Source organism: Maricaulis sp., assembly GCF_017642925.1.
Taxonomy (GTDB): Bacteria; Pseudomonadota; Alphaproteobacteria; order Caulobacterales; family Maricaulaceae; genus Maricaulis.
On record NZ_JAEPOL010000003.1, the window covers coordinates 1 to 112,421 of the forward strand.

112 protein-coding genes and 2 tRNA genes (1 of these 114 running past the window's edge) are annotated in these 112,421 nt (G+C 65.2%); 55 read left to right on the top strand and 59 right to left on the bottom strand.

The annotated features are described in order from the left end of the window. Window positions 1–247: 247 nt before the first annotated feature. Window positions 248–1,732, top strand: coding sequence for a peptidase S10 (locus JJ918_RS02950; protein WP_291883033.1), 1,485 nt, complete (start codon window positions 248–250; stop codon window positions 1,730–1,732). 224 nt (window positions 1,733–1,956) lie between these two features. Here the strand turns inward: JJ918_RS02950 and JJ918_RS02955 are convergent, their stop codons facing one another. The 10 genes from JJ918_RS02955 to petA all read right to left on the bottom strand — a co-directional run bounded on the left by JJ918_RS02955 (window position 1,957) and on the right by petA (window position 9,997). Next, the gene (locus tag JJ918_RS02955) at window positions 1,957–2,613 is read right to left on the bottom strand and encodes a metal-dependent hydrolase (protein WP_291883035.1); all 657 of its coding nucleotides are present in this window, start codon (window positions 2,611–2,613) and stop codon (window positions 1,957–1,959) included. A gap of 495 nt (window positions 2,614–3,108) precedes the next feature. Continuing rightward, window positions 3,109–3,636 (bottom strand): adenine phosphoribosyltransferase, encoded by a 528-nt coding sequence (locus JJ918_RS02960; protein ID WP_291883037.1) that lies wholly within the window; start codon window positions 3,634–3,636, stop codon window positions 3,109–3,111. Between the two features lie 25 nt (window positions 3,637–3,661). Next, the gene (locus tag JJ918_RS02965; RefSeq protein WP_291883040.1) at window positions 3,662–4,294 is read right to left on the bottom strand and encodes a glutathione S-transferase family protein; all 633 of its coding nucleotides are present in this window, start codon (window positions 4,292–4,294) and stop codon (window positions 3,662–3,664) included. Continuing rightward, window positions 4,294–4,692 carry a lysozyme inhibitor LprI family protein gene (locus JJ918_RS02970; protein ID WP_291883042.1) on the bottom strand — a complete coding sequence of 133 codons (399 nt, stop codon included), beginning with the start codon at window positions 4,690–4,692 and terminating at the stop codon, window positions 4,294–4,296. Before JJ918_RS02970 ends, JJ918_RS02965 begins: the two co-directional genes overlap by 1 nt. 72 nt (window positions 4,693–4,764) lie before the next feature. Then, the gene (locus tag JJ918_RS02975; RefSeq protein ID WP_291883044.1) at window positions 4,765–5,505 is read right to left on the bottom strand and encodes a hypothetical protein; all 741 of its coding nucleotides are present in this window, start codon (window positions 5,503–5,505) and stop codon (window positions 4,765–4,767) included. Window positions 5,506–5,558: 53 nt separating this feature from the next. Beyond that, window positions 5,559–6,437 carry an S-methyl-5'-thioadenosine phosphorylase gene (locus JJ918_RS02980; RefSeq protein ID WP_291883047.1) on the bottom strand — a complete coding sequence of 293 codons (879 nt, stop codon included), beginning with the start codon at window positions 6,435–6,437 and terminating at the stop codon, window positions 5,559–5,561. Further along, complete coding sequence (locus JJ918_RS02985) at window positions 6,430–7,191, bottom strand: hypothetical protein (RefSeq protein WP_291883050.1); 762 nt, start codon at window positions 7,189–7,191, stop codon at window positions 6,430–6,432. Before JJ918_RS02985 ends, JJ918_RS02980 begins: the two co-directional genes overlap by 8 nt. Window positions 7,192–7,265: 74 nt before the next feature. Next, window positions 7,266–8,069, bottom strand: a complete 804-nt coding sequence (locus JJ918_RS02990) for a cytochrome c1 (protein ID WP_291883053.1) — start codon at window positions 8,067–8,069, stop codon at window positions 7,266–7,268. Between the two features lie 15 nt (window positions 8,070–8,084). Further along, the gene (locus JJ918_RS02995; protein WP_291883056.1) at window positions 8,085–9,356 is read right to left on the bottom strand and encodes a cytochrome b N-terminal domain-containing protein; all 1,272 of its coding nucleotides are present in this window, start codon (window positions 9,354–9,356) and stop codon (window positions 8,085–8,087) included. Further along, window positions 9,353–9,997 (bottom strand): ubiquinol-cytochrome c reductase iron-sulfur subunit, encoded by a 645-nt coding sequence (gene petA / locus JJ918_RS03000; protein ID WP_291883058.1) that lies wholly within the window; start codon window positions 9,995–9,997, stop codon window positions 9,353–9,355. The genes JJ918_RS02995 and petA overlap by 4 nt, the downstream gene beginning before the upstream one ends. 190 nt (window positions 9,998–10,187) lie before the next feature. On the opposite strand from petA, the gene JJ918_RS03005 reads away from it, so the two are divergent. The 4 genes from JJ918_RS03005 (at window position 10,188) to JJ918_RS03020 (ending at window position 13,621) form a co-directional block, all read left to right on the top strand. Beyond that, on the top strand, window positions 10,188–10,643 hold the full coding sequence (locus JJ918_RS03005; RefSeq protein ID WP_291883632.1) for a tRNA (cytidine(34)-2'-O)-methyltransferase: 456 nt from the start codon (window positions 10,188–10,190) through the stop codon (window positions 10,641–10,643). Between the two features lie 70 nt (window positions 10,644–10,713). Then, on the top strand, window positions 10,714–11,994 hold the full coding sequence (locus JJ918_RS03010; RefSeq protein WP_291883061.1) for a DUF2235 domain-containing protein: 1,281 nt from the start codon (window positions 10,714–10,716) through the stop codon (window positions 11,992–11,994). Window positions 11,995–12,060: 66 nt separating this feature from the next. After that, window positions 12,061–12,960 carry an oxygen-dependent coproporphyrinogen oxidase gene (gene hemF / locus JJ918_RS03015; protein WP_291883064.1) on the top strand — a complete coding sequence of 300 codons (900 nt, stop codon included), beginning with the start codon at window positions 12,061–12,063 and terminating at the stop codon, window positions 12,958–12,960. 166 nt (window positions 12,961–13,126) lie between these two features. After that, entirely contained in the window at window positions 13,127–13,621 is a 495-nt protein-coding gene (locus tag JJ918_RS03020) for a hypothetical protein (RefSeq protein WP_291883068.1), read from the top strand. A gap of 88 nt (window positions 13,622–13,709) precedes the next feature. Here the strand turns inward: JJ918_RS03020 and JJ918_RS03025 are convergent, their stop codons facing one another. Genes JJ918_RS03025 through JJ918_RS03040 form a run of 4 tightly spaced genes read right to left on the bottom strand, consistent with a single transcriptional unit; the run spans window position 13,710 to window position 16,473 of the window. Beyond that, complete coding sequence (locus JJ918_RS03025) at window positions 13,710–14,951, bottom strand: CCA tRNA nucleotidyltransferase (RefSeq protein WP_291883070.1); 1,242 nt, start codon at window positions 14,949–14,951, stop codon at window positions 13,710–13,712. Then, window positions 14,948–15,280 (bottom strand): DUF6111 family protein, encoded by a 333-nt coding sequence (locus JJ918_RS03030; RefSeq protein ID WP_291883073.1) that lies wholly within the window; start codon window positions 15,278–15,280, stop codon window positions 14,948–14,950. Before JJ918_RS03030 ends, JJ918_RS03025 begins: the two co-directional genes overlap by 4 nt. Before the next feature lie 3 nt (window positions 15,281–15,283). Then, complete coding sequence (locus tag JJ918_RS03035; RefSeq protein ID WP_291883076.1) at window positions 15,284–15,910, bottom strand: CoA pyrophosphatase; 627 nt, start codon at window positions 15,908–15,910, stop codon at window positions 15,284–15,286. Further along, on the bottom strand, window positions 15,910–16,473 hold the full coding sequence (locus JJ918_RS03040) for a DUF1285 domain-containing protein (protein WP_291883079.1): 564 nt from the start codon (window positions 16,471–16,473) through the stop codon (window positions 15,910–15,912). The genes JJ918_RS03035 and JJ918_RS03040 overlap by 1 nt, the downstream gene beginning before the upstream one ends. A gap of 84 nt (window positions 16,474–16,557) precedes the next feature. Here JJ918_RS03040 and JJ918_RS03045 point away from each other — a divergent pair, with 84 nt between their 5' ends. The 7 genes from JJ918_RS03045 to JJ918_RS03075 all read left to right on the top strand — a co-directional run bounded on the left by JJ918_RS03045 (window position 16,558) and on the right by JJ918_RS03075 (window position 24,839). After that, window positions 16,558–17,556 (top strand): MoxR family ATPase, encoded by a 999-nt coding sequence (locus JJ918_RS03045; RefSeq protein ID WP_291883081.1) that lies wholly within the window; start codon window positions 16,558–16,560, stop codon window positions 17,554–17,556. 3 nt (window positions 17,557–17,559) lie between these two features. Then, complete coding sequence (locus JJ918_RS03050; protein ID WP_291883084.1) at window positions 17,560–18,456, top strand: DUF58 domain-containing protein; 897 nt, start codon at window positions 17,560–17,562, stop codon at window positions 18,454–18,456. 5 nt (window positions 18,457–18,461) lie between these two features. Then, entirely contained in the window at window positions 18,462–21,182 is a 2,721-nt protein-coding gene (locus JJ918_RS03055; protein ID WP_291883087.1) for a DUF4159 domain-containing protein, read from the top strand. After that, the gene (locus tag JJ918_RS03060) at window positions 21,179–23,239 is read left to right on the top strand and encodes a glutamine amidotransferase (protein WP_291883090.1); all 2,061 of its coding nucleotides are present in this window, start codon (window positions 21,179–21,181) and stop codon (window positions 23,237–23,239) included. The genes JJ918_RS03055 and JJ918_RS03060 overlap by 4 nt, the downstream gene beginning before the upstream one ends. 70 nt (window positions 23,240–23,309) lie before the next feature. Further along, window positions 23,310–23,498 (top strand): hypothetical protein, encoded by a 189-nt coding sequence (locus JJ918_RS03065; protein WP_291883093.1) that lies wholly within the window; start codon window positions 23,310–23,312, stop codon window positions 23,496–23,498. A 99-nt stretch (window positions 23,499–23,597) separates the two neighbouring features. Next, window positions 23,598–24,098: a hypothetical protein gene (locus JJ918_RS03070; RefSeq protein ID WP_291883096.1), complete on the top strand. Its 501-nt coding sequence runs from the start codon at window positions 23,598–23,600 to the stop codon at window positions 24,096–24,098. A gap of 165 nt (window positions 24,099–24,263) precedes the next feature. Next, entirely contained in the window at window positions 24,264–24,839 is a 576-nt protein-coding gene (locus tag JJ918_RS03075) for a hypothetical protein (protein ID WP_291883099.1), read from the top strand. Window positions 24,840–24,860: 21 nt separating this feature from the next. On the opposite strand, the gene queE is transcribed toward JJ918_RS03075, so the two are convergent. After that, window positions 24,861–25,490 (bottom strand): 7-carboxy-7-deazaguanine synthase, encoded by a 630-nt coding sequence (gene queE, locus JJ918_RS03080; protein ID WP_291883102.1) that lies wholly within the window; start codon window positions 25,488–25,490, stop codon window positions 24,861–24,863. Next, window positions 25,487–26,188, bottom strand: a complete 702-nt coding sequence (queC, locus tag JJ918_RS03085) for a 7-cyano-7-deazaguanine synthase QueC (protein ID WP_291883105.1) — start codon at window positions 26,186–26,188, stop codon at window positions 25,487–25,489. Before queC ends, queE begins: the two co-directional genes overlap by 4 nt. 41 nt (window positions 26,189–26,229) lie before the next feature. Between queC and cutA the strand changes: the two genes are divergently transcribed. The 4 genes from cutA to JJ918_RS03105 all read left to right on the top strand — a co-directional run bounded on the left by cutA (window position 26,230) and on the right by JJ918_RS03105 (window position 29,761). Continuing rightward, entirely contained in the window at window positions 26,230–26,565 is a 336-nt protein-coding gene (gene cutA, locus JJ918_RS03090; RefSeq protein ID WP_291883107.1) for a divalent-cation tolerance protein CutA, read from the top strand. 94 nt (window positions 26,566–26,659) lie between these two features. Further along, entirely contained in the window at window positions 26,660–28,288 is a 1,629-nt protein-coding gene (locus JJ918_RS03095; protein ID WP_291883109.1) for an ATP-binding protein, read from the top strand. A 113-nt stretch (window positions 28,289–28,401) separates the two neighbouring features. Next, window positions 28,402–28,737, top strand: coding sequence for a hypothetical protein (locus tag JJ918_RS03100; RefSeq protein WP_291883111.1), 336 nt, complete (start codon window positions 28,402–28,404; stop codon window positions 28,735–28,737). After that, window positions 28,715–29,761: an AraC family transcriptional regulator gene (locus JJ918_RS03105; RefSeq protein WP_291883115.1), complete on the top strand. Its 1,047-nt coding sequence runs from the start codon at window positions 28,715–28,717 to the stop codon at window positions 29,759–29,761. The genes JJ918_RS03100 and JJ918_RS03105 overlap by 23 nt, the downstream gene beginning before the upstream one ends. A gap of 227 nt (window positions 29,762–29,988) precedes the next feature. Here the strand turns inward: JJ918_RS03105 and JJ918_RS03110 are convergent, their stop codons facing one another. From JJ918_RS03110 to JJ918_RS03130, 5 genes are all read right to left on the bottom strand, one after another. Continuing rightward, window positions 29,989–30,243: a hypothetical protein gene (locus tag JJ918_RS03110; RefSeq protein ID WP_291883116.1), complete on the bottom strand. Its 255-nt coding sequence runs from the start codon at window positions 30,241–30,243 to the stop codon at window positions 29,989–29,991. Between the two features lie 95 nt (window positions 30,244–30,338). Beyond that, on the bottom strand, window positions 30,339–30,770 hold the full coding sequence (locus tag JJ918_RS03115) for a carboxymuconolactone decarboxylase family protein (RefSeq protein WP_291883118.1): 432 nt from the start codon (window positions 30,768–30,770) through the stop codon (window positions 30,339–30,341). 318 nt (window positions 30,771–31,088) lie between these two features. Next, a tRNA-Met gene (locus JJ918_RS03120) sits at window positions 31,089–31,165 on the bottom strand. A 95-nt stretch (window positions 31,166–31,260) separates the two neighbouring features. After that, window positions 31,261–33,318: a methyl-accepting chemotaxis protein gene (locus tag JJ918_RS03125; protein ID WP_291883120.1), complete on the bottom strand. Its 2,058-nt coding sequence runs from the start codon at window positions 33,316–33,318 to the stop codon at window positions 31,261–31,263. A 130-nt stretch (window positions 33,319–33,448) separates the two neighbouring features. Beyond that, entirely contained in the window at window positions 33,449–33,784 is a 336-nt protein-coding gene (locus tag JJ918_RS03130) for an energy transducer TonB (protein WP_291883123.1), read from the bottom strand. A 329-nt stretch (window positions 33,785–34,113) separates the two neighbouring features. Here JJ918_RS03130 and JJ918_RS03135 point away from each other — a divergent pair, with 329 nt between their 5' ends. Next, on the top strand, window positions 34,114–35,181 hold the full coding sequence (locus JJ918_RS03135) for a malate/lactate/ureidoglycolate dehydrogenase (protein ID WP_291883126.1): 1,068 nt from the start codon (window positions 34,114–34,116) through the stop codon (window positions 35,179–35,181). A 46-nt stretch (window positions 35,182–35,227) separates the two neighbouring features. Here JJ918_RS03135 and JJ918_RS03140 read toward each other — a convergent pair whose 3' ends face one another. Further along, window positions 35,228–35,653, bottom strand: coding sequence for an organic hydroperoxide resistance protein (locus JJ918_RS03140; protein WP_291883128.1), 426 nt, complete (start codon window positions 35,651–35,653; stop codon window positions 35,228–35,230). A gap of 155 nt (window positions 35,654–35,808) precedes the next feature. On the opposite strand from JJ918_RS03140, the gene JJ918_RS03145 reads away from it, so the two are divergent. Then, the gene (locus tag JJ918_RS03145; RefSeq protein WP_291883131.1) at window positions 35,809–36,279 is read left to right on the top strand and encodes a MarR family winged helix-turn-helix transcriptional regulator; all 471 of its coding nucleotides are present in this window, start codon (window positions 35,809–35,811) and stop codon (window positions 36,277–36,279) included. Here JJ918_RS03145 and JJ918_RS03150 read toward each other — a convergent pair whose 3' ends face one another. The 5 genes from JJ918_RS03150 to JJ918_RS03170 all read right to left on the bottom strand — a co-directional run bounded on the left by JJ918_RS03150 (window position 36,280) and on the right by JJ918_RS03170 (window position 41,970). Continuing rightward, the gene (locus JJ918_RS03150; protein WP_291883134.1) at window positions 36,280–36,774 is read right to left on the bottom strand and encodes a thioesterase family protein; all 495 of its coding nucleotides are present in this window, start codon (window positions 36,772–36,774) and stop codon (window positions 36,280–36,282) included. A 251-nt stretch (window positions 36,775–37,025) separates the two neighbouring features. Further along, on the bottom strand, window positions 37,026–38,453 hold the full coding sequence (gene lpdA, locus JJ918_RS03155; protein WP_291883137.1) for a dihydrolipoyl dehydrogenase: 1,428 nt from the start codon (window positions 38,451–38,453) through the stop codon (window positions 37,026–37,028). Between the two features lie 12 nt (window positions 38,454–38,465). Continuing rightward, entirely contained in the window at window positions 38,466–39,722 is a 1,257-nt protein-coding gene (locus tag JJ918_RS03160) for a dihydrolipoamide acetyltransferase family protein (protein ID WP_291883140.1), read from the bottom strand. Between the two features lies 1 nt (window position 39,723). Next, window positions 39,724–40,737 (bottom strand): alpha-ketoacid dehydrogenase subunit beta, encoded by a 1,014-nt coding sequence (locus JJ918_RS03165; RefSeq protein WP_291883143.1) that lies wholly within the window; start codon window positions 40,735–40,737, stop codon window positions 39,724–39,726. A gap of 3 nt (window positions 40,738–40,740) precedes the next feature. Further along, a complete protein-coding gene (locus JJ918_RS03170; protein WP_291883146.1) occupies window positions 40,741–41,970 on the bottom strand; it encodes a thiamine pyrophosphate-dependent enzyme in 1,230 nt (409 codons plus the stop codon). A gap of 188 nt (window positions 41,971–42,158) precedes the next feature. Between JJ918_RS03170 and JJ918_RS03175 the strand changes: the two genes are divergently transcribed. Together JJ918_RS03175 and JJ918_RS03180 are read left to right on the top strand one after the other, a co-directional pair. Continuing rightward, complete coding sequence (locus JJ918_RS03175) at window positions 42,159–42,638, top strand: Lrp/AsnC family transcriptional regulator (RefSeq protein WP_271185685.1); 480 nt, start codon at window positions 42,159–42,161, stop codon at window positions 42,636–42,638. Then, window positions 42,639–42,857, top strand: coding sequence for a hypothetical protein (locus tag JJ918_RS03180; protein ID WP_291883154.1), 219 nt, complete (start codon window positions 42,639–42,641; stop codon window positions 42,855–42,857). On the opposite strand, the gene JJ918_RS03185 is transcribed toward JJ918_RS03180, so the two are convergent. Beyond that, a complete protein-coding gene (locus JJ918_RS03185) occupies window positions 42,818–43,393 on the bottom strand; it encodes a TetR/AcrR family transcriptional regulator (protein WP_291883157.1) in 576 nt (191 codons plus the stop codon). The two genes, JJ918_RS03180 and JJ918_RS03185, sit on opposite strands and share 40 nt — an antisense overlap. Before the next feature lie 47 nt (window positions 43,394–43,440). On the opposite strand from JJ918_RS03185, the gene JJ918_RS03190 reads away from it, so the two are divergent. Beyond that, a complete protein-coding gene (locus tag JJ918_RS03190; protein ID WP_291883160.1) occupies window positions 43,441–43,812 on the top strand; it encodes a hypothetical protein in 372 nt (123 codons plus the stop codon). Between the two features lie 88 nt (window positions 43,813–43,900). Here JJ918_RS03190 and JJ918_RS03195 read toward each other — a convergent pair whose 3' ends face one another. Next, on the bottom strand, window positions 43,901–45,091 hold the full coding sequence (locus tag JJ918_RS03195; protein ID WP_291883162.1) for a thiolase family protein: 1,191 nt from the start codon (window positions 45,089–45,091) through the stop codon (window positions 43,901–43,903). Between the two features lie 116 nt (window positions 45,092–45,207). Between JJ918_RS03195 and JJ918_RS03200 the strand changes: the two genes are divergently transcribed. Continuing rightward, window positions 45,208–45,642 (top strand): CPBP family glutamic-type intramembrane protease, encoded by a 435-nt coding sequence (locus JJ918_RS03200; RefSeq protein WP_291883165.1) that lies wholly within the window; start codon window positions 45,208–45,210, stop codon window positions 45,640–45,642. Here JJ918_RS03200 and JJ918_RS17215 read toward each other — a convergent pair. The 6 genes from JJ918_RS17215 to flgK form a co-directional block, all read right to left on the bottom strand. Further along, window positions 45,639–45,953 (bottom strand): type II toxin-antitoxin system RelE/ParE family toxin, encoded by a 315-nt coding sequence (locus tag JJ918_RS17215; RefSeq protein ID WP_367277625.1) that lies wholly within the window; start codon window positions 45,951–45,953, stop codon window positions 45,639–45,641. The genes JJ918_RS03200 and JJ918_RS17215 overlap by 4 nt on opposite strands. A gap of 2 nt (window positions 45,954–45,955) precedes the next feature. Next, window positions 45,956–46,201, bottom strand: a complete 246-nt coding sequence (locus JJ918_RS03205; RefSeq protein ID WP_291883169.1) for a type II toxin-antitoxin system ParD family antitoxin — start codon at window positions 46,199–46,201, stop codon at window positions 45,956–45,958. Between the two features lie 317 nt (window positions 46,202–46,518). Then, the gene (gene mnmA / locus JJ918_RS03210) at window positions 46,519–47,736 is read right to left on the bottom strand and encodes a tRNA 2-thiouridine(34) synthase MnmA (protein WP_291883173.1); all 1,218 of its coding nucleotides are present in this window, start codon (window positions 47,734–47,736) and stop codon (window positions 46,519–46,521) included. Window positions 47,737–47,840: 104 nt separating this feature from the next. After that, window positions 47,841–48,143 carry a hypothetical protein gene (locus JJ918_RS03215; protein WP_271185676.1) on the bottom strand — a complete coding sequence of 101 codons (303 nt, stop codon included), beginning with the start codon at window positions 48,141–48,143 and terminating at the stop codon, window positions 47,841–47,843. Window positions 48,144–48,199: 56 nt separating this feature from the next. Beyond that, window positions 48,200–49,114 carry a flagellin gene (locus JJ918_RS03220; protein WP_291883178.1) on the bottom strand — a complete coding sequence of 305 codons (915 nt, stop codon included), beginning with the start codon at window positions 49,112–49,114 and terminating at the stop codon, window positions 48,200–48,202. A 14-nt stretch (window positions 49,115–49,128) separates the two neighbouring features. Next, on the bottom strand, window positions 49,129–51,270 hold the full coding sequence (gene flgK / locus JJ918_RS03225; RefSeq protein WP_291883181.1) for a flagellar hook-associated protein FlgK: 2,142 nt from the start codon (window positions 51,268–51,270) through the stop codon (window positions 49,129–49,131). Window positions 51,271–51,775: 505 nt separating this feature from the next. On the opposite strand from flgK, the gene JJ918_RS03230 reads away from it, so the two are divergent. The 17 genes from JJ918_RS03230 (at window position 51,776) to JJ918_RS03310 (ending at window position 71,840) form a co-directional block, all read left to right on the top strand. Then, on the top strand, window positions 51,776–53,716 hold the full coding sequence (locus tag JJ918_RS03230; protein ID WP_291883183.1) for a flagellar hook-length control protein FliK: 1,941 nt from the start codon (window positions 51,776–51,778) through the stop codon (window positions 53,714–53,716). Between the two features lie 13 nt (window positions 53,717–53,729). Continuing rightward, entirely contained in the window at window positions 53,730–54,425 is a 696-nt protein-coding gene (locus tag JJ918_RS03235) for a flagellar hook capping FlgD N-terminal domain-containing protein (RefSeq protein ID WP_291883186.1), read from the top strand. A 96-nt stretch (window positions 54,426–54,521) separates the two neighbouring features. After that, the gene (locus JJ918_RS03240) at window positions 54,522–55,913 is read left to right on the top strand and encodes a flagellar hook protein FlgE (RefSeq protein WP_291883189.1); all 1,392 of its coding nucleotides are present in this window, start codon (window positions 54,522–54,524) and stop codon (window positions 55,911–55,913) included. A 205-nt stretch (window positions 55,914–56,118) separates the two neighbouring features. Next, window positions 56,119–56,388 (top strand): DUF1153 domain-containing protein, encoded by a 270-nt coding sequence (locus tag JJ918_RS03245; protein WP_271185670.1) that lies wholly within the window; start codon window positions 56,119–56,121, stop codon window positions 56,386–56,388. 216 nt (window positions 56,389–56,604) lie between these two features. Beyond that, window positions 56,605–58,221 (top strand): flagellar basal-body MS-ring/collar protein FliF, encoded by a 1,617-nt coding sequence (fliF, locus tag JJ918_RS03250; protein WP_291883194.1) that lies wholly within the window; start codon window positions 56,605–56,607, stop codon window positions 58,219–58,221. Between the two features lie 8 nt (window positions 58,222–58,229). Continuing rightward, on the top strand, window positions 58,230–59,252 hold the full coding sequence (gene fliG / locus JJ918_RS03255; protein WP_271185668.1) for a flagellar motor switch protein FliG: 1,023 nt from the start codon (window positions 58,230–58,232) through the stop codon (window positions 59,250–59,252). A gap of 14 nt (window positions 59,253–59,266) precedes the next feature. Continuing rightward, window positions 59,267–59,917: a FliH/SctL family protein gene (locus JJ918_RS03260; RefSeq protein WP_291883198.1), complete on the top strand. Its 651-nt coding sequence runs from the start codon at window positions 59,267–59,269 to the stop codon at window positions 59,915–59,917. Window positions 59,918–60,018: 101 nt separating this feature from the next. Continuing rightward, on the top strand, window positions 60,019–60,291 hold the full coding sequence (gene fliN / locus JJ918_RS03265; protein WP_348509235.1) for a flagellar motor switch protein FliN: 273 nt from the start codon (window positions 60,019–60,021) through the stop codon (window positions 60,289–60,291). 24 nt (window positions 60,292–60,315) lie between these two features. Next, window positions 60,316–61,686: a sigma-54-dependent Fis family transcriptional regulator gene (locus JJ918_RS03270; protein ID WP_291883203.1), complete on the top strand. Its 1,371-nt coding sequence runs from the start codon at window positions 60,316–60,318 to the stop codon at window positions 61,684–61,686. A 90-nt stretch (window positions 61,687–61,776) separates the two neighbouring features. Next, window positions 61,777–63,831 (top strand): flagellar biosynthesis protein FlhA, encoded by a 2,055-nt coding sequence (flhA, locus tag JJ918_RS03275; protein ID WP_367277630.1) that lies wholly within the window; start codon window positions 61,777–61,779, stop codon window positions 63,829–63,831. A gap of 33 nt (window positions 63,832–63,864) precedes the next feature. Then, complete coding sequence (locus JJ918_RS03280; protein ID WP_291883209.1) at window positions 63,865–64,860, top strand: flagellar biosynthesis-like protein (FlhF); 996 nt, start codon at window positions 63,865–63,867, stop codon at window positions 64,858–64,860. Further along, window positions 64,857–65,657, top strand: coding sequence for an AAA family ATPase (locus tag JJ918_RS03285; RefSeq protein ID WP_291883213.1), 801 nt, complete (start codon window positions 64,857–64,859; stop codon window positions 65,655–65,657). Before JJ918_RS03280 ends, JJ918_RS03285 begins: the two co-directional genes overlap by 4 nt. A 39-nt stretch (window positions 65,658–65,696) precedes the next feature. Next, entirely contained in the window at window positions 65,697–66,020 is a 324-nt protein-coding gene (locus tag JJ918_RS03290; protein WP_291883215.1) for a hypothetical protein, read from the top strand. 306 nt (window positions 66,021–66,326) lie between these two features. Further along, complete coding sequence (locus JJ918_RS03295; protein WP_291883217.1) at window positions 66,327–68,678, top strand: MMPL family transporter; 2,352 nt, start codon at window positions 66,327–66,329, stop codon at window positions 68,676–68,678. Next, the gene (locus JJ918_RS03300) at window positions 68,647–69,504 is read left to right on the top strand and encodes an outer membrane lipoprotein-sorting protein (protein ID WP_291883218.1); all 858 of its coding nucleotides are present in this window, start codon (window positions 68,647–68,649) and stop codon (window positions 69,502–69,504) included. The genes JJ918_RS03295 and JJ918_RS03300 overlap by 32 nt, the downstream gene beginning before the upstream one ends. Before the next feature lie 107 nt (window positions 69,505–69,611). Then, window positions 69,612–70,841: a hypothetical protein gene (locus JJ918_RS03305; RefSeq protein ID WP_291883220.1), complete on the top strand. Its 1,230-nt coding sequence runs from the start codon at window positions 69,612–69,614 to the stop codon at window positions 70,839–70,841. Window positions 70,842–70,877: 36 nt separating this feature from the next. After that, window positions 70,878–71,840 carry a LysR family transcriptional regulator gene (locus JJ918_RS03310; protein ID WP_291883223.1) on the top strand — a complete coding sequence of 321 codons (963 nt, stop codon included), beginning with the start codon at window positions 70,878–70,880 and terminating at the stop codon, window positions 71,838–71,840. A gap of 3 nt (window positions 71,841–71,843) precedes the next feature. Here JJ918_RS03310 and JJ918_RS03315 read toward each other — a convergent pair whose 3' ends face one another. Further along, entirely contained in the window at window positions 71,844–72,842 is a 999-nt protein-coding gene (locus JJ918_RS03315) for a DUF6607 family protein (protein WP_291883225.1), read from the bottom strand. A gap of 133 nt (window positions 72,843–72,975) precedes the next feature. Between JJ918_RS03315 and JJ918_RS03320 the strand changes: the two genes are divergently transcribed. Further along, window positions 72,976–75,060 (top strand): TonB-dependent receptor, encoded by a 2,085-nt coding sequence (locus tag JJ918_RS03320; protein WP_291883227.1) that lies wholly within the window; start codon window positions 72,976–72,978, stop codon window positions 75,058–75,060. Between the two features lie 387 nt (window positions 75,061–75,447). Here JJ918_RS03320 and fliJ read toward each other — a convergent pair whose 3' ends face one another. Both fliJ and fliI read right to left on the bottom strand, forming a co-directional pair. Beyond that, window positions 75,448–75,864, bottom strand: coding sequence for a flagellar export protein FliJ (fliJ, locus tag JJ918_RS03325; protein WP_291883230.1), 417 nt, complete (start codon window positions 75,862–75,864; stop codon window positions 75,448–75,450). Beyond that, window positions 75,861–77,204 carry a flagellar protein export ATPase FliI gene (gene fliI / locus JJ918_RS03330; protein ID WP_367277631.1) on the bottom strand — a complete coding sequence of 448 codons (1,344 nt, stop codon included), beginning with the start codon at window positions 77,202–77,204 and terminating at the stop codon, window positions 75,861–75,863. Before fliI ends, fliJ begins: the two co-directional genes overlap by 4 nt. A gap of 528 nt (window positions 77,205–77,732) precedes the next feature. Between fliI and ctrA the strand changes: the two genes are divergently transcribed. Then, complete coding sequence (gene ctrA, locus JJ918_RS03335; RefSeq protein WP_271185652.1) at window positions 77,733–78,428, top strand: response regulator transcription factor CtrA; 696 nt, start codon at window positions 77,733–77,735, stop codon at window positions 78,426–78,428. 171 nt (window positions 78,429–78,599) lie between these two features. Here the strand turns inward: ctrA and JJ918_RS03340 are convergent, their stop codons facing one another. From JJ918_RS03340 to chpT, 6 genes are all read right to left on the bottom strand, one after another. Continuing rightward, window positions 78,600–79,436 (bottom strand): protein-glutamate O-methyltransferase CheR, encoded by an 837-nt coding sequence (locus JJ918_RS03340; RefSeq protein WP_291883234.1) that lies wholly within the window; start codon window positions 79,434–79,436, stop codon window positions 78,600–78,602. Window positions 79,437–79,438: 2 nt separating this feature from the next. Beyond that, window positions 79,439–80,617, bottom strand: a complete 1,179-nt coding sequence (locus tag JJ918_RS03345) for a chemotaxis response regulator protein-glutamate methylesterase (RefSeq protein WP_291883237.1) — start codon at window positions 80,615–80,617, stop codon at window positions 79,439–79,441. A gap of 10 nt (window positions 80,618–80,627) precedes the next feature. Continuing rightward, the gene (locus JJ918_RS03350; RefSeq protein ID WP_291883240.1) at window positions 80,628–81,002 is read right to left on the bottom strand and encodes a response regulator; all 375 of its coding nucleotides are present in this window, start codon (window positions 81,000–81,002) and stop codon (window positions 80,628–80,630) included. 13 nt (window positions 81,003–81,015) lie between these two features. Then, window positions 81,016–81,501 (bottom strand): chemotaxis protein CheW, encoded by a 486-nt coding sequence (locus JJ918_RS03355; protein WP_291883243.1) that lies wholly within the window; start codon window positions 81,499–81,501, stop codon window positions 81,016–81,018. Then, the gene (locus tag JJ918_RS03360) at window positions 81,498–84,284 is read right to left on the bottom strand and encodes a chemotaxis protein CheA (RefSeq protein ID WP_291883247.1); all 2,787 of its coding nucleotides are present in this window, start codon (window positions 84,282–84,284) and stop codon (window positions 81,498–81,500) included. The genes JJ918_RS03355 and JJ918_RS03360 overlap by 4 nt, the downstream gene beginning before the upstream one ends. Before the next feature lie 130 nt (window positions 84,285–84,414). Next, a complete protein-coding gene (gene chpT / locus JJ918_RS03365) occupies window positions 84,415–85,086 on the bottom strand; it encodes a histidine phosphotransferase ChpT (protein ID WP_291883250.1) in 672 nt (223 codons plus the stop codon). 232 nt (window positions 85,087–85,318) lie between these two features. Here chpT and JJ918_RS03370 point away from each other — a divergent pair, with 232 nt between their 5' ends. Next, entirely contained in the window at window positions 85,319–86,803 is a 1,485-nt protein-coding gene (locus tag JJ918_RS03370) for a peptidoglycan DD-metalloendopeptidase family protein (protein WP_291883252.1), read from the top strand. Window positions 86,804–87,041: 238 nt separating this feature from the next. After that, window positions 87,042–87,476 (top strand): glyoxalase superfamily protein, encoded by a 435-nt coding sequence (locus JJ918_RS03375; protein WP_291883255.1) that lies wholly within the window; start codon window positions 87,042–87,044, stop codon window positions 87,474–87,476. A gap of 42 nt (window positions 87,477–87,518) precedes the next feature. On the opposite strand, the gene clpB is transcribed toward JJ918_RS03375, so the two are convergent. Further along, a complete protein-coding gene (clpB, locus tag JJ918_RS03380; RefSeq protein WP_291883258.1) occupies window positions 87,519–90,131 on the bottom strand; it encodes an ATP-dependent chaperone ClpB in 2,613 nt (870 codons plus the stop codon). A 155-nt stretch (window positions 90,132–90,286) separates the two neighbouring features. Between clpB and JJ918_RS03385 the strand changes: the two genes are divergently transcribed. Together JJ918_RS03385 and JJ918_RS03390 are read left to right on the top strand one after the other, a co-directional pair. Next, window positions 90,287–91,060 carry an MOSC domain-containing protein gene (locus tag JJ918_RS03385; protein WP_291883260.1) on the top strand — a complete coding sequence of 258 codons (774 nt, stop codon included), beginning with the start codon at window positions 90,287–90,289 and terminating at the stop codon, window positions 91,058–91,060. Between the two features lie 178 nt (window positions 91,061–91,238). Then, window positions 91,239–92,642, top strand: a complete 1,404-nt coding sequence (locus JJ918_RS03390; RefSeq protein ID WP_291883262.1) for an MATE family efflux transporter — start codon at window positions 91,239–91,241, stop codon at window positions 92,640–92,642. Between the two features lie 224 nt (window positions 92,643–92,866). Here JJ918_RS03390 and JJ918_RS03395 read toward each other — a convergent pair whose 3' ends face one another. The 3 genes from JJ918_RS03395 to prfA all read right to left on the bottom strand — a co-directional run bounded on the left by JJ918_RS03395 (window position 92,867) and on the right by prfA (window position 95,790). Beyond that, window positions 92,867–93,556 carry a DUF4167 domain-containing protein gene (locus tag JJ918_RS03395; protein WP_291883265.1) on the bottom strand — a complete coding sequence of 230 codons (690 nt, stop codon included), beginning with the start codon at window positions 93,554–93,556 and terminating at the stop codon, window positions 92,867–92,869. 214 nt (window positions 93,557–93,770) lie between these two features. Further along, complete coding sequence (gene prmC, locus JJ918_RS03400) at window positions 93,771–94,712, bottom strand: peptide chain release factor N(5)-glutamine methyltransferase (protein ID WP_291883268.1); 942 nt, start codon at window positions 94,710–94,712, stop codon at window positions 93,771–93,773. 7 nt (window positions 94,713–94,719) lie between these two features. Next, window positions 94,720–95,790: a peptide chain release factor 1 gene (gene prfA, locus JJ918_RS03405; RefSeq protein WP_291883270.1), complete on the bottom strand. Its 1,071-nt coding sequence runs from the start codon at window positions 95,788–95,790 to the stop codon at window positions 94,720–94,722. A 103-nt stretch (window positions 95,791–95,893) separates the two neighbouring features. On the opposite strand from prfA, the gene JJ918_RS03410 reads away from it, so the two are divergent. Then, window positions 95,894–96,580 (top strand): tetratricopeptide repeat protein, encoded by a 687-nt coding sequence (locus JJ918_RS03410; protein WP_367277632.1) that lies wholly within the window; start codon window positions 95,894–95,896, stop codon window positions 96,578–96,580. Window positions 96,581–96,595: 15 nt separating this feature from the next. Here the strand turns inward: JJ918_RS03410 and JJ918_RS03415 are convergent, their stop codons facing one another. Next, on the bottom strand, window positions 96,596–97,012 hold the full coding sequence (locus JJ918_RS03415) for an MAPEG family protein (RefSeq protein WP_291883274.1): 417 nt from the start codon (window positions 97,010–97,012) through the stop codon (window positions 96,596–96,598). A gap of 538 nt (window positions 97,013–97,550) precedes the next feature. Between JJ918_RS03415 and JJ918_RS03420 the strand changes: the two genes are divergently transcribed. After that, window positions 97,551–98,762, top strand: a complete 1,212-nt coding sequence (locus tag JJ918_RS03420) for an RtcB family protein (RefSeq protein WP_291883276.1) — start codon at window positions 97,551–97,553, stop codon at window positions 98,760–98,762. A 42-nt stretch (window positions 98,763–98,804) separates the two neighbouring features. Next, the gene (locus JJ918_RS03425; RefSeq protein WP_291883278.1) at window positions 98,805–99,287 is read left to right on the top strand and encodes a hypothetical protein; all 483 of its coding nucleotides are present in this window, start codon (window positions 98,805–98,807) and stop codon (window positions 99,285–99,287) included. Here the strand turns inward: JJ918_RS03425 and JJ918_RS03430 are convergent. Beyond that, the gene (locus JJ918_RS03430; RefSeq protein WP_291883281.1) at window positions 99,284–99,739 is read right to left on the bottom strand and encodes an ABA4-like family protein; all 456 of its coding nucleotides are present in this window, start codon (window positions 99,737–99,739) and stop codon (window positions 99,284–99,286) included. The genes JJ918_RS03425 and JJ918_RS03430 overlap by 4 nt on opposite strands. 70 nt (window positions 99,740–99,809) lie before the next feature. Then, the gene (locus JJ918_RS03435) at window positions 99,810–100,367 is read right to left on the bottom strand and encodes a carboxymuconolactone decarboxylase family protein (protein WP_291883283.1); all 558 of its coding nucleotides are present in this window, start codon (window positions 100,365–100,367) and stop codon (window positions 99,810–99,812) included. A gap of 73 nt (window positions 100,368–100,440) precedes the next feature. On the opposite strand from JJ918_RS03435, the gene JJ918_RS03440 reads away from it, so the two are divergent. The 5 genes from JJ918_RS03440 (at window position 100,441) to JJ918_RS03460 (ending at window position 104,467) form a co-directional block, all read left to right on the top strand. Continuing rightward, window positions 100,441–100,791 carry a helix-turn-helix domain-containing protein gene (locus JJ918_RS03440; protein ID WP_291883286.1) on the top strand — a complete coding sequence of 117 codons (351 nt, stop codon included), beginning with the start codon at window positions 100,441–100,443 and terminating at the stop codon, window positions 100,789–100,791. A 70-nt stretch (window positions 100,792–100,861) separates the two neighbouring features. Next, window positions 100,862–101,503: a TetR/AcrR family transcriptional regulator gene (locus JJ918_RS03445; RefSeq protein ID WP_291883290.1), complete on the top strand. Its 642-nt coding sequence runs from the start codon at window positions 100,862–100,864 to the stop codon at window positions 101,501–101,503. Continuing rightward, the gene (locus JJ918_RS03450) at window positions 101,500–102,441 is read left to right on the top strand and encodes an HlyD family efflux transporter periplasmic adaptor subunit (protein ID WP_291883293.1); all 942 of its coding nucleotides are present in this window, start codon (window positions 101,500–101,502) and stop codon (window positions 102,439–102,441) included. Before JJ918_RS03445 ends, JJ918_RS03450 begins: the two co-directional genes overlap by 4 nt. Beyond that, a complete protein-coding gene (locus JJ918_RS03455; protein WP_291883297.1) occupies window positions 102,438–103,364 on the top strand; it encodes an ABC transporter ATP-binding protein in 927 nt (308 codons plus the stop codon). The genes JJ918_RS03450 and JJ918_RS03455 overlap by 4 nt, the downstream gene beginning before the upstream one ends. Beyond that, a complete protein-coding gene (locus JJ918_RS03460; protein WP_291883299.1) occupies window positions 103,361–104,467 on the top strand; it encodes an ABC transporter permease in 1,107 nt (368 codons plus the stop codon). Before JJ918_RS03455 ends, JJ918_RS03460 begins: the two co-directional genes overlap by 4 nt. A 253-nt stretch (window positions 104,468–104,720) precedes the next feature. On the opposite strand, the gene JJ918_RS03465 is transcribed toward JJ918_RS03460, so the two are convergent. From JJ918_RS03465 to JJ918_RS03480, 4 genes are all read right to left on the bottom strand, one after another. Beyond that, window positions 104,721–104,918, bottom strand: coding sequence for a helix-turn-helix transcriptional regulator (locus tag JJ918_RS03465; protein ID WP_291883302.1), 198 nt, complete (start codon window positions 104,916–104,918; stop codon window positions 104,721–104,723). After that, the gene (locus JJ918_RS03470; RefSeq protein WP_291883305.1) at window positions 104,915–105,307 is read right to left on the bottom strand and encodes a hypothetical protein; all 393 of its coding nucleotides are present in this window, start codon (window positions 105,305–105,307) and stop codon (window positions 104,915–104,917) included. Before JJ918_RS03470 ends, JJ918_RS03465 begins: the two co-directional genes overlap by 4 nt. Further along, the gene (locus tag JJ918_RS03475) at window positions 105,304–105,564 is read right to left on the bottom strand and encodes a hypothetical protein (RefSeq protein WP_291883307.1); all 261 of its coding nucleotides are present in this window, start codon (window positions 105,562–105,564) and stop codon (window positions 105,304–105,306) included. Before JJ918_RS03475 ends, JJ918_RS03470 begins: the two co-directional genes overlap by 4 nt. A gap of 140 nt (window positions 105,565–105,704) precedes the next feature. Then, window positions 105,705–106,340: a peroxiredoxin gene (locus JJ918_RS03480; RefSeq protein WP_271185622.1), complete on the bottom strand. Its 636-nt coding sequence runs from the start codon at window positions 106,338–106,340 to the stop codon at window positions 105,705–105,707. Window positions 106,341–106,465: 125 nt separating this feature from the next. Between JJ918_RS03480 and JJ918_RS03485 the strand changes: the two genes are divergently transcribed. Next, window positions 106,466–106,954 (top strand): histidine phosphatase family protein, encoded by a 489-nt coding sequence (locus tag JJ918_RS03485; protein WP_291883310.1) that lies wholly within the window; start codon window positions 106,466–106,468, stop codon window positions 106,952–106,954. Between the two features lie 357 nt (window positions 106,955–107,311). Next, a complete protein-coding gene (locus JJ918_RS03490; protein WP_291883312.1) occupies window positions 107,312–108,661 on the top strand; it encodes a glycosyltransferase in 1,350 nt (449 codons plus the stop codon). 103 nt (window positions 108,662–108,764) lie between these two features. Here JJ918_RS03490 and JJ918_RS03495 read toward each other — a convergent pair whose 3' ends face one another. The 4 genes from JJ918_RS03495 to JJ918_RS03510 all read right to left on the bottom strand — a co-directional run. Next, entirely contained in the window at window positions 108,765–109,769 is a 1,005-nt protein-coding gene (locus tag JJ918_RS03495; RefSeq protein ID WP_291883313.1) for an alpha/beta fold hydrolase, read from the bottom strand. A gap of 6 nt (window positions 109,770–109,775) precedes the next feature. After that, complete coding sequence (locus tag JJ918_RS03500) at window positions 109,776–110,696, bottom strand: hypothetical protein (RefSeq protein ID WP_291883316.1); 921 nt, start codon at window positions 110,694–110,696, stop codon at window positions 109,776–109,778. 99 nt (window positions 110,697–110,795) lie between these two features. Continuing rightward, a tRNA-Gly gene (locus JJ918_RS03505) sits at window positions 110,796–110,869 on the bottom strand. Window positions 110,870–110,945: 76 nt separating this feature from the next. Next, window positions 110,946–112,421 carry the 3' portion of a TrkH family potassium uptake protein gene (locus tag JJ918_RS03510; RefSeq protein WP_291883319.1) on the bottom strand. It continues 21 nt past the right edge of the window, so 1,476 of the gene's 1,497 nt are visible here — the last part of the coding sequence; its start codon lies off the right edge, out of view — the gene reads right to left on this strand; it ends in the stop codon at window positions 110,946–110,948.

Sequence of the window (112,421 nt, forward strand, 5' to 3'; positions counted from 1 at the left end):
CAACCAGCCTACAACACCTCCAACACACAGGGACCTATACGCTCGCTTCTGACCGAAAGCAGGCTCGACATGCGCGACAGCTGGACACGCACCGGGACTATGGGTCCCGGACCTGCGCCCGGCCTTCGCCGGGCATCCGTCCGGGATGACAGGCGCTATCCCCCCAACATTACCGCCGCACACCCGGTCTTCCCGCCAGGCGGATTGGCGCTTAGGGTCGCGGCGACGTCAATTTGGGGAGACAGGCATGATCCGCTTGATGACTGCCGCGCTGGGCGCGGTGCTTCTGGCTACCACCGTTCAGGCGCAGGAGAATTCCGGGGGCGATATCCCCGAGCCGCGCGTCTATGAGAGCACCGGCCAGGTCAACGCCAACGGCACGCGCGTGCGCTACACCGTCACCGCCGGCGAGACCTATCTGCGCGATGCTGACGGCAATCCGACCGCCTCGATCTTCTCGACCACCTATATCGCCGACGGCCATGCCGACCCGCGCACGCGGCCGGTCGCCTTCGTCTTCAATGGCGGACCGGGTTCGGCCAGCCTGTGGCTGCACATGGGCATGTTCGGCCCGCAGCGCGTGGCCCTGCCGAATGCGCAGGACGATGGCGCGGCGCCCTACAACATCGTCGAGAACACGCATTCCATCCTCGACGTGGCCGATCTCGTCTTCGTCGATCCGGTCGGCACCGGCTGGAGCCGTCCGCTGGGCGAGAGCGAGGGCGACGATTTCTGGGGCGTCAACGAGGACGGCGAGAGCCTGGCCCAGTTCATCCGCATCTGGCTGACCGAAAACCGGCGCTGGAATTCGCCGAAATACCTCCTGGGCGAAAGCTATGGCACGCTGCGTATCGGCTCGCTGCTGAACCAGCTGGAAGGCAGCTATAACGACGTCGCGATCAATGGCGTGGCCCTGATCTCGACCGTGCTGGACTTCCGCTATGACGACACGTCCGATGGCAATGATATCGGCTATGTCGGCCTGCTGCCGGGCTTTGCCGCCACGGCCTGGTATCATGGCCAGGTCGACCGCTCGGCCTGGAATAATGATCTGGAGGCCTTCCTGGCCGAGGCGCGCACCTTCGCCATCGAGGAATACATGCCGGCCCTGATGCATGGCGTGACCCTGCCGGCCGACCGCCAGGCCCGCGTGGTGCGCGAGCTGTCGCGCTTTACCGGCCTGTCGGAAGACTTCCTCACCCGCGCCAATATGCGCGTCTCGCTGCGCCGCTTCCAGCGCGAGCTGATGCGCGACGAGGGCGTGTCGGTGGGCCGCCTGGACGCCCGCTTCACCGGCGTCGAGGTCGACGGTGTCGGCGAGGATCCGGAAACCGATCCCAGCTTCTACGGTATCGATGGCAGCTATACCGCCGCCATGCTGGACTATTTCACCCGCACGCTGGGCGTCGACATGACCGAATTCTATTCGGTGATCGGCGGCGTGCGCGGCTGGAACTGGGATGCCGGCCGCTCGGGCAATAACAACTACATCAATGTCGCCCCGTGGATCGCCCGCGCCATGCGCCAGAATTCCGATCTCAAAGTGCTGGTCGCCCAGGGCTATTACGACCTGGCCACGCCCTTCTTCGCCGCCGAGCTGATGTTCAACCAGCCCGGCTTCGACCAGGACCGCGTCCAGTTCCGCTACTACGAAGCCGGCCACATGATGTATCTGCACGAACCGTCACTGGAAGCCTCGACGGCCGATGTGCGGGCACTGATCGCGAACTAATGCGAAGCGGGGATGTGGGCCTCGGGCCCATGTCCCCGTTTTCAATCCGAACCCTCTTCTTGAGCCGTCATCCCACGGGCCCTGCGCAAGCAGGGATCCGGGGGAGCTCAGCTGACCGGGGAACCTGCCGCGTGCAGGCCTGGCCACTCCCTGCTGACGGGAGAGTCCAGGTCCCCCGGACAAGCCGGGGGATGACGAAGTTTTTGATTGGGAGGGTAGCGACCCTACCGCACCCGCCGCGTCAGGTCGCAGACGGCTGCGAGGCCGGTGAAGACGAGGAAGGTCACCGCGGCGGAATAGCCGAAGGCGGCCGGGCTTTCCGGCAGCGGGCCGCCATGATTGGCGATCTCCGCCACGCCCAGCAGCACCAGGAACACCCAGGGCCAGATCCGGCCGGCGAGGCCCTTCGCCTCCGTCACGCGCATGTAGAGCAAAAAGCCCAGCACCAGTACGGCCGCCTCGACGGCCAGCGCGACGGGATAGTTGTTCCACAGGCCCAGCCCCACTTTCGGCCCGCCCGGCCAGAGCGCGAGGTCCGGCACATGGACCAGGAGGTCCAGGATCCAGTGGGAGAAGACGGCCGCGCCGACGACCAGCCCGCCCAGCGTCTTCTCGCGCCGCGCCCAGATCGCATAGACGAGGCCGGCCGCCACCGACCAGGCCAGCGCGCCCGGCAGGGAATGGGTGATCGGCATGTCGTAGAGATCGAGCGCATTGGCGTCGGTAAAGCCCGGCACGATGCGCATGTTCTCGATCCCGTTGGCGACGAATAGGCCCCAGGCGACATCGACCAGCTGCACTGCGAGGAAGAGCGTCCACAACGGCACGCTGCGCGCCACCGCCTTGCCGGCAAAGGCCGGACCGTAGTGACCGACGAACATGGCTCCCCTCCCCTGTTTGTGCCCAGACTAGGGGCTGTGCCGATGCAGGCAAGGTGAGAGCCGGGCTGTATGCACCGCCTCGCCTGATTTCCCCGGCCTTGTGCCAGACCCCGGAATAAATCCGGGGGAAGCGGCTGCCTCTTTCTTCCCCATGGAATGAGGAGGAAAGCCAGCCTCAGCCCAAACCACCGTCATCCTGACACCCGCTTTCGCGGGCGTAGGCTTCAGTCAGGACCCAGATTACGCTTGTGGCCGCTGAGCGGTACAGGTGCGAGTTCGCCCCCATCGCGTTCTGTGAACTGGGCCCTGACTTTCGTCAGGGTGACGGTGAATGCTGCAGTGATACTCCCCTCTCCCCCACCGGGGAGAGGAATCAAAGGTGAGGGGCGGCCGCGGAGCGGCCTCTCAAGGATTCCTTGTAGCGCTGTCGCGCGCCCCTCATCCGCCGCTTTGCGGCACCTTCTCCCCCGTCGGGGAGAAGGGGTGAGCCCCCATTTAATCGCCTTCGTACTGCACCAGCGAGGAGACCGGCACGCCGAGCGCCTCGATGCGTTTGGCGCCGCCCAGATCGGGCAGGTCGATGACGAAAGCCGCGCCGACGACGGTGGCGCCGGCGCGTTGCAGGAGGCGGATGGAGGCTTCCGCCGTGCCGCCGGTGGCGATCAGGTCGTCGACCAGCAGGACCCGGTCGTTTTCCTGGATCGCGTCGACATGGATCTCGATCGCGTCCTGGCCGTATTCCAGCTCGTATTCCTCGATCAGCGTGCGGTGGGGCAGCTTGCCGCGCTTGCGCACCGGGGTGAAGCCGACGGAGAGCTGGTGCGCCACGGCACCGCCCAGGATAAAGCCGCGCGCTTCGGTGCCGGCCACCCGGTCGATCTTGGCGCCGGCCCAGGGCTGGACCATGCGGTCAACGGCGACGCGGAAGGCGCGTGCATCGCCGATCAGCGTAGTGACATCGCGGAACATGATGCCCGGCTTGGGATAATCCGGAATCGTGCGGATGGCGGATTTCAGGTCCATGCGGAAAGATCCAGTTCGCTGTCGTTCAGCCGGTCGGGCCCGGCAGGGTCTCGGCCAAGGCGGCGCTGCGCCACGCGGCATAGTCTTCATCGGCCAGCAGCTTATCGCAATAGTCCTGGGCGCCGGCATGCAGCGGAATGTCAAAGGTGTGGAAACGCACCGCGACCGGCGTGAAGAAGGCGTCGGCAATGCTCCAGCGGCCGAACAGCCAGGGACCGTCGACGCTGCCGACATCATTCCACAGCGCCTGGATGGCGGCGATATCGGCGCGGGTATCGGCATTCAGGGCAATGGCCTGCGGTGTGCGCGCAATGTCCATGGCGCACTGGCCGCGCAGGGCGGTGAAACCGGCATGCATGCGGCAGACAGCAGCGCGCGCCAGGGCCCGGCGGCCCTCATGCTCCGGCCACAGCCCCGGTTCGCGCTCGGCCGCCCATTCGGCAATCGCCAGCGAATCCCAGAAAGTGCCGTGCTGTGTGGTCAGGGCCGGTACGCTGCCGCCCGGCGACAGATCGCTCACCGCCTGCCGCGTCTGCGGCGTGTAGAGCGGCACCATGGCCTCGTCGAAATCGATGCCCGCCTTGCGCAGGACCAGCCAGGCCCGCAGGGACCAGCTGGAATATCGCTTGTTGCCGATATGCAGGACCGGCCGGTCCATCACATCGTCTCCAGTTCCCGCGTGCGGGCCCGGGTCAGGGTGATGCGGCAGTCCAGGCCGATCTCCTCGCGGCTGTCCTCGCCGATGAACATCAGCGCGGTGCGCCGGTCGCATTCGGCATCGCGATAGGCATGCCAGGCCGTCTGGGCGGCCTCGAAATGCGCTTCGGCGCCAAAATGGCCGCCGGAGTCGAAATCGGAATTGCGGGCTTCTTCGAGCGCAGCGTCCGCCGCGCGCTCAAGCGCCGCTTCGGCATCGTCGAGCAGGCCGCCCAGGCAGCGGCGGCGGGCCGGCCAGTCGGTGAGGTGTTCGGCGCATTCCACCGCCGGACGGGGCGGCGTGAATTCCGGCATCTGGACAGTCGCGACCGCCCAGCTGAGTGCAACCACCGTGATCATGGTGTCCCCTTCATCCTTGCCCGTGCGGCCTTTATGGACGAGGCCGCGGCGCGGGGAAAGAGCCGCCTGCGGCTAGGGGATGCCGGCTTCGTGAAGATACTCCGCCAAGGTGGTGAGGAATTCTCCGTTGAGGCGGCGCGCGATCCCGTAGGAATCCTGGGTCTCGCCGAACGGAATGGTGTGACCGACATGAACGGCGACCACAAAGGGTTCGCCGTCGATCTGCACGACGAGCGGCGTGCCCGACAGGCCCTGGCGCGACCGGCAGCCGTGGATCAGAAGTCCGGGGTCGGAAAAGGCCGGAGGCGACTGCCGGACATCGCAGGGCGCCCGGTCTACCGGGCGAACCAGCAGCGAGACGTCACCTTGATCGATGGGCCCTGCCGCCAGAACACGAAGCCGGGGGGTCTCGTCAGGCAGTCGCCGCCGCGTGCGCAGGATCGCCCAGTCGCTGCTGAATTCCGTCAGGTGTTCGGGGTGAGGCGGCCCCGTACGCGCGTCGACGATTTCGCCCACCGATTCCGGCACGCCACGCACCTGGCATGTCCGCGGGCCGTTATTCCCCCGCAAGGCATGGCGCGTTCCAAGCAGGATATCGAAACCCGGCCGTGAACCAGGCTGTGCGTCGAGCACGACGGCCCGGCTGAGAAAATACCGGCCGGTCTGCTCCTCGTGACACAGAAGCTGAACGACGCTGTCGCGGGAAATATCGTAGGTCTGTGCGTCGAGCGCGTCGAAAGCCACAATATCGCTGGCGCCGGCCCGGGGGTGAAGCCCGGGCATCGTTGAAACGAGCAAGGCGATCAGAAGCACGCGATACATTCAGAGAGTGTACGCATACCTCCCGCCACGCGTCCAGCGGTGTCCTAAAGCACCCGTCCGGCAATCGCGCGCAGGCGTGCGACGACTTCAGGATCCCGGGCGTCCGGCGGTGTGATGATCGCGGTGTCGAGCACGGTATCGACCGGGTCCGGCGCACGCTCGCGGCCGGCCAGCATGGCCGTCAGACGGGTCAGCAAGGCCTTGGCCTTGACCGTATTGTCGCGCATCACCCGCAGCACGGCGGCAACGTCGACACTTTCCTCGCCATCGTGCCAGCAGTCGTAATCCGTCACCATGGCGATCGAGGCATAGGGCAGCTCGGCTTCACGCGCGAGCCGGGCCTCGGGCATGTTGGTCATGCCGATCACGTCCATGCCCCAATGCCGGTAAAGCTCGCTCTCGGCACGGGTGGAAAATTGCGGCCCCTCGATCGTGATATAGGTGCCACCGCGCTGCACCGGCACGCCGGCCGCCTCGCCGGCATCGCCGATCAGCCCCGCCATGCGGGCACAGACCGGCTGGGCCATGGGCACGTGCGCGACGCACCCGGCACCGAAAAAACTGCGGGCGCGGCCATCGGTACGGTCGACATACTGGTCAACGATCACGAAATGCCCCGGCGCGAGATGCTCGCGCAGCGAGCCGCAGGCCGAGATCGAGACGATGTCGGTACAGCCCGCCATTTTCAGCGCGGCGATATTGGCGCGGAAGGGAATGTCCGACGGCGACAGCCGGTGTCCCGCCCCGTGACGCGGCAGGAAGACCAGTTCGACACCGTTCAGCGTGCCGTGCGTCAGGGCTGCCGAGGGTGCGCCCCAGGGCGTCTCGACGGTTTCACTGCGGACGTTTTCGAGCCCGTCGAGAGCGTAGAGGCCGGACCCGCCGATAATGCCGAGCTTCCATTCAGCTGAAAGTTTATGCACCAAACATCTGCTCCAGATATTCCGTATCCACTATATAAATCTGACCATTTCCCGCCCTAACGATCACCCCATCCAAAAGCACTAAAAACTCTTTTTGATGTCTATAAAATGAGAAAACCGCACCCCCACTCATTCCATCATAAAATTTACCCTCTGGGTTGATAATATTGAGTTTTCTAAAATTTCTATTGTGCGTTTTAAAGTTCGCATCATACTCACACCATATCTCTTGGATATGAATTTTCAGATGTGAATTATCATAGTCAACTTGTTCATTTAGGTGCGGCAAACCATATGCGACAGATTTCAAATATTTTCCCGAGTCTATTTTGGATAAATTTGCAAAATAATATGAATCTCTAGAAACTTGGGGAAATTTTTCATCAACGCAGAAAAAGACCAGCTCGTGAAAAGCCTCGTCTGGATTTCCGGTCTCAAACACGCACTTATTGACCGGTAGATTGATTAAACGCCCTCCCTCCTTTGCGCCAATCCGAACTGCATCAACGTCTTCCTCAGTCAAGTTTACCCCACCGTTGACGCTTAGCTGATGCCTAGTTGCCACCGCGTATTTGCTACCTTGATGACTAACGAGGGTAGTCGTGCCAACGCGTCCGACTAAAGGCAGAGGGTCAGTTGTCTCGAGTATGAAAGGTCGCACAGTCTGCGCAAGCACCCGACCAATCTCTTTGGGTGTCCAGAACAAACTTCCAAATCTGACCGCGGTTTGCCCAGGAAGGTCCTTCAGCCACATGTAGCACTCCATGCAAAAAGAGCCACGAACAAAACCGTTCGTGGCTCTTTCAAACTAGCAGAGGCACGGCTCGTCTAGTGCTTCACGTTCCGCCAGACCTGGCGGTAGGCCAGATAGACCAGGACGGCGAAGATGAAGAGATACATCAGCACCATCACGCCCATCTGCTTGCGCTCTTCCATGTGCGGATCGCCGGCCCAGGTGAGGAAGGTCACCACGTCCTCGGCCATCTGCTCCATGGATGCTGTCGTGCCGTCATCATAGGAGATGATGTCGTCGACCAGCGGCGGTGCCATGGCGATCGCGCCACCGGCGAAGTAAGCGTTGTAGTACTGGCCCGGCGACAGGTGGGAGTCTTCCGGCGCCTCTTCATAGCCCAGCAGCAGCGAACGGATATAGTCCGCACCGCCCGAACGTGCCTTGACGATCAGCGACAGGTCCGGCGGATAGGCACCGCCATTGGAAGCCCGCGCCTGCTGCTCGTTCTCGAACGGCGCCGGGAAGGCGTCGGACGGCAGGCCGTCACGCATGAACATGTCGCCGTCATCGTTCGGACCGTCCTCGATCTGGTAGCCGGCGGCGATCTGCATCACGATCGGGTTGTCGTTCGGGTTCGGATACTGCTCCGACTCGAACGGACCGCCCTTCTGGCCCAGATTGCGGAAGCGCATCAGGTTCATCGAGTGACAGGAAGCGCAGACCTCCTGGTAGACCTGATAGCCACGCTGCACCGCATTGCGGTCGAACGTGCCGAACGGGCCCTCGAATTCCCAGGCGTAGTTTTCCGGTGCGTGGACGTCGCCCTCGACGGCCAGCGCCGCCGTGGCCGAGAGGCCGACAGCTGCCAGGGCAGCGGCGAAAATACGGGTCATCATCATGATCTCGTCGCTCCCTTAGGACTTGTCTTCACCGAGGACCGACGCCTCGATCGACGCCGGACGGTCCTTCGGCTTCTCGACAATGCCCATCACCGGCAGGATGACGATGAAATAGGCGAAGTAGTAAGCCGTCAGGAATTGCGCCAGGTGCACGAATTTCAGGCCGCCGATGAACGGATCGTCCGGATTCTTCGCGCCGCACCAGCCAAGGCCCAGTGCCGCAATCACGAAGAAGATGAAGAACCAGCGGGTCAGCGGGCGGTAGCGCATGGAGCGAACCTTCGACGTGTCCAGCCAGGGCAGGACGAAGAGGATCGCGATGGCACCGAACATCGCCAGCACGCCGCCCAGCTTCGCATCGATCGGGCCGATGTCGAAGGTGATGGCGCGCAGGATCGCGTAGAAGGGCAGGAAATACCATTCAGGCACGATGTGCGCCGGCGTCGAGAGCGGGTTGGCCTCGATATAGTTGTCGGCATGGCCCAGCACGCCCGGCATGTAGAAGACGAAGGTGGCGAAAACCATCAGGTAGACGATGATCGCGAAGCCGTCCTTCACCGTGTAGTACGGGTGGAAGGGCAGTGCGTCCTTCTTCGGGTCCTTGATTTCCAGACCGGCCGGATTGCCGTTGCCCGGCACGTGCAGCGCCCAGATGTGCAGGCCGACAACGCCGGCGATCACGAAGGGCAGCAGGTAGTGCAGGGAGAAGAAGCGGTTCAGCGTGGCCTGGCCGACCGAGAAACCGCCCCACAGCCATTCCCGGATCGCGTCGCCGACGAAGGGCAGCGCGCCGATCAGGTTGGTGATCACCATGGCGCCCCAGTAGGACATCTGGCCCCACGGCAGGACGTAGCCCATGAAGGCGGTTGCCATCATCAGGAGGTAGATCACGACGCCGAGGATCCAGAGGACCTCGCGCGGCGCCTTGTACGATCCGTAGTACAGACCCCGGAACATGTGCAGGTAGACCGCCACGAAGAAGAAGCTCGCACCGTTCGCGTGCATCGACTGGATCAGCCAGCCGAAGGGCACGTCGCGGGTGATGCGGGCGACCGACTGGAAGGCCATGTCCTCGTGCGCGACATAGTGCATGGCAAGCACGATGCCGGTGATGATCTGGATCATCAGGAAGACGGCGAGAATACCGCCGAACGTCCACCAGTAGTTCAGATTCCGCGGCGTCGGGAAGTCGACGAAGCTGTCATAGCCCAGGCGGATGATCGGAAGACGGGAGTCGAGCCATTTCTCGATTCCGGTCTTCGGCTCGTAAGTCGATTGTCCGCTCATGCCGCAGCCCCCGAAGCGTCAGCGACCTGCCATCCGGAGACAGCTGCCTCGTCAGGCGACAGGCCGATCTTCACCGTGTTTTCCGATTCGAAATAATAGTCCGGAACCGGCAGGTTTTCCGGCGCCGGTCCGCGACGGATCCGGGCCGAGGTGTCGTAGTGCGAACCGTGGCAGGGGCAGTACCAGCCGTCATAGTCGCCGGTATTGGCGCCAAGACCCAGCGGCACGCAGCCGAGGTGGGTACAATTGCCCTTCACGATCAGGAATTCCGGGCGCAGGACGCGGTTCGCATCGATCGCCGGAATGCCGGCCGGCAGGTTGTCGTTGCGGGCGTCCTCGTCCGGGAGCGCGTTCAGCTCGACCGAGCGGGCCTCCGCGATCTCTTCCTCGGTCCGGTGCCGAATGAAAACCGGGCCACCGCGCCACATGACGGTGATCTCCGATCCCACCGGGACCAGCGAGACATCGACGCGGATGGATCCCAGCGCCAGCGTATCCGCTGCGGGATTCATCTGATCGATGAACGGCCAGGCCACGAGACCGCCACCGACAGCGGCCGCGCCGCCTGCAGCGATATAGATGAAGTCGCGGCGTGTCGGTTCTTCACCGTGTCCGCCGGGCGCGCCGTTCTCTTCCGTCACGAGCCGACCTCTTCTCTTGTCTATAACGGGCCTGCACAAAGCCGGGCCCTGCCCCAGAAACATGCGTCAATCTTGACGACCCCGTCCAAGACGGGGTTTGACGCGGTATAAACTACTCCCGGACCCACTGACCAGTAGGCGGCGCAATGCCGCATGCAGACAGATGGCTCCAGTCTGTGCGCGGCTTAGAATGCGGATCGTATTTTTTCAACCGGATATTCCGCAAAACCTTGGGGCTTCCATGCGGACGGCCGCCTGTTTCGGGGCCGGAATGGACGTCATCGAGCCCTGCGCCTTTCCCCTGACGGACAAGGGGATTCGCAAGGCCGCGATGGACTATGGCGCGGCCATTGCGCCGGTGCGCCATGCCAGCTGGAATACCTACACAGAAAGTGCAGAAGCTCGTCCGGGCCGCCTCGTCCTGTTCACGACTGCGGGCGCGACAGACCTGTGGGATTTCGCTTTCGAGCCGGACGACCGGCTGCTCTTCGGCCGGGAAAGCGCCGGCGTGCCGGAGACCATCCACGCCGCGGCGGATTGTCGCGTGCGGATTCCGATTCGCCCGGACATGCGCTCGCTCAATGTCGCGATGAGCGCCGGCATCGCGCTGGCGGAAGCGAGCCGGCAGTTTCGAAACAACCCGTGAATCCGTTTGAACGCCATTTCCATCTGAAGTAGCATTTCCGCGCATATCCGGCGCAGCGCGGGAGGGTTTGATGGCGCGGCACAAGCGTATCGTGATCTGTTGTGACGGCACCTGGAACGAGCTGGACTACAAGTCCCGTCCGGTGACGAATGTGGTCAAGCTGGCCCAGTCCATCCATCCCGAGGGCGATGCCGGTGACGGCACCGATCCGGTCAAGCAGGTCGTCTTCTACGATGAAGGTGTCGGCACGCTGGAAGGCGAGAGCATGGATGGCGGCGGTTTCGGCGACGGGCTGATCCAGAACATCGTCGACGCCTATTCCTTTCTTGTTTTCAACTACGACCCCGGCGACGAGATTTTCGTGTTCGGCTTTTCGCGCGGCGCCTACACAGCGCGCTCGCTGGTCGGGATGATCAGAAATTGCGGCATCCTGCGGCGCGATGCAGCGCCCTATGTCGACGACGCGCTGATGCTCTACAAGGACAAGCGCCGCAAGCCCGACCACCCCGACAGCATCGAATTCCGCCGCACCTATAACCATCCCGGCTGGTGGATCGACACCGCCGCCGACCTGTCGCTGCAGGCCGACAATCCCGACCAGAAAATCATGGTCAGCTATCTCGGTGTCTGGGACACGGTCGGCCAGAACGGTGTGCCCGGCGTGTGGAATGCCATGGCCGGCAAGGCCGAGGATCACGGCTTCCACGATCTGAAACTTTCCCGCATCGTGCAGCGGGCCCGCCACGCGGTCGCACTGGACGAACCCCGCGCCGCCTTCCGTCCGGCCCTGTTCGAGGCCGGCAAGATGGCTGCGCTGCAGACCGAAGCCGAAAGCGACGGCCGCGGCCGCGATGCCTACCAGCAGCTCTGGTTTCCCGGCGATCATGGCTCGATCGGCGGCGGCGGCGATGTCACCGGCCTGTCCGACCATGCTCTCGCCTGGATTGCCGAAGGCGCCTGCAGCAATGGCGCCCGGCTGAGCTATGACGCGGAATTCAGCGCGGTGAACTTCCCGGTCACGGTGCGCGACCGCTCGCGCAGCCGCAACAACACACAGACCATCCGCTTTGCCCCCTCGCTCAGCGCACCGCTGAGCAATGTGTCGGGCGACTGGAAACAGGCCAATCAGAGCGCGATCGGCCGGCTGCTGGGCTATTCGCTGGGCATGATCAACCGGGACCGCGTCACCCACCTGCCGGATGTCGGCGAGATCGCCGTGCAGGCCAAGCAGTATGAGGGGTTCGAGGGCGAGAACATGGATTATGTCCAGTCGCTCGCCGACCGCATCCGCCAGCAGACGCGCATCCGCATTGCCGATATCGAGGCAGCCTTCCCCACCTGGCGGCGCTGACCGGCCTGGCCGGTACAAGCGGAGCGGGGCTTGCCCTCGCCGCCCGCTGCGCTACACATCGCGGCCATGAGTGATCAGCCCAAGCCCGCCTCCGCCGGCTCCGACCTGCAATGCCAGTCCGCCCAGGCCTGGTTCGAGGATCTGCGCGACCGGATCTGCGCCGAATTCGAACGCCTGGAAGACGAGGCCCCGTCCGATCTCTATCCCGGCGAGCCCGGGCGTTTCGTGTTCGAGGACTGGAAACGCGGCGACGGGTCCAAGGATGAGGGCGGCGGCCGCATGGGCCTGATGAAGGGCCGGCTGTTCGAAAAGGTGGGCGTTCACGTCTCTGCCGTGAAGGGCGAGTTCTCCGACCTGTTCCGCCAGCAGATCCCCGGTGCCGAGGAAGACCCGCGCTTCTTCGCCACCGGCATTTCGCTCATCGCGCATATGTGGTCGCCCAACGTGCCGGCTGTGCACATGAATACGCGCTTCATCACCACGACCCAGTGGTGGTTCGGCGGCGGCATGGACCTGACCCCCGTACTCGATCGCAACCGCACCCAGTCGCACCCCGACGCAAAGGATTTCCACGCCGCCTGCAAGGCCGCCTGCGACGCGCATGGCGAGGATTTCCATGACCGCTTCAAGAAATGGTGCGACGAGTATTTCTACCTGCCCCATCGCGACGAACCGCGCGGCATTGGCGGGATTTTCTACGACCGCCACAATACCGACGACTGGGATGGCGACTTCTCCTTCACCCGCGATGTCGGCCTGGCTTTCCTGGACATCTATCCGCAACTCGTGCGCCGGCGCATGGGCGAGGCCTGGACGCCGGAAGACCGCGAGGAACAGCTCGTCCGCCGCGGCCGCTATGCCGAGTTCAACCTGCTCTATGATCGCGGCACCAAGTTCGGCCTCGAGACCGGCGGCAATGTGAAGTCGATCCTCTCCTCCATGCCGCCCGAGGCGAAATGGCCTTAGGTCCGGCCCGGCAAATCCTGCCAGAGGGAAGAAAAAGCCGGGCAACATCTGCCGCTTAGCGGGAAGTCATACGCTATGATTGGCCCCTGCGCTGGCACCGGTCCTGCTAGGCAGGCAGGGCCCCGGCGTATCTGTGCGCGGGGTCTACCGACGAGGAGCTCAGCGCGTGTCCTATATCGACGCCCTGTCACAACCGGCCCCGAGATGGCCGGGCGCCCGCTCTCCCGAGGCCGAGGAAGAAACCCGTCCGACGGAAGGTTTTGATGCCATCCCGCCCGAAGCGGCCGAATTGCCGCTCGAGGCCAGCCAGAAAGTTTCCGAAGCCGCACCGCCCGGCCAGTCCGGCGGCGAGCAGCCGCCAGGGTCCAACCTGGGCGGCGGCGTGGTCGAGGAATTCCTGAAATGGGCCCGGATGAGCCCGGCCGAGCAGATCCGCGCCATGTACCTGGAAGAACAGGGCATGACCGAGGATACGCTCAAAGCCCTGCCGCCCGAGGAACGTGAGCGGATCGAGTTCGAGATCGCCAATCGGATCGAACACGAGGTGCGCACATCGGCGGAAAGCCCGGCGGAGCAGAATATCCGCGTCTCGATCAATGCCGCCTATGCGCAATCCATGCAGCGTGTGGAAGAGGGCGAACAGGCGATGTGGGGCCGATAGGCCGCCGCACTGCCAGCCCTCATCCAGAACAGGAAAGGCCCCGGACAGTATCCGGGGCCTTTATCTTTTTCAGCACCAAGGAAACGGATCAGTGCGTTTTCAGGCGCGCGATCAGCTCGTCCTTGGTCGGCTCGAAGCGTTCGGCGATCCAGTGGGCCTTCAGCGCGTCGAGGGCATCGCCGAGCATCGGGCCGGGCTCGTAGCCCAGAAGGATGAGGTCGCCACCCTTTACCGGGAAGTCCGGCTCGGCCCATTCGCGGGCGAATTTGGCAAGCAGGGTCCAGTCGCGCGGCGGCGGCGCCACCTCGCCAGCGGCCTGCAGGCGGGCCTGGTCCTCGAAAGCGCGTGCGCCCAGCGCCATGATGGCGCGTTCGGCTGCGGCCATGTCGGAAAAGGCCCGGGTAACGTCTTCACGCGCCGACGGATCAACGGCGCCCTCAAGGCGGCGCGTCTCGGCGTTCGACATTTTCAGCTTGGCTGCCATGGTCCTGATCCTTTCCGGTCCGCCATCGGCAAGCGCCACGAACCTCAAGAGCGAATCGGGCGCTAGACCATATTGTATATCCTGATCAACAATACCGCCGAGGACTCTTAAGGATCCGTTCACTCCAAGGATCAAATCCAGAATACCCGCCTTGGCCATCGCGGCGAGCGCCGCCCGCGGATCGCGTGCAGCCAGCAATTTCTTGAGTTCGGCCCAGACACGCTCGACCGATAATTTATGAAGGCCGTCCTTCAGCGCCGCCGAGGCCGCCAGACCCGCAGGGTCCGGATCGCCGCCGCCATACCAGGCCTCGAAGCGGAACAGGCGCAGGATGCGCAGATAGTCTTCGCGGATACGGTTCTCCGGCGTGCCCACGAACACGAAGCGCCGCGGCGCGACGTCCTGGAGCCCGCCCGTCGGATCGATGATCTCGCCAGTCCGGTCCGCATAGAGCGCGTTGAGACGGAAATCGCGCCGCTGCGCATCCTCGGCCCAGTCTTCGGTGAAGGTCACCACCGCCCGCCGGCCGTCGGTCGACACATCGCGCCGCAGCGTCGTGACCTCGAAGGGCACGCCATCGGCAATGACGGTGATCGTGCCGTGGGCCTTGCCGGTGGGAACGGCCTTCAGGCCGGCCGCCTTCGCCGCGGCGATGGTCTCGTCGGGCAGAAGCTGCGTGGCGATGTCGATATCGGCCACCCGTTCGCCCAGCAGCGCATTGCGCACGCAGCCGCCGACAAAACGGCTGCCGTCCGGCCGGGCCGCGTCCAGGGCTTCCATCACAGCGACGGTCTCCGGCGCCTGCATCCAGGTCTGCCGGGCGGGATCGAGACGCGGCCGGGTCATTGCGGCGTGTCTTCGCCGTCCGGTTCGGACGTATCGGCGTCGGCCGCGTCGCTCTCCACCTCGCCCGCAGGAACGAAATGGCCCGGCACGACCCGGCCGTCGACGACGCGAGGCGGCACATACCGGTCGCCCTCATGCCCGCCGCGCGACGCGTCGAACATGGCCAGCGCGATCATCGCCGCGATCGCCAGCACGGCCCCTGCGACGCCCAGCTTGAGCGCCGGCGTCGCCGTCAGCTTGACGTCGGACCGTGTCTGCCACCGCCAGATGAAGAACAGCAGGAAGGGCAGGAAAAACGAGGCGATTTCGATAATCGTGATGCGGATCATGAGCTAACCATACAACCGGTCGTGCAGGGATTTAAGCATGCCTGCAGTGGCGCCCCAGATATAGCGGCCTTCCCAGGGCATGGCGTAGAAATGCCGCCGGTGCCCCTGCCATTCGCGCGAATGGCGCTGGTGATTGACCGGATCCATCAGAAAATCGAAGGGCGCCTCGAACACATCGGCGACCTCGCCCGGATCGGGACGCAGGACATAACCGGGCTTCAGCACACCGACGAAGGGCGTGACATGGAAGCCGGTGACGGTCTCATAGCCGTCGAAGCGGCCGATCAGTTCGACATGCCCGGCACCGATACCGACCTCTTCTTCCAGTTCGCGCACGGCGGCCTGGGCCGGGGTCTCGCCGGTCGGATCGACACTGCCGCCGGGGAAAGCGACCTGGCCGGCATGCTTGGCCAGATGGGCCGCGCGTTCGGTCAGCAGCAGGCGCGGCGGACCGTCATGCACGATCAGCGGCGCCAGCACGGCGGCATTGCGCAGCGCCGTTGTCGCCGTCTCGCGCAGCGGCAGGCCGCCATTGAGATCGCCATCGCCGAATCGCGGCGGCATGGCCGGCGCATCCACCGGGTCCAGCCGGTCGCGCAAAAGCGCCAGCAGCCGGTCGGCGCTCTCCATCACACCGCCCCCAGCGGATAAAATTCGCCGCCGCTCCACACGCCCATCACACCCTCATGCTCGACCGCCCGTTCGGCGAGCTCGTAGAAGACCGGACGCGCCATCAGTGCGTCCAGCTTCCCGCGCACCCGCACCAGCGGCGTCGGCTCGCCGGTCTCTTCATCGACTTCGACCGTGATCGGATGATCCTGTCCCGCCTCGGCAAGATCGCCGACATTGGTGGTGAAGACGAGCGACTGGTCCTTACCCTCGCCGATCGCATCGACCCGTGTGGCAATGAAGGGCGCGACCTCCACCTCGATGCCGATCTTCTCGACCGGGGTTACAAGGTAGTGAATGCCATCGTCATCTTTCCGCAAGATCGTGGAAAACAGTCTTACAAGACGGTCACGTGTAATGCGCGTGCCTTCGTGCCACCAAGACCCGTCACGTTTGATGACCATGTCCATCTCGCCGCAATAGTCGGGATGCCACTTGTCCACCGGCGGCAGCCCGTCGCCAGCCTGGCGGGCGGCGTCGAGGAGCGACTGCATCGGATCGCGGGTCGGAGGTGTGGAGGGCATGGACAGCTTTCGTGTGCAACGCCATGCTCGTAAAGAGCAATGTGGCCAATGGATCGTATCTGTATCGCAAAGGAATGTAGGACGATGACCGAGACGAATGAACCCGGTGCAGAACTGATTGCCGAGGCGGATGCCGCGACGGAACGTCTCAAGGCGGTGAAAGAGAGCATCGGCCGGGTGATCTTCGGGCTCGAGGACGAGATCGAGCTGTGTCTCGCCGCTGTCCTCGCCGGCGGTCACACCCTGCTGGTCGGCGCGCCGGGCCTCGCCAAGACGCGCCTTGTGCAGACGATCGCGACGGCCACCGGTCTGGACACCAAGCGTATCCAGTTCACGCCGGACCTGATGCCTGCCGATATTCTCGGCTCGGAAATCCTGGAAGAGAGCGATGACGGCAAGCGGCATTTCCGCTTCCTGCCGGGTCCGGTCTTCTGCCGCCTCCTGATGGCCGACGAGATCAACCGCGCCAGCCCGCGCACCCAGGCCGCCCTGCTGCAGGCCATGCAGGAAGGCCATGTCACCGTCGCCGGCGAGCGCCACGACCTGCCCAAACCCTTCCACGTCCTGGCGACCCAGAACCCGATCGAGCAGGAAGGCACCTATCCGCTGCCCGAAGCCCAGCTCGACCGCTTCCTGCTGCGCGTCGACATTCCCTATCCCAAGCGCGAGGCCGAACGTGCCGTGCTGCTGGCGACGACGGGGGCCGAGCAGGCCGAAGCGATTGAAGTGCTGAACCCGGACGAGATCCTGAAGCTGCAATCGCTGGTGCGTCGCCTGCCGGTCGGCGAGCGCGTGCTCGATGCGATCCTCGACCTGCTGCGTTCGGCACGTCCGGACGAGAGCGATGTTCCGGCTGTGCGCGACGGCGTGTCCTGGGGTCCCGGCCCGCGTGCCGGCCAGGCGCTGATGCTGGCCTGCCGCGCCCGCGCCCTGCTGCGCGGACGCCTGGCGCCGTCGACGGAAGATGTCGCCGCGCTGGCCGAACCGGTGCTGAAACACCGTATGGCGCTGTCCTTCGCGGCCCGCGCCGACGGCCACACGCTGGAAGGCCTGATCAAGACGCTCGCAGACCAGGCGGCCTGATCCATGGTCCAGGGCGCAGACCGCAATACCGAGCGCCGCGTCGTCGCCCTGCGCCACGAGGGTGAGGATGCGGCTGCGCGCCTGCCGGCCTTGCTGGCCGAGGCCGATCGCATCGCTGCGACGGTCGCCCAGGGTGTGCACGGCCGCCGCCGCTCGGGCATTGGCGAGACCTTCTGGCAATACCGCCATCACCGCCCCGAAGACGGCCGCGCCGCGGTCGACTGGCGCCAGTCGGCCAAGTCCGACCAGCTCTTCGTGCGCCAGAATGAGTGGGAAGCGGCCAACACCGTCTCGCTGTGGCGCGACGGTTCGGCCTCGATGCAGTTCGCCTCCAGCCGCAATGTTCCGACCAAGGCCGACCGGGCTGCGGTGTGCCTGATCGCCGTTGCCGCCCTGCTCACCCAGGGCGGGGAGCGGGTCTCCGTGCTGGGCGAATCGGCGATCGCCCGCACGGGCGCACTGGGCCTGGAACGCGTGTCGCGGCGGCTCATCCTGGGCCCCGGCGCCCAGCAATCGGTCGAGGCGCCCCATATTTCCCGCTTCAGCCGCATCGTGCTGTCGAGCGACTTTCTGGATCCGCCGGAGACCTGGGCCGCGCGCCTGTCGCGCTTTGCCGCCCAGGAAGCCAATGGCGTCCTGCTGCGCGTCGTCGATCCGGCTGAAGAGGACTTCCCCTATTCCGGCCGCACCCGTTTTGAAGCCCCCGGCAGCGGCGAGACCCTGCTGTTCGGCCGCGCCGAAGAAGCCCGCAACGCCTACCGCGCCCGCTGGGCCCAGCACGGCGAACAGCTGGCGGCGCTCGCCCGGCAGTTCGGCTGGACGATGATCACACACCGTACCGACCGCCCGGCGACCAGCGCCGTGTTATCCTTGTTCAAAACCCTGGCACGAGACGTCTGACGCATATGTTCGCCCTGGGCCCTCTTTCTTTCGCAGCTCCGCTGGCGCTGGCCGGCCTCCTCGCGCTGCCCGCGCTGTGGTTCCTGCTGCGCGCGACCCCGCCTGCACCGCGCCGGGCCGTCTTCCCGCCGCTGCGCCTCCTGATGGGGGCGCCGGACGATGCCGAGACGCCGCAACACGCGCCCTGGTGGCTGATCCTGTTCCGTCTCCTGATCGCAGCCCTGATCATCATCGCCCTGGCCCGTCCGGTCTGGACGCCGGCGGCGGTCGAGACCGAGACACGCCCCTCACTCCTGGTGCTGGACAATGGCTGGACGGCTGCCTCGGCCTGGGACGATATGCGCCGCGAAGCCGAACGCCTGATCGACCAGGCGGATCGCGACGGCCGCGCCATTGCCGTCACCGGCACGGCGGACAGTGGCAATGCGCCCCTGCCCGTGCGCTTGGGCAATGCCGACGCCGCCCGCCGCCAGCTGGAGACGCTGTCGCCCCAGCCCTGGCCCGCCGATCGCGACGCCACGGCCGATCGCCTGCGCAATGCGCGCGACGCCGGTCAGCTGGACGGCCCGCTGGCCGTGACCTGGCTGAGCGACGGCCTGAATTCCGGCGACGCCGCCCGCCTGGCCCAGACATTGTCGGGCCTGGGCCGCTTGCGGGTGATCGAACCGGACAGCGGCCACGCCGCACTTGCCCTCGCCCCGCCGGAAGCGGCGGCCGACGGGCTGACGGTGGAAGTTCGCCGCGCCGCAACCGACCTGCCCCGCACCGCCGGTGTCACGGCACTGGGCGCAGACGGCCGCGCCATTGCCCGCCGCGACCTCACCTTCGAGGCCGGTTCGGGCATTGCCTCGGCGACGCTGTCGCTGCCGCTCGACCTGCGCAATCGCATCGCAAGCCTGCGCCTGGACGGCACCTCGACCGCCGGGTCGGTGCATCTGCTGGGCGATAGCTGGCAGCGTCCGCGCGTCGGCCTGATCGAACTGACCGCCAGCGAGGGCCAGCCCCTGCTGTCCGACCTGCACTATATCCGGAGCGCCCTGGCGCCGCGCGCCGAGCTGATCCGCGGCACGCTGGACGATCTTCTGGCGGCCGAGCCGTCCATCCTGGTGATGACCGACGATGCGCGCAGCGACGATCCGCGCATTGCCGACTTCATCGACAATGGCGGCGTGCTGATCCGCTTTGCCGGCCCGCGCCTGGCGGCCCGCGGCGACGCGCTGCTGCCCGTCGACCTGCGCCAGGGCGGCCGTCTGTTCGGCGGGGCACTGAACTGGGAAGAGCCGCAGACGCTGGCGCCCTTCCCCGACACATCGCCCTTCGCCGGCCTGCCGGTGGATCGCAATGCGACCGTCGACCGGCAGGTTCTCGCGCAGCCGGGCTCGGCAACACCGGACCGCGTCTGGGCCCGTCTGGACGATGGCACGCCGCTGGTCACCGCCGAACGCCGCGCCCGCGGCTGGATCGTGCTGTTCCACGTCACGGCGAGCCCGGAATGGTCGGACCTGCCGCTGACCGGGCTTTTCCCGCGCATGCTGCAGCGTCTGATGGGCCTTGCCCACAGCGGCAGTGCCTCTTCACCCGCCAATGGCGCCTGGGTGCTCGACCGGGCACTCGATGCCGAGGGCCAGCTGGCCACAGCACCCGCCTCGGCCCGGCCGATCCCGGCCCAGGCATTCGAAACAACGGCGCCCAGCCCGGTTTCACCGCCCGGCCTCTACCGTCTTGGTTCGGCCTCGGCCGCCCTCAACGTGATCGCCCGCGACACGCGGATGGTGCCGCTGCCGCGCAATCTGCCCGGCGCTGAATTTGCCGGGCTGGACGGTCCGCGGGTCTCGCATTTCGACGCGCCGCTTCTGGCCGCCGCGCTGATCCTGCTGGCCATGGACATCCTGATCGCCCTGGCGCTGGCCGGCCGCCTGCCCGTGCGGCTGGGCGGCACGGCTGCCGCCGTGCTGATCGGTCTGGCCATCGTGCCCGGCGCTCCGATGGCGGACGCCCAGGACAGCGATCCCGACGCCTACGCGCTGGAGGCCGCACTCAGCCTGCGCTTTGCCTATGTCCGCACCGGCAATGCCCAGACCGACGGCCGCAGCGAAGCCGGCCTCGCCGGCCTCGGCCGCGAGATTACCCGGCGCAGTGCCATGGAACCGGACGCGCCGATGGGGATCGATATCGACACCGATCCGCTGCTTTTCTTCCCGATGATCTACTGGCCGGTCTCCACCGATGTGCAGCCGCTCTCGCCGGAGACGGCCGAGAAGGTGAGCGCCTATCTCCAGTCCGGCGGGCTGATCGTGTTCGACACCCAGGATGCCGACGTGGCCATGCTGCGCACAGGCGCGCCGCACCCCGGCCTCGTCACTCTGCTGGAAAGCATCGACATTCCGCCGCTGGCCCAGATCCCGCCGGATCATGTACTTACGCGCACCTTCTACCTGCTGCAGGATTTCCCGGGACGCTTCTCGGGCAGCCCGGTCTGGGTGGAAGCCAATCCCGACGGCGCCTCGCGAGACGGCACGTCCGGCGTGATCATCGGCGCCAATGACTGGGCCTCGGCCTGGGCCCGTAACGCGAACGGCGAGGCCATGGTGCCCATCGAGGGCGGCGATCGCCAGCGCGAGATGGCCTACCGCTTCGGCGTGAATATCGCGATGTACGCGCTGACGGGAAATTACAAGGCCGATCAGGTCCATGTGCCGGAAATTCTCGAGAGGCTGGGCCAATGAACGCGACCGTCACTGCGCTCGACTTTGCGCCGCTCCTGCCCTGGAGCGTGATCGCGGCCCTGGCCGGGCTCGCCCTTGTCGCCACACTGGCCGGCGGCGTGATGCGCCTGTCCGGCTGGATCTGGCGCACGCTCGCCATTCTGGGCATCGCCCTGGTGCTGGCCAATCCCTCGCTGGTCGAGGAAGAACGCGACCCGCTGGCCGACGTCGCCATCCTGGTGACCGATACCTCGTCCAGCATGGATATCGGCGGCCGCAACGAAGCCGCCAACGCCATGGCCGAGGCCCTGCGCCGCGAGGCCGAGAATGATCCCCTGCTGGATCTGGTCGAGGTGGAAGCCGGTGAGAGCGCCGACGGCACCATGCTGTTCGACGGCGTCAATGCCGCCCTCGCCAGTGCACCGCCGGACCGTATCGCCGGCGTCGTCCTGGTTACCGACGGCCAGGTGCATGATGCGCCGGCCAGCCTGGACGCGATCAATGTCGACGCGCCGATCCATCACGTCATGCCCGGCGACCGCGAGGCCGGCGACCGCCGCCTGGTGATCGAGGAAGCGCCGCGCTACGGCATTGTCGGCCAGACCGTGCAATTCATGATCCGCGTCGAGGACGATGCCATGCAGGGCACCGCCGCGGTGGATTTCCGCTTCGAGGGCGGCGAGCCCCAGCGCTTCACCATCCCGATCGGCCGCTCGACCCGGGTGGAAGTGCCCGTGGAACGCCGCGGCCAGAATGTCATCGAGGCCGAGGTCGAGGCGGGACCGGAAGAACTCTCGCTCATCAACAACCGGGCCGCCGTATCCGTGAACGGCGTGCGTGACCGGCTGCGTGTACTGCTGGTGACCGGCGAGCCGCACAATGGCGCGCGCGCCTGGCGTGACCTTCTGAAGTCCGATCCCTCGGTCGATCTCGTCCACTTCACCATCCTGCGGCCGCCAGATCGGCGCGACTCCACCCCGGTGGACGAGCTGGCCCTGATCGGCTTCCCGGTGCAGGAGTTGTTCGTGGAGCGCCTGGAAGAATTCGACTTGGTGATCTTCGACCGCTATCGCCGGCGCAATATCATGCCGCCGCTCTATTTCGACTATATCGCCCGCTATGTGGATAATGGCGGTGCGCTGCTGGTGACTGCCGGTCCGCCCTTCGCCGGCGCGCCGAGCCTTTACCGCACGCCGCTGGCCGCGGTCCTGCCGGTGCGTCCGACGGGCTATATCACCGATGGCGGTTTCACCCCTGAGACCACGGATACCGGCCTGCGTCATCCCGTGACGGCCGGTCTGGCCGGCGGCGGCGAGACCCCGCAATGGGGCCGCTGGCTGCGTCACATCCACGGCACGGCGCTGGGCGGCGATACGCTGCTGGAAACGCCGGACGGGCATCCGCTTCTCGTCCTGCAGCGTTCCGGCGAAGGCCGGGCCGCCATCGTGATGAGCGACCAGACCTGGCTGTGGGCGCGCGGTTTCGAGGGCGGCGGTCCCTATGCGGAAATGTTCCGCCGCGTCGCCCACTGGCTGATGCGCGAACCCGAGCTCGACGAGGAACGCCTGACCGCCTACGCCACCGAAGGCGAGCTGCATGCCGACCGGGTTACCCTGGCCGACGAAGCCCCGCCGCTGGAGATCACCTGGCCGGACGGTCGCGAGGAAACGGTCGCGATGGGGCGCACCGAAGATGGCCGCTTTGCCGCGGTCATGCCGGCGGAAGGCTCAGGCCTGGTGCGGCTGCGCTCGGGCGATCTGACGACGGTGGCCGCGCTGGGACCGATCAATCCGGTGGAATATGCCGATCTGCGTCCGACGGGCGAAGCGCTCGATCTCTTTGTCGAGGCAACCGGCGGCGGCTGGTATCCGGTCGGCGACGGCGCCGATGCGGACCTGCCGGCCCTGCGCCGCACGCGGGCAGGCGCCGATCAGGCCGGACGGACCTGGCTGGGCCTGACCCGCAATGAGCGTTATGTGGTCGAGGCCTCGACCCGCACGCCGCTTCTGCCGGGCCTGCTGGCGGTCCTGCTGCTGGCGGCTTTCCTGGGCCTGGGCTGGTGGCGCGAGGGACGCTAAGACAAAACGTCTTCATCTTGTGGAAACCCTGTCAGTGCGACGAGGGAGGCGTTCAACCGGAGACCGATCCATGCGCCGCATCCGCATCCTGCTCGCCATGCTTTTCCTCAGTCCGCTCCTGTCGGGATGCCTGGTCATTGCCGCAACCGATGTTGCCGTCGGCACGGTCGGCGCTGCGGTCGGTGCCGCCGGCGCGGTAGGCGGTGCGGCGATCGACGTTGTCACTCCCGGAGACGATGACGACGAGGACGAGGACTGAGCGCCTCCCCGCCTGTCCGCGGTTTTATTTTCATCGGCAATTCCTATGTGTTAGTCTGGTTGCGAGGGACTCGTTGCCAACTTTGTTAGGAGGCGCACAATGAGACGTACCATGACCGCGCTGCTGGCGATCGGAGCCCTGGCGGTTCCGGCACTGGCACAGGATCCCGTTTCCATTTCCCCGATCGGCTTCGGACCGGAGCTGACCGAGAAGGCCGACGAATACGGCCAGCGCGAGCTGGACTATCTGGCTCGGGAAATGCGCGAAGATCTCGAGCGCGAACTGTCCGGCATGCTCGGCGAGAACGGGCTTCGCCTGGAAGTTACCATTCTCGACGCCACGCCCAATCGGCCGACCATGGAACAGATGGCCGCCCGCAGCCTGCACCATTCATCCATCAGCATCGGCGGGGCAAGCCTTGAGGCCCGCCTTCTCGACGCCAGCGGCGCCGAGCTGGAGACGTTCAGCTATTCCTGGCGCTCGCATAACATCCAGGATGTCGTGGGCTATTCCCGCTGGACCGATGCACGCCGCGCGATGGACCGGTTCGCCGACGATATCGGCGAGAGCCTGAGCGAACGGTACCGTTCCGGCTCCTGATCCGGACCCATTCCCATCCAGTTAGAGCGGGGCGCATCCGGCGGGTGCGCCCCGTTTGTATTCACACCCTCGTTCGCGGTCGCACAATACCCTTCGCTCACGCACACGTGACGCTCCGTGCTAGTCTCTTTGCCACAAGGGGGACCTGATGCGAGGAGAGACACGATGCGTGTGCTCGCTTTAGTCCTTGTAGGTGCGTTCATCGGGACTGTGCCGGCGGCATCGGCGACGGCCCAGACAAGCGGCTTCCAGTCCAGCTATCGCAGCGAGGCGACCGGCTCGATCGAAATCGGCCGGATCGACGTCGCCCCGGCGCTGCGCGCGAAAGCCGAGCTTCTGGGTGAGGCCGAGCTGGGGCGGTTGACCGGCTATCTGCGCGACGTGCTGCAGAACACGCTGGTCGCTGCCGACTGGCACGGCGTCTCGGCGCACGAGACGGTGCTCAATATCACCCTGATCGATGTCGTCCCCAGCCGTCCGACCCTGTCGCAGATCCAGGAGATGGATACCGCGCACTATACCAGCGAGGCGTCCGGCGGTGCCGAACTGACGGCCGAGCTGGTCGGGGCCGATGGCCGGCCGATCGGGCAGTATGCCTTCCGCTGGTACAATACCGAGCCGACAGGTCACGATACGGGCATCTGGAGCGATACCCGCCTGGCCTTCAGCCTGTTTGCGCGGGAGCTGACCGACAGTCTCGGCGAAGCCCCGATGCCCCGGCGCCTGTCGGAAAGCCGCTAGTTCGCCAGCCCGGACAGGGCGTCAGGGCGCGCCGATCCACTTGTGGGTTTGCAGGCTCAAGGACCATTGCGGATGCGCCAGGCAGTATTCGAATGCGGCCTGGGCGTTCTCCATCATGCGAGCGCCATCCATCGGCTGCAGGGAGAAGCGCCGGAAGTCCCAGGCCGTGAACGCTGCCGGATCGAGGCCGGGCTGCGGATAGACGAGTTTGAGCTCGTGGCCGGAGCGCTGGACGACCTGCGCGGTGCCCTTCGGACTGACCGTGATCCAGTCGATCCCTTCCGGCGCCGGCAGCGTGCCATTGGTCTCCACGGCGATCTCGAACCCGGCTGCGTGCAATGCCTCGATCAGCGGCGCGTCGAGCTGCAGCAGGGGTTCCCCGCCCGTACACACGACCAGCGGCTTGCCGCCGCCGGGCCAGAAGCTGCTGACGTGATCGGCGACATCTTGCGGCGTCGCAAAGCGCCCGCCCCCCGGCCCGTCCATGCCGACGAAGTCCGTGTCGCAGAAATTGCAGACCGCCTTGGCCCGGTCCTGCTCCCGGCCGCTCCACAGATTGCAGCCGGTAAAGCGCAGGAAGACCGCAGGCCGGCCGGCCTGCGCGCCCTCGCCCTGCACCGTCAGGAAGGCTTCCTTGACCGAATAGCTCATGCCGTCCGCGCCTCCTGCCAGGCTTGCCAGCCCGCGGCCCGCAGCTCGCATGCCGGGCAGGTGCCGCAGCCATGGCCCCAGTCGTGCAGCGCACCGCGCTCGCCGCGATAGCAGGTGTGAGACTGGATCCGGATCAGCTCGACCAGGTCCGCACCGCCCAGCGCGTCGGCCAGCGCCCAGGTCTGGCCCTTGTCCAGATGCATCAGTGGCGTCTCGACACGCATCGGCACGTCCAGGCCCAGCGTCAGCGCCTGCTGCGTCGCATCGATCGTGGCGCGGCGGCAATCCGGATAGCCGGAATAGTCGGTCTCGCACATGCCGCCGACAAGGACGCTGTGCCCACGGCGATAGGCCAGGGCCGACGCCACGGTGAGAAACACCAGATTGCGGCCCGGCACGAAGGTGGACGGCAGACCGTTGGCCTGCATCTCGATCTCACGCTCGGCCGTCAGCGCGCTTTCCGCGATGGCGCCATAACCGGTGAGGTCGATGACGAAATCCTCGCCCAGCCGGTCGCCGCCGGGCAGGGCCTGCATCCCCTTGCGCACATCCTGCCGCGCGCTCATCTCGACGGCGTGCCGCTGACCATAGTCGAAACCGACCGTCTCGACCCGGTCATACCGGTCGAGCGCCCAGGCAAGGCAGGTGGCGGAATCCTGGCCACCGGAGAAGAGGACCAGGGCCGTGGGGGCAGGCATTGGGTTCGTCATGGGCGGCTTATATAATGAAGACAGCGAGGATGACCATGAGCCATAGCTGGACCTATACAACCTGGCCCGATCCGGACAGCGCCGAGACGGCCGCAAAACGGCTGATCGAGGAGAAGCTGTGTGCCTGCGCGAACGTGTTCCGCGGCATGATCAGCCTCTATCGCTGGCAGGGCAAGGTGGAGACCGCGCAAGAAGCCGTCATGGTCCTCAAAACGCGGACCGATCTGGCGCCCGCCCTGTGCGAACGCATCGTCGCGCTGCATCCCTATGACGAGCCGTGCGTGCTCTCCCTGCCGGTCGACAAGGCTGGAAGTGCGGCCGGTTTTCTCGACTGGATCGACCGGGAAACGCGCCCGTCTTCATGACGTTTCGGTGAAGTTTCCATGAAACCGTTCAGGCGTTTAAGCCTTGGAAAGCAGGCCCGGACAATCTCCCCCGCAGATTTCAGGGGGAAACGGGATGAGCCGCCTCGTTCGCGATGTGATGACAGATGCGCCGGTGGTTTCGCCGGACACTTCGGGTGAGTTCGTCTACGACCTGTTCTCCGACGACAAGGACCTTCTGGTGGTTGCCGTGGTGCAGGACGGCCAGCCGCTGGGTCTGGTCTCGCGCGACCGCTTTTTCGTGAAGATGGCCGACCGGCATGGCCGCGCGCTGTTCTCCAAACGCCCGGTCACCTTCCTGATGAACAAGGATCCGCTGCTCGTCGAGGCCTCGACGCCGATCGCCGAGCTGAACATGCTGATCGTGCGGGACCGCCCGTCCGCCCTGATGGAAGGCTTCCTGATCACCCGCAATGGCGAATATTCCGGCGTCGGTACCGCACTGGACCTGTTCCGCGAGACCTCGCGGGAAAGCGCCGAGCGCAGCCACAAGCTCTCCGCCCTGGCCGAGCAGCTGGGCCATGCACGCATCGAGGCGCTGGCAGCCTCGAAGGCCAAGTCGGAATTCCTCGCCACGATGAGCCACGAGATCCGCACGCCGCTGAACGGTGTGCTCGGCGTCGCACAATTGCTGATGTCGACCGAGCTGAATGCCGAACAGTCCGAATTCGTGCGGGTGATCAATGACAGCGGCCAGATTCTCCTGCGCCTGCTGAACGATGTGCTCGACCTTTCCAAGATCGAGGCCGGCAAGATGGACCTCGACATCCAGGTCTTCGATCCCCACCGCATGGCGGCCGATGCCCGCACGCTCTGGCAGGCCCGCGCCCGGGAAAAGGCGATCGGCTTCTCCATCGAGGTGCAGGCTGGCAAGGACGACCGGTTCGAGGGCGATCCGGTACGGCTCAAACAGGTCCTGTTCAACCTGGTCAGCAATGCGATCAAGTTCACCGAGACCGGCTCGGTCGATGTGGAAATGGGCTTCCATGCCATCGGCCGCCGCCGTCATGTCATGCGGGTCGAGGTGCGCGACACGGGTTGCGGTGTACCGGAGGCGGCGCAGCCGAAACTCTTCTCCGCCTTCACCCAGGCCGATGCCGAGACCACGCGGGCGCACGGTGGCACCGGACTGGGCCTGACGATCTGCAAACGCCTTGTCGAGCTGATGGGCGGCACGATCGGCTTCCGCACCACCGCCGGCCAGGGCTCGACCTTCTGGTTCGAAGTGCCTCTGAAGCGCGATATCGCCGAGCCGGTGCCCGCCGCCGGGACGCCGGAGCCTGTCCCGGCCGCCATGCCCGCTGGCGGTGTCCGCATTCTCGTCGCCGAGGACATTGCCGTGAACCGCGCCGTCGCCAAGGGCTTCCTGAACCTGCGCGGCTATGAGGCCGATTTCGTGGAGAACGGCGCTGCAGCGGTCGAGGCGGTGAGGGCGCAACGCTACGATCTCGTGCTGATGGATATGGAAATGCCGGTGATGGACGGGCTGCAGGCGACCGCCGCCATCCGCGCCCTGCCCGGCCCGGCTGGCCAGGTTCCGATTGTCGCCCTGACCGCAAACGCCCTGTCGAGCGCCCGGACGCGCTGCCGCGAGGCGGGCATGAATGATGTGGTCACCAAGCCGATCAACCAGGCCGAGCTCTTTGGCGCGATCGATGCCTGCCTCAATGATCCCGCAACACCGCGGACCAGCGTCGCGGCCTGATCCGGGTTGAAAGAGATGTCGCGGCAATGAAATAGGCTGCGCGATTTCGAAATTGCGCAGACGCTTCGCCCCCGGCGCTGTCATGCATCGGCCTGCCAACCACGGAGGTCGATATGGCTTTTCTCCCCGGCGCCCTTTTTGCCGCCACCCTGCTGCTCTCCCCCGCAGCACCCCAGACCGACACGACCCAGGACCGGCTGGACCGGCTGCACCAGCGTGTGCTGACAGCCTGCCGGCACGAAAACCGCCACGGCGCCATGGCCGCACGCGGTGTGCGGTCCTGCGTTCGCGACACGCTCGACCGGGCTGTCGAAGCATCCGGTGACCGCTGTCTCCAGGCCCTTCATGCGGGCGCCGCGCTTCCCGCAGCGCTTGCAAGCTGCGATAACCGCTACCGGATTGCACAGCAGACCGGACCAGCACGGGATGAGCACGATCGAGATTCTTGATATCCTGGCGCGCGGCGGGACCTTCGCGCTCGCCGTGATGCTCGGCCTTCTCTTCCTGCGCGATGCCCGGCACAGCCTGGCGGCCCGCCTCGGCATCCTGTTCGCGACCGGTGTGGCCTGTTACGCGCTCCTGTCATCCAACACGATCGCAGCCGTGCTCGGCCCCGTCGATCCGGTGCTGAACGTGTTCGCCGTGCCCACCGGCGTCTTTTTCTGGTGGTTCGCCACGGCCCTGTTCGATACCGGTTTTCGCTGGCGGATGTGGCGCCTGCTGCCCATGCTGGCCGTCGTGCTGTGTGCGGCGGGCAATTTCCTGTCGCCCGGCGACAGCCTGTTCGCGATGATCTCCGCCAGCGGCTGGCAGATCATCAACATCTCGATGATGGCACACGCCGCCATCCTGGCCCTGCGCGACTGGGGCGACGACCTGATCGAGCCCCGGCGCAGATTCCGCATCGCCTTCGCGATTCTGGTTGCCCTCCTGGGCATCGCCATATCCGCCCTGGAACTGCGCTACGCCCGTTCCGGTTTTCCCGACTGGGTCTTCCCCACCCACGGCTTCACGCTCTTCGTCCTGGCCATGGGATTTACCGGCTGGCTGGTTGCCACGCCCACCGACCTGTTCGGCGCCCGCGACATACGCCGCCGCGGCGGCGCCGGACGGGACCTGTCACCGGAGAACCGCCCCCTCGCCCGCCGGCTGGAAGCCGCCATGGCCGAAGGGCTCTATCGCGAACCCGGTCTCACCGTCGGCTCGCTGGCGGAACATCTGGGCACGCGCGAACACCGGCTGCGGCGGATCATCAATCAGGGGCTGGGCTACCGGAATTTCTCCGCCTTCCTCAACGCCCACCGGCTGGAAGAGGCCAAGCGGCTGCTCGCCGACCCGGACCGCGCCCATGACCAGGTTCTCACCATCGCGCTGGATCTGGGCTATGGCTCGATCGCGCCCTTCAACCGGGCCTTCCGCGCCGAGACCGGCACGACGCCAACGGCTTTCCGCCGCGATGCGCTGAGCAGCTAGAGCATTTTCAGCAAAAGTGGGTACCGGTTTTGCGGTTCGAAAATGCGACCACCAAGGACCGGCATTTTCAGCAAAAGTGGGAACCGGTTTTGCGGTTCGAAAATGCGACCGCCAAGGACCGGCATTTTCAGCAGAAGCGGGAACCGGTTTTGCGGTTCGAAAATGCGACCGCCAAGAACCCGGCATTTTCGGCAAAAAGTCGGTACCGGTTTTGCCGTGAAATCGCTCTAGAGATCCGGCTCGCTGTCCTTGAACACCTGGTGCGCGGCTTCGTCATAGCCATTGCGGCGCGAGATGATCAGGATGGCCGCCAGCCCGCCGCCGACGGCGACACTGACCACTGTGCCCAGGCCGAGCGCAATCCAGCCGTGAATGCCCATCGAGACCTCGGGCAGATTGCCCAGCCCCCAGACGATGAAGGCGAGGCAGAGCAGGATCGCGACAACCGCGACGGCGATGAGGGGGGTGTTGGTTCTGTTCATGGCGCCTGTCTACCTGTTCCTGAGACGCAGGACCATGGCGGGCCCGGCCCGCGTGACGCTTCGCCGCACCGGGCGAACCGGGCCGCCACGGCTGCCTAGTGCTGGGCGACCTGCATGCGATTCCACAGATTGATCATCGCGATGAGCGCCGTCAGCGCGGCGATCTCGCGCGCCTCGAAATGACGCGCCAGCTCTGCGCGCAAGGGCTCCAGCTCGGCAGCCGGATCGATAATCGTCAGCGCCTCGGTCCAGGCAAAGGCGGCCTTTTCACGCGCGGTGAAGTCGGACATGTGACGCCAGGCCACCAGCCGGTCGAGACGCTCGCTCGTTTCCCCGTCCTCGCGGGCCTCGCGCGTGTGCATCTTCACGCAGAAGGCACAGCCATTGATCTGTGAGGCGCGCAGCACGACGAGGTGACGCAGGGCCGGTTCGAGCCCGGTCTCCACGATCGCCGTCTGGGCGGCGATGAAGGCATTGAAGACGTCCGGCAGGTCGCGATCGGCGCGGATTTCGGTATGGGCAGTCATGTCAGTCTCCTGGGTTGGCGAAGCCAAAGGCTTCAGAACCCAAGACGCATGGCCGGCGCCGCGTGTGACAGATGCCCTGCAGAATGTCGGGAAAGGTGCGGATGACGCGTGCCGCGGACAGCCCGCCTTCGCCAAGGCTCCGGAGGACAAGCCTCTTCGCCCCGGGTGTGCGCTTGGGGTGGCTTGAAACTCGATGGCAAAGGGGGAATCGCGTGTGTCGCGGACATGCCCGCCTTCGCCAAGGCTTCGGCGGGGCACCTCTTCGCCCCAAGTGCGCGCTTCGGGTGGCTTGCCACCCGAAGCCCGCAGGGCGAAGGGTGGTGGCGAGGGAGAGACTTGAACTCTCGACCTCACGATTATGAGTCGTGCGCTCTAACCAGCTGAGCTACCTCGCCACAAGGTCTGTCCCGTTCGGGAGAGGGACGCCATATACGCGGCCCGCCCGCGGCTGGCAAGCCGCGAACGGGCCCCGATTTCAGTTGTGCCTGCTTTACGCGGCACGCACCTCGTTGAGGAATTGCTCGACCGCCGATTTCAGCGAGTCGGACTGGCGCGACACGGCCAGCGAAGCCTCAAGCACCTCGCCCGCGCTCTCGCCGGTTTCCGAGGTCGACTGGTCGACTTCCTGGATGTTGGAGAACACGTCGCGCGTGCCGTCGGCCGCTTCCTGGGCCGAGCGGGTGATCTCGCCCGCTGCCGCGCGCTGCTCTTCCATGGCAGCCGCGATGGCGGTGGCGATTTCCGACATTTCGTGGATCGTGCCGCCGATCGAGGACATCGCCTCGACCGCCTTGGCCGTCGCACCCTGGATACCGGAGATGTGCTCGGAGATGTTCTGCGTCGCCGCGCCGGTCTGGCTGGCCAGCGCCTTCACTTCCGACGCCACGACCGCGAAGCCCTTGCCCGCTTCGCCCGCGCGCGCCGCCTCGATGGTGGCGTTCAGGGCCAGCAGGTTGGTCTGCTCGGCGATGTCGTTGATGAGGCTGACGATATTGTCGATCGACTTGGCCGCATCGTCGAGACGCTGCACGTCTTCATTGGTGCGCTCGACCTGGTCGACGGCAGAACCGGCGATCTCGGTGGAGCGGGCGATCTGCTGCGAGATCTCGCCGATCGAGGAGACCATTTCCTCGGCCGCGGCCGCCACGGTCTGAACGTTCTGCGACGCGCCTTCGGAGGCCTGGGCCACGGCGGCGGACTTGCCGGTGGTGGCCGCAGCCGTCGAGCTCATGGCGCGGGCAGCCGCTTCCATACGGTGTGCCGCTTCGCCGACCTGGCTGAGTGCATCCGACGAGGCCTGTTCGAAGGCCTGGATCAGGCTTTCCACGGCCGCCGAACGCTTCTCCTTCATGCGGCGTTCCTGCTCGGTTTCCGCTTCCAGGCGCGCACGCTCCTTGGCGTTCTGGCGGAACACGTCCACCGAGCGCGCCATGTCGCCGATCTCGTCCTGGCCCGGGGTGAAGCCCAGATTGACGTCATTATCGCCTTCAGCCAGCGCGCGCATGGTGCGGGCCATCGCCGTCAGGCGCTTGAGCAGCGTGTTGTTGACGTAGAACCAGGCAATTGCGAGCGCCACCACGAGGCCGATCGCCGCAATGGAGATCAGCAGGATGCGGCCGGCAATCACGGCAGCGTTCGCGGCATCGGTCGCGTTGTCGACACGGCCGGCGACCTGCTGCTTGTAACCTTCAACACTGGCCAGCAGCGTCTCGGCCGACAGGCGCGCCTCTTCGGCGACCACTTCGGCAGCAACAACGGCGGCAAGTTCCGCCTTGCGCAGTTCGAAAATCCCGGTGTCGCCCTCGCCGAAGGCGATCAGGCTGTCGGCCTGGCCGCGCATCACGTCGGAGACGATCGGGCCGAGAATGGCGAGGTTCACATCCAGTTCGCCGACGGCTTCGTCCCAGCGGTCAAACACCGCGTCGACATCCGGATTGGTCGAGGCAATATCGACCTCGGTGTACTGGATCATCATCTGGTTGGCCGCCAGCAGCGAACGCAGCAGGCTTTCGATGTCCGCGTCGGTGCTGGTGTCGAGGGCATTCTCGACGCTGGAAGCGAACTGGGCGCGCGCCGCGCGGGCCTGCGCGGTGGCGTCATAGCGTTCGTCGCGGATCTGGAGCCGGCGGTCCACAACCTCATTCATGCTCTCGACGAGTTCGGAGAGATCGGCGACGGCCGTCGCCAGAGCCGCGGTTTCCGCCTCGCCGCCGATCGCCTGGAGATCTTCCAGTTCGCCCGTCAACTGCTCGCGGTAATCGACGACGCGATTGTAGTTGGCCAGACGCGCATCCACCGTCGGGGACAGGGCAAAGCTGGACAGCGCCTCGGAGAGGGCCTGGCTGTCCTCGCTCAGCGAGTCGACGGCCTGGGTTTCCGGAATGGCACGCTCGGCAATCTGCTGCACGGCGTAGTTCGCCGAATTGAAGCCGGTCACACCGACCACTGCTGCGATCAGCGTCATGGCCGACGTCAGACCAAATGCAGCCAGGAGCCGGACCCGGATACTCGAGGTCTTGTCGAGGAAGTTGGCGAACACAGAATTCATTGGATGGCCCCTTACGGTTAATGCCCCCGATAAAAAGATACGGCGACGCTACCGCGCCGCCGTAAATGAATTCTTATTCTTGTGAGCGCTTTCCGGTTCTATCGCCGGATGGCGCAGTATTTCTTTATGTTCAACCGCCGAGGTTGAAGTCGAAGCGCTGCTGGACGCCTTCGGATGCACTCGCCGCCGGCGCATAGGCCCAGCCTTCGATGGCGCGCAGAACGGCGCGGTCGAACACGCCTTCCGGGCTCGCTTCGACGACCGTGGCGTTCTCGACGACGCCTTCGGCCGAAACCGTGTATTCGACAACCGCATAGCCCTCGATCCCGCGACGTTCGGCACCACGCGGATATTCCGGTGCCTCGACCTGGGTGCGCTCGCGATCGTCCTGTGCCAGTGCCGGAGCCGCCGTGAAAGCCATCGCCGTCATTGCCGCTGCCAGAAACATGGTTCCCGTCTTGTTCATCGACATACCCTTCATCCAGTTCTTGGTTCGAGGCGCTGCCCGGGATTTTCCCCGTGTTCGAACGCCCGTTGATTTCCTGCGGACCCGTTCTGTCCGACGTGATGAAGAATGACCGAAACCGGTTGCCAAACGCTTAAGTGCGATTCGATTTTTCGAGCGGTTGTGGAATTTTTTTATCTTGCAAATTCAATTGTTTAGCTGTTTTGAATTTGAAGATTTGGTTACTTGTGCCAAAACGCGACATGTCTTCGCCGGATTCTTCGTAAACATCGAATTAACCGCGAAAAAACAATTCGATCCTTCCTGGTCGCTTCAACCGGACCCCTCGCATGCCCCCCACCGACCGCCGCATCGATGCCGACACGCTGACCGGATTTCTGGCGGCCGTCCTGACGGCAGCCGGAGCCCGCAAGCCTGACGCCGATTGTGTCGCGGCGCACCTGGCTGACGCCAATCTGAAGGGCCATGACAGTCACGGCGCCGGCCTGCTGCCGGTCTATGTCCACCATATCCGCAAGGGCCTGGTCGAGACCGGGGCGACCTCCGCCACACTGACCGACACCGCGGTTCTGCTGCGCATCGACGGGAATGGTGGATGGGGCGCGCCGGCCGGTTTCGGCCTGATCGAACAGGCCGGACAGAAGGCGAAGGCCGGCGGGCTGGCGGCGGCCACGCTCGGCGATGTGCACCATCTCGGCCGTATCGGCGCCTATGGCGAGCGCGCGGCCGCGGCCGGGCTGGCCTCGATCCATTTTGTCAGCGTCGGCGATCATGCGCCGCTGGTGGCGCCCTTCCGGGGGTCAGACGCCCGCTTTGGCACCAACCCGGTCTGCATCGCCTTCCCGGCGACGGCAAAGCGGCCAGCCTTCGTGCTGGACATGGCGACCAGCCGGATCGCGCTGGGCAAGGCCCGGGTCGCGGCCAACAAGGGCATCGCGCTGGCCCCGGGCAATCTAATCGACGAGAAGGGCCGGCCCACGACCGATCCCAACGGCATGGCCGGCTTCGAGCTCAAGGGTGCGCTGACACCGATGGGCCGCCACAAGGGATACGGGCTGGCCTTTGCCTGCGAGATCCTCGCCGGCGTCCTGTCGGGCGCGGGTACGATCCAGCCGGGGCGCGAGCGGCGCGGCGGGCTGCAGAACGGGCTCTTCTCCATCCTGATCGACCCGGCCGCCTTCGGCGATCCGGCCTGGATGGAGGACGAGATCGAGGCGCTGGCCGATTATGTCCTCGCCTCGCCGCCGATGGACTGGGACAGCCCGGTTCTCTACCCCGGCGATCCCGAGCGCGCCGCCGAGGGCAAACGCCGCCGCGAGGGCATCCCGATGGACGACACCACGATTGCCCAGCTGAACAAGTCGGCCGAAATCGCGGGCTGCCCGGATCGCCTCTAGGGCAAATGCTCCTCCGCGCCCTGCAAGGCACGAAGGAGCATGCCGGTCAGGCCAGGCTCAGGCGGACGTCCACATTATTGCGGGTGGCGTTGGAATAGGGACAGACCTGGTGTGCGGCGTCGACCAGCGCCTGTGCCGTATCGCGTTCCAGGCCCGGAAGGTCGACCTTGAGATCGATATCGAGGCCGAACCCGCCCTCATCGCGCGGACCGATGCCGACCGTCGTCTCGACCGTTGCGTCGGCCGGAACCTTCGTACCGACCTTGCCGGCCACAGCTTTCATGGCGCCGATGAAGCAGGCCGAATAGCCCGCCGCGAACAATTGCTCCGGATTGGCGCCTTCGCCGCCTGCACCGCCAAGTTCTTTCGGCGTGGCGAGCTTCAGTTTCAGCGTCCCGTCGAGGGTTTCCGCCGTACCGTCACGGCCGCCGGTGGCCCGGGCCGTCGTCTTGTACGCAACCTTTACAGACATTGTGCGTCCTTCCTGATGAGCGGCCTCGCGGCCAGGTAACTTTTGCACGATTAAATCGTGCGCGATATAATTGGGAAGCCGATGCCCCGTCGTCAAGCGCTTGCGATCATATCGCGTACGATTAAATTGATGGCCTTGTTCAAGCGAGAGCCACAATGCCTGAAACCCCTGCCCCCGCCGCCTTCCCGGAAAAGATCCGGCTGAACGATCTGGTCTGTTTCGCCGTCTATTCGGCGAACAATGCCTTCAATCGCTTCTACAAGCCGATCATGGCAGAGCTGGGTCTGACCTATCCGCAATTCCTGGTGCTGATGGCGCTGTGGGAAGAGGACGGCCAGGGCGTCGGCCAGCTGGGCGAACGGCTCGGCCTGGAATCCAACACGCTCACACCGCTGCTCAAACGCATGGAAACCGCCGGCGTCATCGAACGCCGCCGCGACAAGGCTGACGAGCGCCGCGTCGCCGTGCAGCTGACGCCGCCCGGCCGGGATCTGGAAGCCAAGGCCGGCGCCCTCCTTGCCTGCGTGCCGCAAGCCACGGGCATGACCACGGACGAGCTGGTCGAGCTCAGAACCGCGGTCGAACGCCTGCGCGACAATCTCGCCTGCGCCCGCGACGGCGACTGATCAGCTGCGCTCGAGCCCGTGCAGGGCAAAGGTGTCGAGAATGTCGTCGCCGATCCGTTTGGGGCGGCGGGTGTCGCGGTCGATCAGGCACCATTCCGTCGTCGCGCGGGCAGAGAAGCGTTTCGCGCCGGGCTTGCGGATATCGACATGGCGATCGAAGCGCGGCCCGTGAATGCGGCCCAGCCAGGTGCGGATCTCGGCCGTCTCGCCGGGCTGGATGGCGTCGCGATACTCGATCGTGTGCTTCAGCGCGATCCAGATATCGCTGGCGATCATCTCCGGCGTGGCGACGCGGTGCCAGTGGGTGATGGCGATATCCTGGACCCAGCGCAGATAGACGACATTATTGACGTGGCCCAGCTCGTCGATATCGCCCGGCCCCGGCACGACCCGGCGCATCAGCGCCGTCTCGAAGGAGACACAGCCCAGCCCTTCGCCGTCGACCGCCTGCTCCGGCCCGATCACCCCGGCCAGCGAAATCCCGCTGTCATCCATCACACTCTCCTTCGCAGGTGCACAATATATGGATGGCGGCGTGGCAGGTGAAGGGGGTGGGCCGCTGCGCGGCCAAACACGCTCGCGACCCCTTCTCCCCTCCCGGGGAGAAGGTGGGCGAAGCCCGGATGAGGGGCGCGCGCCAGCGCCACGCTAAAGAAGAGTCTTTAAGTGGCCGCTCCCGCGGCCGCCCCTCACCCTGCCCTCTCCCCGGGAGGGGAGAGGAGAGCGTGGCCGGAGAACCCCCGCCCCTATTTCGGCGCGGAGATATGGATCGGGTGGCCCAGCGCGGTCAGGGCGGCTTCGGCGAAGCCTTCGGTGAGGGTCGGGTGGACGTGGATCGTGCCGGAAATGTCTTCCAGGCGCGCGCCCATCTCGACCGCCAGGGCGAATTCGCCCGACAGCTCGGAGACGTGCGTGCCCACGGCGTGGATGCCCAGGATGACATGATCGTCCTTGCGCGCGGTGACGCGGACGAAACCGCCATCCGTACCGGCATCCATGGAGAGATAGCGGCCCGAGGCGGCCAGCGGGAATTTGCCCGTGATCACCTCTTCGCCCTTCGCCTTGGCCTCATCCGGCGTCAGGCCGACACCGACGACTTCCGGCTCGGTGAAGCAGACGGCAGCGATCGCCACCGGGTCGTGCACCCGGCGCTGGCCGGCGATGATCTCGGCGACCATCTCGCCCTGGGCCGTCGCCTTGTGCGCCAGCAGCGGCTCGCCGACGACATCGCCGATGGCATAGACGCCGCGCATGCCAGTGCGGCACTGGGCATCGACCTTGATGAACTTGCCATCCATGTCGAGGCCCATGTTTTCAAGGCCCCAGCCATCGAGGCAGGCCTTGCGGCCGACGGCGACGAGGATCTTGTCGGCCTCGATCGACTGGGTCTCGCCCTTGGCGTCCTCATATTCCAGAACGGCTTTGCCGCCCTTTGTCTCGGTCACGCCCTTGGCCTTGCACGACAGGTGGACATCCACCTTGTGCTTCTTCAGCCACATCGTGATCGGGCGGGTGATTTCCTTGTCATAGAGCGGCAGGATGCGGTCCAGCGCCTCGATGAAGGTCACTTCGGTGCCCAGCTTGCGATAGGCGATGCCCAGTTCCAGGCCGATATAGCCCGCCCCGACAACGACCAGCTTTTCCGGACGCTCGGTCAGATCCAGTGCCTGGGTCGACCCGATCACCGACTTGCCGAACGGCATGAAGGGCAATTCCACTTCCACCGAACCGGTCGCCAGGATCACATTCTCGGCCGTGATCTCGACCTTCTCGCCGTCTTCCTGCGTGACGATGCAGGTCTTGGCGTTGGAGAATTCGGCCCAGCCGGCGATGTGTTCGGCACCGGCGGCCTTGATCAGCTGCGCCACGCCGCCGGTCAGTTTGGAGACGATGCCGTCTTTCCAGCCCACCAGCTTGCCCATGTCCAGCTTGGGCTCTTCGGACAGGGAGATGCCGAAACGGTCGCCCTTGGCGGCTTCGGACATATGCTCGAACTCGGTCGCCGCATGGATCATCGCCTTGGAGGGGATGCAGCCGCGATTGAGGCAGGTCCCGCCCAGACCGTGCTTGTCGACAATAATCGTGTCGAGGCCCAGCTGGCCGGCGCGGATCGCAGCCGGATAGCCGCCCGGGCCACCACCGACGACGAGGACCTGGCAAGTGCGTTGTTGCATGGCGTGCGCTCCCTAGCCCATGAACAGGGTGGCCGGGTTCTCCAGGAACCCTTTGACCCGCTGGATCAGCATGGCGGCGTCATAGCCGTCGACGATGCGGTGGTCGAAACAGGATGACAGGTTCATCACCTTGCGCGGCACGACCTGGCCGTCCGCGTCATAGCGCGGCAGGGTCTGCATCTTGTTGACGCCGATGATGGCCGTTTCCGGCGCATTCAGGATCGGCGTGGTGACCAGGCCGCCGATCGCCCCCAGCGAGGTGATGGTGATGGTCGAACCGGTCAGCTCGTCCTTGGTTGCCTTGCCGTCCTTGGCAGCCTGGCCGAGACGGCCGAGCTCGCTCGCGATCTGCCAGATGTCCAGGCTCTCGGCGTGCTTGATCACCGGCACCATCAGACCGTTCGGCGTCGCTGCGGCGATGCCGCAATGGACGGCGTCATACTTGGTCAGCACCATGGCCTCGCCATCGAAATGGGCATTGGCCTGGGGCGTGTGCGGCAGGGCCCGCGTCAGTGCCATCACGAGGAAGGGGATGAAGGTCAGCTTGGGCTGGTCTTCGCGGCGCGTATTGTTGAGATGCGCCCGCAGCTCTTCCAGCGCGGTGACGTCGATCTCCTCGACATAGGCGATGTCGGGAATGGTGCGCTGGGCGCGCGACATGTTGTCGGAGATGCGCCGGCGCAGGCCGATCACCTTCTCCTCGGTGACACCGGTCTGCGGCGCGCGGATCGCCGTGCCGCCCCCGCCGGACTTGGACGCGAGGCGTCCGCCGGACTTGATGAAATCGTCCAGATCCTCGTGCGTGATGCGGCCGGCCGGACCCGTGCCCGGCACCAGGCCGAGATCGATATCCTTGTCCAGGGCGCGCTTGCGCACGGCCGGGCTGGCCAGCGGGCGCTCGCCGGTCATGCGGGCAGCCACGGAAGGCGCCGCAGCGGCCTGTTCCGGCTCGACGGGCTTTTTCGGCTCGGGCCGGGCCGGCGCCTCCGGTTCCGGCTCTTTCGCGTCGTCCTCGGCCGGAGCCGCGCCTTCGGTGGCGATGAACATGATCTCGGTGCCAACGGCGATGACATCGCCCGGTGCGCCGACCAGCTTGGTAACGGTGCCGTTTACGGCACAGGGGATTTCCACCGTCGCCTTGTCGGTCATCACGTCCAGCACGTGCTGGTCCTCGGTGACGGTGTCACCTTCCTTGACGTGCCATTCGACGATCTCGGCCTCGACGATCCCTTCGCCGACATCGGGCATCTTGTAGCGGTATTCGCTCATCTTAAGCCTCCAGAACGGCGTTCATCGCATTGATGAAACGCTCCGGGCCCGGGAAGTAGGACCATTCATGCGCATGCGGGTAAGGTGTGTCCCAGCCGGTAACGCGCTGGATCGGCGCCTCGAGAGCATAGAAGCATTCTTCCTGGATCTGCGCGGCCAGCTCGGCTGCGAAACCGGACGTGCGCGGCGCTTCCTGGGCAACGATGCAGCGGCCGGTCTTGTTGACCGAACGGGCGATCGTCTCGATGTCGTAGGGCACCAGGGTGCGCAGATCGATGATCTCCGCATCCACGCCGGCCTTTTCCGCCGCTGCCTGGGCGACGAGCACCAGCGTGCCATAGGTGACGACGGTCACGGCATTGCCTTCGCGCACCACATCCGCCTTGCCGATCGGCACGGTGTAATGGCCCTCGGGCACCTCGCCCTTGGGATGTTTGCCCCAGGACGACAGCGCACCGCCGGAATGCCCGTCGAACGGACCGTTATAGAGACGCTTGGGCTCGAAGAAGATCACCGGATCCGGGCTTTCGATGGCCGAGATCAGCATGCCCTTCGCGTCATACGGGTTGGACGGCATCATCACCTGCACACCCGGGATATGGGTGAAGAAGGCTTCCGGGCTCATCGAGTGGGTCTGGCCGCCGCGGATACCGCCGCCGCAGGGTGTGCGGATCACCACCGGTGCGGTGAAAGTGCCGGCCGTGCGATAGCGCAGGCGCGACAGTTCCGACACGATCTGGTCGAGGCCGGGGAAGATATAGTCGGCAAACTGGATTTCCGCGACAGGCTTGAGACCCCGCGCCGCCATGCCGATCGCCATGGCGACGATGGCCGCCTCGTTGATCGGTGCATCGAAGGAGCGGTCGAGACCGTATTTCTTCTGCAGGTTTGCCGTGACGCGGAACACGCCGCCGAAATAGCCGGCATCCTCGCCAAAGCTGACGACGTCGCCATCGCGTTCCATCATCACGTCCAGGGCCGAGTTGAGGGCCTGGATCATGTTCATCGTGGCCATGTCCTAGACTCCCAGATCCTGGCGCTGGCGGCGCAGGCGCCAGTCCTGTTCGGCGTAAACATCCTCGAAGATGGAGTTGACCGGTGACAGCGGGCCATCATGCAGCGTGCCGTAGCTTTCCGCTTCCTTGTAGGAGGCGATTACCAGCTCGTTCTGTTCCTTCTCCAGCGCGGTGTGACGCGCCTCGTCCCACTCGCCCAGGCCGATGAGATGGTTCTTCAGGCGCGCGATCGGGTCGCCCAGCGGCCAGATCTCGTTCTCGCCCTTGGGACGGTAGCCGGACGGATCGTCCGAGGTGGAGTGCGCGTCGGCGCGATAGGTAAAGGTCTCGATCACCGTGGCACCATGACCGGCACGGGCGCGCTCGGCGGCCCATTGCGTGGCGGCATAGACGGCGAGGAAGTCATTGCCGTCGACCCGCAGCGAGGCCAGGCCGTAGCCCAGCCCTTTCAGCGCGAAGCTGGGTGACTGACCGGCGGCGATGCCCTGGAAGGTCGAGATGGCCCACTGATTGTTGACGACGTTGAGGATCACCGGCGCCTTGTAGGTCGAGGCCAGAACCAGCGCGCCGTGGAAATCGCCCTCGGCCGTCGAGCCCTCGCCGATCCAGCTTGCGGCGATCTGCTTGTCGCCCTTGTACTGGCACGCCATCGCATAGCCCACGGCCTGCGGGAATTGCGTCGCCAGATTGCCGGAGATCGAGAAGAAATTGCCTTCAGCCCAGGTGTAGTGCACCGGCAGCTGGCGGCCCTTCAGATTGTCACGGCTGTTGGAAATGCAGTGGCACATCATGTCGACGATGTCGCGGCCGCGCGCAAACAGGATGCCCTGCTGACGGTAGGACGGGAAGACCATGTCGCCCTTGTCCAGCGCCATCGCGCCGGCGACGGCAACCGCCTCCTCGCCCGTCGACTTCATGTAGAAGCTCATCTTGCCCTGACGCTGCAGCTTCAGCATGCGGTCGTCATAGGTGCGGGTGAGCATCATGTGGCGCAGGCCCTCGCGCAGCACGTCCGGCTTCAGCTTGGGATCCCAGTCGCCGACGGCCTGGTGGTTGTGATCGAGCACACCGATCAGGCCGAGCGCCAGGTCGCGCGTCTCCATACCCGCTACGGACGGGTCGGGACGCGGCGCCTCACCGGCAGCCTGCAGGTCGAGATGGGAGAAGTCGGGCGTGTCGCCGGGCCGGACATGAGGCGCCGGAACATGGAAGCGGGGTTCGTCTTGTGCCATGGGCTCTCGCTGAACTGATGGGGCGTCTGGGCCCCGGCAATCGCCGCGATATACTGGCTCGCGAGCGCGAGACGGCGTCTAACGCGGATGGACAGGTCTTGTCTACCGTTGGAATGCGGCGCCATTTCGGGGTTCGCAAGTGCAATATATTGGATTAATTTCGCAGAAATCCATGGTTTGAGGAAATAATGACCGCCACTCTAGACACGATTGATGTCCGCATTCTGGAAGCCCTGCAGGAAGATGCCGGCCGCTCGGTCGCCGATATCGCCGAAATCGTCGGCCTGACACCCTCGCCCTGCTGGCGCCGGATCCGGCGGCTGGAAACCGAAGGCATCATCAAGCGCCGCTCGGTCCAGCTCGACCGCCGCGCCATCGGCCTGATGTTCACCGCCTATCTGGAAGTGAAGATCCAGCCGGCCCGCAAGGCGAATTACGAAAAGTTCGAAAGCGCCATCCAGTCCTTCAAGGAAGTCACCGAAGCGGCCACCATGACCGGCCCCTATGACTACCTGCTCAAGGTCGTGACGCCGGACATCGATAGCTATAACGACTTCATGTACGAGAAGATGATCCCGCTCGACGTGGTCGGCGATTTCCGCACCTCCGTGCAGATCCGCAATGTGAAGGAAGGCCGCGGCCTGCCCCTCAACCATATCGAGGACTAGGTGGCCCTTCGCCAGCGCAGCATGACGGGGCCGCTCCTGTGGGGCGCCGCGATCCTCGTCGCGGTCGTCATCGTGATCGTTCTGCGCTTCGACCTCTCCGGCAATCTGGAGATCGATGCCTGTCTGGATGCGGGCGGCCGCTGGGACCATGCCGCATCGCGCTGCGACTTCACCCCGCCTCAGGAAGAGGCCAGCCGCGGCAGGACGACGGCGCGATAGGCCCGCTCGATCTCCGCGTCCAGCGCTTCGGGAACGGGCTCGCCCGGCAGGTAGAGCTTCACGGCACCCAGGGGAAAGCCGATCAGGCCGAGCCGTGCGATCTCCAGGGGCAGGCCTGTGTGCCGGCAGAAGGCGTCGATCGCCACCATCACCCGGTCATTGGCCGCGGCGAGTTCGGCCTGCAGCGCCTCCGGCGTATTGTCCGACATCAGCTCGCTGCGCCGGCAGCAGACCAGGATCAGCGCCTTGTCCGGCTCGGCGCGGCAGAAGCGCGGCGTCTCCAGCGCCGCTGCCAGTCCCGGCACCTCGCCGGGCTGATCGAGGGCTGCAAGAAAACGGGCATGGAATGCGCCCAGCGTGTCCAGCCAGGCCCGCGCCAGTAGTCCCTCACGCGAACCGAAGCGATGGTAGAGCGAGCCGACCGAGACGCCGGTCTCCTCCACCACGCTCTGCATGCGCACCTCGCCGTCACGCACCAGCATGCGGCCAACGGCCGCAAACACATCATCGTCGGAGAATGTTGACCGCCGGCCCATATTAGAACATTATTTCTAGAACAAACTTTCCAATACGAGTCACTATCATGCCCCTCCTGCTCTGGCTAGCGGCCGCCATGGCCCTGCTCACCACACTGGTTCACACATTCGCCGGCGGCCGGGAAGTCGCGCGGCCGCTGCTTGCCAGCAACGCCCTGCCACCGGCCTCGAAATGGCTGAACTATTATTGCTGGCATATCACCACCATCCTGCTCGCCTTCATGGTGGCCGGATATGCCCTCGCCGCCTGGGATGCGGCTTACCGGCCGATCGCGCTTTTCCTGACGCCGCTGTGCGCCACGCTGAGTGTGCTCAGCGCGGCCGTCGCGGTGAAGGGCGGCATCGCGCCGCTCAAACTGCCCTCGACCAGCCTGTTCGCGGCTACGGCTGCGCTTGGCGTCGTCGGTCTCGCACTCTAGCGAACACGCGCGGTCTGACGGAGGGCCATCATGAGAAAGGGCGCAGCCGGCCGGCCGCGCCCTTCTCCGTTCCAGTGTGTCGAAACGCTTACACCATGCGCTCGACGGCCACGGCGGTTGCTTCACCGCCGCCGATGCACAGCGAGGCAACGCCCTTGGTCTTGCCGGCCTTTTCCAGCGCCGCCAGCAGCGTCACCATGATGCGGGCGCCGGAGGCGCCGATCGGGTGACCCAGGGCGCAGGCGCCACCATTGACGTTGATGATGTCGTGGGAAATGCCCAGCTCCTTCATCGCGATCATCGGCACGACGGCAAAAGCCTCGTTGATCTCCCACAGATCGACATCCTCGACCTGCCAGCCGGCCCGCTCGACGACCTTGCGCATGGCAGGCACCGGCGCGGTGGTGAAATAGGCCGGTTCGTGGGCATGGGCTGCCGTCGCGACGATACGGGCGATCGGCTTGATGCCGCGGCGCTCGGCTTCGGACTGGCGCATCATCACCAGGGCTGCCGCACCGTCGGAGATGGCCGACGCATTGGCCGCCGTGACCGTACCGTCCTTGGAGAAGGCCGGACGCAGGGACGGGATTTTCTCCGGCATCGCCTTGCGCGGCAGCTCGTCGGTATCGACCGTCACATCGCCCTTGCGGGTCTGGATCGTCACCGGCGTGATCTCGCGCTTGAAATCGCCCTCCTTGGTCGCGCGCTGGGCGCGGGCCAGGGTTTCCAGGGCGTAGGCATCCTGCTGTTCGCGGGTGAACTGGTGTTCTTCCGCGATCATGTCGGCATAGACACCCATCGGCTTCTTCTCGTAGGCATCCTCGAGACCGTCCTGGGCCATGTGGTCCTTGATCGTGTCATGACCGTATTTGAAGCCTGCGCGATGCGTGGGCAGCATATGCGGCGCGTTGGTCATCGATTCCATGCCGCCGGCGATGATGATCTCGGCATCGCCCGAGGCAATCGCCGCGCGGCCCATGATCGCCGCCTGCATGCCCGAACCGCACATCTTGTTCAGCGTGGTCGCCTCGACGGATTTGGGCAGGCCGGCCTTGATCGCGGCCTGGCGGCCCGGCGCCTGGCCCTGGCCGGCCATCAGCACATTGCCCATCAGGATCTGGTCGACATCGTCGCCGGCGAGACCGGCCTCTTCCATCGCCGCCTTGACGGCAATCGCACCGAGTTCGTTGGCCGAAAGCGGCGCCAGCTCACCCAGCAGGCCGCCCATCGGGGTGCGGGCCATGCCGACGATGACAATGGGATCGTCGCTAGCACTCATTTCGTGTCTCCTCAGGGGTTGGTTTCGTCTCTAGTCTGGCGCGCATGATCGAAAGATGCGGCACAGCGTCAAGCATTTTCGCAGATGCGACATCGGCGGTCCGGACCTGGCCGCGATTGTCCGATTGGGGACAATCCCTTCTGCTGTTTGCCGTTTTCGCGCTCATCGCTGCCTATTTGGGGCAACATGAATCACTGTTCAAGTTTTCCCTGACCGATGAATGGCGGCCATTCATCGCCATTGCGGCAGCGGCAATCCTGGTCCCCGCGCTCGCCGAAGAGATGGTTTTCCGGGTCCTGCTCGGCGGCCGGACCGGCTGGCTGAGAGCCGCCCTCGCCCTGACCGCCTTCGTGCTCTGGCACCCCGTACAAGTCTGGCTCGGCCTGCCGATGGCCCAGCCGGTCTTCCTGGAGCCGGGCTTCCTGGCGATCGTCGCGCTGCTGGGACTGGCCTGCACCCTCGCCTGGCACCGCAGCGGCTCGGTCTGGCCCGCCGTCATGATCCACTGGCTGACCGTGGTGGCCTGGAAAGGACTGACGGTTCCGGGTTAGGCGTCGTCTTCGCCGGAAAACAGAAACAAGAGGGCTCGATGCCCCTCCACAATGCGTGCCACTTCCAGCTGATCATCAGAATACCGGAACAGGATCAAGTAATTGCCCTCAGGCACACATCTCATCCCGGCTCCCAGCTCTTCGCAGGACCGGCCGAGCTTGAAGGGCGTTTCGCAAAGGCTCGAACACCGTTGCGAAAGTCGTTCTACAAAGCGATGAGCGACCGTACTGCTCCCGCTTTTCTCAGCGATATAGGCCGCTATCATATCCAGATCGTCCAGCGCCCGCCGTGTCAGCCGAAGCGCAAACAAGACTAAGTCTTGTCCGACCCAAGCCGCCGGGCCGTTTGCCTCAGGTGCGCCTTCACCTCTTCCGGCGTATAGCGCCGGGGGTCGGCCAAAGCCTCTTCCAGCGACTGCCGCAACTCAGCCAGCCTCGCCTCGCGTTCAGAAATGAGGCGCAAACCGTCTTCCACCACTTCGGCCTCCGTCTTGTAACGGCCCTGCTCCACCTGCTCTTTGACGAAAACCTGCCAGCGCTTGTCGAGCGAAATGGACATGGAACGCCTCCTTCTGGTTGCAATTCTAGCACGCTTCGGTGCGGAATGCTCCCCTTTTGTTCCGCTGTGACGGAGAGTATTTTCGTCGGCCATACATACGCCGTCATCCCACGGTCCCTGCGCAGCAGGGATCCGGGGGACCTCAGCTAACCTGTCGGCAAGTCTGGCGCGCCGCTGCCACAGCCTGTTGTCCACCTGGATAGCTGAGGTCCCCCGGACCACCCGCCTCCGCTTCGCGCAGGCTGGCCGGGGGATGACGGTGTGTGAAGGCAGGAAAGGAACGCCCGGGAACGCGCCACGGACACACGCCCCTGCCCTCACCCGATCAGCCGCACACCCGTACCCGCATTGCCGCGCCCGCTCGTCGACGCGATCCAGCCGCCGCCCAGCACGCGGTCTTCGTCGTCGCTGGAATAGAAGACGCAGGCCTGGCCCGGCGCGACGCCCTCCTCGCCCTTGGCGAGGACGACGCTGACGCTGTCACCGTCGACGGCCAGGGCGGCGGGCACGGGCGGCCGCGTCGAGCGCACCTTCACGCGCACGGGCGCGCCGTCCGACAGGGCGTCGTCGCCCAGCCAGTTGATCTCCTTCAGGCCGATCGTATCGACTTCCAGAGCCTCGCGCGGGCCGACAATCACCTGCGCCGTTTCAGCGTCCAGACGCACGACATAAAGCGGGTCGCCCAGGGCGATGTTCAGCCCGCGGCGCTGACCGACCGTATAGCGGATCACCCCGTCATGATTGCCCAGCACCCGGCCGTCGACATGCACGATCTCACCCGGACGCGAGGCGCCGGGACGGACTTTCTCGACAATGTCGACATAGCGGCCCTGGGGCACAAAGCAGATGTCCTGGCTGTCCGGCTTGTCGGCGACGACGAGGCCGAAGGCTTCAGCCAGCTGGCGCGTCTGGTCCTTGTTGAGATGACCCAGCGGGAAGCGCAGGAAATCCAGCTGCTCATGCGTGGTCGCGAACAGGAAGTAGGACTGGTCCTTGCCGGCATCGGCGGCCCGGCGCAGCTCCGGCCCGTTCGGCCCGGCCACACGCTGGATGTAATGCCCGGTCGCCATACAGGCCGCACCCAGCTGGCGCGCCGTGTCCAGCAGATCGGCAAACTTGACCGTCTGGTTGCAGCGCACGCAGGGAATGGGCGTGTAGCCGGCCAGATAGGTATCGGCGAACTCCTCGATCACCGCCTCGCGGAACCGGCTTTCATAATCGAGCACATAATGCGGAAAGCCGCAGGCCTCGGCGACGCGCTTGGCGTCGTAGATGTCCTGACCGGCACAGCAGGCGCCCTTCTTCTGGATCGCGGCGCCATGATCGTAAAGCTGCAGCGTCACGCCGACGACGTCATAGCCGGCGCGGTGCAGCACGGCCGCCGTGACGGAACTGTCGACGCCGCCGGACATGGCCACCACAACGCGATGGTCTGCCGGGTTGCCGCCCAGCCCCAGCGGATCGCCGGACAGGTTGAATTCGGAAAGCAGTGCATCGGCGCGCGCCAGGGCGTCGCCGGAAACCAGCGTGGTCATTCTTGCGCCTCCAACGGGGTCAAGGCCCGGAGCAAACGGTTATCGATTGCGGTGATATAGAAGAAAGGGAGCGCAATGACGAGTCGGTCAGGCTCACGCCAAGGTCAAAGCCCGAAAGAGAGCTGGTCTCTCCAAGCCAGAAAAAACAAAACCCCAATTCCGAGGACTATGGCGATCAGCCAAACTCCAGGATTGGTAGTGTCCATCCGATCAAAGACATCGCGCGGGGCTTCGCCGTCGGCTCTGGTTGATCTTGCGGACAGGACAAACCAAACAACACCCAGCCCGACGATGCTGACAACGGTGGCGACAGTAGCAGCAAGGCCTGGTTCTCCGCCATTTAACAGGAGAGCCAACGCGAAGACGGCACACCACAGCCCTACTATTGCAGCAAGAGCAGCTTTCATGAAGCTAGCTTATTCGAGATAGCCACTCGCACAATGCTCAGCCCCGCAACGGCGCGCTACCGCAGATAGTTCAGCAGCGAAACCTGGTTCAGCGAGGAGAAGGTCGCCGCCGAGACCTGCACGGCCGTCTGGGCCTGCTGGAAACGGGTCGCGGCCTCGGCCATGTCGGCGTCCTCGATGTCGGAAATCATCAGGGTGATGAAGTCCTGGCGCTCGACATGATTGGTCTTCAGATTCTCCACATGCGCCTGCCGCGTACCGTTCTCGCCGACGCGGGCATGCAGATTGTCCAGCGCAGACACGACATTCTGGATCTCGGTCTGCAGGAAGGCTTCCTGCGCCGCGGAAAGCGGGCTGGCGAAGGGCCCGTTCGGGCCTGCGTCGAAATCGGCGATCCGCTTGAAGGACGCCATCACATCGCCGCCGACATCGCTGGCCAGCATACCCACCTCGATCGAATAGTTCTGGTCGAGCTGGACCTGCGGCTTGCGGTCATTGTTCTGGAAGGCCTCGTCGGCATTCGCCATGGGCACAAGGTCCGACAGATCCGAAATTCCGACCGACGGCACATCGGTGCGCGTGCCGCTGAACAGATAGGTGCCGGCATGCTGCGTATTGAGCGCGTTGGTGACCTCGTAGAAGGCCTCGCGCGTCTGCTGCATGATGTAGTCGCCTTCCTTGGTGGTGATCGCAAGGCGCAGGCTGTTGGCGGCGTCGGCGATCTGCTCCAGCGCCGTGTCCTGGGCGGCCAGCCGGGTCTCGGTGCGCGTCGCAGCTTCCTCATAGCTCTTGGCCTGGGTTTCCGCGGCGCGGGCGGCCGACAGCATCTCGGCCTGATAGCCGACGCCCTTGAGATCGTGCACCAGCTTGCCGGTCGTCAGCTGTTGCTGCGCCTCGAACATCTGCTTCTGGGCCTTCATCAGGTCCATCAGCGCCGACTGGTTGGCGGCATAGGTGGAAATGCGCGTCATGAGTACAAAACCTCCTAGATGATATTCAGGAGAATATCGGTCATTTCCTTGGCGGCCTGCAGCATGCGGGCCGATGCGTTGTAGGATGTCTGGAAGCGCGTCATCGCGGCGAGTTCCTCGTCGAGATTGACCCCTTCCACATCGGTGCGTTTCTGGGCCGCGGTCTCACGCAACACGGCGGCCGACTCAGCAACACTCTCGGCGCGCGAGGCGCGAGAGCCGACCGCACCGGCCATGCGGGACGCGTAGTCCTGCAGGCTCACCGTCGTGCGGTTGAGCGAACCGGCTGCATCGAAGCTGCGGGGATTGGTCAAGGCGCCCTGCAGGGCGATGCCGCCGCGATTGTCGCCGGCCGTCACCACGACATCGCCGACAACCGTCGCGCCATCGATGTCCAGCTGGGCCAGGGCCAGCCGCGAGGCGTTCGACCGGATTGCCGGATCGACCCCGAAGCTTTCCGAACGCCCGGCGCGGGCTTCCAGGCCGACGCCGAAGATTTCCGAGAAGGCCAGGCCCGAACCCGGCCGCGACGTGGTGTCGCCGGTCAGGTTGACATCGAAGGCCTCATAGCCGGCATTCGGCGTCGAGGTCAGCTCGCCATTGGCGTCGAGGCTGAAGGTGACATAACGGCCGACACCCGTTGTGGTGTTGTTCAGCGCGGCGATGACATCGTTGAAGCTCTGACCGGCGACCATCGGGATGTCGACCGTCGTAACCCGGTCACCCGCTGCCGTCTTCACTTCAAAGCTGATCGTGGAACCGCCGGCAAATCCGTGCAGCTCAGCACCGGTCATGCCGGTTTCGAAAAAGCCGGGCTTGGCCGACTGCACGACATCATTGAGACCGAAGAAGTGCGCAAAACCGCGGCCGCCCCGGTCGCTGGGATTGACGTCATCCTGCAGGGTGGCGATACCGTTGGCCGCGGCATCCGCGGCAATCGTCAGCTGGCCATTGGCAAAACTGGCCGACCCGACACCGCCCAGCGCCGTGTCGATCGCCGTGGTCAGGCTGGCCACCGTCGTACCGATCGCAGCGGCCGGACCGCCATCGACCGACAGCGTGCCGGCGTCAAAATCGATATCGACGCGCCGAACCAGCGTGCCGGTATTGTCCGTCACGGCCAGCGTGGTCGCGCCCGTGAAATTGTGCAAGTCCGTGCCTTCCAGGCCGGTATTGCGACCACTCAGCGTCTGCGGCGGCGGATAGGCGGTGGCATTGTTGTGTGCCGCGTTCAGCGCGTCGGCTGCGCCCGCGGTCAGCTCGGCCAGCTCTTCGGCCATGGCGGGCAATTCCTTGTCCCGCATGTCGATGAGCGCGCGCAGCTCGCCGCTGGTGATATGGCTGTCCAGCTGTTGCGCCGTGCCGCCATTGGGCGGCTGGACGAAGATGTTGCCGTAATCGATGCCATAGGCACCCGTGCCGCCGGCATCATAGCTCAGCTTGGCCGGGTAATTGTCCAGCAGCAGCACGCCATCGCCGGTACGCACCACGACCCGGCCGTCAGGCTGGTAGTCCGAGCGTACGTCCATGTATTGCGACAGTTCGTCCAGCAGTTCGGACTGGCGGTTCTCGGCGCCGGACGTGTCGCCGCCGGTCGTGGCGAGGCTCTGGACGCTGGAATTGAGCTCATAGAGCTCGTTGATGATCTCGTTGACCCGCGTGACATTGGCATTGATCTTCGAGTCCGACTCCAGACGGTAGTTCCGGATCTCGCCGGACAGGCGCTTGGCCTCGTCGAAGAAGGATTGCAGGTCGGAAGCCGCCGACAGGCGCGCCACGGCGAGGGTCGGATCGACACTCGCCTGCGACAGGCCGGAGAAAGCCGCATTCATGCGCGAGAACAGCGAGCCGGCATCGTCCAGCTTGCCGAATTGCGACTGCACCCGGTCGAGCATGTTGGCGCTCAGCTCGGCCGCACCGGCATCGCTGATCGCCCGCAGGGACGCGATCTGGAGGTGGCGGTCGACAATCCGGTGGATGCCGACGACTTCCACACCCATCGCCACGCCGCCGACATTGCGGGCCTGCAGGAGCGCTTCCGTGCGGGCATAGCCGGGTGTGTTGACGTTGGCGACATTGTTGGACGTGGCGCGCAGGCCGGCCTGGCTGGCCGAAAGGCCCGACAGCGCGTTTCCGAGGATTCCGTTCAGCGACATGTTCCGCTCCCTGCGCGCAGGCCGATCAGACGGGCCGGGCGGTCAATTCTGCCGCCGGCACGGCAAGCCTTGCCGGGTCGCCAGGGGCGGCGCACACCGTGTTCAAGCCAAGCTGCCATCTCGTAACCCATTGTGATAATTCGACCTTTGCGCATTCGATCTGTTCAGCGGCCATCCGCGAGACGGATCGGCCTGTTCCTGACGTCGCAAGGGGCGGGCCAGTTTTCCGATGACCGCACCGGCCTCTGTCCGGCACCCGGGAAACCGTGCCGGGAGAACAGGATCGCGCCCGCGCGCGAGGCCGGGCGGGTGCGTGAGGCGCAGACCGGCAGCTTCGGCCCACCACCGGGAAAGTTTCGCCGGGCAGAACCCGTCGAGCCACCCGGTTACCGGGAAATTAATACGTATTTTCTGATGGTTAGATCAAATCGAAACTGGCACGCCCCTTGCGACCGGATCGGCAAGCCAGGCGCGGATGGCGCCGCAAGAACAAGATGGACCGGACATGCAATCGGGTTTTCCCACTGCCAACCTCCCCCGGAGCGCCGACACGGCGGCCGCGGTCGATCGCTCCGGCGCGACCGGCCGGCCGGCCGGCGATGCAGGCCGCCGTCAGGGCGACACGGACAGCACCCGCGAGAGCGCTTTCTCCGACATGGTCGAGACCGCGCGCAGTACGGAAGAGGCCCCGGTCCGCAAACCGGCAGGCCAGGCCAAAGCCGGCGAGCGCGCTGTTCCGTCCGACGCGGCCAACACCGGCAATACGGGCAATGCACCTGCCGCGGGCCATTCGGGCAATACACCCGCCTCGGGTCAGCCCGCCCCGGCACCTGCGACTGCGACCGACGCGCCTGCAGACGTTCAGGACGTGACTGCGACCAGCCAGAAACCGGCCCAGGGCAAGTCCGCCGAAACCGGCAGGCCCGCCGCTGCTCAACCGGCTGTGCAGCAGACCGCCGCCCAGCCGACGGCTCAGCCCGCGCAAGCCGCTTCGGCGGTGCCCCCCGGAACTGCACCCGCGACCGCCGCACCAGGCAACACGGCTGTGCCCGCACCGGCAGCAGACGGTGCCGCGCAAGCACCGGACAGCACAACAGCCGAGGCTACCCGCGCTGCCCCCGCTTCCGCGAACACCCAGAGCAGCACATCCGCAAAGTCCGCGACCGCAGCTCCGGTACAGAATACCGGCCGGGCGACGGCTCCCACCGTTACGAACCCGGCATCGAACAGCACGCCGGGATCGCAGCCAGGCGCCGATGCACCTGACCTCGCCACCGAACCTGCCAAGCAGGCCTCTACCGCCAAGACCACGGACACTGCCAGCAAGACCGCCAACACGGCTCCGTCAGCTTCGCCCACACCGGACGCATCCGGCACCAGGCCGGACAAGCCGGCCCAGACAGCCAATGCAGGCACGCAGACGGCCATGCCCGCCCAGCCGGATGCCACGTCTCCGGCTGCATCGGAAAATGCCGCGGCGTCGTCAGGCTCAGCCAAGACTTCGGCCATGCCGACCGGCGCTCAAAGCCAGGCCGCCACGGCCGGGGCCACTACCGCCGCCGCCACAGCAGCAACGGCCAATGCAATGCCGCAGCAGCAAACCGGACAGGCACCGGCCCCGCTGCGCGAGACGTCGCACCGTCCGGCTATCCTGGAAACCGGCGGCAATTCGGCATCCGCCAAGTCGTCGAACGGCAAGTCCGCGACTGTGGCAGGCCAGCAGGTTCCGGCCACGCCAACCGGACAGGGCTCCGTCCAGTCAAATGCGACAGCGGAGGGCAGCAATGTTACGTCTATGTCGCCGCAACGTGACCCGAATGCACTGGCTATGTCACCGCTGATGCAGGCTCTCGCCCAGCCTGCAGGAGGCGCTGACCAAGCCCCGGTCCAGCCGCTCGAGATCGACGCTGACGCCGCACAATCCGATGCCGAGATCCAGCTGAACCGCACCGGCGATGTCCGCGCATCCGTCGATCGGGCCGGCGCCAGTCTGCCGCGCTTTGCGCCGCATACCGCCCAGCATCTGGCCGGACAGATCACGCGCCAGTTCAACAATGGCCAGCGCGTCTTCGACATCCGTCTCGACCCGGCCGAGCTCGGCAAGGTGGATGTGCGCCTGGAACTGCGGGCCGACAATCGCGTCCACGCTGTTCTATCCGCGGAACGCCCTGAAACGCTTGCGGAACTGCAACGCGCCGCGCGGGATCTGGAACGCAGCCTCAATGAGGCAGGCCTGGAACTGGCCGAAGAGGGTCTGACATTCCAGCTGCGCGATGAAGGCGGTGACACGCCGGGTTCGCAGCGCGACCCGTCGGCAACCACCATGCCGATCTTTGCCGAAGGCGGCGAGATCGGGCTGACCGACGAGGCCACGGCGCCGATCGTCCAGCAATCGAAATACGGTTTCCTGCTGTCCCGCCGGAGCGGCGTGGACATGCGGGTGTAAGGGAGACGCGAGAATGACCGAAGTCACGAGTGCGACCCAGTCAAGCCCTTCGCTTGTCAATTCGCGCACAGGCCTCGCCGACAATTTCGAGATGTTCCTCACCCTGCTCACCGAGCAGATGAAGAACCAGGATCCGCTGAATCCGCTGGATTCAACCCAGTTCGTGAACCAGCTGGTCGATTTCTCGAGCGTGGAACAGCAGATCGCCCAGAACCAGAATCTGGAGAGCCTGCTGATCCTGCAATCGGCCGCCGCCCAGGCGAACTCGGTCGGCTATATCGGCCGTGTCGCCATGGCCGACACACCTATGGCCTACATGGAAAATGGCAGCGCCAACTGGGAGTACATCCTGCCCGACGACGCCGAGTCCGTGACGCTGGTCGTCAAACAGGGCGAACGTATCGTTGCCCGCTCGACCGGCGAAGTGACGGCCGGTTCCCACGAATTCGAATGGGACGGCAAGAGCGAAAACGGTGCCGATCTGGAAGAAGGCGTCTACACGCTGGACGTGATCGCCACGAATGCCGATGGCGAAAGCATCACCGCCGAAATCCGCGCATCGGGCCGTGTAACGGGTGTCGACATGTCCGGTAGCGAAGTGATCGTCCAGATGGGCAATATCAGCGTCCCGCTCTCCTCCATCCTGGCCGTTCGTGAAGCCGGGGCGGGAGGTGTCGAGGACAATCCCTATCTGGAACCGACTGAATAGAGCAGGCCCGCCGGCCTGACGGGCCGCCAGAAGGCAGCCCCAACCAACGCAGCAGAAAGCTCCAAACAAGAACCAAGTACGCAAGGAGCATGCACTATGAGCATCAATTCCGCGCTTTTGGCCGGCGCTTCCGGCCTCATTGCCAATTCAAGCGCGCTTGCCGCGATTTCGGACAACATCTCCAACGTCAACACGATCGGCTACAAGCGCGCCAATTCCGTGTTCACGCCGCTTTATGATGGTGGCGGCAACTCTGCCAGCTCGCGCTATACCGCAGCCGGCGTGAATTCGGTTGCACGTCTGGCGATTTCCGAAGGCGGCCTGCTGCAACCCGGCACCACCAGCACCGACCTGGCCATCGCCGGCCGCGGCTTCTTCGTGGTGCGCGAAACCCCCAATGCCGACTCGAACGATACGGTTGCGTTTACCCGATCTGGCCGTTTCCTGCCGGACGAAAATGGTTATCTGAAGAATGACGCCGGCATGTATCTGGCTGGCTGGCCCGTCGCGTCAGACGGCTCGGTGACAGCCAACCCGTCGGATCTGAACAATCTGGAGACAATCAACCTGTCATCCATCGGGGGCGCCGCTGAAGCATCGACGACGATGTCATTCAACGCCAACCTCTACCAGCGCCAGGCCGTTTCAGCAGACGAAGCGACCTACGACCCGACAATCAGCGCCAACAACATGGCATCGGGTAATGTCACGCCGGACTTCCAGCGCTCCATTCCCTTCTATGACAGTGTTGGCGGCGTCCGCACGCTGACCATCTCCATGCTGAAAAGCGCAACGACGAATGAATGGCATGCCGAAGTTCACATGTCGCCGGCCTCCGACGTGACGACCGGCGCCGGCCTTGTCGACGGCCAGCTGCTGACGGGCACAGTTGCGTTTGACGAGAATGGCCGCCTTGACGTCGCCAATACCACGCTGCCGACCTCGCTCGACTTCCTGGCATCGAGCAACGTCGCGGCCCTCGGTGCCAACCAATTCCAGTGGGCGGCATCGACCGGTATCGACGCCCAGTCCATCGCCCTGGATTTCGGTGGCGCGAACTCGGCCGGCGGCTTCACCCAGTATGACAGCCCGTCCAACCTGGGTTCGACCAATGTGAACGGCTCTGCATTCGGGAACTTCGCCAGTGTCGATGTGGACGAGGACGGCTTCGTCTTCGCAAAGTTCACAAACGGGATCGTCCGCAAGATCTACCAGATTCCGGTCGCGACCTTCACGAATCCGGATGGACTGGAAGCGCAGTCCGGCGGCACATTTACCGTTACTCCCGAATCCGGAGCCTACACCCTGACGCGTCCGGGTCTGGGAACGGCCGGCAATATCGCCTCCTCGACGCTGGAAAGCTCCAACGTCGATCTGGCAACCGAGTTCACCAGCCTGATCACGACTCAGCGCGCCTACTCCGCATCGTCGAAGATCATCACCACGGCTGACGAGATGCTGGACGAGGCGATCCGGATGAAGCGCTAGAGGCCGCTCTGATCCCCAGAATGGTCTGAAGGGGGCGCCTCGGGCGCCCCCTTCTTTTTTTGCCGCCTGAGGGGCATGCCGCGGTCTGCCAATTCGACACAAATTCTATCGAGTGCCTTAAACACAAATTTACCCAGCGGTTTAGGTGGATGTTAAAGGGCGCTGTGTAGGGTGACCCTACAAACAAGAACAACGGGGGTCGGACATGCAGCCGCGCCTTAAAAAAGAAAATTATGTCATTGGACCGGATGGTAGCCCTCTCACCCTGGCGGACCTGCCCAAGCCGAGCACCCAGCGCTGGGTCGTTCGTCGCAAGGCTGAAGTGGTCGCGGCCGTGAGAGGTGGCCTGCTTTCGCTCGAGGACGCATGTGCACGCTATTCGCTGACGGTCGAGGAATTCCTGGGCTGGCAGCGTTCCATCGACAAGCATGGACTGGCCGGGCTGCGCACGACGCGCCTGCAACAGTATCGCTAGTTGTCCCCCCTTTAACTAGCGTTTCCGAACGGCGGCCCTTCCCCCCGGGTCGCCGTTCAACATGTCAATTGCACATCGTGATTGTGTGCTCTGCCTGGTCTCGACGGGTGGAGTGCATTTCCTATTAAGCGTCATTAAACCCTCGTTTACGAGACCGGTAGGAAAATTCTGCCCAGTGCTTCGCTGATGAAGCAGGGACGTAAGGCAGGATTCTCCGTGAACGCTCTACTCGACCAGTTCAAGGCTTTTGGCGCCGGGCGCCTGACCGCCATCTTCGGTCTCGCCGTGGGTGTGGCCGCGGCGCTTGTCTATTTTTCCGGCGCCGTTGGCGGTGGCAGCCAGTCGCTCCTGTATTCGGGTCTCGACCCGGCGGAAGCAGCATCCACCAGCCAACTGCTCGACCAGGCGAACATCGCCTATGAAATCCGTGAAGGCGGCACCGCCATCTATGTCGACACGGCCCAGGTTGACGAGGCCCGCGTGCGGGTCGCGTCCTCCGGCCCCCTGTCCGGCGCCTCGGTCGGCTACGAGATTTTCGACCGCCAGGACAATTTCGGCCAGACCAGTTTTGTCCAGAACCTGAACGCCAAACGCGCGCTGGAAGGCGAGCTGGCGCGCACGATCCAGTCCATGGCCTTTGTCGACAGTGCGCGGGTGCACCTGAACCTGCCCGAGCGCCGCCTGTTTGCCCGCGACCAGCAAGAGCCGACGGCCGCCGTTACGGTCTCCACCGGTCAGCGTCTGAACGCCGAACAGATCCGCGTGATTCGCAATATCGTCGCCTCCGGCGCCGGCCTCGAGCCGGGCCGGGTCGCCCTCGCCGACGATCGCGGACGCCAGCTGGCCGGCACGGTCGATGGAGAAAATGCCGGTGCGGTCTTCATGGACGAACGCCGCGGAGAAGTTGAAGCCGAACTGCGCCGCAACATTCTGGACATTGTCGAAGGCGTTGTCGGCTCCGGCGCGGCTCGCGTCCAGGTGACGGCCGACCTGAACCGTCAGAGCGTCACGCAGAGCTCCGAGACGTATGATCCGGAAGGTTCTGTCCTGCTGTCGCGCGAGCGTTCCGAAGACGTCTCCAGCGATCGCGAAGGATCCGGCAACCGTGTCTCGGCCTCCGAAAACCTGCCCGACGGCGCCAATGGCGAGACCGAAGGCGCCAGCAATGTCGCCAATCGCGAGACGTCCAGCGAAACCGTCAACTACGCCCTGTCCAGCACCACGCGGACCGAAGTTGTCGAAGCCGGCGCCATCGAACGCCTGTCTGTCGCCGTTGCCGTCGACGGTATCGTTGAAGTGCAGGAAGATGGCACCACGGTTTGGCGCGAACGCCCGCAGGCCCAGATCGAGCAGATCGAGGCCCTCGTCCGCTCGGCCATGGGCTTCAGCGATGATCGGGGTGATGCCCTTACGGTTCGTCAGATCGAATTCGCCCGTGGCGACCCGCTGCTGGGCACGCCCGCAAGCAGCCCGCTGTCCCTGTCGAAAGCCGACATCATGCGGGTCGCGGAAATCATCGTCCTGTTCGTGACGGCCCTGCTGATCATCTTCCTGGTTGCGCGCCCCCTGGTCAAAGGCGCCAGCGGCGTGGCCATGCCGCAAGGCCTGGCGCTGGCTGCGGCCGGCGCCGACGCTGGACCGACGCCAATGGCACTGCCGGCCCAGGGCGAACGTCCGGCAGCCCTTCCCGCAAGCGGCGGCAACGACTCGATCGATATCGAGAAGATCGACGGCCAGGTGAAGGCGTCCTCGCTGAAGAAAGTCGCCAACATCGTTGAATCCCATCCCGAGGAATCGATCGCGATCCTCCGTTCCTGGCTGCATGAAGGGTAAGCCCGGCCATGTCTGAGAAGCGCGCCATAGAAGATCCCGCCAGACTCACCGGCCCGGAAAAGGCTGCCGTGATGCTGCTGGCGCTCGGCGACGAGGGCGAGTCGATCTGGCAGCACCTCGACGAGGAGGAAATCCGCGAGGTTTCCCAGGCGATGTCCAATCTGGGCACCGTCACGTCGAGCGCCGTGGAAAAACTGATCGTCGACTTCGTCGGCCAGATGTCCTCCACCGGCTCGCTGATGGGCTCGTTCGAGGCCACCCAGCGGCTGCTGACCTCTTTCCTGCCTGGCGAAAAGGTCGAGGCGATCATGGAAGAGCTGCGTGGCCCGGCCGGCCGGACCATGTGGGACAAGCTGGGCAATGTGAACGAGGTGGTTCTGGCGAACTACCTGAAGAACGAATACCCGCAAACCGTCGCCGTCGTGCTGTCCAAGGTGAAGTCCGAGCATGCGTCGCGCGTTCTGGCCGCCCTGCCGGAAGATTTCGCCCTGGAAGTGGTGACCCGGATGCTGCGCATGGAGCCGGTGCAGCGCGAGATTCTCGACCGGATCGAGGAAACGCTGCGCACCGAATTCATGTCCAACCTGGCGCGCACCTCCAAACATGACAGCCACGAGATGATGGCGTCGATCTTCAACAATTTCGACCGTCAGACGGAAAACCGCTTCCTCGCCGCCCTCGAAGAGCGCAATCGCGAGAGCGCTGAGAAGATCCGCTCGCTGATGTTCGTCTTCGAAGACCTGTCCAAGCTGGACCCGGGCGGTATCCAGACGCTGATGCGTTCGATCGACAAGGACCAGTTGGGCCTGGCGCTGAAAGGCGCGTCCGACAGCCTGCGCGACCTGTTTTTCTCCAACATGTCCGAACGCGCCGCGAAGATCATGCGCGAAGACATGGGGGCAATGGGTCCGGTGCGCCTGAAAGACGTGGACCAGGCACAACAGGCCATCGTCTCGGTGGCCAAGGATCTGGCGGCCAAGGGCGAGATCATGCTCGCCGACGGCGGCGCCGACGATGAACTGATCTACTAGGGAGCGGACGAACGATGAATCCTGTCAAATTCGACTTCGATACCGAGTTCGACCGCAATGGCGAAATCCTGCGCGAAGGAGAAAGCTACAAGCGCTTCTTCACCCAGGACGATGTCGACGCGGCCCGCATGTGGGGCGTCGAGGAAGGCCGTGAGATGGAGGAAGGCCGCTGCGCCGACGCGCTGCAGGCCATCGCCTCCCAGATGCAGCTGATCCTGTCGCGTCTGGCCCATGAATCGGAGGCCCTGCGCCATGAGGCTGCCGGCTTGGCTGTGTCGGCCGCCCGCAAGATCGCCGGTGAAGCCCTGTCGGCTTACCCCCTTGAGACCATCGACAGCCTGGCGCGTGAAACCGTCCAGGATCTGCGGTCCGAGCCGCGCCTGTCCGTACGGTGCGCAGCCGAACTCGTCGAGGACCTGTCGGATCGCCTCGAAGCGACCGCCCGCGATGCGGGGTTTGAAGGCGCGATCTCGGTGCGCGGCGATGCCGGCATGCGCAGCGCCGATGTCCGCATGGAATGGGGCGCCGGCGCGGTCCAGCGCAGCGCCGAGGAAATCGAAGCGCGGCTCAACGATGTGGTGGCCCGCTGGCTCGCAGCGGGCCCCAGTGAAGATGACAGCACCGACGGCGTTTCCGGCCAATCGGCCGGCGCGTCTGCTGCTTGAAGGAGGCCAGAATGGCTGACGAAAACAATTTCGACCTGCCTGATCTGGGCAATGACGCGCAGCAGGTACCGGCGACGGCGCCCGCGCCGAAAGCCGACCAGATGCTGGAAGACGATGCGAAAAACGCCGCCGATCTGGCGCCGGTTTTCGATGTCCCGGTCAACATCTCGGCGGTGCTGGGCAAGGCCCATATCGACGTGAACTCGCTTCTCAAGCTCACCTCCGGATCGGTGGTCGAGCTGGACCGCAAGATCGGCGAAGCGATCGACATCTACGTCAACAACCGGCTGGTGGCCCGCGGCGAAGTCGTCGTGGTCGACGACCGGCTCGGCGTGACCATGACGGAAATCATCAAGGACGGGGACGCGGCCTAGGCCGCCTGAGGACGGAGTAACACCATGCGCATTCTGATAGTTGGCAGCCTCGGCGGACAATTGCACACCGCCACCAAGATCGCCCTGGACCGGGGCGCCAAGGTCTCCCAGGTCGACACGATCGAACAGGCCACCGCGCACCTGCGCGCCGGGCGCGGCGCCGACCTGCTCATGGTCGACCTGTCGCTGGACGTCCAGGCCCTGATCGCCGCCAACGAGGCCGAGCGCATTTCCGTGCCGGTCGTCGCCTGCGGCGTGAATGTCCGTCCGGAAGCCGCCGCGGCCGCGATCCGCGCCGGCGCCAAGGAATTCATCCCGATGCCGCCGGACGCCGATCTGATCGCTGCCGTCCTGGAAGCCATCGCCGATGACGAACGCCCGATGATCGCCCGCGACCCGTCCATGCAGGCCGTCATCCACCTCGCCGACCGTATCGCCGCCTCCGACGCCTCCGTCCTCATCACGGGTGAAAGCGGCTCCGGTAAGGAAGTGATGGCGCGCTACGTCCACTCCAAGTCCAAGCGCGCTTCGGCCCCCTTCGTCTCCGTCAACTGTGCCGCGATCCCGGAAAACCTCCTGGAATCGGAACTCTTCGGTCACGAGAAAGGCGCCTTTACCGGCGCGATTGCCCGCCGCGTGGGCAAGTTCGAGGAAGCCGATGGCGGCACGCTGCTGCTGGACGAAATCTCGGAGATGGATATCCGCCTGCAGGCCAAGCTGCTGCGCGCCATCCAGGAACGCGAGATCGACCGGGTCGGCGGCACCAAGCCGGTCAAGGTGAACATCCGCATCCTGGCGACCTCGAACCGCGACCTGCGCAAGGCCGTGGCCGAAGGCATCTTCCGCGAAGACCTGCTGTTCCGCCTGAACGTCGTCAACCTGGCCCTGCCGCCGCTGCGCGAGCGCCCGGCCGACATTCTGGCGCTGGCCGAGCACTTCACCAAGAAGTATGCCACCGCCAATGCGATCGAGGAGCGGCCGATTTCCGAAGCGGCCAAGACCCAGCTCCTGGCCCGCGAATGGACCGGCAACGTCCGCGAACTGGAAAACGCCATGCACCGCGCGGTGCTGCTGGCATCCGGCCGCGAGATCACGCCGGATGCGATCCGCATGCCGGACGGGTCGGCCTTCACCGGTTCGGGCAACAGCGTCGCCCGTCAGGCGGCCGATGCCGCGCAATCGGTACAGACCGACATGATCGGCCGCACCGTAGCCGAGGTGGAGCAGGACCTGATCCTGAACACGCTCGATCATTGCCTGGGCAACCGGACCCATGCCGCCAACATTCTCGGCATCTCGATCCGCACCCTGCGCAACAAGCTGAAACTCTATTCGGACCAGGGCGTGGATATTCCCGCTCCCAACCAGCCTGTAACCGGCGCCTCCGTAGCCTGATTGGACTAGATCGTGGTCGACACCGCAGCATCCGAAACCGCCGCGTCCAACGCGGGCGGATTTGATACCCGCGCCTTCCTGAACCGCGTCATGCGCGGCGATGTGGCGCTGGCCGTGGGCATTCTCGCTATCCTGGTGATGCTGCTCCTGCCCATGCCGCGCATGCTGCTGGACTTCTCGCTGGCCATCTCCATCTCGGTGTCGGTGCTGGTGCTGATGACGGCGCTCTTTATCAAGAAGCCGCTGGAATTCTCGGCCTTTCCGGCGGTGCTGCTGATCACCACCTTGCTGCGCCTGGGCCTGAATATCGCCTCGACGCGCCTCATCCTGTCGCGTGGCCATGAAGGCACCAACGCGGCCGGCGAGGTGATCGAAGCCTTCGGCGCCTTCGTCATGCAGGGCAATGTCGTCATCGGCGTGATCGTGTTCTCGATCCTGGTGATCGTGAACTTCGTCGTCATCACCAAGGGTTCCGGCCGGATCGCGGAAGTCGCGGCCCGCTTCACCCTCGATGCCATGCCCGGCAAGCAGATGGCCATCGACGCCGATCTGTCGGCCGGCCTGATCAATGAAGACGAGGCCCGCAAGCGGCGCTCCGAGCTGGAAGGCGAGAGCAATTTCTTCGGCGCCATGGACGGTGCCTCGAAATTCGTGCGCGGCGATGCCATGGCCGGCCTGATGATCACGGCGATCAACCTGATCGGCGGCATCATCATCGGTGTCGTGCAGTCGGGCATGTCCTTCCCGGACGCCGCCAGCGCCTACTCCACCCTGACGATCGGCGACGGTCTGGTCTCCCAGATCCCCGCCCTGATCATTTCCGTGGCCGCGGGCCTGCTGGTCTCCAAGGCCGGCGTCGACGGTGAAGCCGACAAGGCCGTCTTCGGTCAGCTGACGGCCAATCCGCAAGGCCTGGGCCTGGTTTCCGGCGTTGCCCTGATGGTCGGCATCCTGCCCGGCATGCCCTTCCTGCCCTTCGCCCTGATGGCGGCCGGCGCCGGCTCCCTCGCCTGGATGAATCGCGATGTGGCCGAACGCAAGGCGCGAGAAGAGGAAGAGGCAAAAGCCGGAAAGGTCGCCGAAGAGGCCGCCAGCAAGTCGAGCGGCGATGCGCCCATCGAGGAAAGTCTGGCCATCGACGAGCTGAAGATCGAGCTGGGCTATGGCCTGCTGCCACTGATCAATGATGTCGACGGCCGCAAGCTGACCGACCAGATCAAGGCACTGCGCCGCTCGCTGGCCGAGGAAATGGGCTTTGTCACGCCGGCGGTCCGCATCGTCGACAACATGGCGCTGGGCAATAACGAGTACACGATCCGCATCAAGGAGCTGGAAGCCGGCCGCGGCGAGCTGCGCCTGCACAAGCTCCTGGTGATGGATCCGGCCGGCCTGCCGATCGACATGCCCGGCGATCACGTGAAGGAGCCCACTTTCGGCCTGCCGGCGACCTGGATCGACGAGGGCATGCGCGAAGAAGCGACCTTCCGCGGCTATACGATTGTCGAGCCGGCTGCCGTCCTGGTGACGCACCTGACCGAGCAGCTGCGCGAAAACATGGCGGACCTGCTGTCCTATGCCGAAGTCGAGAAGCTGATCGACAAGCTGTCGAAGGAACACAAGAAGCTGGTCGACGATATCGCGCCGGCCCAGATCAGCCGCGCCGGCATCCAGCGTGTCCTGCAGTCGCTGATCCGCGAGCGTGTCTCCATCCGCGACCTGTCCACGATCATGGAAGGCATCGCCGAAGCCAGCGCCACGACCCAGCATCTCGATGCGATCGTCGAGCATGTCCGCACGCGCCTGGCCCGGCAGATCTGTCACGCCAACAAATCCTTCGACGGCAACCTGCCGGTTCTGGCCCTCGGTCCGCAGTGGGAACAGGCTTTCATGGAGTCGCTGATCGGCGAAGGGGACCGCAAGCAGCTTGCGCTCGCCCCCTCGAAGCTGCACGATTTCGTCGCTGCGATCAGAAACTCTTTTGAAACCGCATCGGCACAGGGTCAGGTTCCTGTACTGCTGACGAGCCCGATGATTCGTCCGTATGTGCGCTCCCTGGTGGAACGTTTCCGCCCGCAAACGGTGGTGATATCGCAGAACGAGATCCACCCCAGCGCACGTCTGAAGACCCTGGGCCATGTCGGCTGACCGGCCGGAACCCCCGTGTGAACTGAACCAACCATGCGCCTGAAAACCTTCTCTGCCCCGTCCCTGACCCAGGCCATGGCCGATGTACGTCGTGAAATGGGTCCGGATGCGGTGATCATTGCGACATCCGACGCCCCCGGCGGCGGTGTGCAGGTGCGTGCTGCCGCCGAGACGGCCTATGTGCGCGAACCGGCCGAGCCGGTACGCGAGCGCGCCGAACGGCTGCACGCCGAGGCCGAGATCGAACGCGGCATGCGCGAGGACGGCGACCTGGATCGCGTGATCCGCGCGCTTGGTTTCCACCGCACGCCCGGTAGCGCCGCCCAGGCCCTGATCCGCGCCGCCCACGATCTGTCGGACGGTCAGGCCGTCGCCCGCCTCGCCCACGCGATCGAGAGCCGCTACACCTTCCAGCCGCTGCCCGCAGTGCCCGAGCACGCCCTCTTGTTCGCGGGCACACCGGGTGTCGGCAAGACTTCGGCGCTCGCAAAAACAGCGGCACGCGCGATAACCGCCGGCGCCAAGCCCACCCTTATCTCGTGCGACGGCGAGCGCGCCGGCGCCGACGAGCGGCTGCGGGCCCTGGCCAAGCGTATGGGCGCCGAATTCATCACCGCCGACGATCCGCGTGAAATGATCGATGCGGTCGCCGACATTGAAGGCCCCGTCCTGATCGACAGCCCGGCGGTGAACCCGTTCGAGCTGGACGATCTGGACATGACGCTCGCTTTCGCCGACTCTGCCGGGGCTGAAATCATCTATGTCTTCGATGCCGGGCTGACCCCCGAAGACGCCGAGGATGCCGCATCGCTGTTCGCCTCGATCGGCGCCAGCCGCTGCATCCCGGTCAAGCTCGATACCAGCCGGCGCCTTGGTGCGATCCTGGGCGTTGGCGAAACCGGGCTGGCCTTTGCGCAGATCTCGTCCACCCCCTTCATCGGGGGCGGACTGGCCCCGGCCACGCCCTTGCGCCTGGCCCGGGTTCTCATCGAAGACCGTGACACGCCGTTTGAAGAGGCGGACCAATGAAGCTCGCATCCGCACCGCAAGACCGCTCCGCCGGCCGTATCCTGGCGATTGCCTCCGGCAAGGGCGGGGTCGGCAAGACCGCGTCCGCGATCGGTATGGCCCATGCCTTCTCGCAAATGGGGGAACGGGTCCTGCTGGTCGATGGCGATCTGGGCATGGCGAATATCGACGTCCAGCTGGGCCTCCAGCCCGCCGCGGACATCACCAGCGTGCTCAACGGCAAGGTTTCCCTGACCGACGCGGTGGGCCCGGCCTTCGGCGGTTCCCAGAAGCGCGGCGGCTTCGATGTGATCTCCGGCCGCTCCGGCTCCGGCGCTCTGGCCAATCTGGCCGGGCCGGGCCTGACCAAGCTGGCCTCGGGCGTCGCCGCACTCGCCCTCTCCTATGATCGCGCCATCCTGGATCTCGCCGCCGGCGCCGACCGCGCGACGGTGCGACTGGCGCTGACGGCGGACGATGTGGTGATCGTCATCAATGACGAACCCACCTCGCTGACCGATGCCTACGCCTTTGTGAAAACGCTGCGCCTGCACGACGACGGAGCCGCGCCGCTGGTCGTCGTCAACAACGCGCCCGACATGACCACGGCACGCGAGGCTTTCGGCGCCTTCAAGAAGACCTGCGAGGCCTTCCTCAGCTTCACGCCGACACTGGCCGGTATTGTCCGGCGGGACGTCAACGTGCCGGCGGCGATCCGCAACCAGACCTGTGTGTCCGTTCGGGCCCCGGCCTGCGACGCTGCCAAGGATCTGCAGGCACTTGCAGGATCACTCGCGCGCGGCAAAGAAGCGGCCTAAACTGTCTCCCGGACGTAAGCGTAGGGGAGCGCTTGGGGGATGTACGAGACGTTTGGAGACCGGCTGGCCTCCGGCTTTACCGGCTTTGACTGGTGGCTGCTGATTGTCCTGTCGCTGGTCGCTGCACTGATCATGCGCAAATGGCCGCAATGGCCAGCGGCCGCGGCCATTGCGTTTTTCGCGGATGCGGCAGCACCCTTCTTCTACCGCTGGGCTACCGGCGTTCCACCTGATTTCGCTTTTGATTTTGCGATTTCCAGACTCGACGAGCGCGGCGGTATCGTCGTCCTGCTCCGCCTTGCCCTGTACATGGTCGCCATCGGCGGCATTTTCTGGGTGAAGCGGAAATACGGGCGCAAGTGAGCCGCCCCGCACCTTCGCGCACCATTATTCGAATATCCGATAAGCGATATTCGCCTCATCAATTGGCGGAATGCCGCCGCCTGTCCCATCTGTCCCGCAGCCAGCCGCCTGGCCGCCAAGACGAGGGAAATGCGATGAGAACTGCCAAACCGGCCTGACGGCCCCGGCCCCTGTGGGCCGCCCCCACCAAATCGAAACACTGACCACGGACGCCCGGGCGTCCCGCCGGGTCGTCCAGCGCGACCCCGGCACGAGACCGCATGCGCGAAAGGACCCGAAATGGGCGCTATCAGAAATCGCACGGACATGTTTGCGACGGCCCTCGCCGAAGCCATGATCCGCTGGCGCTGGATTGTCATCCTCGCCACAATCCTGGCTACGGTCGGCTTTGCCATGGGCATGCCGCGCCTGGCCTTCGACACCAACTACCGGGCCTTTTTCTCGGACGAAAATCCGGAACTGGCTGCCTTCGAAAACTTCCAGGCCACCTACACCAAGAACGACAACTTCCTGATTGTGGTCCGGCCGGCCGACGGCAATGTCTTCAGCCAGACAACCCTCGCTGCGGTCGAAGAGATCACCGAAGCGGGCTGGCAGGTTCCCTACGCGATCCGCGTGGATTCCATCACCAACTTCCAGCACACCTGGGCCGACGGCGACAATCTGATTGTCGAGGACCTGGTTCGCGGTGCCCGTACGCTCAGCGACACCGAACTGTCCGAACGCAGCGCCGTCGCCCTCAATGAGCCGCTTCTGCGCAACCAGCTGATCACCGAGGACGCCAGCGTCACCGCGATCAACATCGTGCTCCAATACCCCGAAGAGAGCGCGATGGAAGTCCCCGAGGCCGTCGCCGTCGTTCGCGCACTGCGCGACCGGATCGAGGCGGACTATCCGGACATCGACATCGCCCTCTCAGGCGTCTCGATGATGAATAACGCCTTCATGGAGTCCGGGATGGGCGACATGGCGAAGCTCATCCCGCTGATGTACCTCGTTCTGCTGGCCATCATGATGGTCGCGATCCGGTCGGTCAGCGGCACCGTCGCGACGCTGTTCCTGATCCTGTTCTCCTCGATCGTATCGATGGGGTCGGCCGGCTTCCTGGCGATAGGACTGACGCCGGTCTCGGCTTCTGCCCCGACCATTGTCCTGACGCTCGCCATCGCGGACTCGATCCATATTCTCATGTCGATGCGCCAACGCATGCGTGACGGCCTGCCCAAGCGCGACGCCATCGTGGACGCCGTACGGATCAACTTCCTCGCCGTCACGATCACCTCGCTGACGACCATCATCGGCTTCATGGCGCTGAACCTGTCCGACGCACCGCCCTTCGGGCATCTCGGCACGATGACGGCGATCGGCATCGCCGCTGCCTGGCTGCTTTCGATCACCTTCCTGCCGGCCATCGTCAGCGTGCTGCCGATGAAGGCCGCGCCGCGCAAGGCCGATGGCAAGGATGCGACCGCGCGCATGGGGCAGCTGGCCGGCTTCGTCACCCGGCACAGCCGGGGTGTGCTGATCGCGTCTTCGGCAGCCAGCGCAGCACTCATCGCACTGATCCCGACGATCGAGTTCAACGATCAGTGGGTGAACTACTTCTCGCCCTCCCTCGAAGTCCGTCAGGACAATGACACGGCGCTGGAGTATTTCGGCCTCTATCCGATCGAGTTCTCGGTCCCGGCCGACGGCGCCGGCGGCGTGTCGGATCCGGTCTATCTTGAACGGCTCGATGCCTTCGCCAGCTGGGCGCGGCAGCAGGATGGTGTGACCCACGTCTACTCCATCACCGACATCATGCGGCGCCTGAACCGCAACATGCACGAGGACGATCCGGCCTATTTCCGCATCCCGGACGACCGCAGCCTCGCAGCGCAATACTTGCTGCTCTACGAACTCTCCCTACCCTACGGCCTGGATCTCAACGACCGCATCAATATCGACAAGTCGGCCACCCGCATGACGGTGACGCTGGACAATGTCACGACGCGGGAGACCAAGGACTTCCTCGACGCGGCCGAAGCCTGGCTCGCCGAGAACACGCCGGACTACATGCATACATCCGCAACCGGTGCGCAGGTGATGTTTGCCTATGTCGCCGAGCGGAACGTCAACTCGATGATCTCGGGCAATATCATCGCCATCCTGGCCATCGGCCTGGTCATGGTGATGGCACTGCGTTCCTTCCGCCTCGGCCTGCTGAGCCTCATCCCCAACACACTGCCCATTCTCACGACATTCGGGACCTGGGCGTTGCTGGTGGGTACGGTGGGCTTCTCGGTCGCAGCCGTCGGTGCGGTCTCGCTTGGCATCGTCGTCGACGACACTGTCCACTTCCTCACCAAGTACCGGCGGGCCCGTATGGAACGCGGCGCCTCGACCGCCGAGGCCATCCGCTATGCCTTCGAGACTGTCGGCATGGCGGTGGTGATCAACACCATCATCCTGGCGGCCGGCTTCGCCGTGCTCGCCATGTCCACCTTCAAACTGAACGCCGACATGGGACTCCTGACCGCCCTGGCGATCGTCTTCGCCCTGGTGCTCGATTTCCTGCTCCTGCCGGCCCTGTTGGTCGAGCTGTCCAAGCTGACCGCCCCCAAGACCCAATCCGGAGAAAAGTCCAATGAAGACCCTGACTACCAACCTGTGGCGTAACGCCCTTCTGGCGACGGCGGCCTTCGCCGTCATCGCCACTCCTTCCGCGATCGCGCAGGATATCGACCTGCCCGACTGGGTCGACAGCGACAGCGAGCGGCAGGGCTATGAGATCGCCATGCGGTCGGACAATTCCGACAATGGCTTCGGCGACAGCCGTGTGGAGGCCCGCATGGTGCTGCGCAATGCTGCGGGCCAGGAAACCAGCCGCGAGCTGAGCTTCCAGACGCTGGAGCGTGCGGACAATACGGTCGGCGACAAGTCGGTCGTGGTGTTCCACACGCCGGCGGACGTCGAGGGAACGGCGCTTCTCTCGCATGCCCGAATTCTCGAGCCGGACGATCAGTGGCTCTACCTGCCGGCGCTGGCGCGCGTGCGCCGCATCTCTTCGGCCAACAAGTCCGGTCCGTTTGTCGGGTCCGAGTTCGCGTTCGAGGACTTCACGGCGGTCGAGCTGAACAAATACGAGCACAACTACGTCTCGTCCGGTGATGTCGAGATCGGCGGCGAAACGATGACGGTTGATGTCGTCGAGCGTTTCCCGCGCTACGAAAATTCCGGCTATTCGCGCCAAGTCTCCTACATCGACCAGGACATCTACCAGATCCGGCGGATCGAGTTCTTCGACCGCCGCGGCGATCTCCTCAAGACGCTCGACCTGACCGACTACCGCGAATACGGCGACGGCATCTGGCGGGCACACGCCCTGACGATGACCAATCACCAGACCGGCAAGTCCACCGAGCTGGTCTACAGCGACTACGAATTCGACGTCGGCCTTTCCGACAATGATTTCGTGCGCGGCGTTCTGGAACGCCAGTACTGACCCCGACCGCACGGGGTCCGGCGGTTCACCCGGACCCGTGCCCTGCCGCAGCTGCGCCAATGCCCAACGGGCGCAGCTGCGGCACTCTCCAGTCAACGAGACCTCCGATGCTTCCTTCACTGCGAACCCTGCGCTCGCTTGTTCTGCCCGCGCTGATCCTTGCAGCCGTTATCGGCCTGGCCCACGCCACCGCCCACGCCCAGGACTGGGATATCGGCGGGTCGGCCGGGGTCGAGACCCGTATCTTCCTGGACGATCCGGCCTGGCCCGGACAGTCGGACGATGTGCAGTCGTCGATCATCCTGGAAGGCGATTTCCGCTGGCGCAGCGAGGATCGCCGGCATCAGCTGGTCGTCGTGCCCTGGGCGCGGATCGACAGCACCGATGACGAGCGGACCCATGCTGATCTGCGGGAGGGATTTTACCGCTACATAGGTGACACATTCACGCTCGAAACCGGCCTCATAAAGGTATTCTGGGGTGTCACTGAGTCACGCCATCTGGTGGACATCATCAACCAGACCGATCTCGTCGAGGATTCCGACGGCGAGGACAAGCTGGGCCAGCCCGCCCTTCGCCTGACGAGCCAGCGCGACTGGGGGCGGCTGGAATTCTTCCTCCTGCCCGGCTTCCGCGAGCGGACATTCCCCGGCCGCGACGGACGGCTGCGCGGTCCGCTGCCGGTGACGCAAGCACCGCTGTATGAACATGCCGACGAGGAACGCCATGTCGACCTCGCCGCGCGGTGGAGCCATTTCCTGGGAGACTGGGATCTCGGTCTGGCGGCCTTTCACGGCACGGACCGCGAGCCCGTCTTCGCGATCTCGGACAGCGGCGACAGCCTGCATCCGCTCTACCGGATCATCACCCAGGTCTCCGCCGATGTGCAGCTGACGCGCGGCCCCTGGCTGTGGAAGGGCGAAGCGATTGTCCGCGAAGGTCAGGGCGACACGTTCGGCGCGTTTTCCGGCGGGCTGGAATACACCTTCTACGGCATTACGGCGTCCGGTGCCGATTTCGGCGTGCTGGCGGAGTATCACCTCGACGGACGGGACAGCGATCCCGCCATCGCGCCGCCGACCGCTTTCGACAATGATATCTTCCTGGGCGGACGGCTGGCGCTGAACGATATCAACGACACCGCGATCCTCGGCGGGGCGGTCATCGATACGGAAAATGGCTCGACCGCAGCCCTGATCGAAGCGGAGCGCCGTTTCGGCTCCTATATATTCCTGGAACTCGAAGGGCGGTTTACGCTCAATGTGGACGAACGGGACGCCCTTTTTCCGGCCGACCGCGACGATGCGCTCACCCTTCGCCTGACCCGGCACTTCTGAGGCCGGGCGAAGCGAGAGGCGCAAAGGATGGCCATCATGTCGCTCAAGCATGTCGATCTGAATCTGCTGATCACCTTCGAGGCGCTCTGGCACGAACGCAATGTGACGCGGGCGGCGCGGCGGCTGAACGTGTCGCAGCCGACGGTGTCGAATGCGCTCGCGCGCCTGCGCTCGGCGTTCGGCGACCAGCTTTTCATGCGCTCGCCGCGGGGTATCGAACCCACGGAACGCTGTGTCGAGATCATCAAGGATGTCCGCGAGGCACTGCGGCATATCGAGCAGGCGCTGGACAGCGGCCCCGCCTTCGATCCGCGCCTGTGCCGGCGGGAATTCCGGATCGGCAGCGCAGATTATTTCGACCTGTTCATCCTGCCCGGCCTGATGGCCCACATGGCAGTCGAGGCGCCCCAGATCGATCTGCGCCTGCGCTCGCCCGATCTCGACGAGGGGCTGGACATGCTCGACGCCGGCGAACTCGATTTCCTGCTGCACAAGGAAGCGCCGGCGGCCAAGCGCTTCGGGGTCAGAACGGTGATGCAGGACCTGCATGCCTTCACGGTACGCTCGGACCACCCCCGGGTCCGTGCCATGCCGGACATCGGGCTGTTCGCAGATCTCGCGCACGTGAATTTCTCGCAGCGCGGCGACTCGGAGTCACACGTTGACGAGACGCTGGCCCGGATGGGTTATCGCCGCCGCGTCGCCGTGACGACACAGCATATGGGCACGGTCGCGCACCTGGTGCGGACGACTGATCTGGTCGCCACCGTGCCCGGCCGGCTCGCCAGGAAGATGGTGGATGAAGGCGGTATCACCGCCTACCCCCTGCCCTTCGAGATCGACTGCGTGCCGATCGCGCTCTACTGGAACCGCCGCTTCGAACTGGACGGCGCGACACGCTGGATGCGTGACGCGCTCGTCCGGTTCTGTCAGTCGGTGCCGCCGGCGGCCCTGCCATTCCAGCAGGGGCTCCCGCGCGAAGTCGTCGCCGCCCAGTAAGGCTTATTCGACGACCGTGATCTGGCTGTCCAGCAGTGCTTCGGCTTCGGCGTAGGCTTCGCCGGTCGTGGCAATACCGAACAGGACGCGCTGGCCTGCCTCGAGCACCGGTCCGTAGAGCTGGGTTCCTTCGGCATCGTCTTCGATATGGAAGCGCCGAGAGCTGGCCTCCAGATGGTTGAAGTAGCCCCGGACCAGCTCCCAGTATTCCCGGGTCGCAGCCCAGTAGTCGTGAGCGGCCTGGTCATTGCTCAGATCGGTATTGCGATAGGTGTTCACGCCGATCTCGCGCACCAGCTCGTGCACCGCGCCGTCTTCCTCGACGACAAGCTTGGAATTGTCCTGCTCATGGGTCCAGCCCCACGGCATGACGGTGTGGCGGTTCACGGCAGCGATCACATCATAATCGTCACGCGTGGTATCGTCCCGGCGCGGCAGTGGGCGCCAGGAGACCGGCGGCTCCCAGGTCGAAACGCCATCGGCATCATGGGTCCAGGGCGCGACCGCGGCATAGCGCGGGCTGTCATCCACCTGGTAGACGGTCTGCGACCAGGCGCCGGCGGCTTCGGCAGCGGGAACCGCTTCGACGGTCCAGTCGTCATGCCCCTGGAAAGCCAGCACGGTTTCCGGCTCATAGCGCCAGTCCTGGCGCCAGTGCTTGACGATGAAGGGCTCTTCCTCCGGCCCCACGATCAGCAGGTGCTGAAGCATGATGAAGTCGCCGGTATCCTCGACGACGATCACGACTTCACGGGCCGGCGTCAGCTTGGGCTCGGCCAGTTCATAGCCTTCGGCCACGGGCACCGTCTCACGGAAGTCGAACGTCACCGCGTATTCGCCCTGCATCGCCAGGATCGCCTCGCGGTCCTGCTCGTAAAGGGCGCGGGAGCGTTCAGGCAGTTGCTCGACAGCCGCGGCCTCTCCGCCTGCTGCGGTGTTCGTGGTGGCGCAACCGCCGGCGGTCAGTACGGCCGCGACGGCAGCAAGATAGGCGATCTTCATAAAAACCCTCATCCATCAGACGTGCCCCGAAAGGCACACGTGTGTTTCTAAGAAGAATTCTCACTTGCAATCTCAAAAAGCAAGAGGCAGAACACGGGCAACTGATAATCATTCGCACCTAGGGACATCGAAGATGAAAACCGTGTTGCTTGCCGGCGTTGCCGCCTTTGCCCTCACCGCTCCGGGCCTGACCCAGGACGCGGATGCGACGAATGACGATGCCGATGTCATCGTGGTCGAAGCGACCTACACGAAGCTGGACGCCTTCGTTTATCCCGGCATGACGGCCTCCATCGACGCGGAAGCACTGGACCTGCGGCGCCCGGCAGATCTCGACGACCTCCTGCGCTCCATGCCCGGCCTCGACGTTGCCGGCGGCCCGCGCCGCACCGGCCAGACGATCGCACTGCGCGGTCAAGGGCGCGAGAACACCACGCTCCTGCTCGATGGTGCCCGGCAGAATTACTCCTCCGGCCATGACGGCGTCTTCTTCATCGACCCGGCCCTGCTGGTTGGCGTGGAAGCCGTGCGGGGGCCGGCGTCGGCGATCTATGGGTCCGGTGCGTCCGGCGGTGTCGTTTCCTTCCGCACCGCCAACGCCCATGACCTGCTGGATGACGGTGAAAGCTGGGGCTATTCCCTCGGCGCCGGTTACCGGTCGGTCGACGAGGAAACCCGCGGTTCTGCCAGCGTGTATGGCCGCGCCGGCACGGCGGACTTCCTAGCCTCCGTCTCCGCCCGCTCCTCCGGCGATATCAGCCTGGGGTCCGGCAATGACCTGCCGGCCGATGACGAATCCTTCTCCAGCCTGATCAAGATCGGCAATGATTTCGGCGACGGCCTGCGTGCCGAGCTGAGCTGGCAGAGCTTCTCCGGCGATGTCACCGAGCCCAATAACGGCCAAGGCAATGCCGGCGTCGATTCGCTGAACGCGCTCGTCGACAAGGACATCACGGCCGACAATCTGACCCTGACCGCCGCAATCGCGCCGAGCACGATCGACTGGCTGGACCTGGAACTGACGGTCTACCGCAATGAAACCGGCGTCGATGAGCGCGAGACGGTGTCCGGCCGGCAATTGCGCCGCGACCTGGAAACCGTCGGCATTCGCGGCGACCAGCGTTTCGAATTCAACCTGGGTGCCTATGAGGCCGGCCTGACCGTCGGCGGCGAATACTATGAAGACAGCCAGGACGGCTTTGACAGCGACGATCCGGACGGCACGCGGGGCGGGGCGCCGGATGCCGACAGCCAGTTCACGGCCGGCTGGGTCCAGCTCGAACTCGACGGTCCGGCGCCCTTCGGCCTGCCCGGCCGCATGATCGTTCTGCCGGGCGTGCGCTATGACGAGTTCGAGACCTCGACACCGTCCAGCGCCGCCGTGTCGAACGACGCCGTTTCACAGCGTCTGGGCCTGACCTATGCGCCGATCGATACGTTCAACGTCTTCGTCAGCTGGGGCGAGGCCTTCCGGGCTCCGTCCATCAACGAGCTCTATCTGGACGGCACACACTTCTCCTTCCCGCACCCGATCCTCGGCGCGCCGATCTTTGTGTCGAACGATTTCATCGCCAATCCGGACCTGCTGCCCGAAGAAACCGAAACGCTGGAAATCGGCTTCGGTGTCGATCTGGCGGACCGGGTCGGCGTCGACCGGCTGGACCTGCGCGCCTCCTGGTACGAAACCGAAGCGGAAAACCTGATCGACCTCTCGGTCGACTTCGCCTTCGACGGCAGCTGTTTCGCGCCGCCCTTCCTGCCCTGTACGGCCGGCACGACGCAGAGCAGCAATGTGGGTTCGGCCGAACTGTCGGGCTATGAAATCCAGGCGAGCTTCGCGGAAGGCCCCTTCTCGCTCGACGCATCGCTGACGGGGATCGATGGCAAGGATGCCCAGTCGGGCGATCCGATCGGTTCGCTGGCGCCGACGCGCCTGTTCGTCGATGGCCGCTGGAGCTTTGACCAGTACCGCCTGATCCTGGGCGGCCGCATCGAAGCGGCCGGCGAGTATGACGAACCGCTGGATCCGGCCGAGCATCGCGCTGGTTATGTGGTGACGGATGTCTATGCCCGCTGGCGGCCGTTTGCCGAGCACGGGCTGAGCCTGAATGCCGGCGTCGAGAACCTGCTGGATCACGACTATGACCGCGTTTTCGCCGGCGTCAGCGAGCCGGGACGTTCGGTGCGCTTCGATATCGGCTGGACGCAGAACTTCTAGAGCATTTCCAGCGAAAGTGGGGACCGGTTTCGCGGTTCGGAAATGCGACCCATGGAGACCGGCATTTCCAGCGAAAGTGGGGACCGGTTTCGCGGTTCGGAAATGCGACCCATAGAGACCGGCATTTCCAGCGAAAGTGGGGACCGGTTTCGCGGTTCGGAAATGCGACCATAGAGACCGGCATTTCCAGCGAAAGTGGGGACCGGTTTCGCGGTTCGGAAATGCGGCCACAAGCACTCAAGAGGGCGGGAGGCCTCCCCGCTCGCCCTCTCAATGTCTCCCGGCCGCTCCGGCCAGGGGAACCTCGTAGGTGGGAAACTACGAACTCATTGGTCCCGGTCTTCTTCAAGGCCGGGACCTTTTTTGTCCGCCAGTCAGTCTTGCCCGTCAGTTGGGGCGGCGATGACGCACCTGGGCGATCTCGTCCAGCTCGTCCTGTTCGGCCGCACGCACGGCTTTCTCGATCCGGGCCAGACGCCGTTCCTCGAGCAGCTCGTACTTCTTGAGCTCCTGGAAGGCTTCGGACAGCCGGCCACGCAGCGCATTGGCCTGGATATCCACTTCCTCGAGCGACAGGCGGATGTTTTCCTTCCGCTTGATCACGGCCTGGGCATAGGAGCCATAGGCCAGGAAGCCTTCTTTCGACTCCGCCGCGACCGCCTGCTCTTCCGGCACCGAGGCCTCGAGCCGTTCGATCTGGTCGATCAGAGCCTGACGGGAGCGATCGAGCTCTGCCATCTGTTTCTGGAGTTCTTCAACCTTGAACCGGGCCAGCCGGATCAAGGGTTCATGTGAGCGTGTCATGACCGCCCTCCTTCACCACCACCCAAAATCTCGGACAGCAGCGCGAATGTCGACGGAATGTCCGCCGCCTCGTCTTTTTGCTGCCCGAGGAATGCTTCCAACGGTTCGTTGAGAGCAATTGCCCGGTCCACATCCGGGTTCGATCCCTGGGTGTAAGCCCCCAGCCGGATCAATTCTTCCATATCGGCATAGGCCGACAGCAGTTTGCGCGCTTCAGCCACAAACGGGCGCTGCGGCGGGTCGTAAACTTCCGGTGCCGTCCGGCTGACGGACTTGAGAACGTCGATCGCGGGATAGCGGCCGCGCTCGGCAATGGCCCGGCTCATCACGACATGGCCATCGAGGATGCCGCGAACGGCATCGGCGATCGGCTCGTTGTGGTCGTCACCATCGACCAGAACCGTGAACAGGCCGGTGATCGTTCCCTGACGGCCGCCATCACGGCGTTCGGGGCCCGGTCCGGCCCGCTCGAGAAGACGCGGCAGCTCGGCAAAGACCGACGGGGTATAGCCCCGTGTCGTCGGCGGCTCGCCGGCGGCCAGACCGATCTCGCGCTGGGCCAGCGCAAACCGGGTCACACTGTCCATCAGGCACAGCACGTCCTTGCCCTGGTCGCGGAAATATTCCGCGGTCGTCAGGGTGAGGTGTGCCGCCTGCCGGCGTGCCAGGGCCGGCGCGTCGGAGGTTTCGGTAATCACGACAGAGCGCTTGCGGCCTTCCGGGCCCAGCACATCGTCGACGAATTCGCGGGCTTCACGGCCCCGTTCGCCGATCAGGCCGATGACGATGACATCGGCATCGCAGGCGCGCGCCAGCATCGACATGAGAACCGACTTGCCGACCCCCGAGCCCGCGAAGATGCCCAGACGCTGGCCGCGCCGCATCGGCACGAAGGCGTTGAGCACACGGACACCCAGATCGAGCTTGGTGCCCAGCCGCGCGCGACCGTGCGCGCCCGGCGGATTGCCCTTGAGCGGATAAGGAACACCGCCTTCGGTGAGTGGCGGACCATTGTCCAGCGGACGGCCGAAGCCATCTAGCACGCGACCCAGCCAGGCCTGCGACGGACGAACGCGGGCAGCTTCGGGCTGCAGGCGGACCCGGGCTCCGGGACGCACACCTTCCAGCGGACCGAAGGGCATCATCAGGGCGGTTTCGCCGCGGAAGCCGACGATCTCGCATTCCGCGACACCCTCGCCCGTCTCGATCAGGGCATGCGCGCCCAGCGAGAGCCCCGCCTTGGGGCCCTCGGCTTCGACGAGCAGGCCGTTCAGGGCGGTAATCCGTCCTTCCAGCACCCGGTCGTCGAGGCGATCGATGCGATCGATGAGGGTCTGCATCATACGGGAGATCCCGCCCTGCTTCCTGTGGCGAAAATGCCAGTTCCCGGAGACAATATACCCAACGCGGTTGCTCCGACGTAAACACCCGGCATTTTTTGCATGGCCGCGCACAGCTGATTCCAGGAAGCGCGCGGACTCGATTCCACCAGGTGAGTCTCGCAGCTGATACAATGTCCTGTGGAAAACTTGGAACCCCCTCCATGACGGGTTCCTGAGCCAATTTTCCGTTCCAGAACGGGCAGATCGCGCCTTTCGGAGGCTATACTTTATGCACGTTATATTTGATCAATTTGCGAAAAATTACGCCGCCAGGGGATTCATCACACGCGTTAACCCCTGAATCGTTAACGGGATTCTCGAATCAAGCGGATCGTCAGATTTTTCTCGAATTGACGATTCCAAAACGGGGTCAAGCAGCGCTTAACTTTCGTTAAGAGTTTCCGCCTAGCGTCCAAATAAGGTTAATCACAGACGTGAGGCCGGGCGGCACTGATTCGCCCGCACAACGAAACCGGAGGCGAACCAATGCGGGTTCTTCTTATTGAGGACGATCGGGCGACTGCCCAGTCCATCGAGCTGATGCTGAAGTCCGACGGCTTCAATATCTATACGACCGACCTCGGTGAGGAAGGCGTCGATCTGGGCAAGCTGTATGATTACGACATCATCCTGCTCGACCTGAACCTGCCCGACATGCCGGGCTTCGATGTGCTCAAGACGCTTCGCATGGCGAAGATCGACACGCCCATCCTGATCCTCACGGGCAATGCCGACATCGACAACAAGGTGCGCGGCCTGGGCTGCGGCGCCGACGACTATATGACCAAGCCTTTCCACAAGGACGAGATGATTGCGCGTATCCACGCCATCGTCCGCCGCTCGAAGGGCCATTCCCAGTCGATCATCCGCACCGGTTCGATCGCCGTGAACCTCGACGCCAAGACGGTCGAGGTCGATGGCCAGCGCGTGCACCTGACCGGCAAGGAATACCAGATGCTCGAGCTGCTCTCCCTGCGCAAGGGGACGACGCTCACCAAGGAAATGTTCCTGAACCACCTTTATGGCGGCATGGACGAGCCGGAACTGAAGATCATCGACGTCTTCATCTGCAAGCTTCGCAAGAAGCTCGCCGCGGCCACCAGTGGCGAACACTATATCGAGACGGTCTGGGGCCGTGGCTATGTGCTGCGTGACCCGGTCGAAGAAAAGGCGTCCGCCTGATCCGGCCTCACAACCGAACCTGAGAAAACCCGGGCGGCGACGTCCGGGTTTTTTCATGTCCCCTGTTCATTTCTGCCGCCGGCACAGCGTTCCAGGCCCATACGAGAAGAGCCCCCGCAGCGCAGCTGCAGGGGCTCTTGCCTGTTCCAGGTACGGACTATCCCTGTTGCGTCAGGCTGCAGCCGACTTGGCTGCGCCGGAGCGGCCATACAGGCCGCGGCGGCCTTCGACCGGTGCAAAGTCCTGGGACAGGCCGACCACAGTCTCGGCAGCCCCCATGATCAGATAGCCATCGCCCGCGGTCTGCGCGGCCAGCCGCTGCAGGATGCGCTTCTTGGTGTCGGCATCGAAATAGATCAGCACGTTGCGGCAGAAGATGACGTCGAACGTGCCCATGCCGGAGAAGTTCTCCAGCAGGTTCTGCTTCTGGAACGTCACCATTGAGCGCAGGTTCGGCTTGATGCGCCACTGGTCGCCGGACTGGTCGAAATGCGTCACCAGACGCTGGATCGCCAGGCCGCGCTGGACCTCGAACTGCGAGTAGACGCCGGCCTTGGCCTTTTCCAGCACGCGCGGTGCCATGTCGGTGGCAACAATCTCGAAGCGCAGGCCGCCCAGGCGGGCCTTTTCCTCTTCCAGAATCATCGCCAGCGAATACGGTTCCTGGCCCGACGAACAGGCGGCGCACCAGATCCGGATGGTCGACGTGTTGCCGCGGGCCCGCGAGAGCACCGGCAGGATTTCCTGCTTGAACAGGTCGAACGGCGTGTTGTCGCGGAAGAAGAAGGTCTCGTGCGTTGCCAGCGCCTCCGTAATCGCCCAGAGCAGGCGATCGCTGCTCTCACGGCGTGCCGCGGCGATCAGCGCCTCGATCGACGGATAGCCCTCGGCCCGTGCCAGCGGCGCCAGACGGCTTTCCAGCAGATACCCTTTGTCGGTCGACAGGACGAGGCCGGAACGCTTGTAGGCTTCGGCCGCCACGAAAGTGATGTCTTCGATCTTGATCATGGTCACATCCCGTTCTTCGCGCGCTGGACGATCGACGAACCGATCCGGTTGAGCGGCAGGATTTCGTCGGCCAGGCCCGCCGCGGCGACAGCGCCCGGCATGCCCCAGACCACACTCGTTGCTTCGTCCTGGGCCAGGATCGTGCCGCCGGCATTGCGCAGGATGCGCGAGCCTTCGCGGCCGTCATGCCCCATCCCCGTAAGGATGATGCCCAGCGCCTTGCCACCGGTCACCTCGGTCACCGACTGGAACAGCGGGTCGACAGCAGGGCGGCAGAAATTGATCGGCGGCGTCTGGTCGAGCACCGCGTAGAAACCGGCCGCGTCCTTGCGGACGGTCAGATGGAAGTCGCCCGGCGCAATGTAGAGACTGCCGGCAACGAGGCGTTCGCCGTCCTCGGCTTCCTTGCAGCGCAGGGACGAGGCCTTGGACAGGTGTTCCGCCAGGATCTTGGTGAACAAGGCCGGCATGTGCTGGGCCACCACGATCGGAACGCGGATATCGGTTCCGAAGGCCGCCACGACATCGCGCAGCGCCTGCGGGCCACCGGTGGAGGAACCGATGGCGATGATTTCCGGGCGCACCGTATGACGGGCGACAGCCCCACGCGAGGCTGGCGGCTGTGCCGTCGGTGCAAACGCCTTGCGGACCGGCGCGCTGGGCGCAGCAGGTGCCGGCGTGATGGTGCGGATCGCCGGTGCGGGCGAAGACGGGATGTCCCGTGCCGTGGGTACCGGCGGAATCGGGCGCGGCGCCAGAGCTTTCAGCTTGGACAGCAGATCGCGGCGGAACTCCTCGGCACCGGCCAGGCGGCCGGCCTGCGGTTTGGGTGCGTAGTCGGCAGCGCCCATGGACAGGGCACGGATGGTGACCTCACCGCCGCGGCGCGTCAGTGTGGAGGCCATCACGACCTTGCAGCCCGGCACTGCCTTCAGCAGCAGCGGCAGGGCGGCGAGGCCGTCCATCTTGGGCATTTCGACATCGAGCACGATCAGGTCGGGCTTGAGCTCCTCGGCCTTTTTCAGGCCCTGCTCGCCATCGACCGCCGCGCCGACAAGCGCGAGATCGGGATCTTCATCGACCCAGCGGGTCATCAGGCCACGTGCGACAGCGGAGTCGTCGATCACGAGAACCTTGGCAATGGGGTTGGCGGCCGCGCCCGTGGTGGCGAGTTCCGGCATGGGAAACTCCTCAGGAGGCGCGAAGCAATCCGGTTTGCTGCAGCTTGGATTCGATGATTTCACCGTCGAAGGGCTTCATGACGTATTCGTCGGCACCCGCACGCAGGGCTTCGGTGATGTGCGCCATGTCGTTCTCGGTGGTGCAGAACACCACGACCGGCTTGTCACCGCCCTCTTCCCGGCGCAGCGCCTTGACGAAGTCGAGCCCGTTCATGACCGGCATGTTCCAGTCGAGCAGGATCGCGTCGGGCATCTGCTTGCGGCAGGCGTCGAGCGCTTCGGATCCGTCCGCCGCTTCGACACATTCGAAGTCGAGCTCTTCAAGAATTTTGCGAGCGACTTTCCGGATCACCCGGGAGTCGTCCACGACGAGACAGGTTTTCATGCCTTACCCTCCGCTAGGCAGCCTTGTTGGTCTGGCCAGCCGTACCGATGACGGCCGAAACGTCGAGAACTGCGAGCAGTTCCTTCTCCAGCCGGTGAACGCCCTTGACCATGGAACGCCAGCGCGCATCGACATGGGCCGGGACCGGTTCGAGTTCGGCCCGCGGGCGACGCAGCACTTCACCGACACTGTCGACGATAAGTCCGAAGATTTCGTTCCCGCGTTCGACACCGAGTGCCATGCCGGTCTCCGTCTTTTCCCGCGGCGTCAGACCCAGGCGACGGCGGGCGTCGATGGCGGTGACGATACGGCCGCGCAGGTTCAGCAGACCGGCGACCTCGTCGGGGGCCAGCGGAACATGCGTTACCGATTGCGGCGCGAACACTTCGCGGATCGCATCGACCGGCGCGCCGAACAGCTGATCGCCGATACGGACGGACACGTACTCGTTCATCGCTTCGGCGCCGAGGCCGGAATTGTCGCTATGCTGCGAGCTCATGCCACTTTCTCCTCTTGGGAAACCTCGTCGAGCGCGGCAATCAGGGCACCGCGGTCGGAGCGCGGCAGGACGACCGTGAGGCCGTCGGCCGGTGTATCTTCGGGCCAGTCCGTGACAGCCAGGGCCGGCAGATTGGTCCACATGCCTTCATTGCGGATGCGATCGAGAGCCGCCGGGTCGCCGACGAGCGCATCGAAATGCTCGCCCGCTTCGGCAATCGACTTGACCTCGTGCATGCCGCCGGCCGGCGTCACGTCATAGCCGGCGGCAGCCAGCAGCGGCGCGATCATGCGGCGGGCAAAGGCATCGGCATCGACCAGCAGGACCTTGCGGCGGCGCGAGGCCGAGCGGCGCTGGATATCGCTGGCGCGCGACTGGTCGAGATACCAGGCGATATCGACCACATCCGTGGCCTTGCCCTTGATGATGGCAGACCCGATGACGCCCTGCTTGTCCGACGACATCTGCATGTCGACGCGTTCCTCGACGACGTCGACGATCTGGTCGACGGCGAGGCCGATGGCCGTGTGGTTCTCGGCGAAGACGAGGACCGGCAGACGCTGGCCTTCCGTGCAGCGGATTTCCGAGCCCAGCGGCACGATCGGCATCAGGCGGCCACGATACTGGACAACCTGGCGGCCATTGGTGGTCTCGATGGTATCCGGCTCGAACTCTTCCAGGCGCGTGACGAGGGCCAGCGGAACCGCCTTGGGTTCCGTACCGCCGGCGCGGACCAGGAGCAGACGCTGGGTCTGCTGTGCCAGTTCGGTGACCGAAGCGCTGGCCATGTCGTTCACGGCCTCCTCTTCCATCGCCGAGACGATCTCGCCGGCCAGGCCGTTCGGATCGAGGATCATGATGACAGAGCCGTCGCCCAGGATGGTCGCACCGGAATAGGCCGACACATTGCGCAGCGATTCCGAGAGCGGCTTCACGACGATTTCCTCGGTGTCGAGGACATTGTCGACGACGAGGCCGACATTGCGGCCGCCGGCGTCGAGCACGACCACGAAGGCCGCTTCGTCTTCACCGCCGCTATAGGCTTCGCCGACACCCAGCACATCGTGCAGGTCGACAATCGGCATCAGGCGATCGCGCAGACGCATCACGCGGGCACCGTGCAGTTTTTCGACCGTGTGCTCGGACCCGGCACCGACGCGCACCAGTTCGCGCACAGCCAGTTGCGGGATCGCGAAGCGCTGTTCGTCGCAGCCGACGATCAGGGCCGACACGATGGCTAGGGTCAGCGGGATCTTGATCGAGAAATGCGAGCCGCGGCCAGCCGTGGACGCCACGTCCACCACGCCGCCGATCTGCTCGATATTCGTACGCACCACGTCCATGCCGACACCGCGGCCGGACAGGTTGGTCACCTTGGCCGCCGTCGAGAAGCCCGGTGCGAAGATGAAGCGGTGAATCTGCGCTTCGGTCATCCGCTCCAGCTCGTCGTGCGTGGTCAGCCCCTTCTCCAGGGCCTTCTCGCCGATGCGCTTGGTGTCCAGTCCCTTCCCGTCATCGGAAATGGAGATGATGATGTGACCGCCTTCATGATAGGCGGACAGCTTGATCCGGCCCTTCTCGGGCTTGCCGGCCTTGACCCGGTCGGCCGGCATCTCGAGGCCGTGATCGGCCGAGTTGCGGACCATGTGGGTGAGCGGGTCCTTGATCAGCTCGAGCACCTGACGGTCCAGCTCGGTGTCCTGGCCTTCCATGACCAGTTCGATCTTCTTGCCGAGATCCGTCGAGACGTCGCGAATGATGCGCGGCAGCTTGCGCCAGGCGTCGCCGATCGGCTGCATGCGGGTCTTCATGACCCCGTCCTGCAGCTCGCCGGTAACGGCAGACAGGCGCTGGAGGGGCCCCTTGAGCTCCTCGTCTTCCATGCCGCGAATGGTCTGCATCAGCTGGTTGCGGGTCAGCACGAGCTCGGAAACGGTCGTCATCAGACCTTCCAGCACGTCCACTGTGACACGCACCGTCTGCTGGACACGCGGACCACCTTCACCACCGGCGACGTGATCGACGCCCTTCAGCTCGGCCATCGCCGACTGCAGCGCTTCTTCATGGCTCATATCGTCGGTGATGAACGCCTTGGGCGCTTCCGGCTCATTACCCGGGTCGACATCGGCGCTCATGAAGGCCGCTTCGAGTTCGGCAGCGGATACTTCACCCGGACGCAGTTCGCGTCCCAGTTCCGGATCGAAATCGCCGACGCCGAGGTGCTGCACCGGCGCACTCTCTGCCGGCGCGGCTTCGCCCGGATCATTGGCAGGTTCAACATCGGCGCTCTGGAAGGCCGCTTCCAGATCGGCCAGCGAGACTTCGCCCGGACGCAGTTCGCGGCCAAGGTCTTCGTCCCAGTTTTCAGGCTTCTGCGGCGCGTCCGGCTGGACGGCACCTTCCAGCTTGCCCATCGCCGCATCTTCGAGCTTGGCGATCAGGGCGCTGTCTTCGCCGGCCGGCTCGGCGCCGGTTTCCTCGAGCGATTCCAGCAGCACCTTGATCTGGTCGATCGCCTCGAGGACGAGCGTCACCATCGGCGGCGATACAGCCAGTTCGCCGTCGCGGAACTTGCCCAGCAGCGTTTCGCCAGCGTGAGCGACAGCTTCCAGGCGGGGAAGGCCCAGGAAGCCGCAAGTCCCTTTGATGGTGTGGAGAAGGCGGAAAATGTTGTCGAGAATGGCCCGGTCTTCCGGGTTATTCTCGAAACGCACCAGCTCCGCGTCGATGACGTCCAGGCTTTCGGCTGTTTCCGTCAAAAACTCGCTGATGAGATCATCCATGGCAGGCCCCGTGCGGTCTTGATTCCAGCACAACCTGCCAGCCCTTAGTTAACGGACTGTTGGCTCGGAGAGCCTATTCTCATCTACAATACGAATAGAATATTATCTGGTTTGGCTTCGCCTTGCAGGCCTAGCCGATCATGCCTTCCGGCGGTTTGACCAGAGCCACGAATTCCACACGCTCGCCATCCGCGTGTGCACTGACGCGGCCGCCGGCCGAGCGCGCGATGAGCGCTGTATAGTAGGGCTGGATCGAGCGTCCGTCGAAACCGTGCTCCGGCGCCTGGCCTTCCAGGGCAAGCGCGGTACCCGCCTCCAGCCGGGCCCGCGGGCCTTCCGTAACAATACGCAGACGCGCACCGCCGGCAGCATCCGTCGCCTCCACCGTCACCGTGCCGCCGCGTGGGGCTGCATCGACGCCGAGCGTGCACAGATTGAGCAGCAGGCGTGCGGCGGCCTTCTCCAGCCCCGAAGCCTCGACTTTCCAGACAATCTCCGGCTTGAAGGCCGAGAACATGTTCTCGGTCAGCCGGCGCAGTTCCCGGGTATCCAGGATACCCGGAGCCGATCCGCCGGCCCCGAATGCGAGACGCGAGAATTCCAGCTTCGCCTGGGCCTGGCGGGCACTTTCACGCACCAGACCCATCGCGTCCTCATGCATGTCTGCCGAGTCCTTGTCGTCCAGAACGCTCAGGGCTGCACCCAGGGCCGAAACGGGGCTGACAAGGTCATGGCAAAGCCGCGCGCACAGCAGTGCGGCGAGCTGTTCGGCGGTCAGTTCGGAGGGAAATTCGTCGAGCATGTCGTCATCGATACACGATTCTCGCTGCCTCTCGCCCCTTTTCGCAGTCAAATCTGCAATGCTCCGCCGTAAAGGACTTGGCAACCGGATCGGTCCAAGCCATGGTTCACACGGCTTTTGAGGGGGCGCTCGGCCATTCCGGGGCAGTACAGCTTCGGGCGGCGCGAGACTTGCTAGACATCACGTGTGACACGCCGTGTGTTAACGAGCTGACCGGAGTATGGACGCCGACATGTCCGGATTTGACGTATCCCGTGCCGACACCCACCGCACCCGTGGCCTTGTGGCTGCTGCCAGCCTGACACTCTCCGCGGTGCTTCTTATAGCCCTCATGACCAGCAACGAGCCGCAAAGCGATGCGTCTCCCATCGACCGCCAGACAGCGCTCGACACACCGGTCGCCGACAACAGTCAGCTGCTGGCCGAAGCGAGCCAGGTCGCGTCGAACCAGGAGGTGCTGCAGCCACCGCCGATGACGCTGGCGGCGGCGCTCGACCCGGTCGAACTGAATTATTCCGCTTTCACCGATTGCGTGAACTGTGCCACGACGATCCAGGTTGAACGGGTGGTGCCCAGCGGCGGCACGCTCGCCGGCCTGCTCGACGATGCCGGCATTGACCGCGTCGAGGCCGCGCGCGCCATTTCCGCGCTCAGCACGGTTTACGATCTGCGCCGTCTGCCCGTCGGCGAGCGCATCCGGCTCTATGTCGAGACGACGCCCGACGCTGAAGGCGGCGACGAGGCTTCGGCAGTTCGCCTGAACGGCTTGTCCTTCCGGCCCGATGTCGAACGGTCGATCACCGTTGCCCGGACGTGGGACGATGATTATCGCGCCCGCGAAACCCAGGCGACATTCGAACGGGAACTCGTGCGCGCAACCGGCGAGATCAACACCTCGCTCTATGTCGACGCGCTCAATGCCGGCGCCACCGACCGTGTGGTCGTCGAGCTGGCCGGCGTTCTGGGCTATGCGATCGACTTCCAGCGCTCGATCCAGCCGGGTGACGGTTTCGACATTCTGTTCGAGCGCATGATCGACGATGAGGGCGATGTCGCCCGCACCGGCGACATCCTCTATGCGCGCTATGCGGGCCGCGGCGAACCCAAGGAATTCTTCCGTTTCGAGACACCGGACGGGATTGTCGGCTACTACTCGGCGGACGGCGCCAGCGTCGAACGCCTGCTGATGCTCACGCCGATCAATGGTGCGCGCCTGTCCTCGCACTTCTCGCGCGCACGCCGTCACCCGATCCTCGGCTATACGCGCCGCCATAACGGCACCGATTTCGCGGCCCCGACCGGTACACCGATCATGGCCGCGGGCAATGGTGTCGTGGAACGGGCCAACCGGTTCGGCAGCTTCGGCAATTATATCCGCATCCGCCACGCCAACGGCTATCAGACAGCCTATGCGCACCTCAACAATATCGCCCGCGGCATTCGTGCCGGGACGCGCGTGACCCAGGGCCAGACCATCGGCTATGTCGGCACGACCGGCCGCTCGACCGGTCCGCACCTGCATTATGAAGTTCACCACAACGGCAATCCGGTGAACCCGATGACGCTCGACCTGCCGACCGGCCGCCAGCTGGCGGATAACGAGATCGCGCTGTTCGAAGCCGAGCGGGACCGGATCCTGGAAATCCGCGACGCGGCACCGTCGGCATCGAGCGGCAATGCGCCGATGATGGCCGATTCCGGGAACGGCGCCCAGTAGGCCGTCACGACACCCTCATACCGGATACATAGGTGCGGCATTGGGGCAACATTGACGTTGCGCCAGTGTCGCACTATGTGAAGCTTTCGGGCATGGGAGATGCCTGCCGCCCGCAGGCGCGAGCCACGGTGAAATTCTCCCGGACATGATCTTTGCCGAAACAGTTGCTGTGCGGCGGGATGGCAAGGCGGGCACCCATCGAGAAGACCGCATGCAGCACCTGCATGAGGCTGAAGACATGACGACCCAACTCCTCCCTGCGCTCGACGGGCTGAAGGCCCAGGCGAAACGCCTGCGCAAATCGCTCGAGGCGGAGGGCAATTTCATTTCCCATTCCGAAGCGCTGGAGCTTGTCGCCCGGCAATACGGCTATCGCGACTGGAACACGATCCACGCCGCAACCGGCAATCGTCCGGCCGAACTTCTGTCGCTAGGCGCGAAGGTGTCCGGCACCTATCTCGGCCAGGCCTTTACCGCCGAGGTGATCGGCCTGACCCGGCTGAATGACGGCGCGCGCTATCGTGTGACGCTGGATCTGGACGAGGCTGTCGACGTGGTGACGTTCGACAGTTTCTCGGCCTGGCGCAAGCGCGTGAACGGCACGATCGGCCGCAATGGCGTCTCGGCGTCGCGGACATCGGACGGACGCCCGCATCTGGAAATCCGGATGTAGAAAAGAAGCGGGCCCGGGGATCACCCGGGCCCGCCCTCTTCATCAGTTCACCACGGCCTGGAGCGGCGGTTTAACGCCGACGGCGATACCGTTGACGGTGAGCACGCCGGCCTCGGTGGAGACCTTGATCGTGTCGCCATCCTTGATGCGGCCTTCCAGCAGCAGCCGGGCCAGCGGATCCTGCAGCTCCTTCTGGATCACCCGCTTGAGCGGACGCGCGCCATAGGCCGGGTCATAGCCCTTGGCGGCCAGCCAGTCGCGGGCGCTGCCGTCCAGCTCGATCGTCATGCGGCGATCTTCCAAGAGGTGGGCGAGACGCTCGATCTGTATATCGACAATGGCGCCCATATGCTCCTGCGCCAGTTTGCGGAACAGGATGATCTCGTCGACCCGGTTGAGGAATTCCGGCCGGAAATGTCCGCGCACGGCCGTCATCACCTGGTCGCGGGCCTGTTCGGCATCCTCGACCTGTTGCAGGAATTCGGCGCCGAGATTCGACGTCATGATGATGATCGTATTGCGGAAATCCACCGTGCGGCCCTGGCCGTCGGTCAGGCGTCCATCGTCGAGCACCTGCAAGAGCACGTTGAACACGTCCGGGTGCGCCTTCTCGATCTCGTCCAGCAGCACGACCTGGTAGGGCCGGCGGCGCACGGCTTCGGTCAGGGCACCGCCCTCCTCATAACCGACATAGCCCGGAGGCGCGCCGATCATGCGGGCGACGGAGTGTTTCTCCATGTATTCCGACATGTCCATCCGCGTGACCGCGGTCTCGTCGTCGAACAGGAATTCTGCGAGCGCCTTGGTCAGCTCGGTCTTGCCGACGCCCGTGGGGCCGAGGAAGAGGAAGGAACCGATCGGACGCGCCGGATCCTTCAGACCGGCCCGCGCCCGGCGGACCGCGTCGGACACGGCTTCCAGCGCCGCCTGCTGACCGACAACGCGGCCGTGCAGCGCCTCTTCCATGCGCAGGAGCTTGTCGCGCTCGCCTTCCAGCATCTTGTCGACCGGCACGCCGGTCCAGCGCGAGACGACATGGGCGATCTGCTCGTCATCGACGACTTCCTGCACCATCTGGCCGTCCTGGCCGTCGGTTTCCCGCTCGGCCTCGGCCAGCTTGCGCTCAAGTTCCGGCAGGCGGCCATACTTGATCTCGGACGCCCGGCCCAGATCGCCGCGGCGTTCCGCATCGACCAGATCATTGCGTGCCCGTTCCAGCGCTTCCTTGATCGTGGTCGCGGAAGCGAGCTTTTCCTTTTCGGCGCGCCAGGTCGCGGTCAGCTCGGCCGACCGGCCTTCCAGCTCGGCGATTTCCTTTTCGAGCGTCTTCAGGCGCTCCTTCGACGCGTCATCATTTTCCTTCTTGAGCGCCTCGGCCTCGATCTTCAGCTGGATTGCCCGGCGATCGATCTCGTCAAGCTCTTCCGGCTTTGAATCGACCTGCATGCGCAGGCGCGAGGCGGCCTCGTCCATCAGGTCGATGGCCTTGTCCGGCAGGAAACGGTCGGTGATGTAGCGGTTGGAGAGATTGGCGGCAGCGACAATGGCGCTGTCGGCGATGCGCACGCCATGGTGCACCTCATACTTCTCCTTCAGGCCGCGCAGGATCGACACCGTGTCCTCGACGGTCGGCTCTTCCACCATGACCGGCTGGAAACGGCGGGCGAGCGCGGCGTCCTTCTCGACATGCTTGCGGTATTCGTCGAGCGTCGTTGCGCCGACACAATGCAGCTCGCCGCGCGCCAGGGCCGGCTTCAGCAGGTTGGACGCATCCATCGCGCCGTCCGCCTTGCCGGCACCGACCAGCGTGTGCATCTCGTCGATGAAGAGGATGATCTGGCCATTGGCCGACTGCACCTCGTTCAGCACGGACTTCAGGCGTTCCTCGAACTCGCCGCGATATTTCGCACCGGCGATCAGCGCGCCCATGTCCAGCGCCAGCAGTTTTTTCTCTTTCAGGCTCTCCGGCACATCGCCATTGACGATGCGCAGGGCCAGACCTTCCGCGATGGCGGTCTTGCCCACGCCGGGCTCGCCGATCAGGACGGGATTGTTCTTGGTGCGGCGGGAGAGGACCTGGATGGCGCGGCGGATTTCCTCGTCGCGGCCGATCACCGGATCGAGCTTGCCTTCGCGCGCGACTTCGGTGAGGTCGCGGGCATATTTCTTCAGCGCCTCATAGCTGTCCTCGGCCGACTGGCTGTCGGCGGTGCGGCCCTGGCGCAGATCGTTGATCGCCGTGTTGAGCGCCTGCGGCGTGACGCCGGAGGCCTTGAGCACATCATAGGCCTTGTTGCCGGCGGTCAGGCTGATCGCCTGCAGCAGGCGTTCGGCGGTGATGTACTGGTCGCCGGCCTTCTGGGCCGCTTCCTCGGCGGCCCCGAATACCTTGGCGGTGTCCGGCGCGAGGTAGAGCTTGCCCTGCCCGCCTTCCACCTTGGGAATGGCGGCGAGCGCCTGGGCGGTGCCGTCCTGCACCTGGCGGATGCGGCCGCCGGCGGCCTCGATGAGATTGGCGGCAAGCCCCGCCTCGTCGTCGAGCAGCGCCTTGAGCACGTGCTCGGGGGCGAATTGCTGGTGGTTCGACTTCAGCGCCAGGCCCTGGGCAGCCTGGACGATCGACCGCGCACGGTCTGTATATTTCTCAAAATCCATATCGATCTCCCAAATCAGGCGAGATAACGTGCGGCCTGTCGCCTTGATCAAGCACGACGGCACCGCGTTCCGACCCTGATGTAGGTGTGGCCATTGAGTCACACAAGTGGACGGGTCGCGACATTCTGCCCCTGCCTCACCAACAGGTTATTGCCATGCCCCAGCTTACCGCCATCACCCGCTTTCCGGTAAAGGGGCTGGGCCCTGATCGCATGGATGCCGTCGCGCTGCAGGCCGGCAAGGTCCTGCCCGACGACCGCCGCTGGGCGATCGAGAACGGCCCCGGCCCCTTCGATCCGGACAATCCCGGCCATGTGAAGAAGAAACACTTTCTCATGCTCGCCGGACAGGCAGAACTGGCGCGGCTGGATTGCCGCTATGAGGATGCCGGCCACCGCTTGTCCGTCGCCGTCGATGCCGGGGAAGCCGTCACCGTCGACCTGGAGGACGCGACGACGCATGCGCCCCTGTTCGACCGGCTGGCCGGGCTTGTCGGCGACCAGCTGCGCGGGCCGATGTGCATCGTGTCTGCGCCCGGCCAGGCGATGACGGATATTCCCCAGCCGCACATCTCGCTGATCAATGCCGCCTCGGTGCGCGATCTGGCGGCCCGGACCGGGCACGAACTCGACCCGGTGCGGTTCCGCGGCAATCTCCTGATCGACGGGCTGGAACCCTGGGCGGAGTTCGACTGGATCGGCCGGGATGTCCGTATCGGCGACGCCGTGCTGCGGGCCCGGGACCCGATCGGCCGCTGTGCCGCAACCAGCGTCAATCTGGATACGGGCGAACGGGATATCGATCTGCCCAAGGCGCTGTTCGAACACTATGGCCACACCCGCTGCGGGCTCTATCTCAGCGTCGAACAGGGCGGCCGTATCGCGGTGGGCGATCCGGTTTTGCTTGACGGGACCGGGGCGACCGCCTAGCCATTCGTCTTCCGGGCTCCTGGGTGCCCGCCGCTGGCAGAGAGACTGCCCGGTGAAACCCGCTTTCCGAATTCAACTTGTCCTGCACGGCTTCGCGGCAAAGCGAACGCCGTCGTATGGCCCGTGCAGGATGTCGCGCCGCCTGGTCGCCGGGCGGTGCCCGACCGGGATGTGACCCATGAGCCAGACTGCTGCCCGCAAGACCGAATACCTGGAAGGACCGATCGGTCCCCTGTTTGCCAGGACCGCCCTGCCCATCGTTTTCCTGATGAGCGTGAACGGGCTTCTCACCGTCGTCGATGCGATCTTCCTCGGCGTATTCGTCGGCGCCGATGCCCTCGCCGCCGTCACCCTGATGTTCCCGATCGTGATGATGTGCATCGCCCTGGCCACGCTCGTGGCCAACGGCATGGCCAGCGTGCTGGCCCGCCAGCTGGGTGCATCCGATCATGCCGGTGCCGAGGCCAGCTTCGCCGGCGCGCACGGGCTGAGCGTGCTGACCTGCCTTGCCCTCCTGGCGGTCTTCTTCCTGGGCGGCGAGCCGCTGGTGCGGCTGGCGGCAAACGGCTCGGCCATACTGGCCGAATACGGCTATCGCTATCTGCAGATCACCGTCGTCACCGCGCCGCTGGCCTTCGCCCTCGGCCTGCAGACCACCGCCCTGCGCGTGGAAGGCTGGGTTGGCTTCATGGCGATCACCGGCGCGCTGGTAACCCTTGCCAACATGGCGATCAATTTCGTGCTGATCGCGGGCCTGAGCTGGGGTGTCGCCGGTTCCGCCATCGGCACCGCGCTGGCCCAGGCAATCGGCCTTGTCATCGTGCTCGCCTTCCGCGCCAGCGGACGCGGCGATCTGCCGGCCTTCGCCCTGCCCTGGCACCACTGGCGCGCGGGCTGGGGCGATTTTCTCGCGCTCGGCGCCCCGCAAAGCCTGTCCTTCCTGGGCCTGGCGCTGGGCTCCGGCACGATCCTGGTCATGCTGCAGAACACGGCACTGGACGACTATGACACCACGGTCGCCGCCTATGGCATCGCCACGCGTCTCCTCTCGTTCAGCTTTCTCGGCCTGATGGGGATGGCGCAGGCGCTGCAGGCCATTGTGGGCAATAATTTCGGCGCCGGACGGCGCGACCGGGTCGCCCGCACACTCCGGCTGGGCCTGATCTGCGGGCTGGTCTATGCCGGCACCGCGCAAGCGATTTTCAGCTTCGGTGCGACCGGGCTGGCCGGGCTCTTCGTCGACAATCCGGCCGTGATCGCCGAGGTCGGCCGCCTGCTGCCGGTGATCGTGGCGGCCTATGTGCTGGCCGGACCGGCGGTGATGCTGTCGACCTGCTTCCAGGCCGTGGGCGATGCGCTGCGCGCGGCCTTGCTCAGCCTGTCGCGCACCTATCTGTTCGCGATCCCGCTGACACTGATCCTGCCGGTCTGGTTCGGGGAATGGGGGATCTGGATGGCGGGCCCGGCGGCCGAAGTGCTGCTGGCCCTGGTGGCGCTGGCCGTGCTGGTCCAGGCGGCCCGCAGCGACGGGCATGATTTCGGCCTGGTGCCTCGCCGCCTGCGCGGCCGGGCGGGGCTCTAGACAGGATCGTTTCCTGCGAAATTGCTCCTGATCCAGAATCCTGAGCGGTCGCGTGGTCGAACCGGTGAACCGGTTCCCACTTCACCTGATCACGCTCTGCTTTAGCGGTCGCGTGATCGAACCGGTGAACCGGTTCCCACTTCACCTGATCACGCTCCAGATAAGAAAAGGGCGGCCGGGAAACCGGCCGCCCATCTTTCACAGTCCGCAATGCGGTGCGCCCGTCAGGCGGCTTCGCTTTCGGAATCGTCCCCGCCGCCGGTCTTGCCGTCGGCCGAGGCGCTGGCGCTTTCCAGCGCGGCCTCTGCAGCGGCCTTGTCGGCAGCGATTTCAGCCTTGGTGCGGCGCGGACGGCGGGTCCGGCGGCGTGCGCCGTCTTCACCATCTTCAGCCTTGGCGTCGGACTTGTCGTCCGGCCTGGATTCTTCGGCGGCCGGCTTTTCGCCTTCCGGCGTCACAACACCGAGCGGATCTTCCTTGTCACCGCCCCGGTCGCCCCGATCGGACCCGCGCGGCTGGCGCTGACGGCCGCGGCCACGGCGCGGTTCGCGCTCGCGGTCCCCGCCCTGATCATTGCCGGATCCATTGTTGGAATTGCCGCCATTGGAACCGTAGGACAGATCGTCATTGTCCTCATCATCCCCATTGGCCTCGGCATTGTCGCCATTATCGTCCTGGCCCGGCTCGCGCTTGGGCTGGTTGGCCTGGACGATGCGGTAATAATGCTCGGCGTGCTGATACAGATTTTCCGCACGCACCCGGTCACCGGCCGACGATGCATCGCGCGCCAGCTGAAGATACTTGTCGTAGATCTGGGAGGCATTGCCACGGATCTTTACTTCCGGACCGTTGCTCTCATAGCTGCGGTTAGCCGAATTGCCGGACTTACGTCCTCGACCGCGTTGACGCTTCATATCGCCTATCCCTGTTTAACAGCGATGCTTATCTAAACTTCTGGCTTTGCTGTGCATTTGCAGGTGCAAGCCTGTGCGCCACCGAACACGTTGATCGTCGAATTGGCCGGATAATGGCAGGTGGCTCATCCGGCCGCGCGAGACCCCCGTACTGGCGCGATCCACCTGCCTTGTCGGTGACCCTAGACCGGCAAGCCACGCATTCCAAGCCCTTTTAGCGGTTTTCGCCGTTGTATCCGATGACCACGCGGTCCTGGCCCGCCAGGTCGCGCAGGACGGCGACGTCCGCGAGGCCGGCCGCTTGCGCCAGCGCGCTCACCGCTGCGCCCTGGTCATAGCCGATCTCGACCGCCAAGAGACCGTTTTCCTTGAGGATTCTCCGTGCATCACGAAAGATGTCGCGATAGGCGTCGAGACCGTCCGCCCCGCCATCCAGCGCCATGGCCGGCTCATGGTCGCGCACTTCCGGCTCCAGTCCGGCCAGCACGTCCGAGACGATGTAGGGCGGATTGGAGACAACAATATCGAAGGCCGCGTCCGCCAGACCGTCCGACCACCGGCCGCGTGCGAAGCGGGTGCGATTCGCCAGGCCGCAGCGCCCGGCATTGCCGCGTGCCACGCCAAGCGCCGCATCGGACAGATCGATCCCGGTACCGCGCCAGCCCGGCCGCTCACTCAGAAGGGCCAGCAGGATGGCGCCGGAACCGGTGCCCAGATCGAGGAGTTCGGTATCGCCATCCGGACAGCGGGCCAGAACGGCTTCAACCAGGGTCTCGGTATCGGCGCGCGGGGTCAGCACATCGGATGTCACCGCCAGATCGAGGGTCCAGAAGGGCTGGCTGCCCAGCACCTGGCTCAGCGGTTTGCGGGCGAGCCGGTCCCAGGCGAGATCGGCGAGGCTCGCGATACGCTGCCAGGAGACCAGGGCCGGGTCGGCCAGGGCCTCGGCCAGCGTTGCCGGGGCGAGGACATGGGCGAGCATGTGGCGTGCCTCGACCTCCGCCTCGCCGATCCCGGCTGCGAGCAGACGCTGCACGAGATCGCGCCGGATATCGGCCAGGCCCAGCCCTTGCCAGGCTTGGCTCAGGGGCAGGCCCGGCGCCTTGTCGAATTCGGCCCTCGCATCGCCGACCAGCTTGTCGAAGGGCCCGGTCATCGCCGGATCAGGCGTCTTCCAGCGCCGCCAGGCGGGCGGCCTGGTCTTCCGCGATCAGGGCGGAGATCACCTCGTCCAGCTCGTCGCCGGCGACGATCTGGTCCAGCTTGTAGAGGGTGAGGTTGATACGGTGATCGGAGACGCGGCCCTGCGGATAGTTGTAGGTGCGGATGCGCTCGGAGCGGTCGCCGGACCCGATCTGGCCCTTGCGCTCGGCGGCGCGTTCGGCCGCGGCGGCCTCGCGCTGCATGTCGTAGAGCTTGGCCTTGAGGAGTTCCTGGGCGCGGGCGCGGTTCTGGTGCTGGGACTTCTCGGCGCACACCACCATGATCCCGGTGGGCAGGTGCGTCATGCGCACGGCGGACTCGGTCTTGTTGACGTGCTGGCCGCCGGCCCCGGACGCACGCATCGTGTCGACGCGGACCTCGCTCATGTCGAGGTCGAAATCCACCTCTTCCGGCTTCGGCATGATCGCCACCGTGGCGGCGGAGGTGTGGATGCGGCCCTGGCTTTCCGTCGCCGGCACGCGCTGCACACGGTGCACGCCGCTCTCGAATTTCAGCCGACCGAACACGCCATTGCCGGACACCTGGGCGATGACTTCCTTGTAGCCGCCATGCTCGCCTTCCGAGGCCGAGACCAGCTCCCAGCTCCAGCCGCGCAGCTGGGCATAGCGCTGGTACATGGCATAGAGATCGCCGGCGAACAGCGCCGCCTCGTCGCCGCCGGTCCCGGCGCGGATCTCGATCAGGGCGTCGGCGCTGTCATCCTTGTCCTTGGGCAGGAGCAGCAGCGACATCTCGTGCTCGAGCTCGGGCAGGCGCTCCTTGAGGGCGTAGTATTCCTCGCGCGCCATGTCGGCCATTTCCGCGTCGCCGCCCTCCATCATCTCGGCCAGATCATCGAGTTCGGTACGCGCAGCCCTCAGCTCGCTGGCCTTCTCGGCCACCGGCTTCAGCTCGGCGTGCTCCTTGGAGAGCTTGACGATTTCATCGGGATCGCCCGCGGCGCCCAGGCGGGCTTCCACCTGTTCGAACCGGTCGATCACCTGGGAGAGTCGGGCTTCGGGTGCGTGCATGGGCGGATAGATAGCTGGAAAGGGCGAAATACGGAATGCGCGACTAGCAGATCGCCATGGATTGCGCTTTCATGCCGGAATGGGGAGAGGAAATTTGTTCTTCGTGCATTGGGTCCTGCCGCTCGCGGTCATCGCCGCAGCGTGTGCTGCCTATGGCTATGCCCGGTGGCTGGAGGGCGATCCGGACCGGTTTGCCGGCGATCCCCGGCTCGCCGCAGCCCTTGCCTGCACCGTCGACGACATGTGGGTCCATCACGAGGAAAGCGAGCGGGTCTCTGCGATGGGCGATCTGCTGGACGAGGATGATGAACCGCCTGCCGATCTTGTCGACGCAGCGGAAGCGGGCGACCGGGACGCCATGTACACGCTGGCGATTGCGTTCCTGTCGAGCATGGGCAACGACGAGGTCGGGATGGCGTGGCTGAGACGCGCTGCCGATGCCGGCCAGCCTGCCGCGCAGTTCGAGCTGGGCTCCGCTTATATCTACGGATACCAGGGCACGTCTCCCGATCGCCAGACAGGGCTGGACTGGTGGCAGCGTGCCGCAAGCGGTGGCGAGGCCTACGCGCAGTACTCGCTGGCGCGGCTGACCTGGAACTCACTCGACAACGCCCGCCGACACGCTGCGCCAGAGCATATGCTCGACGCGGCCGGCCAGTGTTTTCCATCGGCCATGCGCTACCTGGCCCGCAACAGCGGCGCCCGCATCCCGGTCAGTCCGGAGCAGGCGCGCTGGCTGGAAAACCTGGTTGCCCAGTATGACAATCGCGGCGGCAACCTGATGGCCTGAGCCCGCCTGCGCCTGTCACATCACCGCGATCACATTGCGGACCGTCATCACGACCAGCACGATCGACGAGGCGGCAAAGACGGCGAAGCGGACGGGGACGAAATTCCACAGCGCCTGGATCAGCGAGTGGAGGATGCGCAGCACGACATAGCCCCAGGCGAGCATGATGTTCAGCTCGTCGGCGACGCCGACCAGATGGCCGTAGACGCACAGCACGTAGAAGATCAGCGGCTGCTCGTGCAGGTGATTATAATTGTCGGCAATGCGCTGCACCTCGACAGGCAGGGCGTCGAGATCGCCCTTGCGCTGGATCTTGGTCGCGTCGATCCCGGCCTTCTGCATGGCCGGCAGGCGCGTGGCATACATCCACAGCCACATCACCAGCGTCCAGGCGACGAGTGCGAGCACAGGCGTCATGATGGATTGAAACATCGGCGTCCTCCCCGGTCTTGTTTGCGCGAGACTAGGGCGAACCGGGCCGGCCGCGCGACAGAAATCGCAAGCGGGGTGCAAAACGTGCCTCAAAAGTCACACATCGCGGCGATCCAACCTCACCGTGTCGATTTCGTCTTGAAGGCGAAGGCGAGCGGCGTCATAAGCCGCCTCCCGATCACCACCCGCCCGCGAACGGGCGCGCAAACGAGGGACGATGATGAACGCAGTTCAGACCGCATATCGCCTCCCAGGCTCGGCCTTCTGGCCGGCCGTGACTGCGCGCGCGGAAGGGTCCGCGATCACCTGGTAGACTGACCCCCAACAGTCCCGGTGACCCGCCCTCCCGAGCGTTGCTCGCGGAGGGTTTTTTCGTTCCGGCCACGGCTCTCTCTCCCCCAGCGGCCGGCCGGAACCCTGCCCCGGGAGGGTGCGTGCCCCCAACACGCACCCTCCCAATTCGGGCCCAATTCCGGGGCCGGACACATCACAACGAGAAAAGAGAAAGGTCCCGCAGGTGCTGCGGGATGGACGAACCATGTCTGTGCAATTTGAAGCCATCGAGACCCGTTCCGGCGTGATCAAGGCCTGGACCCGCGGCGTTCCCGTCGAGGATGCGGCCATCGAGCAATTGCGCAATGTCGCCGGCCTGCCCTTCGTGCACAGCCATGTCGCGGCCATGCCGGACGTGCATTTCGGGCGCGGCGCGACGGTCGGTTCGGTGATCCCCACCAAGGGCGCGATCATTCCCGCCGCGGTCGGCGTCGATATCGGTTGCGGCATGATGGCGGTGCGCACCAGCCTGAAGGCCGCGCACCTGCCCGACAGCCTGAAGGCCACCCGCGACGCCATCGAACGCGCCGTGCCGGTGGGCAATGGCAAGGGCGGCGATCACCGGATCAATCCGGCCTCGGTGGAGACGCAGCTGAAGGCCTCCGGCCTGATGGAGCGGCTGGCCACGATCAAGGCCAAGCACCGCAAGATCGGCACCCACAAGGTGGACGGTCAGCTGGGCACGCTGGGCGGCGGCAATCACTTCATCGAACTGTGCCTCGACGAGGCCGGCGCGGTGTGGGTGATGCTGCACTCGGGATCGCGCGGCACCGGCAACATGATCGGCACCTATTTCATCGAGCGGGCCCGCGAGGAGCTCGCCCGCCGGGTGCTGGACTTCCATGTGCCGGACAAGGACCTCGCCTTCTTCCTGGAGGGCGAGCCCCTGTTCGACGACTATGTCGAGGCCGTCGGCTGGGCGCAGGATTATGCCCGTGAGAACCGCGAAGCGATGATGATGCGCGTCCTCGGCGCGCTGCGCACCACGTTCGGCCGGTTCAAGACCGACAAGGCCGCGGTGAACTGCCACCATAATTATGTGGAGCAGGAACACCATTTCGGCGCCGATGTCTGGCTCACCCGGAAGGGCGCGGTCTCGGCCCGCGAAGGCGAGCTGGGGATCATCCCCGGCTCGATGGGCGCGCGCTCCTTCATCGTGCGCGGCAAGGGCGCGGCAGACAGTTTCTGCTCCTGCTCCCACGGAGCCGGGCGGACCATGTCGCGCTCGAAGGCCCGTCAGGCTTTCACGCTGGCCGATCACCGCAAGGCGACGGACGGGGTGGAATGCCGCAAGGATGCCGGCGTCATCGACGAAACGCCGATGGCCTACAAGGACATCGACGCCGTCATGGCGGCCCAGTCCGACCTGGTGGAGGTGGTCCACACGCTCAAGCAGGTGGTCTGCGTGAAGGGGTAGGGCCTTGCGGCCCTGCCCCCGCACCACCCGGGAGGCATTCTCATGCGCAAGGACATGTTCAAGGTGATCGTCGAGCGGCCGCGGGCCGGCTGGCGCACGCAGAGAATGGCGCGCGGCAAGCTGGACCGGGCCGGCGACCTCCTGCCGAAAAAGCAGGGCCTGCGCCGCCAGCACAAGGAGAACGGCACCCATTCCAAATGGCTGAACGAGAATCTCGCGCCGCTGCGCCGCTTCCTGGAGAAACAGGTCGGCCGCCCCTGGGACAAGGTGTATGCCGAGATCTGCGAGCACCTCGATCCCGGCCACACGGTGAAGCAGCACGTGCTGGAGCATCTGTATGATTTCGTCGACCGTCCGGCCGTCGGACGCGACGGCAAATGGCTGTGGAGCCGGCGCTATTATCTCGCCGACGGTCCCGAACCGGGGCGGCTCTACGTCCACCCGGTCGACGGCCTGCTGAAACGCTGGAAGCTGAAGGCAGGCGAAGCCCCGCGGCGCGACGGCCGGCTGCCGAAGCGGCGCTAGGAGAGGGCCGCCTCATCAAGCGACCAGCCGCCCTTGCCGCTGAACTTGCGGATCAGCAGGTAGAGGAGGAGGCCCAGCGGTCCGAACATCAGCGACAGGAAGAGCGCGGGCAGGATGATCCAGTGGGCGATGCCGTGGCGGCGCGCATCGCGGACGATCCAGGCGCCGACAAAAAGGTCGTAGACGAGGAAATGCGTCCAGCCGGTCAGCGCGCCGACCGGATGCGAGAACAGCGCCATCACACCGGCCAGCGTGCTCATCCCGGCGTCCGGATCAGCCTGTCCGAAGCCGATCGCGGCGGTCAGGAAGGCCAGATAGATTGCGCACAGGACGAGCGGGATCAGGGCGGCGTGCACGAGGCGCTGGGTCCAGCGCCAGCCCGGCGCGACGGCCAGCAGGATCCAGGCCGGTGCGACAATCGCATGCAGTGCCAGATAGATGCTCTCGTACATCGCCAACTCCCCTTGCCGCTGGCCCCTTGAAGCGGATGCGATCTAACACCGCTTCGCCGCGCCGGGCCAGTCAGGCGCCCGGCGTGTGGCCGGGCAGCGGCGCGCCAAAGGCTTCCGGCTCGATCTCCAGCCCGTTCGCGAAATAGGCCACCGTCCGGTAGAAGCCGGCCAGAGCGATGAGTTCGAGGATCTGCTCATCGCTGAAATGGGTGGCGAGCCGGTCCCAGCAGTCCTTCGGTATCCGGCTTGCCGCATGAAGCGCATCGCACATTTCGAGCAGGACAGCTTCCTCAGCCGTCCAGTCGTCCTCATTGATCGCCGGTGCGGCAAGCGCCTCGATTTCGGCCGGCGTCAGACCCACCCGTTCGGCGAAGAAGGCGACATGCACGCCCCACTCATACGCACAGCCATTGAGCGCGCAGGTCCGGTCGATCGCGAGTTCGCGCTGGCGCAGGGTGAGCGTGCCGCGATCGAGCAGGCTGCCGGCGTTGAATTTCCGGTAGACCCGCTCGCTGCGCGCCAGCGTGGTGAAGAGACGCAGCGGTGGCACGCCCGCCGGCATGATGCGGTCGAAAACCGCCTGTACGTCTTGCGAATAGGGCGGCTCGACAGGGGCAATACGGGACATGCTGGACCTCCGGGATGATCATTGCTACGAATTTCATAGCACACAATCATTCAAGCGCTACGAAAATAATAGCATGACCCGATCCACACCCCTCCCCGGCCAACCGACACCCGCTTCACAGTCCGGCCGCCCGGTCATGGCCCTGCTCGATCTTCTGGGCCGGCGCTGGCAATTGCGCCTGCTGTGGGAGCTGCGGGATGACCGGCATCTGCGCTTCCGCGCGCTGCAGGAGGCGGCCGGGATCAGCCCCAGCGTGCTCAATACGCGCCTGGCCGAATGCATCGAGGCCGGCATCGTGGAACTGACCGATGACGGCTATGCCCTCACCGCCCGCGGACGCAGCCTGCAGGACCTCCTGCTGCCCCTGAATGGCTGGGCAGAGGACTGGGCGCGTGCACTGAACACCGGCGACCCCACCCCCTAGAAAAGGACCGATCAGCCGGGCCTCGGAAATTTCCTTTGCAACTAACTGACCGGTCAGTTATTAAATCGGCATGAGCACGAAAACACGACGCCGCCGGCCTGAAGCCCGGCCCGACGAAATCCTGGACGCCGCCCTGTCCGTCTTTGTCGAACAGGGCTTCACCGCCGCGCGCGTTGAAGACATCGCCAAACGGGCCGGCCTCTCCAAGGGCGCGGTCTATCTCTATTTCCCGTCCAAGGAAGCGATGCTGAAAGCGCTGGTCGAGCAATCGGCCGGTGCGCTGGCCAAGGCCGCCGAACGCCTGATATCGGTCGGTGCGCCGCGCGATCCGGAAGCGGCACTGCGCGGCGTCATCTTCATGATGATCACCGCCATGACCGACCCGGACATTTCCGCCGCCCCGCGCCTGGTGCTGACCGAGGCCCACCGCTTCCCCGACATTGCCGCCCATTATCGCGACCAGGTTCTGGAGACCGCACGCCGCGCCATCGAGACCCTGGCCGCCGACGGGGTCGAGGCCGGGACTTTCCGCCCCGTCGATGCCGACATGCTGATGCGCTGTATCGGCGGCCCCTGCCTCGGCCACATGATGCTGGCGAGCGCGTTCGACTTTCATCCGAAAAATCTCAGGGAGCCGGTCGATGTCGCAGACGCGCTGTCGGACCTGCTGCTCCATGGCCTCAAACCCCGCGAGGACGCCCGATGCGATTGAGCCGACATCTCCTGCTGGCCGGACTGGTACTGGGCATCGCTGCCTGCAGCGACCAGCCCGATGAAACGCTGCACGGCTATGCCGAGGGCGATTTCACCGCCATCGCTCCGGACGCGCCCGGCCGCATTGTCGAGACCCTGGCCCGCGAGGGCACGCATGTCGCCGCGGGCGATACCCTGTTCTCGCTGGACGCGACGGCGGAACGGGCCGCCCTCGCCACAGCCGAGGCCCGCATCGAGGCCGCGCTGGCCCGGTTCGACGATGCCGCTGCGGGCGCCCGCTCACCGGAGATCGAGGCGGCACGGGACCAGCTCGACCAGGCCAATGCGGCTGCCCGAGAAGCAAATGACGCGCTGACCCGCACACGCGAATTGTTCGAGGATGGTCATGTCAGCCAGGCCCGGCTGGACCAGGCACTGGCGGCGGCCCGGACGGCCAACGCCCGTGTCGCGGAAATGCGCCAGCGGCTGAGCCTGGTGCAATTGCCGGCGCGGGAGAACCAGCTGCGTGCCCTGCAGGCCGAGATCGCCGCCGCCCAGGCCGAGCGCGACCGTGCCGCAGATGCCCTGGACCGCCGGACCGTCGCAGCACCCGCCGACGCCGCCGTGCATCGCCAGATCCGCTTTACCGGCGAACAGGCCGGCCCGGCCCAGCCCGTCTATGAGCTGCTGCCCGATGGCGCGGTCCATGCCGTGCTGTTCATTCCGGAGACCGGGATTGGCGGCCATGCCATTGGCGACCGCTTCGCGGTGGATTGCGATGGCTGCGCCGCGGGCCTCACCGCCCGCCTGGCCGCGATCGCGGACGCGGCCGAGTTCACCCCGCCCGTGATCTATTCGGACAATGAGCGCGCCCGCCTGGTCTATCGCGCCGAGGCACGCTTCGAGGGCACACCGCCCCCGCCGGGAACACCGCTGCGCTTCAGGCCGCAACCATGAGCGATACGCTCGCCATCGATGTGAAAGGCCTGACCAAGAGTTTCGGCGAGACCCGCGTCGTCGACGATTTCGACATGCAGGTGCCCAAGGGATCGATCTACGGCTTTCTCGGTCCGAACGGTTCCGGCAAGACGACGACGATCCGGATGATGTGCGGCCTGTTGAAACCGGACAGTGGCGGCGGCACCGCGCTGGGCCATGACATCATTGAGGAAAGCCGGACCATCAAGTCGCGTGTCGGCTACATGACCCAGCGCTTCTCGCTGTATGGCGATCTCACCGTGCGCGAGAACCTGACCTTCATGGCGCGCCTGCATGCGCTGAGGAATCCGAAACTGATCGTGGCCGACACGCTGGAGGAATACGATCTGGGACCGCGGGCGCATCAGCTGGCCGACACGCTGTCGGGCGGCTGGAAACAGCGCCTCGCGCTGGCGGCGGCCTCGATGCACAATCCCGGCCTGCTGCTGCTCGACGAACCGACCGCGGGTGTCGATCCCAAGGCCCGGCGGGACTTCTGGGACCGGATCCGCGGGCTGGCCCGCAAGGGCGTCACCGTTCTGGTCTCGACCCATTACATGGATGAGGCGGTGCAGTGCGACTACATCGCCTTCATCGCCTATGGCCGCAAGCTGATCGACGCGCCCTCCGCCGACATTCCCGAACGGGTCGGCCTGGTGACCTGGCGGATCGAGGGCAAGGGACTGCAGCCCATCTATGACGAACTCCTCAATGCCGAGGGTGTCGACCAGATCGCGCGCTTCGGCTCAGCCCTGCACGTGTCCGGACGCGATGCGGACACGCTGGAGCGGACGGTTTGTGCCTATCGCGGGCGCGAGGGCATCAGTGTCGATCTCGCCAAGACCGGACTGGAGGAAGCCTTCATCTGGCTGATGGCCGGTTCGCAGGACAATTTCACATGAACAGTTTCAGCCGCATCCTCGCCCTGATCGGCAAGGAGTTCATCCAGATGCTCCGCGACCGGCTGACCTTCGGCATGATGGTCGGGATTCCGGTGATGCAGCTCTTGCTGTTCGGCTATGCCATCAACACCGATCCGCGCCACCTGCCCACGCTCGTCGAGATGGGCGATAATGGCCCGGCCAGCCGTGCCATCCTGCAGGCGATGGAAACGTCGGACTATTTCGACCTGATCGGCATCACCCACTCGCGGGCCGAGACCGATACGGCGCTGCAAACCGGCGGGGCGCTGTTCGTGGTGACCATTCCGCCGGGCTTCGAGCGCGACCTGCTGCGTGGCGACCGCCCGCAGATCCTGCTCGACACCGATGCCTCGGACCCGGTCGCCGCCGGCGCCGGCACAGGCGCCTTTCCCACCCTGGTGCAGGAAGCCCTCGCTCCCCTGCTCGGCGAGATGACACCGCCGGTCGGGACGGTCATCCACCGCCGCTACAATCCGGCCGGACGCACCGCGCTGAATATCGTGCCCGGCCTGCTGGGCGTCATCCTCACCATGACGATGGCGATGATGACCTCGATGGCGCTCACCCGCGAAGCCGAGCGCGGCACGCTGGAAACCCTGCTGGCCACGCCGACACGGCCCTATGAAGTGATGGTCGGCAAGATAACGCCCTATGTCTTCGTCGGCTTCATCCAGGTCGTGATCATGCTGGCCGGCGCGCGCTTCCTGTTCGGCGTACCCTTCCTGGGCTCGGCGCCGGCCTTCCTGGTCTGCGTGTCGCTCTTCATCCTGGTGAACCTGTCGCTGGGCTTCCTCTTCTCCACCGTGGCGCGCACGCAGATGCAGGCGATGCAGATGACCTTCTTCGTCTTCCTGCCCTCGATCCTCTTGTCCGGCTTCATGTTCCCCTTTGCCGGCATGCCCGCCTGGGCACAGACGCTGGGTCAGGCCCTGCCCACGACACACTTCATCCGCGCCGTACGGGCGATCATGCTGAAAGGCGCCAGCCTGGGCGATATCGTACCGCAGATCTGGCCCCTGGCCGTGATCTTCACGGTCATCGCAACCGTCGCCATGCTGCGGTATCGCCGGACATTGGATTGAGGCCTCGGGCAATGGCGAGGGTCTGCCCGCTTGGAGTTGGAACTCCCTGATTTTGTCATCCCGGATGCATGCCCCGCAAAGGCGGGGCGGAAGTCCGGGACCCATAAGCGCGCCGCTCGTCGAGTTATTTGCGGCGTCGGTGCAGCGCCTGCTGGCGGCCAACGATCGTGTTTATGGGTCCCGGCCCTACGCCCGGCCCGAGGCCGGGCATCCGGCCGGGATGACAACCGGTTTCGCTTGTTCTCTGCTGAACCTAACCCTCTCCGTCATCGAAGATCGTCTCGATGGGCTGGCCGAAGAGGCGGGCGATCTTGAAGGCGAGCGGCAGGGAGGGGTCGTACTTGCCCGTCTCCAGCGCGTTGACGGTCTGGCGCGACACATCGAGCCGGTCGGCCAGGGCTTGCTGGCTCCAGCCGTGCTCGCCGCGAAGCTCCTTGAGCCGGTTCTTCATTGCACCCGGGCCTGCTGGATCATGATGGCCACACTGTGCGCCACGGCCGCGATGGGCAGCAGCATCGTCATGTTGAGAGGCTCCATCACGCCGTAGATCTCCGCCACACCGAACACGGCGGCGGCCAGCAGCATGGCCAGCATGGCGACCGCTGCCGCGCGGATCTGGAAGCGCGCCAGCATTTCGTCGATCGCCCGGACATAGCGGATCACTTCCCAGCCATAGACCAGGAGCGGCAGGCAGGTGAGCCCGACCAGCGGCCAGGCCTGCACCGCAGGCCAGCCATTGCGCGACGGATCGAGCGTCTTGTCGATCGCCACCAGGAGACCGGTGAAGATCAGCATCAGGACGAGGGTGCGCCAGGTGTAACGCCTCATTTCGGGGGTCATGACTCCTTCGCCCTGTTCGCGCCGAAGCCCAGCAGCGCCGCAATCCGCGCGATGGCCATCAGGCCGAGGATCACAGCCGCCAGCGTACCGGCCTTCAAGCTTGCCGGCAGGCCGGCCAGGGCCGCGCGAAACGGTTCGATCAGATCGCTGCCGAATTCAACAACAAGCAGGGCGGAAAAGAAGATGACGGCGAAGAGTGCCAGCGACACCAGAGTCGGCGCACCGCCCTCGCCGGTCGTCAGATCACGATCGTCCATATTGGCCTCCAAAGCTGTAAAGCACCCTTGTCATAGCTGTAAAGCGAGCTTGTCGTCAAGGATACTTGTCAAAGCCGGGCCGGGAAAAGGCGCCCGGGAATCCCCCGGGCGCCTCGAAACCGTCAGCGATGCGTGCAGCCTTACTTGTTGGGCTGCTTAGTCACGCGCAGATAGGGCTTGATCTTGTTGTAGCCTGCGGGGAAGAGCTTGTCGGCTTCCTCGTCGGAGATCGACGGCACAACGATCACGTCCTGGCCATCTTCCCAGTTCACCGGCGTGGCGACCTTGTAGCCATCGGTCAGCTGCAGGCTGTCGAGCAGACGCAGCACTTCGTTGAAATTCCGGCCGGCGCTGGGCGGATAGGTGAAGGTGGCGCGGATCTTCTTGTTCGGGTCGATGATGTAGACCGAGCGCACCGTGACTTTCGGATCGGCATTCGGGTGGATCATCGAATAGAGCTCGGACACCTTGCGCTCGGTGTCGGCGATGATCGGGAAGTTCACCGCGCAGTTCTGCGTTTCCTCGATATCCTTGATCCAGCCCTTGTGGTCCTCGACGCTGTCGACGGAGAGCGCGATCGCCTTGGCATTGCGCTTGGCGAACTCGTCTTTCAGCTTGGCGGTAAAGCCCAGCTCGGTCGTGCAGACAGGCGTGTAGTCGGCCGGGTGGGAGAAGAAGATCACCCAATTGTCGCCGATCCAGTCGTGGAAATTGATTGCGCCTTCACTCGTCTCGACGTCGAAATTCGGGGCGATATCGCCCAACAGCAGACCCATGTCGTCCTCCTCGGTTCAATTGGCGGCAAAAACACCTTAGGACTAGGTGCGCTTCCGGCCACGCGATTGCAAGACCGCCGCCGGACCGCCTACATCCGCGCCAACATCCGGACCGCACCGACACGATGACGACCACCCTGATCCTCATGCGCCATGCCAAGGCCGTCGACCGGCTGGAAGCGGAAAACGATTTCCAGCGCGGACTTACAACGCGCGGCCGCGAAGACAGTGCCGCCGCTGGCGAAGCGCTGGCCGGACGGGGGATCCGCGTCGATCTCGCCCTCGTCTCGCCGGCCTGGCGCACCCGGCAGACCTATGACCAGATGCTGCCGCAGATCGGCGAGCCGCAGATGGACGATCCGATGGCGCTCTATCACGCCTCCACGGAGATGCTGGAGCGCGCCACCCGCCAGGTCCTCGGCACAGCCGGCACCATCCTGCTGGTCGGACACAATCCGGGCATTGGCGGCTTTGCCCACAAGCTGGCCCAGATGTGTGGCGAGACACCCCGCATGCCGCTGGGCTACCCCACGGCAACAGCCAGCATCTTTATGCTCGACGATGACGATCTGTCCCGGCCCCGCCTCGACTTCGTGATCAACCCCAAGGCTTGATCCAGCACGACTCGCGTTTTGCGTGCATATCTGCTTTGATGCCTCCGGACGGTGAAACCGGAGCGCAAGATGGACGGCGCACAGGGGATTGACGCACAGCGGTTTGACGAAGCCGGGACGTTCACACACAGTGCGCCCCGGAGAGCCGGATCACGCAGCGCTTCGGCGCGCGTCGCCCCGGCTCACTCCACTCCAGAGCGAGGCTGCCGGCCGCACACGCCGCCGCGCATTCTTGCGCGACTGTGGACGGACGAAGCCGCGGACGGCCTGTCGCGCCGCTGCCCGGAACTGAGCGCCCGGAACCGGAGCTTCCCGCACCTGGTCAGCCTGCTCTGCGGCCTTGTCCTGGCCAGCATCGTGGCATCACCGGTCCTGCCATTCTCCACATCGGCCGCGCTACTGGCGATACTTGCGCCGACCTGTCTGTCGCTGGCCCTGCTGCGCATGGCCGGCGCGCTGACCAGGCCCCGCCATGCACCACGTCGCGCCCTGTCCGAGAGCGCCCTGCCAAAAGCCAGCATCATCGTGGCCCTCTATCGCGAAGCTGCGGTCGTCGCCCAACTCATCAAGACGCTCGGGGCGATCGACTATCCGGCCGGCAAGCTGGAAGTACGTCTGGTTCTGGAAGCGGACGACACCGAGACGCTCGCCGCCATAGAGCGGTGCCACCTCGACACCCGCTTCGGTGTCGTCATCGCACCGGCCGGACACCCGCGCACCAAGCCGCGCGCGCTCAACTATGCCCTGCGCTTTTGCAGCGGCGAGATCATTGCCGTGCATGATGCCGAGGACCGGCCGCATCCGCTGCAGCTGCGTCACGCCGCCGAGAGCTTCCACCTCGCCCCGCCAGGCCTGGCCTGTCTGCAGGCCCCGCTCAACTGGTACAATCGGGGCGAGACCTGGCTGACACGTCAGTTCGCGATGGAATATGCCGCGCATTTTCACGTCATGCTGCCGCTCTATCAGCGCCTCGACTGGCCGCTCCCCCTCGGCGGAACCAGCAATTATTTTCGTACGAAGGCCCTGCTGCGCAGTGGCGGATGGGATGCCTGGAATGTCACCGAAGACGCCGATCTGGGCGTGCGCCTGCACCGGCTGGGCTATCGTTGCGGTCTCATCGCGCCGACCACACTAGAAGAAGCGCCCGTCAGCCTGCGCGGCTGGACCCCGCAAAGAGCGCGCTGGCTGAAAGGTTACTGGCAGACGCTCGGGGTTCATTTCGGACTGGATGCCGAACGCCGGCGGCTCAGCCTGCCGCTTGTGATGACACTGGGCGGCGCGGTCCTGTCGGCACTCATCCACGGACCGACACTCGTCGCGGCGCTTGCAGCGGCTGTCATGGAACAAGGTGTGTCACTGCCCGTCCTGGCCTGCCTGTCGATCCTCGGCGCAGGATATGCCGGCGGCCTCATGGGCGCGGTCGAAGGCATGGCCAGAGCGCGCCTGCCGGTCCGGATCGCCGATCTGGCCCTGCTGCCCGTCTACTGGTCGATCCAGTTCGTGCCTGCTGTTCGCGCTCTGGTGCAGCTCGTGCAAAACCCCTATCTCTGGGAAAAGACAGAACACGGTGTCAGCTCGCTGGCGGAAACCCCATGTACCTCTCCCTGCCCGCGACCCTCATCGCGCTTGCGATCTGTATCGCAGTCTTCGTCCTCGCCCGCTGGCGGGCCGGCCAGCCGGTCAGACCGGAGCGCGGCCCGCGGATGATCCCGTGGACGCTGATCGCTGTCGTCATGGGCGGCCTCGCCGTGATCTTCCTCGTCCATCTCGCCGAGCTGGGCGGGTTTGACATGGGTCAGCGGCCGCGGATCTAGCGATCCGCGGGATAGTGCTCGGCCAGGAATTCGCGGCTGGCACGCAGGAAGGCGGTTCGGGCCGTCTGTGTGTCCAGATAGTGGTTCTCCCCGGGCAGCATGATGAATTCGGCATTCCCGCGTCCATCAAGTTCGCGGCGCAGCAGGCGTAGCTGGCCCGGCGGCACCACGGTGTCCTCGTCGCCATGCATCACCAGCAGCGGCTGGGAGAACTCGCTGGCCCGGTCGACCGGCGAAATCGCCTGACGATAAGCGCGATCGTCGAACCGGCTGCCGATATAGCGTTCCCAGTAGCGCACCAAGGAGTCCGAATAGTCTCGCGTGCCTATGAAGGCGAAGGGCGCGGTCACCCCACCGAAGGAGATCGCGCACCGCACATGATCGGGATCCTCCAGCGCGAGCATCAGCGCGGCGTAGCCGCCATAGCTGCCGCCGACGGCGCAATAGTCCGCCTCCGCAAGCCCGTTGGCACTGACATGGCGGGCGCCATCGATCATGTCGTCAATCATGCCGGTGCCGAACTCGCCGATCCCGGCCGCGATGAAGGCCTCGCCCTGCCCGGTCGAGCCACGGTAATTGGGCTGCAGAACGGCATAACCCAGGGAGGAGAAATACGCCGCCTGCCAGTCGAATACGCCGCTGTCGCGGGCGCGCGGCCCGCCGTGCGGCAAGAGGATCAGCGGCAGGGGCCCCTGGGCACCGGCCGGCCGCGTCAGCCAGGCCTCGATCTCCTGGCCTTCACGATTGGCATAGGTCAGGCGCTCGCGCACTCCTGCCCCGCCGTCGGGGAAAGCGTAGGCGGTATCGAGCAGTCCCAGCCCCCCGGTCTGCAGATCGAGCAGGTAGTAGTTTGGCGGCCGCCCGACATCCCAGCCGATCACCACGAATTTGGTCTTGGTCTGGTTCCACGAGCGTAGCTCGACGACGGCTTCGGTGAGAATGCCGGACAATTCCTCGCGCAGGGCTGTGAAGTCGGAGCGCAGGAAGTGCTGTTCCGGCAAGGCCCCCTACGAGCTGTAGCCGATCACCTCGCGGGATACGGTGTCCACCATCAGGTGCGCATCGGACAACCCGGTTCCCGACAGATCGTAGTCCGACAACTCACCCGTCGCGATCTTGAGCCGGCGGATTCCCACGCCGGGGATGTCGAGAGCAACGGCCTCGCCATTGTCAGTGAAGCCGGGGATCAGCGGATATTCCGCCTCGAACACCTCCGAATAGATCCGCTGGGAAGTCCCGTCCGCGACCCGGTAAATGTCGAACTCCCCGGTTTCGTCTTCGATGCGGACCTCCAGCACCGGAACGCCGTGTGCGTCGAGCACGACGAACTCGTTCTGCCCGGTCTCGAAAATCTGCTCGTCGCGATTGCCGTCCTCCAGACTGACCTTGAAGACAGTGGTCTCGTACCGGGCGTCCGAGCCCAGGCGCGACGCGTTCGGGTGGTTATTCCACCGGCCCGACATGGCCTCCAGAGCGACATGCTCGTCATCATCGACGAGCGCAGAGACAATCTGCCCCGGCACGAAAGCGCCGGGCATGTCGTCCAGCAGCAGCGCGGTTTCGCGGGTCCTCACGTTGAAAGAGGCCGCACGTGCCACGGTGATCTCGAGCTGGCCGTTCACCGTCATGATCTCGCGGAACGCGGCGATCGTGTAGATCAGATAGGTGTCGTTGACCCAGTAGAAACCGGTGATGCGCCCGCCATCCGGCGCCGGGATCGCGCTCAGCGCACCGCCGCCTGCCAGATCGTAGAGACAGATTTCGCGAGTTCCGCGCGGACTGCAGCCCGTCGCCAAAAGATCGCCGCTCGGCGACAGTTCGGCATCCCAGATGCGCGGCAGCGCGGCGTAGTCTTCAAGTTGATCCTGTGCTTGCGCACTCGCAAACGACATTGCCGCGGCAGCAATGCCAGCCAGAATTCCCCGCATGTATCCCCCCGGTAGAAAAACGGGGGCAGCCTACGGCATTCAACTGCAAATTCAACGATGAAGGGCAACAATTCCGGATGGCGTGCCAGGAAGATGCGATGGAGCGGGTGAAGGGAATCGAACCCTCGTCGTAAGCTTGGGAAGCTTCTGCTCTACCATTGAGCTACACCCGCCCGGGCGCTGGATATCCGCATGGATACAGCGAAATTTCCGGTGCGTGCAAGTGCGTTCATCCGGCGCCTGGCAGACCTAGTCCCAGAAGCTGGGCAGGCAGACGACAAGGAAGGTCAGCACTTCCAGCCGACCCAGCACCATCTCGGCGGAGAGCAGCCATTTTGCCGTATCGGGCAGCGTGGAGAAATTGCCCGCCGGGCCGATGATATCACCCAGACCCGGACCGACATTGGTGATCGCCGTCGCGCTGCCGGACAGCGCCGTCATGAAGTCCAGTCCGGTCATGGCCAGGCCGATGGCGAAAAGCAGGAAAGTCGCCAGGAAGACGACCACCATCACCAGCACACCGATCCATGCGTCCTCTTCCAGGCGGCGGCCGTCGAAGGTGCGCGCCACCACGCGCGACGGCATGACGGTCAGCATGAGGTGCCGCCGCACGACCTGGAACAGCACCAGGATGCGATAGGTCTTCACCCCGCCGCTGGTCGATCCGGTACAGCCGCCCAGGAAGGTGAGCGCAAAGAAGGTCGCGATCGTCGCGCTGCCCCAGGCGGTGTAGTCCGTGCTGGCAAAGCCGGTCGTGGTGACCACGGACACCACATTGAAGGCGGCGTAGATGATCGACTGGCCCAGCCCGTCCTCGGACTGGGTCGCATGCCACAGGCCCAGAACCAGCGACACGCCGGCGAGCAGCGCCAGCAGCGAGCGCACCTGCGGGTCGCGCAGGAAGATGGTGCGCTGGCCGTCGAGGAATTTCATGTAGGCCACAAACGGGATCGCACCGGCGATCATGAAGACGATCGCGATGGCGTGCAGCGCGCGCGGCTCGAAGAAGGCGAAGCTGGCATCGTGGGTCGAGAATCCGCCGGTGGAGAGCGTTGTCATCGCGTGGTTGATCGCATCGAAGCCGGACATGCCGAAACTGGCGTACAGCGCCGCGCAGCCCGCCGTCATGCACAGATAAATCACCAGGATCCGCACCACGAACACGTGGGCCCGCGCCTCGAACTTCTCGGAATGGTCGGAGCTTTCCGCCTTGAACAACTGCATGCCGCCCACCCGCATGAAAGGCAGCAGCGCCACCGCCGTCACGATAATGCCGACACCGCCGATCCATTGCAGGAAGGAGCGCCAGAGCAGAAGGCTGGCCGGCCAGGCGTCCAGCCCCTGCACCACGGTCGAGCCGGTCGTTGTCAGGCCCGAGGCGGCCTCGAAGATCGCATCGGTCCAGCTCAGCCCTGCAAACACGAAGGGGATGGCGGCGAAGACGGGCAGGATCGTCCAGCTGCCGGCCGTCACGATGAAGGCCTGGCGATGGTCCAGCTCCAGATCGGCGTCGCTGCGCGTCGCGGCGAACAGGACGATCCCCGTCCCCACAGCGGCCAGCATCGGCACGGCGAACATGGTGGGATGTGCCTCGGGCGCTGCCCATTCGACCAGGAGCGGGATGACCATCGTCGCACCCAGCCCCAGGACCAGAAGCGAGAGGATGTAGACGACGGGATTGACCTGACCCGGAACGCTCGCATTCCGGCGGCCGGCCTGCGCGCC

Coding starts and splice junctions, on each gene's coding strand:
- JJ918_RS02950 (WP_291883033.1), top strand. CDS start 248: ATGATCCGCTTGATGACTGCCGCGCTGGGCGCGGTGCTTCTGGCTACC.
- JJ918_RS02955 (WP_291883035.1), bottom strand. CDS start 2,613: ATGTTCGTCGGTCACTACGGTCCGGCCTTTGCCGGCAAGGCGGTGGCG.
- JJ918_RS02960 (WP_291883037.1), bottom strand. CDS start 3,636: ATGGACCTGAAATCCGCCATCCGCACGATTCCGGATTATCCCAAGCCG.
- JJ918_RS02965 (WP_291883040.1), bottom strand. CDS start 4,294: ATGGACCGGCCGGTCCTGCATATCGGCAACAAGCGATATTCCAGCTGG.
- JJ918_RS02970 (WP_291883042.1), bottom strand. CDS start 4,692: ATGATCACGGTGGTTGCACTCAGCTGGGCGGTCGCGACTGTCCAGATG.
- JJ918_RS02985 (WP_291883050.1), bottom strand. CDS start 7,191: ATGTGGCTGAAGGACCTTCCTGGGCAAACCGCGGTCAGATTTGGAAGT.
- JJ918_RS02990 (WP_291883053.1), bottom strand. CDS start 8,069: ATGATGATGACCCGTATTTTCGCCGCTGCCCTGGCAGCTGTCGGCCTC.
- JJ918_RS02995 (WP_291883056.1), bottom strand. CDS start 9,356: ATGAGCGGACAATCGACTTACGAGCCGAAGACCGGAATCGAGAAATGG.
- JJ918_RS03005 (WP_291883632.1), top strand. CDS start 10,188: ATGCGGATCGTATTTTTTCAACCGGATATTCCGCAAAACCTTGGGGCT.
- JJ918_RS03010 (WP_291883061.1), top strand. CDS start 10,714: ATGGCGCGGCACAAGCGTATCGTGATCTGTTGTGACGGCACCTGGAAC.
- hemF (WP_291883064.1), top strand. CDS start 12,061: ATGAGTGATCAGCCCAAGCCCGCCTCCGCCGGCTCCGACCTGCAATGC.
- JJ918_RS03025 (WP_291883070.1), bottom strand. CDS start 14,951: ATGACCCGGCCGCGTCTCGATCCCGCCCGGCAGACCTGGATGCAGGCG.
- JJ918_RS03030 (WP_291883073.1), bottom strand. CDS start 15,280: ATGATCCGCATCACGATTATCGAAATCGCCTCGTTTTTCCTGCCCTTC.
- JJ918_RS03035 (WP_291883076.1), bottom strand. CDS start 15,910: ATGGAGAGCGCCGACCGGCTGCTGGCGCTTTTGCGCGACCGGCTGGAC.
- JJ918_RS03040 (WP_291883079.1), bottom strand. CDS start 16,473: ATGCCCTCCACACCTCCGACCCGCGATCCGATGCAGTCGCTCCTCGAC.
- JJ918_RS03045 (WP_291883081.1), top strand. CDS start 16,558: ATGACCGAGACGAATGAACCCGGTGCAGAACTGATTGCCGAGGCGGAT.
- JJ918_RS03050 (WP_291883084.1), top strand. CDS start 17,560: ATGGTCCAGGGCGCAGACCGCAATACCGAGCGCCGCGTCGTCGCCCTG.
- JJ918_RS03055 (WP_291883087.1), top strand. CDS start 18,462: ATGTTCGCCCTGGGCCCTCTTTCTTTCGCAGCTCCGCTGGCGCTGGCC.
- JJ918_RS03060 (WP_291883090.1), top strand. CDS start 21,179: ATGAACGCGACCGTCACTGCGCTCGACTTTGCGCCGCTCCTGCCCTGG.
- JJ918_RS03065 (WP_291883093.1), top strand. CDS start 23,310: ATGCGCCGCATCCGCATCCTGCTCGCCATGCTTTTCCTCAGTCCGCTC.
- JJ918_RS03070 (WP_291883096.1), top strand. CDS start 23,598: ATGAGACGTACCATGACCGCGCTGCTGGCGATCGGAGCCCTGGCGGTT.
- JJ918_RS03075 (WP_291883099.1), top strand. CDS start 24,264: ATGCGTGTGCTCGCTTTAGTCCTTGTAGGTGCGTTCATCGGGACTGTG.
- queE (WP_291883102.1), bottom strand. CDS start 25,490: ATGAGCTATTCGGTCAAGGAAGCCTTCCTGACGGTGCAGGGCGAGGGC.
- queC (WP_291883105.1), bottom strand. CDS start 26,188: ATGCCTGCCCCCACGGCCCTGGTCCTCTTCTCCGGTGGCCAGGATTCC.
- cutA (WP_291883107.1), top strand. CDS start 26,230: ATGACCATGAGCCATAGCTGGACCTATACAACCTGGCCCGATCCGGAC.
- JJ918_RS03095 (WP_291883109.1), top strand. CDS start 26,660: ATGAGCCGCCTCGTTCGCGATGTGATGACAGATGCGCCGGTGGTTTCG.
- JJ918_RS03100 (WP_291883111.1), top strand. CDS start 28,402: ATGGCTTTTCTCCCCGGCGCCCTTTTTGCCGCCACCCTGCTGCTCTCC.
- JJ918_RS03105 (WP_291883115.1), top strand. CDS start 28,715: ATGAGCACGATCGAGATTCTTGATATCCTGGCGCGCGGCGGGACCTTC.
- JJ918_RS03110 (WP_291883116.1), bottom strand. CDS start 30,243: ATGAACAGAACCAACACCCCCCTCATCGCCGTCGCGGTTGTCGCGATC.
- JJ918_RS03115 (WP_291883118.1), bottom strand. CDS start 30,770: ATGACTGCCCATACCGAAATCCGCGCCGATCGCGACCTGCCGGACGTC.
- JJ918_RS03125 (WP_291883120.1), bottom strand. CDS start 33,318: ATGAATTCTGTGTTCGCCAACTTCCTCGACAAGACCTCGAGTATCCGG.
- JJ918_RS03130 (WP_291883123.1), bottom strand. CDS start 33,784: ATGAACAAGACGGGAACCATGTTTCTGGCAGCGGCAATGACGGCGATG.
- JJ918_RS03135 (WP_291883126.1), top strand. CDS start 34,114: ATGCCCCCCACCGACCGCCGCATCGATGCCGACACGCTGACCGGATTT.
- JJ918_RS03140 (WP_291883128.1), bottom strand. CDS start 35,653: ATGTCTGTAAAGGTTGCGTACAAGACGACGGCCCGGGCCACCGGCGGC.
- JJ918_RS03145 (WP_291883131.1), top strand. CDS start 35,809: ATGCCTGAAACCCCTGCCCCCGCCGCCTTCCCGGAAAAGATCCGGCTG.
- JJ918_RS03150 (WP_291883134.1), bottom strand. CDS start 36,774: ATGGATGACAGCGGGATTTCGCTGGCCGGGGTGATCGGGCCGGAGCAG.
- lpdA (WP_291883137.1), bottom strand. CDS start 38,453: ATGCAACAACGCACTTGCCAGGTCCTCGTCGTCGGTGGTGGCCCGGGC.
- JJ918_RS03160 (WP_291883140.1), bottom strand. CDS start 39,722: ATGAGCGAATACCGCTACAAGATGCCCGATGTCGGCGAAGGGATCGTC.
- JJ918_RS03165 (WP_291883143.1), bottom strand. CDS start 40,737: ATGGCCACGATGAACATGATCCAGGCCCTCAACTCGGCCCTGGACGTG.
- JJ918_RS03170 (WP_291883146.1), bottom strand. CDS start 41,970: ATGGCACAAGACGAACCCCGCTTCCATGTTCCGGCGCCTCATGTCCGG.
- JJ918_RS03175 (WP_271185685.1), top strand. CDS start 42,159: ATGACCGCCACTCTAGACACGATTGATGTCCGCATTCTGGAAGCCCTG.
- JJ918_RS03185 (WP_291883157.1), bottom strand. CDS start 43,393: ATGGGCCGGCGGTCAACATTCTCCGACGATGATGTGTTTGCGGCCGTT.
- JJ918_RS03190 (WP_291883160.1), top strand. CDS start 43,441: ATGCCCCTCCTGCTCTGGCTAGCGGCCGCCATGGCCCTGCTCACCACA.
- JJ918_RS03195 (WP_291883162.1), bottom strand. CDS start 45,091: ATGAGTGCTAGCGACGATCCCATTGTCATCGTCGGCATGGCCCGCACC.
- JJ918_RS03205 (WP_291883169.1), bottom strand. CDS start 46,201: ATGTCCATTTCGCTCGACAAGCGCTGGCAGGTTTTCGTCAAAGAGCAG.
- mnmA (WP_291883173.1), bottom strand. CDS start 47,736: ATGACCACGCTGGTTTCCGGCGACGCCCTGGCGCGCGCCGATGCACTG.
- JJ918_RS03215 (WP_271185676.1), bottom strand. CDS start 48,143: ATGAAAGCTGCTCTTGCTGCAATAGTAGGGCTGTGGTGTGCCGTCTTC.
- JJ918_RS03220 (WP_291883178.1), bottom strand. CDS start 49,114: ATGACGCGCATTTCCACCTATGCCGCCAACCAGTCGGCGCTGATGGAC.
- flgK (WP_291883181.1), bottom strand. CDS start 51,270: ATGTCGCTGAACGGAATCCTCGGAAACGCGCTGTCGGGCCTTTCGGCC.
- JJ918_RS03230 (WP_291883183.1), top strand. CDS start 51,776: ATGCAATCGGGTTTTCCCACTGCCAACCTCCCCCGGAGCGCCGACACG.
- JJ918_RS03235 (WP_291883186.1), top strand. CDS start 53,730: ATGACCGAAGTCACGAGTGCGACCCAGTCAAGCCCTTCGCTTGTCAAT.
- JJ918_RS03240 (WP_291883189.1), top strand. CDS start 54,522: ATGAGCATCAATTCCGCGCTTTTGGCCGGCGCTTCCGGCCTCATTGCC.
- JJ918_RS03245 (WP_271185670.1), top strand. CDS start 56,119: ATGCAGCCGCGCCTTAAAAAAGAAAATTATGTCATTGGACCGGATGGT.
- fliG (WP_271185668.1), top strand. CDS start 58,230: ATGTCTGAGAAGCGCGCCATAGAAGATCCCGCCAGACTCACCGGCCCG.
- JJ918_RS03260 (WP_291883198.1), top strand. CDS start 59,267: ATGAATCCTGTCAAATTCGACTTCGATACCGAGTTCGACCGCAATGGC.
- fliN (WP_348509235.1), top strand. CDS start 60,019: ATGCTGGAAGACGATGCGAAAAACGCCGCCGATCTGGCGCCGGTTTTC.
- JJ918_RS03270 (WP_291883203.1), top strand. CDS start 60,316: ATGCGCATTCTGATAGTTGGCAGCCTCGGCGGACAATTGCACACCGCC.
- flhA (WP_367277630.1), top strand. CDS start 61,777: ATGCGCGGCGATGTGGCGCTGGCCGTGGGCATTCTCGCTATCCTGGTG.
- JJ918_RS03280 (WP_291883209.1), top strand. CDS start 63,865: ATGCGCCTGAAAACCTTCTCTGCCCCGTCCCTGACCCAGGCCATGGCC.
- JJ918_RS03285 (WP_291883213.1), top strand. CDS start 64,857: ATGAAGCTCGCATCCGCACCGCAAGACCGCTCCGCCGGCCGTATCCTG.
- JJ918_RS03290 (WP_291883215.1), top strand. CDS start 65,697: ATGTACGAGACGTTTGGAGACCGGCTGGCCTCCGGCTTTACCGGCTTT.
- JJ918_RS03295 (WP_291883217.1), top strand. CDS start 66,327: ATGTTTGCGACGGCCCTCGCCGAAGCCATGATCCGCTGGCGCTGGATT.
- JJ918_RS03300 (WP_291883218.1), top strand. CDS start 68,647: ATGAAGACCCTGACTACCAACCTGTGGCGTAACGCCCTTCTGGCGACG.
- JJ918_RS03305 (WP_291883220.1), top strand. CDS start 69,612: ATGCTTCCTTCACTGCGAACCCTGCGCTCGCTTGTTCTGCCCGCGCTG.
- JJ918_RS03310 (WP_291883223.1), top strand. CDS start 70,878: ATGTCGCTCAAGCATGTCGATCTGAATCTGCTGATCACCTTCGAGGCG.
- JJ918_RS03315 (WP_291883225.1), bottom strand. CDS start 72,842: ATGAAGATCGCCTATCTTGCTGCCGTCGCGGCCGTACTGACCGCCGGC.
- JJ918_RS03320 (WP_291883227.1), top strand. CDS start 72,976: ATGAAAACCGTGTTGCTTGCCGGCGTTGCCGCCTTTGCCCTCACCGCT.
- fliJ (WP_291883230.1), bottom strand. CDS start 75,864: ATGACACGCTCACATGAACCCTTGATCCGGCTGGCCCGGTTCAAGGTT.
- fliI (WP_367277631.1), bottom strand. CDS start 77,204: ATGCAGACCCTCATCGATCGCATCGATCGCCTCGACGACCGGGTGCTG.
- ctrA (WP_271185652.1), top strand. CDS start 77,733: ATGCGGGTTCTTCTTATTGAGGACGATCGGGCGACTGCCCAGTCCATC.
- JJ918_RS03340 (WP_291883234.1), bottom strand. CDS start 79,436: ATGATCAAGATCGAAGACATCACTTTCGTGGCGGCCGAAGCCTACAAG.
- JJ918_RS03345 (WP_291883237.1), bottom strand. CDS start 80,617: ATGCCGGAACTCGCCACCACGGGCGCGGCCGCCAACCCCATTGCCAAG.
- JJ918_RS03350 (WP_291883240.1), bottom strand. CDS start 81,002: ATGAAAACCTGTCTCGTCGTGGACGACTCCCGGGTGATCCGGAAAGTC.
- JJ918_RS03355 (WP_291883243.1), bottom strand. CDS start 81,501: ATGAGCTCGCAGCATAGCGACAATTCCGGCCTCGGCGCCGAAGCGATG.
- JJ918_RS03360 (WP_291883247.1), bottom strand. CDS start 84,284: ATGGATGATCTCATCAGCGAGTTTTTGACGGAAACAGCCGAAAGCCTG.
- chpT (WP_291883250.1), bottom strand. CDS start 85,086: ATGCTCGACGAATTTCCCTCCGAACTGACCGCCGAACAGCTCGCCGCA.
- JJ918_RS03370 (WP_291883252.1), top strand. CDS start 85,319: ATGTCCGGATTTGACGTATCCCGTGCCGACACCCACCGCACCCGTGGC.
- JJ918_RS03375 (WP_291883255.1), top strand. CDS start 87,042: ATGACGACCCAACTCCTCCCTGCGCTCGACGGGCTGAAGGCCCAGGCG.
- clpB (WP_291883258.1), bottom strand. CDS start 90,131: ATGGATTTTGAGAAATATACAGACCGTGCGCGGTCGATCGTCCAGGCT.
- JJ918_RS03385 (WP_291883260.1), top strand. CDS start 90,287: ATGCCCCAGCTTACCGCCATCACCCGCTTTCCGGTAAAGGGGCTGGGC.
- JJ918_RS03390 (WP_291883262.1), top strand. CDS start 91,239: ATGAGCCAGACTGCTGCCCGCAAGACCGAATACCTGGAAGGACCGATC.
- JJ918_RS03395 (WP_291883265.1), bottom strand. CDS start 93,556: ATGAAGCGTCAACGCGGTCGAGGACGTAAGTCCGGCAATTCGGCTAAC.
- prmC (WP_291883268.1), bottom strand. CDS start 94,712: ATGACCGGGCCCTTCGACAAGCTGGTCGGCGATGCGAGGGCCGAATTC.
- prfA (WP_291883270.1), bottom strand. CDS start 95,790: ATGCACGCACCCGAAGCCCGACTCTCCCAGGTGATCGACCGGTTCGAA.
- JJ918_RS03415 (WP_291883274.1), bottom strand. CDS start 97,012: ATGTTTCAATCCATCATGACGCCTGTGCTCGCACTCGTCGCCTGGACG.
- JJ918_RS03420 (WP_291883276.1), top strand. CDS start 97,551: ATGTCTGTGCAATTTGAAGCCATCGAGACCCGTTCCGGCGTGATCAAG.
- JJ918_RS03425 (WP_291883278.1), top strand. CDS start 98,805: ATGCGCAAGGACATGTTCAAGGTGATCGTCGAGCGGCCGCGGGCCGGC.
- JJ918_RS03430 (WP_291883281.1), bottom strand. CDS start 99,739: ATGTACGAGAGCATCTATCTGGCACTGCATGCGATTGTCGCACCGGCC.
- JJ918_RS03435 (WP_291883283.1), bottom strand. CDS start 100,367: ATGTCCCGTATTGCCCCTGTCGAGCCGCCCTATTCGCAAGACGTACAG.
- JJ918_RS03440 (WP_291883286.1), top strand. CDS start 100,441: ATGACCCGATCCACACCCCTCCCCGGCCAACCGACACCCGCTTCACAG.
- JJ918_RS03445 (WP_291883290.1), top strand. CDS start 100,862: ATGAGCACGAAAACACGACGCCGCCGGCCTGAAGCCCGGCCCGACGAA.
- JJ918_RS03455 (WP_291883297.1), top strand. CDS start 102,438: ATGAGCGATACGCTCGCCATCGATGTGAAAGGCCTGACCAAGAGTTTC.
- JJ918_RS03460 (WP_291883299.1), top strand. CDS start 103,361: ATGAACAGTTTCAGCCGCATCCTCGCCCTGATCGGCAAGGAGTTCATC.
- JJ918_RS03465 (WP_291883302.1), bottom strand. CDS start 104,918: ATGAAGAACCGGCTCAAGGAGCTTCGCGGCGAGCACGGCTGGAGCCAG.
- JJ918_RS03470 (WP_291883305.1), bottom strand. CDS start 105,307: ATGACCCCCGAAATGAGGCGTTACACCTGGCGCACCCTCGTCCTGATG.
- JJ918_RS03475 (WP_291883307.1), bottom strand. CDS start 105,564: ATGGACGATCGTGATCTGACGACCGGCGAGGGCGGTGCGCCGACTCTG.
- JJ918_RS03480 (WP_271185622.1), bottom strand. CDS start 106,340: ATGGGTCTGCTGTTGGGCGATATCGCCCCGAATTTCGACGTCGAGACG.
- JJ918_RS03485 (WP_291883310.1), top strand. CDS start 106,466: ATGACGACCACCCTGATCCTCATGCGCCATGCCAAGGCCGTCGACCGG.
- JJ918_RS03500 (WP_291883316.1), bottom strand. CDS start 110,696: ATGCGGGGAATTCTGGCTGGCATTGCTGCCGCGGCAATGTCGTTTGCG.